The sequence below is a fragment of the Kribbella sp. NPDC004536 genome, assembly GCF_042873835.1.
Classification (GTDB): domain Bacteria; phylum Actinomycetota; class Actinomycetes; order Propionibacteriales; family Kribbellaceae; genus Kribbella.
On sequence record NZ_JBIALY010000005.1, the window covers coordinates 1 to 113,805 of the forward strand.

The window sequence follows — 113,805 nt, forward strand, 5'->3', positions numbered from 1 at the left end:
CGCGCCACGACCAGCTTCGACTACACCCGCGACGGGAACACCCCCGACCAGCCCCAATCCAAATGGGTCCTGTCCAAGGTCACCACGAATGATGGTCATGCCGGTGACGGCGCGGACACCACCATGACCACCTACACGTATTCGGGTGGGGTGTATGACCGTAAGGAACGCGAGTTCCGCGGCTACAGCCACGTGACCGCCACCCAACACGACACCACCAAGACCGGTGACCCGGTCTACCGGTCCACCACCACCACGTATCGGACGGATTCGTTCTACACCAAGAGCCTCCCGACCTCGACGGTGACCACGGACGCCGCGGGCAAGAAGTTCACCCAGACCGACACGTCTTACACCATCCGCGACGTCAACCAGCCCGGCCACACAGTGGACGACACCGACCTGGCCTCCACGACCGCGACCCTGTTCCCGTTCGCCTCCCGCACCGACCAAGCCTTCTACGAAGGCCAAGCCACCGCAGGCAAAACCACCTACTCCACCGCCGACTACGACGACCAGGGCGACCAGATCACCGCTCTCTCGGCCGGGGAGACCGGCACCGCCGATGACGTGACCACCACGACTGGTTACACGGCCTGCCCCACCTCAGGGGTGACGGTCGCGAACGACAGCAAGGTCACCACCGGCGGGATCGTGAAGCGGCACACGCATTCGGATGTGGACTGCGCCACCGGTGAGGTGACCGAGACCCGTGCCTACCTGGTCGACCCGGCCACCGGCGCCGACAGCCCGGCCGCGACCACCTCAACCACGAACGCCACCTACTACCCCGATTCGGACCCGCTCCGCGGCGGCCAGCTCAAGACCGTCACCGGGCCGGCCAACAAGACCGGGCAACGCGCCACCTTGACCTACGACTACGACACCACCGTCGGTGAGTTCGTGGAGTCCGTCACCGACACCTTCGGTTACACCTCCACCAGCACGCACGACTACCGGTTCGGCACCGTCCTCACCAGCACCGACGTGAACCACCAGGTCGTCACGAACACCTACGACAACCTCGGCCGGCTCACCACCACCACCGCACCGCAAGAGGCCGCGGCGGGGAAGACCACCATCTCCTTCGAGTACCACCCCGACGCCACCACCCCGTATGCGGTCGCCAAGCACGCGGACCGGCTGGCCGACGGCAGCTACAAGACCGACACGATGGACACCATCACCTTCACCGACGGGCTCGGCCGCGTCATCCAGACCAAGGCCGACGCCACCGTCGCCACCACCCCCGGAACCAGTCCCACGGACGTGATGACCGTCTCCGGGCACACCGTGTTCGACGCGTTCGGCCGCGCCGTCAGCACCGCGTTCCCGACCACCGAGGCCAAGGGGACCGCCAACACCACGTTCAGCACCGCCGTGGACACGGTGCAGCCCTCAGTGGTGACGTATGACGTGATGGACCGCGCCACCAAAACGACACTGCCGGACGACACGTTCTCGACCGTGGACTACGGGTTCGGTCAGGACCGGGCCGGCGATTCCCAGTTCGAGACCATCACCACCGACCCGAACGGCAAGACCGCCCGCTCCTACACCAACGTGAAGGGCCAGACGACCGCGGTGAAGCAGTTCAACCCCGCCGGCGGTGCCTCGCAAGCCGTGATCTGGACCAGCTACGGCTACGACCCCCTCGGTGAGAAAACCACGATCACCGACAACACCGGCCACGTCACCACCACCGGCTACGACACGTTCGGCCGTGTCACCACGGTCGTCTCCCCCGACAGCGGGGAGACCGACACCGGCTACGACCCGGCCGGGAACATGACCACCCAGCACACCGCGAAACTCGCCGCGAACCAGGTCGTCAACTACGACTACGACTACACCCGCCTCAAAGCCGTCCGCTACCCCGTCTTCGACCAGAACAACGTCACCTACACCTACGGTCCCCCCGGCGCCGCCCACAACACCGCCGGACGCATCGCCCACGTCGCCGACGCCGCCGGCACCCAAGACTACGAATACGGCACGTTGGGTGAAGTCACCAAGGACACCCGTGACATCACCAACCACGGCTCCTTCCCCGGTCACTTCACCACCAGCTACAGCTACGACTCCTTCAACCGCGTCCTCACCCTCACCTACCCCGACAGTGAGGTGCTGACCTACCACTACAACGCCGGCGGCCAAGTCGACACCGCCACCGGCGTCAAGACCGGCCACACCTACCCGTACCTGACCGGGCTGGCCTACGACAAGTTCGGCGCCCCCATCCAACAACAGACGGGCAACGGCACCACCACCACCAGGGCGTTCGACCCCATCACCCGCCGCCTCAACACCCTGAAATCGACACTGTCGGCAGACCACGGCAGCTACGTGTTCCAGAACCTCAACTACACCTACGACAACACCGGCAACATCACCAAACAAACCAACACCATCACCCTGCCCCCCGGCCCGCAGGTCGGCACCCAGGTCGGCGGACCCAGCACCGAGAACTACCGCTACGACGACCTCTACCGCCTGATCCACGCCGACGGCAGCTACACCCCCGCCGCGAACAAAACCGACACCTACACCCTCGACACTTCGTACAACGCCCTCTCCGACATCACCAACAAAACCCAGACCCGCAGCATCACCACCGGAACCAACACCGCCACCCCCGACGCAGGCCTGACCTACAACAACACCTACACCTACCCCACCCCAGGCCCCACCACCAGCCAGCCGCACGCCGCCCAAACCATCGGCAACACCACCCAAGGCAACACCACCTACCTTTACGACCCGAACGGGAACCAGACCTCGGTCAACAACCCCACCGGCGGCCGCCGCCAACTCATCTGGGACGAAAACAGCCGGCTCGAATGCACCCACGAAAACACCCAAACCACCACCCTGCCCCAAACCCCGGCCTCGTGTGACAACACCGGCGGCACCACCACCAGCCGCTACCTCTACAACCCCGGAGGCGAACGCGTCGAAAAAATCGACTCAAACACCCACATCTACCCCAACCAGAACTACTCCACCACCGACGGCAAAGCCTACAAACACATCTACATCAACGGCGCCAAACTCCTCACCCAACAGGTCGAGGCCGACCAGCAAACCGAGAACCTCCAATACTGGGACCACCCCGACCACCAAAACTCCACCAGCTACATCACCGACGCGAACGGCGGGATCGCCGAACACATCAACTACATCCCCGGCGGCGAAACCTGGAACGACGAACACCCCACACAACCCATCCCCACCCAATACACCGGCCAAGAACACGACACCCAAACCAACCTCTACTACAACCACGCCCGCTACTACGACCCCCACACCAACACCTTCACAGCAACCGACCCAGCCCTCCCCAGCAACGCCACCAACACCACCAGCCTCGCCACCTACACCTACGCAGCAGCCAACCCCATCACCTACACCGACCCTGACGGTCAGGCACCCAGCGACAGCACTCTGGTCGCCCGCGGTGGCGGCAGACCCGCCAGCAACGGCCGCACGCCCATCGCTACCGGAGGTGGTGATCTCCATCCGGGCGTAGTAACCATCAGAATGTATTCATTGCCAGAATTTGGACCGGGCACCCACTTCAAGCCAGGTATTTATACGGTGACCACGGTAAACACCGAAGGAAAAGCAGTTACCACGTACAATAAGGACGGCGTGATAGTCGAAGGAACTCCATCGACACAGCCGATCGGCCAACCGATAGAAAAAGTGGCACAGAACGTCAATCTTGCCCAGATCACTCAACTCAATTCAATTGGAACCACGACAGAGAACCTCCCGTCGGGGCACGTGAGAAAGATCCTGAAGGCTGGCCGTGTACGCGGCGAAGACCCGGGCGGCCTAGCTATAGAGTGGGACTTTCTCAGGGCGTATCTCGGCACCCCAGAGCCACCAGCGATCCCCATGCCACGCGCACCTGGTCTTGAGGAACCAGACGTGTCGACAACAGCGGTAGGGGGCACAGCCAGAGACAACGCAGTAGAGCTGCCCGGCCCCTATACTCGAGCCCCTGGTGTTCGTTCACCCAGTCCGGCGCCTCGCGGGTATCGAGGAGTCATGATGGGGGGACGAGCCGTCGCACTGGGCGGCTTCGCGGCCTGGGTCGGGATCGGCCTCTACTCGGACTATGGGATTCACCAGGACGCTGAGGACCAGGGCGTCTCGACGAGCGATATCTACGATCAACAGGCTGGCGCCAACGGCGGGGTATACAAGTCTGGATGGCTGCCAGGCCTTGTATTCGACAGATGCAGCTACAGCCCAGCAGCCTGTCCGGGGGGCGAGGTCCAGTAAGCAAGCCAGCGGTTGGGCAGTTTCGCTGCCCAACCGCTGACAATCTCACCAAGTCCGTGCGCGATCGCCGACATCTTCAGTCAAGTGCTGAGAATCACGTCAGTGTGCACGTGGTCGAGGTACATGTTTTCTGCACGAGCTCCAGACAATCTGGTCCGGCCGAGCTCATCAGGCGACGAAGACCGCGGTCGGTTTTGCCAGCGGGCCATGCGGTTCGTAGAGCGCCAGGAACGTGCCCGCCGGGTCGAACATGGCTGTCTGCCCGGGCGACAGGTTCAGCCCGGGCAGGGGGCGGCCGGTGCGGATCGCGGCTGCCTGGGTGGCGTCCGCGTCGTAGCGTGGAAAGGTGCCGGCGGCGACGTCCGCGATCGGCAGCCAGTCGAACGACTTCGCCAGCGCCTCGAGCGAATGCGCCACCGACAGGTCGAACGAGCCGACCCGGGTCCGGCGCAGTGCGGTCAGGTGACCGCCGACGCCGAGCTCGGCGCCGAGGTCGCGGGCCAGCGCCCGGATGTACGTACCGCTCGAGCAGTCCACCGAGACGTCGACGGAGATCCCATCGGCGTCCGGCCGGACGTCGAGGATGTCGTACCGGGACACCGTCACCGCGCGGGCCTTGAGCGCGACCTCCTCGCCGGCCCGGACGCGCTCGTACGCGCGCCGGCCGTCGACCTTGATCGCCGACACCTTCGACGGCACCTGCGAGACCTCGCCCCGGAACCCCTCGACCGCGGCCGAGATCGCCTCCGCGGTGACGCCGTCGACCGGCGCGGTCTCCAGTACCTCGCCCTCGGCGTCGTCGGTGGTCGTGGTGGCGCCGAGCCGGATCGTCGCGTCGTACGACTTGTCGGCCAGCTGCAGGTGTCCCAGCAGCCGGGTGGCGCGGTTGATCCCGACGACCAGTACGCCGGTCGCCATCGGGTCCAGCGTGCCGGCATGCCCTACCTTGCGGGTACCGGCCAGCTTGCGGATCCGGGCGACGACGGTGTGCGAGGTCAGGCCGGCCGGCTTGTCGACGACCACGATCCCGTCGGACGCCGAAGTGAAGTCCGGGGTCAAGTCAGTCCTGCTCGTCCTCGTCGGCCGGGTCCGAGTCGTCGTGCGGCCGCTTGTACGGGTCGGCGTCACCGGCAGGCTTGGCGCCCGCGGCGGCCTTGGCCACCTCGGCATCAGCCGTCCGGGCCTTCTCCAGCAGCTCCTCGATGTGCCCGGCGGACTCCGGGACGGCGTCCAGGAAGAACGCGACGCTCGGCGTGTGCCGCAGGCCCAGCGCCTTGCCGACCTCGCTGCGGATCAGGCCGCGCGCCGACTCCAGCGCGGCGGCCGTGTTCGCCCGCGCCTGCTCGTCGCCGTACACCGTGTAGAAGACGCTGGCCTCGCGCAGGTCGCCGGTCAGCCGCGCGTCGGTGACCGTGACGAACCCGAGCCGCGGGTCCTTGACCCGGCGCTCCAGCAGCTCCGCGACGAGCACCTGGATCCGGTCGGCCAGCTGCTTCGCCCTTGCTTCACCCATCAGGGCTCACTCCCTCATTCATGAACAACGTCCGGAGAGACCGCAGTCTCTCCGGACGCTACTCCTCGGTGACCCGCGCCGGGTCACCGCCTACGTCAGCTGCGCGGCTTCTCGCGCAGTTCGAACGCCTCGACGACGTCGCCGATCTTGATGTCGTTGAAGTTGTTGATGGTCAGACCGCACTCGAAGCCCTCGCGGACCTCGGACGCGTCGTCCTTGAACCTCTTCAGCGACGACAGTTCGGTGTTGTCGAGGACGACCGAGCCGTCCCGGATCAACCGGACCTTGGCGTTCCGCTTGATCAGGCCGCTGGTCACCCAGCAACCGGCGATGTTGCCCACCTTCGAGGAGCGGAAGATCTCCCGGATCTCGGCCTGGCCGAGGGTGACCTCCTCGTAGATCGGCTTCAGCATGCCCTTCAGGGCCGCCTCGATGTCGTCGATCGCCGAGTAGATGACCGAGTAGTACCGGACATCCACGCCCTCGCGCTCGGCCAGGTCACCGGCCTTGCCCGCCGGCCGCACGTTGAAGCCGATGATGACGGCGTTCGACGCGATGGCCAGGTTGACGTCGTTCTCGTTGATCGCACCGACGCCGCGGTCGATGATCCGCAACGACACCTCGTCGCCGACCTCGATCCGGACCAGGGCGTCTTCCAGCGCCTCGACCGAACCGGACACGTCGCCCTTGAGGATCAGCAGCAGCTCCTGGGTCTCGCCCTTCTCCATCGAGGCCATGAAGTCCTCGAGGGTACGACGGACGCGACGCTTCGCGTTCGCCGCCGCCCGGGCACGGGCCTCCCGCTTCTCGGCGATCTGCCGGGCCCGGCGGTCGTCGTCGACGACCAGGAACTTGTCGCCCGCACCCGGTACCGCGGTCAGACCGAGCACCAGGACCGGACGCGACGGGGTCGCCTCCTCGACGTTGTTGCCGTGCTCGTCGAGCATGGCCCGGACCCGGCCGTACGCCGGACCGACCACCATCGAGTCGCCGACCCGGAGCGTGCCGCGCTGCACCAGCACGGTCGCCACCGGACCACGGCCCTTGTCGAGGTTGGCCTCGATCGCGATGCCCTCGGCGTGCATGTGCGGGTTGGCCCGCAGGTCCAGCGCCGCGTCCGCGGTCAGCACGACGCCCTCGAGCAGGCCGTCGATGTTGATCCGGGACTTGGCCGACACGTCGATGAACATCGTGTCGCCGCCGTACTCCTCGGGCACCAGGCCGTACTCGGTCAGCTGACCGCGCACCTTGGTCGGGTCCGCCGCCGGGACGTCGATCTTGTTGACCGCGACCACGATCGGGACACCCGCCGCACGGGCGTGGTTCAGCGCCTCGATCGTCTGCGGCATCACGCCGTCGTCGGCCGCGACCACCAGGATGACGATGTCGGTGGCCTGCGCACCACGGGCACGCATGGCGGTGAACGCCTCGTGACCCGGGGTGTCGACGAAGGTGATCGCACGCTGCTGGCCGTCGACCTCGGTCGTCACCTGGTACGCACCGATGTGCTGGGTGATACCGCCGGCCTCGTCGGCCACGACGTTCGCCATCCGGATCGCGTCCAGCAGCTTCGTCTTACCGTGGTCGACGTGACCCATCACGGTCACCACCGGCGGCCGCGGAGCCAGGTCGCCCTCGTCGCCCTCGTCGGCACCGAACTCGATGTCGAACGACTGCAGCAGCTCGCGGTCCTCGTCCTCCGGCGACACGATCTGGACGTCGTAGTTCAGCTCGGTACCGAGCAGCTCGAGCGTCTCCTCGTTCACCGACTGGGTCGCGGTGACCATCTCACCGAGGTGGAACAGCACCTGGACCAGCGACGCCGGGTCGACTCCGACCTTCTCGGCGAAGTCCGTCAGCGAGGCACCACGCGGCAGCTTCACGACCTCGCCGTCGCCGTGCTTGACGCGGACACCGCCGACCGCCGGGGCCTGCATGTTGTCGAATTCCTGGCGCTTGGCGCGCTTCGACTTGCGGCCACGACGGGCCGGACCGCCCGGACGCCCGAAGGCACCCTGCGTCCCACCCCGGCCCCGGTTGCCCGGACCCGGACGGCCACCGCCGCCACCGGGAGGACCGCTCGGGCCGCCGCCACCGGGACGGAAGCCGCCGCCGCCACCGCCGCCACCGCGCGGACCGGCACCCGGGCCACCGCCCGGACGGCCACCGCCGCCACCACGGCCACCACCCGGACCACCGGAGCCGCCACCGGGGCGGCCGGTGAACGTACCGGCCGAGGACTTCGGCATCATCGCCGGGTTCGGGCGCGGAGCACCCGGAACGCCGCCGCCGGCCGGACGCGGCCGGTCACCGCCGCCACCCTGGCCACCAGGTCCGCCGGAGCGGCCCTGCGGCGGGCGCGGCGTCGCACCGGCCGGGCTCGGGCCCCGCCGGTCGGAACCGCCACCACCCGGGCCCGGACGCGGTCCGCGTCCCATGCCCTGGGTCGAGCTGAACGGGTTGTTACCCGGCCGCGGCGCACCACCCGGAGCGCCACCCGGGCGCGGAGCGCCGGGACGCGGAGCACCCGGACGGGGCGCACCCGGACGCGGGCTGTCGGAGCGTGCCGAGCCACCGGGGCGCGCATCGCCGCCCGGACGCGGTCCGGCACCCGGACCACCCGGACGCGGGCCGCCACCCTGGCCACCCGGACGCGGGGTCGCACCCGGTACGGCCGGACGCGCGCCGGAACCCTGGCCGCCGGAAGCACCCGGACGGGCGCCCGGCGTACCCGGACGCGGTGCCGGGGTGTCGCCCGTACGACGGGCCGCCGGAGCGGACTGGGTCGCGCTGTCGGCCGCCCGGGCAGCGGGCGCCTCGAAGGCAGGGGTCGCCGGAGCGGCCGGTGCCTCCGCCGGAGCGGTGGCCGCCGGAGCCGCCGGAGCCGTCGCAGCGGTCTCCTGCCGCGGGCCGGGCTTCGGGCCCGGACGCGGACCCGGGCGGGCACCCGGGGCCGGAGCGGACGTCGCCGGCGTCTCAGCGGCCGGGGCCGCGGCGCGTGCCTCAGCCGGGGCCGAGGTCTCGGCCCGCGCCGCCGGAGCCGCGGGGCCCTCCGCGGCAGGCGTGACCGGCTCGGCAGCCGGAGCGGGACGCTCGGCCGGAGCCTTCGGGGTGGCCGGCTGGGCCGGCTTCGGTGCCGCGGGGGCGACCGGTGCGGTCGCCTGCGGCGCTGCGGACGTGCTCGCGGCAGCCTTCTTGGCCGCACGCTTCTTCGGCGGGTTCTTCTCGAACTCCTCCGCCAACCTCCGGACCACCGGCGCCTCGATCGTCGAGGATGCCGACCGGACGAACTCGCCCATGTCGTTCAGTCTGGTCAGAACGACCTTGCTGGTAACTCCGAGCTCCTTCGCGAGCTCGTAGACCCGGACCTTTGCCACTACTCTCCCTCTGGTCCGAGCCTGGGGCGCGGACCGTTAGTTGACGTACGTGCTCATCGCTTTGCACTCATCGGTAGACACTCATCGAGTGGTCATGAGTCGATGACCCGCCTTCATGTCGGTCACGACGGTCCGGTCAGACCGCCGCGGACGGCCGGTTGGCCGCCGTGTGTACTGCTTCTTGCTTATCACGCTGCTCGACGTACTCGCGCAGGCCGGTCACGTCCAGCGGACCCGGGACCTTGAAGGCCCGTGGGAACGCCTTGCGCCGGACGGCGAGCTCGAAACACTCGGTCGTGGGGTGCAGGTGCGCCCCTCGCCCGGGTGCCCGACGAGCGGGATCCGGAAGCACATGTCCTCCGGAAGCCGTCATCCGCAGCAGGTCAGCCGGACTGCTCCGCTTCCGGCACCCGATGCAGGTACGCTCCGCAGGCTTGCCTGGGCGCGCGGCTGCAGTCACTGTCAGGTGATCCTCGGGGTGTGGTTGCGACTCAGTCGACCGACCGAGCAACTAGTCTACCTTCTCTGCCTCAGGCGTCACATCGGTATCCGGCCGGATGTCGATCCGCCAGCCCGTGAGCCGGGCCGCGAGCCGCGCGTTCTGGCCTTCCTTGCCGATCGCGAGCGACAGCTGGTAGTCGGGGACGACGACGCGCGCCGCACGGGCCGCGGCGTCCACCACCTCGACAGACGTAACCTGCGCCGGGGACAGCGCATTCCCGACGAAGGTCGCCGGGTCGTCGCTGTGGTCGATGATGTCGATCTTCTCGCCGTGCAGCTCGTGCATGATGTTCCGCACCCGCTGGCCCATCGGGCCGATGCAGGCGCCCTTGCCGTTCACCGACGGGTTCAGGGTCCGGACGGCGATCTTGGTCCGGTGACCGGCCTCACGGGCGATCGCGGTGATCTCGACCGTACCGTCGGCGATCTCCGGGACCTCCAGCGCGAACAGCTTCTTCACCAGGTTCGGGTGGGTCCGGCTGACCGTGATCTGCGGACCCTTGAAGCCCTTCCGGACGCCGACCACGTACACCCGCAGCCGGGAGCCGTGCTCGTACTGCTCCCCCGGCACCTGCTCGGGCGCCGGCAGCACGGCCTCGATCTTGCCGAGGTCGACCATCACCGAGCGCGGGTCGCGGCCCTGCTGGACGACGCCGGACACGATGTCGCCCTCCTTGCCGGAGAACTCGCCGTACCGGACCTCGTCCTCGGCGTCGCGCAGCCGCTGCAGGATGATCTGCTTCGCCGTGGTCGCGGCGATCCGGCCGAAGTCGTGCGGGGTGTCGTCGTACTCGCGGGCCAGCGTGCCGTCCTCGGCGAGCTCGCGCGCGTACACGGTCACGTGCCCGGTCTTGCGGTCGAGCTCGGCGCGGGCGTGCTGCTGCGCGCCCTCGGTGCGGTGGTACGCGACCAGCAGCGCCTGCTCGATCGCCTCCACCACCACGTCCAGGGAGATGTCCTTCTCCCGTTCCAGTGACCGCAGCACGGCCATGTCGATGTCCATGTCAGTTCTCCTCCACCGTGCCGTCGGCAGGTGTATCAGGTTCGTCGTTGCCGGCAGCCCGGTTGAACTCGATCTGGACCTTGGCCTTGGCCACGTCGGCGTACGGCACGGTCTGCCGCTTGCCGTCGACATCCAGTTCGGCCGCCTCGTCGGAGGCGGACTTGATCCGGCCGGCGAGCGTACCGCCGGCCGTGAGGTTGATCTTCACGAGGCGGTCGAGGTTGCGCCGCCAGTGCCGGGGCAGGGTGAGCGGCCGGTCCACGCCGGGGCTGGAGACCTCCAGCGTGTACGCGCCCTCGCCCATGATGTCGTCGGCGTCGAGCGCCTTGGAGATCGCCCGGGTGACCTCGGCGACGTCGTCGAGGCTGATCCCGCCGTCGCGGTCGACCAGCACGCGCAGCAACCGGCGGCGGCCGGCCGGCGCGATGTCCGCGGCCTCCAGGTCGCAGCCGAACTGCTCGACGATCGGCCGCAGGAAGTTCTCGAGGCTCGTGGTGTCCGTGTGATCGGTCTTTCTGCTCACAGGTTGACCTGCCTCTCTCTCCAGTTGTGCACCCGTTGTGCGTCCCGGCCGTCCCACCGAGAGCAGTAGCCCACCATATCCGGCCCGTACCCGGATCCCGTTCACCGGCTCGGGCCGGGCCAGTCGCCGGCCTGTCGTGCGTCGGTCACCAGGTATCGTTCCCGCGTGCCTGAACGCCGCCTCACCCGTCGTGCCGTCGTCGCGACCGCCGCCCTCGTACCCGGTGCGGCCGTACTGGCCGGCTGCAAGGACGACCCGTCGGCCGGTTCGGGCCCGTCGGGCACCAAGGGCGCCGTGAACGGTACGACGACGTCACCGGACCCGGCCACGGAGACGCCGACGGCCGACCCGGCTGTCGTCGCCGCGCTCAGTGCCGCGGCGACCCAGGTGACTCAATTGTCCCAGCTCTACGCAACCGCGAGCCGGAAGTTCCCGGCGCTGCGGGCACAGCTCGCGGCCGGCGCGAAGTACCACGCGACGCACCTGGCGAAGCTCAAGGAGACGCAGGGCGTGACGGCCCAGGCAACCAAGGCCGCGGTCCTCGCGAGTTCGCAGGCCGCGATCGCCACCATCGCCAAGCAGGAACGCGCCGCCGCGACCGCTCACGTCGCGGCCGCGGCCAAGCTGTCCGGCGCGCCCGCCCGGCTGCTCGCCGAGATCGCCGCCTCCGAGACCCAGCTCGGCGCGACCCTGACCCCGGCGAAGAACAAGAAAGAGGCGGCCTCGTGAGCGAGCTGGATGCCCTGCAGGCCGCGCTTGCCGGGGAGCATGCCGCGTTGTACGGCGTCGGCGTGGCCGGCGGGAAGCTCAGCGGCGCCCGGTTCAACGTGGCGACCGAGCTGTTCGGGGCACACCGCGACAACCGCGACCACCTGAGCGCGCTGATCGTCGCCGCCGGGCAGACGCCGGTGGCGGCCCAACCGGCGTACGACCTCCCCCAGGCGGTCACGAACGCCGCCACGGCCGCCGCGCTGATCCTCTACGTCGAACGCCGGCTCGCCCCCGTGTACGGCGACCTCGTCGAGGCCGCCGAACAACCCGCCGTCCGCACCTTCGCGATCGACGCGCTCCTCACCGCCGCCACCAACCAACTCACCTGGGGCGGCACCCCGGCGGCCCTACCGGGTGCGGTCTCCTAGAGCGAGCGGACCCAGTTCTCCAGGAGGGTGGCGCCGGCGTCGCCGGACTTCTCGGGGTGGAACTGGGTCGCGGACAGCGGGCCGTTCTCGACCGCGGCGACGAACTTGTCGCCGCCGTACGTCGTCCACGTGACCAGCGGCGCGACCGAGGCGCGGGCGTCCTCGAGCTGCCAGGTGCGGACACCGTACGAGTGCACGAAGTAGAAGCGTTCCTTCTCGATGCCGTCGAACAGCCTCGTGCCGGACGGTACGTCGACCGTGTTCCAGCCCATGTGCGGTACCGGTTGGGCGTCCTCGGGCTGCAGGCGCTCGACCGTGCCCGGCCACTGCTCGCAGCCCTCGGTCTCGACGCCGTGCTCGATCCCGCGGCCGAACAGGATCTGCATGCCCACGCAGATCCCGAGTACCGGGCGGCCGCCGGTCAGCCGCCGGTCGACCGCGACGTCGCCGCGGACCGCCTTCAGACCGGTCATGCACGCCTCGAACGCGCCGACGCCCGGCACCAGCAGCCCGTCGGCGTTGCAGGCCGCGTCGAAGTCCGCGGTCACGGTGACGTCGGCGCCGACACGCTGCAGCGCCCGCTCCCCCGACCTGATGTTGCCGCTGCCGTAGTCGAGCAGCACAACGCTCTTCGTCACAGTGCGGACCTCACAGGGCGCCCTTGGTGGACGGGATGCCCGGCTGCCGCGGGTCCAGCTCGGCGGCCGCCCGCAGCGCCCGCGCGAACGCCTTGAACTGTGCCTCGACGATGTGGTGCGGGTCGCGTCCCGACAGCACCCGGATGTGGATGCAGATCGCGGCGTTGAACGCCAGCGTCTCGAACACGTGCTGGGTCAGCGAACCGGCGTAGTCGCCGCCGATGATCGCGTACACCTGCCCCTCCGGTTCACCGGTGTGCACACAGTACGGCCGGCCGGACAGGTCGACCGTGCAGTGCACGAGCGCCTCGTCCAACGGCACCGTGGCGTCGCCGAACCGCCGGATGCCGCGCTTGTCGCCCAAGGCCTCGCGGAGCGCCTGGCCGATGCCGATCGCGGTGTCCTCGACGGTGTGGTGCGCATCGATCTCCAGGTCGCCGACCGTGTTCACGTGCAGGTCGAGCAGCGCGTGCTTGGCCAGTGCGTTCAGCATGTGGTCGTAGAAGCCGACTCCGGTGGAGATGTCGGCCCGGCCCTCGCCGTCCAGGTTCAGCTCGACCAGGACCTTCGACTCACTCGTCTCGCGGTCGATCCGCGCGGTGCGGGTCATCAGTGCCTTCCCGTGTCTGTCTTGAGGATGCGTTCCAGCGAGGCGCGGAACGCCGCCATCTCCTCGCTGGTGCCGATCGAGACCCGGAGCCAGCCGTCCGGCCCGGTCTCGCGGATCAGTACGCCGTCGTCCAGCAACGCCTGCCAGACCGCGTGCCGGTCCGCGAACGTCCCGAACAGCACGAAGTTCGCGTCCGAGTCGACCGCGCGCAGGCCCAGCGAACGCAGCCAGTCGACGGTCTCGTCCCGCGCGGCGCGGAGCCGCTCGACCCGGCCGAGCAGCTCGTCGGCGTGCCGCAGCGCCGCGCGGGCGGTCGCCTGCGTGACCGCCGACAGGTGGTACGGCAGCCGGACGATCCGCAGCGCGTCCACGAACTGCTTGCTCGCGGCAAGGTATCCGACCCGCCCGCCGGCCATCGCGAACGCCTTCGACATCGTCCGGGAGACGGCCAGGTTCGGGTACGACGGCAGCAACGACACCGCGCTGGGCGTCCCGGCCCGGCGGAACTCGGCGTACGCCTCGTCGACCACCACGACCGACCCGAGCGCCGCGGCCTGCGCGACGATCGCCTCGGTCACGTCGATCGGCAGCGCCGTACCGGTCGGGTTGTTCGGCGAGGCGAGCAGCACGACCGACGGGCGGTGCCGGGAGATCGCGGCGATCGCCTTGCTCCGGTCGAGGGTGAAGTCCTCGGCGCGACGGCCGGTGACCCACGCGGTGTTCGTGTCGCGCGCGTACTCCGGGTACATCGAGTAGGTCGGGGCGAACGACAGCGCCGTACGACCCGGGCCGCCGAAGGCCTGCAGGATGTGCAACATGACCTCGTTGGACCCGTTGGCCGCCCACAGTTGCTCCGGCTCCAGGTGCGCGCCGGACTCACGGGCAAGGTATGCCGCGAGGTCCGCGCGCAGGCCCAGGAACTCGCGGTCCGGGTAGCGGTTCATGCCACGGGCTGCCTCCGCCACCGAGGCGGCGACGTCCTGCACCGTGTCCTCGCTCGGCGGGTACGGGTTCTCGTTGACGTTCAGCAGGACCGGAACGTCCAGCTGCGGGGCACCGTACGGCTCGAAGCTCTTCAGCTCCTCGCGGATCGGCAACCCGTCGAAGCGCCCCATCAGCTCTCCCCTGGGAAGCGTGCCGACACCGCGGCGCCGTGGGCGGGCAGGTCCTCGGCGTTCGCGAGCGCGAGCACGTGGCCGGCGACCTCGTGCAGCGCGTCACGGGAGTAGTTGACGACGTGCACGGCCTTCAGGAAGCTGCGCACGGACAGGCCGGACGAGTGGCAGGCGCAACCGGCCGTGGGGAGGACGTGGTTGGATCCGGCGCAGTAGTCGCCGAGCGAGACCGGCGACCAGCTGCCGACGAAGATCGCGCCGGCGTTGGTGATCTGGCCGGCGCGCTCCTCGGCGTCCGCGGTCTGGATCTCCAGGTGTTCGGCGGCGTAGGCGTTCACGACGGCCGTGCCCTGGTCCAGATCGTCGACCAGTACGACAGCGGACTGCTGTCCCGACAGCGCTTCGGTGACACGCTCGGCATGCTTGGTCCGCGCCACCTGGACCGGGAGCTCGGCCTCCACCGCGGCAGCGAGGGTCTCCGACGGCGTGACCAGCACGCTGGCGGCCATCGGGTCGTGCTCGGCCTGGCTGATCAGGTCAGCGGCGACGTGCTTCGGGTCCGCGGTGTCGTCGGCGAGGATCGCGATCTCGGTCGGGCCCGCCTCGGAGTCGATCCCCACCTCTCCGAGCAGGGCGCGCTTGGCGGCGACCACGTAGATGTTGCCCGGACCGGTGATCAGGTTGACCTTCGGGCACCCGTCGAAGCCGTACGCGAACCCGGCGATCGCCTGCGCGCCACCCATCGCGTACACCTCCTCGATGCCGAGCAGCGCACACACCGCGAGCACCGTCGGGTGCGGCAATCCGCCGAACTCCTTCTGGGGCGGGGACGCCACGGCGAGGGACGGCACGCCGGCGACCTGGGCCGGTACGACGTTCATGACCACGCTGGACGCCAGCGGCGCGCGGCCGCCCGGGACGTACAGCCCGACGCGCTGCACCGGGACGAACCGCTGCGTCACCCGGCCGCCCGGTGCGGGCTCGGAGGCGATGTCGGCGGTGAGCTCGTCCTGGCTGACCTCACGGACCCGGCGGATCGACTCCTCGAAGGCGCTCCGCACCTGCGGGTCGAGCTCCTCCAGCGCGGTCTTCAGCGCCGCCGCGGGCACCCGGACGTCCTCGACGCGGACATGGTCGAACTTCTCGCCGTACTCCCTGATCGCCTCGAGGCCGCGATGGCGGACGTCCAGGCAGATCGGTCGGACGACGTCGAGGGCAGCCTCGACGTCGAACACGGCTCGGGGGACGAGGGCTTGGAGGGCTTGGAGGTTCAGCACCTCTCCAGCTGCCACTCGGCCCCGCAGGTCGACGCGGCGAATCATGGCGTCAGTCTAGTTGGGCGCCGCCTCCCGGTCCGACCGGTATCCACAACCCGGCCGGACACGAGAGGCAGCCCGTACGGTCAGCCGAAGCGGATCGCGTCCGTCACGGTCTGCACGGTCCGGTTGCCGTCACCGTCGACGACCTCGGCCCGCAGCGACACCGACGGCCCGGGCGGTGCCGGGAACTGGGCGACGTACCGGCCCGGGGCCTTTTGGACGAGCTTCGCCTGCTGCCAACCGGCTCCACTGGCGTACTCGACCGTGAATCGGTCGATCCGGGGCAGTTCGGCGCCCGGCTGGTGGTCGAGCACGACAGGCACCGACAGGACCGATGTACGCGGCGTCAGGTTGTGATCGTCGACAACCGGCTGATACCGAACCCCGAGCACCGGCAGCATCACAGCAGTGGTACTAGCGGCTGACCGGAATATCCACGAGTACTCGACCTTGGTGCTGAAGCGGGACACCGAGTGCCGGTCGAGCGTGCTCACCAGCTTGTAGGTGGCCGGCTCCGCCGGCAGGTTCAGCGGGTTCGCGAACCCGAAGCGGTCGTCGTACGACGACAACAGCACGTCGTCGCGGTAGAGCTTCGTACTCAGGCTGTCGGCCACCGACCCGTCGCCACCGCTCGACCCGCCGCCGGCATCGGCAAGCGGGAAGACGCTGATCCCGAGCACGTCCTGGTCCCGCCACGCGGACCCGGGCGCCGGTGTGAACGCGGCGCGGTTGAACGTCTCCCGGTAGCGCTGCCCGGCCCGGTACGGGGCCGCGGCCCGGTTCATGCTCGTCACGACGACGTCCGGAGCCGCCGGGTCGTACTCGTCGACGCCGGTGCTGACCTCGCTCGCCAGGCTCTGGTCGGGCGCCGGGTCGTGGAAGAGCACCCGGGCAGCCGGCAGGGCGTAGCCGAGGTTGTCGCCGTAGCCCCATCCCCACCCGGTGCCGACGACGGCCTTGCGGTCCGAGGTCGCGTTGAACGTCTGGTCGACGCGCGCCAGCTTCGCCGGGTCCAACGTCCGCCGGACGCCGGTCGGGAACTTCCCGTCGAGCTTGTCGAGCTGCACAAAGCTGTACGGCGAGTTGTCGAACGTGCCGTCCTTCGCGCGACGCGCCCACCGCGTGCTCAGGTAGCCGACCGCGCCCGGAGCGGGCGGTCCGACCTGGGCCGTGAACATCGCCGTGGGATCGTCGAAGCCGTACATCAGACCGAAGTACCAGTCGTCGGGCATCTTGAGGCCTGCCGTCCCGACGGTCAGCGCAGCATCCGTCCGCGGTAAGGAGACCTGGACAGGCCGGGCGTTACGCGCGTCCATGACGACCGTGGTCTCGCCGGTGAGATGCAGCAACGGCTGGACCATCCGGTAGACGACCGGCTCACGTCCGGTCCGCGGGACCTCCAGGGACGTACTGAGCATGTAGTCGTCCTTGGGCAGCCTGATCTTCGCCGTACCACTGGGGTCCTGGAGCTCGGTCGGCCAGTCCTCGCGGGTGAACGCCAGCGTGTCCGCGTCCGGCGCAGGCTTCCCATCGGGACCGATCGTCTTGACGGTCAGCGTGTAGTGCTCGGTCTCCTTGTAGATCGCGATCGTCGTACTCACGGACCGGTCCCCGGCAGTGGCGATGACACGGCCGCCGTAGTAGCCGTTCGGGCCTTGGTTGTTGGTGTTCACCGTGACCGGGACGGATGCGGTACTACCCGCGGCGACCGTCAGCGTGGTAGCTCCGAGCTGTACGGGCGCTGGGTTGCCGTCGGGGTCCTGCAGCATCGCTGTGAGGTTCAGCTCGATCGGGGTCTTGCTGTCGTTGCGGTAGGTCAGGGTCTTGGTGATCGGCTGGTCGTCGTCGTGTGGGTACGTCGCCGTACCGAACGAGAGCGTGTTGGTCTCCGGCGCGAACGTCGTGGAGATCGCCTTCGCGACGTCGACCCGGCCGTTGCCCTGCTGAAAGGTCGACTGGCCGTCGAGCTGCTTGGCGGTCGCAGCGAGTTGGGCCTTGAGCTTGGGCGCGGTCCAGTCCGGGTGCTCCTGCGCGAGGATCGCGGCCGCACCGGCGACGTGCGGTGTCGCCATCGACGTACCGCTGAGCTGGGTGTAGTACTCGTCGACCGGCGTGCCGATCTGGCCGTCCTTGGCGCGGGCGGCGACGATGCCGACGCCAGGTGCGGTCACGTCCGGCTTCACCGCACCGTCGAGCCGCGGTCCGCGGCTGGAGAAGTCCGCCAGCTGGTCCTGCTTGTCGACGGCACCGACCGTGAGCGCGGCGTCGGCGCTGCCCGGCGACTCGATCGTCTGTCGGCCGCCCTCCCCGGAGTTGCCCGCCGCGACGACGAACAGCGCGCCCGTCTGCGCGGTGAGCCGGTTGATCGCCTCCTCCACCGGGTCGACCTCCGGGGTGTCCGGGCCGCCGATGCTGACGTTGACGACCTTTGCCTTCACGTCGTTCGCGGCCCATTCCAGGCCGGCGATCATGCTCGACTCGGAGCAGCCGGTCTGGTCGCAGACCTTGGCGTCGTACAGGCGGGCGCCGGGCGCGACACCCTTGTACTTGCCGTTCGAGGCGGCGGCACTGCCCGCGATGATGCTCGCCACGTGGGTGCCGTGGCCGAGCTGGTCGCCGTCGGGGTCGGTGGTGAAGTTGCGTTCACCCGCGAGGACGGCCTTGAGGTCAGGGTGGTTCGGGTCGATGCCGCTGTCGACCACCGCGACCGGTACGCCCGCCCCGGTGTAGCCGGCCGCCCAGGCGATCGGGGCACCGATCTGCGGTACGGACCGGTCGAGCGTCGGCTGCAGTTTGCCGTCGAGCCACACCTTCTTGATCCCTGCTTGGCTGAGGAACGCCGCCGTACTGCGCTTGCCGACCTTGACGGCCGATGCGCCGATGGCCGGTAGCGGGCGGGCGCCGGCCGGAGCCTTCGCCTGGGCGTCGTAGCTGACGATGAGCGGGATCTGCGACGTCTTGCGGTCGTCCAGGCCTTGTCGGATCAGGCCGGCGACGTCGAAGAGCCGGCGGTCGAGCTTGCCGCTCGCCACGTCGTGCGCGACGTCCGACGGGATCACGTACAGCTGGTCCTTTCCGACCCGCTGCTCGAACTGCACCTTCCGCCCGGTCCCGGGCGTGACCCGGACCGCACCACCCTTGCCGACCACAACACGGTCGCCGGTGACCAGGGTCACCTGTCCCATGGGCAGCGTCGAGCCTTTCAGCGGTGGTTTCGTTGCCGTCGGCGACGGGTCGGCCGCCTGCCCGGCCACTGCCGGTGAGCTGCCGGTGAGCGGCCAGCTCAGCAGGCCTCCCACCAGCAGCACACCGGCGATCACCTTCGGCGTACGTCTGTTCTGCATGCATCCTCCAGGTCGCGACGTTTCGTCACGGTGAAGGACGCTCCAGCCCCTGAATAGCTGCGTCGCCCCGGTTGGGGGCGCCGTCCACTAGGCTCGACTGCATGGACTCCCGCCTGCCGTTGCTCACTGTCGACACGGTGATCTTTCCCGGGCTGGTGCTGGCGATTCCGGTGACCGACGTGCAGGGCCGTGCGGTGGTCCGCGACCTGGTCGAGAACGGCGGCGAACTGGTCTGCGGCGCGCTCGCCGTCCGGGACGGGTACGAGCTGGGTGAGCGGGTGTTCCGGTCGCTGTACGGCACCGGCTGTGCCGCGACGATCTCCGAGATCGCGGTGGACGCCGACGACGAGGGCCCGATCGAGGTGACGCTGACCGGGAACCGCCGGTTCAAGGTCAGCGAGCTCGACGGCAGCGGCGACTACCTGGTCGCCGACGTCGAATGGCTGGCCGACGACCTCGGCGACGACCCGTTGGGCACGGCAACGATCGCGCTGGAGCGCTTCCGCAAGTACGCCGAGGCCGTCAGCGAGATCAGCCGCCCCGGCCTGCATCTCGGCGACCTCCCCGACAACCCCAGCACGCTGTCGTACCTGATGTCGGCCGCGATGAAGCTGATGACGCCGGACCGCCAGAAGCTGCTCGAGGCCCCCGACGCCACCAACCGCCTGACCCAACTGGTCGGCCTCCTCGACAACGAACTGGCCGCCATCAAGGCCCTCCCCTCGCTGCCCGCCACCGACCTGATCAGCTGGTCCACCCTCTCCCCCAACTGACTCCTACCGAAACGAATCCCACGGCGGTATGGTTTTGGTATGAGCAAACAGATCACCGTGCGGTTGCCGGACGACCTGGTCGACTTCATGGACGAGCTCGTCGCGACCGACAAAGCGACGAGCCGGGCGTCCGTGGTCGCCCGGGCGATGGAACGCGAACGCCGCCGCGAACTGGCCGCGCGGGACCTCGCCGTCCTCAGCGAGCACGGCGGGTACGACGACCTCGAGGGCCTCGCCCCGGCCGCCGCCGGCACCGTTCTCGACCTCGACTGAGTACGACACCGTGCGTCCACTGCACATCGCCCGGCTCGACAAACCCCGCCCCGTGGTGGTGCTGACCCGCGAACTCATCCGCCCGCGCCTGACCAACGTCACGGTCGCGCCGATCACGAGCACGATCCGCGGCCTGTCCACCGAGGTACTCGTCGGCCCGGACAACGGCCTGGACCATCCGAGCGCAATCTCGTGCGACAACATCCAGACCATCCCGAAGAGCCAGCTCGGCCGGCTCATCGGCTACCTCCACCCCGACCAGGAACCCGCCCTGGCCGAGGCGATCAACCTCGCGTTCGACCTGGAGCTCTAGCCCAGTTTGGAGATGTCGCGGACGGCGCCCTTGTCGGCGCTGGTGGCCATCGCCGCGTAGGTCTTCAGCGCGCTGGACACCTTGCGGTCACGATCCTTCGGCGCGTACACGCCGTTCAGCGCGGCGTCGCGGGCGGCCAGCTCCTCGTCGGAGACCAGCAGCTCGATCGAGCGGTTCGGGATGTCGATCTTGATCCGGTCCCCGTCCTGGACCAGCGCGATCGTCCCGCCGGAGGCCGCCTCGGGCGACGCGTGCCCGATCGACAGTCCCGACGTACCACCGGAGAACCGGCCGTCGGTGATCAGCGCGCAGACCTTGCCGAGGCCGCGGCCCTTCAGGTACGAGGTCGGGTACAGCATCTCCTGCATGCCCGGCCCGCCCTTCGGGCCTTCGTAGCGGATCACGACCACGTCGCCGGGCTGGATCTGCTTGGTCAGGATCTTCTCGACGGCCTGCTCCTGCGACTCGCACACCACCGCGGGACCCTCGAACGTCCAGATCGACTCGTCCACGCCCGCGGTCTTCACGACACAGCCGTCGACGGCCAGGTTGCCCTTCAGTACGGCGAGACCGCCGTCCTTGGAGTACGCGTGCTCGCGGTCGCGGATGCACCCGTTCGCCGCGTCGGTGTCCAGGGTCTCCCAGCGCTCCGACTGCGAGAACGCGGTCGCCGACCGCTTGCAGCCCGGCGCGGCGTGCCACAGCTCGACGGCCTCCGGCGACGGCGAACCGCCGCGCAGGTCCCAGGTCTTCAGCCACTCGTCGATCGAGTCGCTGTGCACGGTGTGGATGTTCTGGTTCAGCAGGCCGGCCCGGTGCAGTTCACCGAGGATCGCGGGGATGCCGCCGGCGCGGTGCACGTCCTCCATGTAGTACGTGCCCTGCGGGGCGACGTTCGGCGCGACCTTCGCCAGGCACGGGACCCGGCGGGACACCGCGTTGATGTCGTCCAGGTCGAAGCCGACCTCGGCCTCCTGCGCGGCAGCCAGCAGGTGCAGGATCGTGTTGGTCGATCCGCCCATCGCGATGTCCAGGGCCATCGCGTTGCCGAAGGCCTCCTTGGTCGCGATGTTCCGCGGCAGCACGGTGGCGTCGTCGTTGTCGTAGTACCGCTTGGTGATCTCGACGACGGTCTGGCCGGCCTTCTCGTACAGCGCGCGGCGGGCGGTGTGGGTGGCCAGTACGGACCCGTTGCCGGGCAGCGACAGGCCGATCGCCTCGGTCAGGCAGTTCATCGAGTTCGCGGTGAACATGCCCGAACAGGAACCGCAGGTCGGGCAGGCGTTCTCCTCGATCCGCAGGATGTCGGCGTCGGACACGTTCTCGTTGACGGCCTCGGACATCGCGTCGATCAGGTCGAGCTTGCGGACCGTACCGTCGACCAGCGTCGCGCGGCCGGCCTCCATCGGGCCGCCGGAGACGAACACGGTCGGGATGTTCAGCCGGAGCGCGGCGTTCAGCATGCCCGGCGTGATCTTGTCGCAGTTCGAGATGCAGACCAGGGCGTCCGCGCAGTGCGCCTCGACCATGTACTCGACCGAGTCCGCGATCAGGTCCCGCGACGGCAGGCTGTAGAGCATGCCGCCGTGGCCCATCGCGATCCCGTCGTCGACTGCGATCGTGTTGAACTCGCGGGCGATTCCGCCGGCCGCGTGGATCGCCTCGGACACGATCCGGCCGACCGGGGCCAGGTGGGTGTGACCGGGGACGAACTCGGTGAAGCTGTTCGCCACCGCGATGATCGGCTTCCCGAAGTCCTCCCGGGCTACCCCCGAGGCCTGCATGAGCGCGCGGGCGCCCGCCATGTTGCGGCCGTGGGTGACAGTACGGGACCTCAGAGCAGGCACGACGATCTCTCCTTGCGGCTAGTACGTATCTCTCGATAGTGCCACGCCGGTCCGGATGGCGGTACGCCGGTCCCGGATGACGGATCCTCCAGCGCCACCCCGGCACCGTATCTTGGCCGCGTGAGCACAACTGGGGACACCGATCCAATGGTCCGCTTCGCGTCGGCGGGCACGGCACGTAGCACTCTCCAGGCATGGGCGGACGGCGCGTACGTCCTGCACCTGCTGACCGCCGTACGCGACAAGGGGTGGACGGCCTTCCTGACCGAATCGCGCTCCGTCGAGGACCTGGCGGCGTACTCCGGCCTCACGCCGGAACGGGTCGCGGACATCGTCGACGTGCTCGAGGCGTACGGCGTGGTCGGCCGGCGCGAGGAGACGGTCCGGCTGACGGCGGAGTTCGCGGCGCTGTCCGCCGACGACGCGTGGGTCGGCCTCGACGAGTTGCTCGACCGGATCGAGCTGACGGCGCGGCTGGTACCGGCGACCGCCGAGGCCGGTCCCCTGCCGCTGGCCGAATCCGACGCGCTGGTGGTCGCGCGCTCCTCCGGCGGCAACTCGACCCGCATCACCCGGGCCTTGTTCGACCAGCTGTTCCTGCCCAAGCTCCCCGAGCTGATCGACGTCGTCCGCACCGAACGGTGGCTCGACGTGGGGTGTGGTGTCGCCGGATCGACCTTGACGCTGGCCGGATTGTTCCCCGAGCTCAAGGCCGTCGCGCTCGAACTCGTTCCCACCGTGGCCGCCGAGACGCGGCTCCGCGCCGCGGCCCAGCGAGTGGCCGACCGGGTGGACATCCGGACGACGGACGTCCGCGACTTCGACGAGCGGGACGCGTTCGGCGGGGCGTTCTGGGCGCAGCCGTTCTTCCCCGAGGCGACCCGGGCCGCGACGCTCGCGACGATCCTGCGCGCGCTGCGCCCCGGCGGTCTGCTGTTCCTGCAAGAGATGGAGCCGGTCCCGGACCAGGCTGCCCGGCCCGCGTACACCATGCGACGGCTGGTCGCCCAGGCTCAAGGGATCCCGTTCGGCCGGACCGCTGAGGAGCTGACGGACGAGACCATGGCTGCCGGGTTCGAGCCGGTACGGGTGGCGCAGACCGATTTCGGGCGGATCGTGATCGTGCGACGCCCGGGCTGATCGCAACTGTCGGTGGCCTGTCCTAGCCTGCTTTCATGGGCGGAACCGAGCACGGCACGATGGGGTACGCGACCCGGCCGGTGCACCCTGCGCTGCGGCCGTACGTCGGCGACGTCATCGGGTACGCGTCCGACGCACCGCCTCCGGAGGTGCACCGCGGACTGCCGTCCCGGCACCTCACGATCGTCGTCACGCTCGACGAGCCGCTGGGCATCCGGTGGCCGGGCGGTCCGCTCGAGAAGCACGACGCACTGGTCGGCGGGCTGCACTCGACCGCCGTCGTGATCGCCGGCACGGCGAGCCGCACGGGCGTCCAGGTCTCCCTCACTCCCGCCGCCACGCGGGCGCTCTTCGGGCTGCCACCTGGTGAGCTCGGCTCCGTGGTCCTCGATCTCGATGCGGTGCTCGGGCCCCGAGCCGCTCGGCTGACGGATCAACTCCGCGAGGCCTCGACGTGGGAACGGCGCTTCGACCTGCTCGAAGGCGTACTGCTGCGGCGGCTGCGGGACCGCCGCCCGACGACGGTCCGTCCCGAGCTCGGGTGGGCGTGGCTCAGGTTGTGCGAGTCGAACGGCGCGATCGGCGTCCAGGAGCTGGCGTCCGAGGTCGGGTGGAGCCGGCGGCATCTGACCGACCGTTTCGTCACCGAGTTCGGCCTGGCGCCGAAGGTCGCCTCCCGCGTCCTGCGGTTCGAACGCGTCACCGCGCACCTGCGTCGGCACCCCCGGCCGCGGCTCGCCGACGTCGCGGCCGCCGCCGGGTTCGCCGACCAGTCGCACCTGACCCGCGAGTTCCAGGCCATCGCGGGCTGCTCTCCCCGGCAGTGGATGGCCGAGGAACTGCCCAACCTCCCGAGTAATCCACAGGCTGCGGCGATCGTGCCAGCATCGGCCGCGGGATCTCACTAAACTCGCCGAGGTGAGCGAGACGACCGAGTTGCCCGATTCCGAAGCCCTTCAGGTCCTCCGGCGGGTGTTCGGGTACGAATCCTTCCGCGGCGAGCAGGCCGACATCATCGAGACCGTCGTCGCGGGCGGCGACGCGCTGGTGCTGATGCCGACCGGTGGCGGGAAGTCGTTGTGCTACCAGATTCCTTCGCTGGTACGGTCCGGTGTCGGCGTGGTGATCTCACCGCTGATCGCGTTGATGCAGGACCAGGTCGACGCGTTGACGGCGCTCGGCGTCCGAGCGGGCTTCCTGAACTCGACGCAGGACTTCGAGCAGCGGCGTGAGGTGGAGCAGGCGTTCCTGGCCGGTGAGCTCGACCTGTTGTACCTCGCGCCGGAACGGTTGCGGGTCGAGGCGACCGTACGGTTGCTCGACCAGGGCAAGATCGCGCTGTTCGCGATCGACGAGGCGCACTGTGTGTCGCAGTGGGGCCACGACTTCCGGCCCGACTACCTGATGCTGTCGGAGCTGCACGAGCGCTGGCCGGACGTACCGCGGATCGCGTTGACCGCGACGGCGACCGAGGCGACGCACCGCGAGATCGCCACCCGGTTGAACCTGGGCGACGCCAAGCACTTCGTCGCGAGCTTCGACCGGCCGAACATCCAGTACCGGATCGTGCCGAAGGACAACCCGCAGCGGCAGTTGCTCGAACTGCTCCGCACCGAGCACGCGGGCGACGCCGGCATCGTGTACTGCCTGTCCCGGAACAGCGTCGAGAAGACCGCGGCCTTCCTCACCCAGAACGGCATCGAAGCCCTGCCGTACCACGCCGGCCTGGACAGCCGGACCCGTGCGGCGAACCAGGCGCGGTTCCTCCGTGAGGACGGGCTGGTCGTGGTCGCGACGATCGCGTTCGGGATGGGCATCGACAAACCGGACGTCCGGTTCGTCGCGCATCTCGATCTGCCGAAGTCGGTCGAGGGCTACTACCAGGAGACCGGCCGCGCCGGGCGGGACGGGCAGCCGTCGACGGCCTGGCTGGCGTACGGGCTGCAGGACGTCGTGCAGCAACGCAAGATGATCGACACCTCCGAGGGCGATCTTGCGCATCGGCGGCGGCTGAGTTCGCACCTCGACGCGATGCTCGCGTTGTGCGAGACAGTGCAGTGCCGCCGCTCGCAACTCCTGGCGTACTTCGGCCAGCAGGGCGACGCCTGTGGGAACTGCGACACCTGCCTGACGCCGCCCGAGTCGTGGGACGGGACGATCGCGGCGCAGAAGCTGCTCTCCACGGTGTACCGACTGCAGCACGAGCGCAGTCAGAAGTTCGGCGCCGGGCAATTGATCGACATCCTGCTCGGCAAGGAGACCGACAAGGTCAAGCAGTTCCGGCACGACCAGCTGACCGTGTTCGGGATCGGCACCGAACTGAAGGATCCGGAGTGGCGTGGCGTCGTCCGGCAACTGCTCGCGCTGCGGCTGCTCGCGGTCGAGGGCGACTACGGCACGCTCGTACTGACCGAGGAGAGCGCGGAGGTGCTCGGCCGGCGGCGCGAGGTGATGATGCGCCGCGAGCCCGAGCGGGTCCGTACCGCTTCGTCGAGGTCGTCGGGCGGGAAGAAGGCAGCGGTCGACCTGCCGCCGGAGGCCGCGCCGGTGTTCGAGCGGTTGCGCGCCTGGCGCGGTGCGGTCGCGAAGGAGCAGGGCGTCCCGGCGTACGTCATCTTCCACGACGCGACGTTGCGGCAGATCGCGACCGATCTCCCGTCGTCGCTGACGGAGCTGGGCCGGATCAGCGGTGTCGGCGAGAACAAGCTCGCCAAGTACGGCGACGGCGTACTGGAGGCACTTGCCGCGGAGTAGATGTCGATTCGGGGCGGAGGTCTTCGACGCGTAGCCAAAGGAGTCCACTGAAGACCAGGAGAAGCTCATGTCCGCATCAGTGCTGTTGATGTCGATGTCCGCCGACGGCTACATCGCCGGACCGGACGACCGGCCGGGCAACCCCGGCGGCGACGACTTCATGCGGTTGCACGAGTGGTACCAGAACGCCGACGGTGAAGTCGGCCGCCCCGAGGGTGAGCCGGGCGTGATCTGGGACGAGTTGAACGCCACGGGCGCGGTCGTCGTCGGCCGTCGGACGGCCGAGCAGGTCGACTACTACGGCGGTGACCACCACGGCGTACCGCTGTTCGTCGTGAGCCGCAACCCACCGTCGATCCCGTACGAGCAGGTTCGCTTCGTCAGCGACATCGAGACCGCCATGGCCCAGGCCAAGGCCGTCGCCGGCGACAAGGACGTCCTGGTCCACGGCGCAGCCACGGCCCGGGCAGCCCTCCAAGCCGGCGTCCTCGACGAACTCCAACTCAGCCAGATCCCAGTCCTCTTCGGCAGCGGCCTGCGCCTGTTCGACGTCCTCCCCCACCGCATCGAACTGGAAATCGTCCGCGTCATAGACACCCCCCGAGCCACCCACCTCCGCTACCGCGTGCGCCGCTGACGTCAGCCCAGCAAGGGGGCGAGTGCGTTTGTCAGGTCGGCCATGCGGGGGTCGATGCTTCGGCCGCCGTTGGTGAGGAGGAGGGCGATGGCGACTCGTTTGGCGGGGACGACGATCAGCAGGCTGGTGTGGTCGGGCATGTCGCCGCGGTGGCCGAAGGCCTCGCCGAGGCCGAACTGCTGGGTGAACAGCATCGTGCCGAGACCGTACTCGCCCTCGCTGGTGGTCATCTGGTCGACGAGGTCGGCCGGGATCACCCGCCCGCCGTACAGTTGGTAGCCCCAACGAGCGATCGTCGGCGCGTCGGCCGCCAGTCCACCCGGGGCGGCCGACAGGCTGGCGAACGCACGGCACGGCAGGTATCCGTCGGGCGGCCCGCAGGCCTTGTCGCTGTCGACGGCCACCGGTGGTTGCGGTTTCTCCCCGTCCTGGAAGGCCGCGTGCCGCAGTCCCGCCGGTGTCGCCAGGTCGCGGCGAAGCGCCGCGGCGAGCGGCAGTCCGGTCAGCTTCTCGATCAGCATGCCGAGCAGTACATAGCCCGGATTGCTGTACACGTACGCCTGTCCCGGCTCGCCGAGGTGTCCGCCGACGAAGTCCAGCGACTGCGCGAGCGTCCAGTGCTTCTCCGGCGCCGCGGCCGACGCCTCGTCCAGCCGGGCGAAGCCGGACGGCTGGTAGTCCGGTACGGCGGCGGTCATCGACAGGAACTGCCGTACGGTCGCGTCGTTCGCGGTCAACCGGTGCGGGACGTAGCGCGAGAGCGGGAGTTCAAGGTTCAGTTTGCCCTTGCCGGCAAGGAGCATCACCTCGGCCGCGATGAACGTCTTCGTGATGCTCGCGACGGCCATACTCGTGTCGGCACGCAACGGCCTGCCTTGGCTGTCCGTGCCGACAGCACCCGACCAGGTCCAGTGATCGGTGACGACGGCCGCCGTCGCACCGCGCGCACCGGACGGGCTGTCCGGGAACTCGACGATCTGGTTGATCGCGTTCTGCAGCGCCTGCGCCTTGTCGGACGAGAGGACCTGCGTACCGGGAGCCGGGAGCGCGGCAGGAGTGTCCGGCGCGGGTACCGGTACCTCTCCCCCACCAGAGCACCCGACCAGCGCAATCATCAGGACGGCAGCTGCGCACCACCTCATCCTCCGATGATGGCACCGACTACGGCGTCCAAGTGACCGTCGACGCCAGATCCGCGAACTCGTGCAGCAGCCGCGACCGACGGCTCGCGACCCAGGCCAGGCAGACGGTGTTGGGAGCGAGGTTGTCGACCGGCACCGTGACGACGTCGTGGCGCTGGTAGAACGTCGCCACCGTCAGCGGGACGATCGCGATGCCGCGGCCGGCGGCGACGTGTTCGAGCTTCTCCTCGACGCTGCGCATCGTGGGTACGGGCTTCGCCGTCCGGGTGCGGAGTTCGACGGCGATGTCGCGCCATTCCGGAACAGCGTCCGGGTCCTGCAGCAGGTGCTCGTCCGCGAGGTCGGTGATGTCGATGACCGGTTTGCCGGCCAGCCGATGGCCGGCCGGGAGCATCGCGACGCGCGACTCGTCGAACAAGTGCCGGACGGTGAGCCCGGACTGGTCGATCGGCAGCCGTACGAGGCTCACGTCGGCGCGCCCGTCGTGCAGTACGTCGACCTGGTCGTCCCAGGTCGTGCGGATCAGCTCGATCTCCAGGCCGGAATGGGTGGCGCCGAACGCGCGGACCGCCTCGGTCACGGTCAGCCCCGGCATGAACCCGATCGTGAACGTCCGCGGCCCGCGGGCCGCCCGCACCACCCGGCGCCGGGTCGCGTCCGCGGCTGCGAGCAACGGCCCCGCGTCGTCGAGCAGTTGCCGGCCGGCAGCGGTCAGCTCGGTCGTCCGTTTGGTCCGGACGAACAACTGCACCCGGAGCTCGTCCTCGAGCGCGCGGATCTGCCGGGACAGCACCGGCTGCGCGATGTGCAGGCGCTCCGCCGCGCGGCCGAAGTGCAGTTCCTCGGCGACGGCCACGAAGTACCGGAGTTTGCGGAGATCCAGATCCATAATACCTTCAGGGTATTACAGCGGTGGGAACAGGTCTTGGACGCACCGAGCCGGGCGGCCGCATCGTGGAAGGCGAAATCCCTACCACGAAAGGCAGTACTGTGACCCTGCAGGACCAGCGCGTCGTCGTCCTCGGTGGTACCTCGGGCATCGGCCTGGCCACCGCCCAGCTCGCCGCCGAGCAGGGCGCGAGCGTGATCGTTGCCTCCAGCAACCCTTCGTCGGTGCGGCGGGCACTGGCGGAGCTCCCGTCGTCGGCGGCCGGCCAGGCCGTCGACCTCACCGATTCGGCCGCCGTGGCGGCGTTCTTCGCCGGGCTCGATCCGTTCGACCACCTGGTCTTCACGGCCGGCGAAGCACTCACGTTGCTGGAGGTCGGTGCGATGGACCTCGCCCAGGCACGGCAGGCGTTCGAGCTGCGGTACTTCGGTGCACTCGGTGCGGTGAGCGCCGCCGTACCGCGACTGCGGCCGGGCGGTTCCGTCGTACTGACGACCGGCGCCGCCGGCGACCGCCCCGGACCGGGCTGGTCGGTCGCCGCCAGCATCTGCGGCGCCATGGACTCGCTCGTCCGCGCCCTCGCCGTCGAACTCGCCCCGCTCCGCGTCAACGCGGTCAAACCCGGCGTCGTCCGTACGCCGCTGTGGCGGGACGGGCTCGACTACGACGCGACCGCCGACCACCTTCCGGTCCAGCGGGTCGGCGAACCCGAGGACATCGCCGCCGCCTACGTCTACCTGATGAACCAGCCGTACGCGACCGGCTCGATCGTCAGCGTCGACGGCGGACACGTCCTCGTCTAGATCTGGGAGATGTAGAGGCGGTTGCCGTCCTGGTCGCGGAGGCTGAACATCGGCGGGACGCCAGGCCACTCGAGCAGTTCGTCGGTGTCGACGCCGGCGTCCAGGAAGTGCTGGTGCGCGGCCTTCGCGTCCGGGCTGCCCAGCCGGATGCCGGTGTCGACGCCGGCCGGGTTGCCGTCACTCGCGGGTACCAGAGCGATGGTCGCGCCGCCACCGGTGGGTCCGACCACCAGCCAGCGGCCGCCGAACTGCGGCAGCGGGACGTCCAGCTGTACTTCGAAGCCCAGCGTCCCGGTGTAGAACGCCAGCGCCTGGTCCTGGTCGCTCACCGGTACGCCGACGGTCCGGATCTCGCTGATGTAGTTCATCGTGCTGCTCCTCTCAGGGGGTGCTTACACCCAGAGGTAGAAGCCGCTTCGGCGTTTTCGACATCGGTCGGCAAAGAAAACCCCGGACCGTCTGGTCCGGGGTTCCCTCGGGACGGTGGTTACTTGGCGACGACCCGTACGGTGTACTCGGCCTCGCCGGCGCCGGTGGAGCGGGCCACGATGCCGGCCGACTTCAGCGCGTCCAGGTCCTTGTTCTCGCCGAACCGCTCGCTGAAGGTGCCGAGCGCGCCGAAGTCGACGTACCCGATCATCACCGCGCCCTTGGTGTCCGGCAGCGCCTGCTTGAAGCCGTCCGTCGAACCGAGGTTGCCGCCCTTGAGCACCTGCTCGGCGTAGTCCTTGCTGGTCGCGACGACCAGCGAGTCGCCGTCCTTGGCGGTCTCGATCGGGATGTTCGCCGACGACCGCTCGTGCAGCAGCGTGGTCAGCTTCTGCACCACCGGCTCCGCCTTCGACGGATCGGTCTCCATCCGGAGCGCGACCTTCGGGCCGCTGTCGGTCTCCTTGTCGATCACGGCCGCGACGTTCTTGCCGGCCAGTGCCTTCAGGTCGTCCGGCAGCTGCAGGCCGGTCTCCTCGGCGATCTGGTCGATCATCGGCTGCAGTTTGTCACCACCGGTCTTCTGCATCTGCTGCCAGGCCGCGTCGATCAGGCTGTCGCCACCGGAGATCGCGATCGCACCGGCGGTGCTGTCCGGCAGCTTGGTGACCAGGTCACCGGCGTCGGCGGAACCGACCTTGACGCTCTTGTCGCCGTGCGCGATGCCCTTGAGCTCGACGTACGACGAGTCGAAGCGCAGCGCCACCGCGGCGGTGGCGTCACCGAGACCGGCCAGCTGGCTCGAGTCGACCTTGCCGCTCAGCGACGCGATCGCCTTCATGTCCGCCCAGCCCGAGACGAAGCCCTGCTCGCCGAGCTTGTCCATGTCGGCCTTGTACTTGGCGTTCTTGCTCAGCGGGCTGTCCTTCGCGGCGGCCACGGCCGAGTCGACGGTCGCCTGGTTCTCGCCGAGGATCATGTAGCCGTCGGTGAACGCGCGGCCCGGCTTGTCGTCCTCCTTGGCGAGCAGCTTGTCCATGCCCTTGTTCGCGGCGTCCTGGTCCTTCACCTGGACGGCGACGATCGGGACCGGCGAGCTCTTGCCCTCGGCCGGCGGCAGCGCGGCGAACCCGGCGCGGTCACCCAGCCACGGCTTGATGTCCTTGGCGTAGTCGACGTCCGCGAGGTCGTCGCCGGCCGACTTCTTGATCTGCTCGAACAGCTTCTGCTTCAGGTCGTCCTGGTCGCCGGTGAGGCCGAGGTTGTCCTTCACCGACGGGAACTTCATCAGGAACCGGATCGCGTTCACCTTCTGGCCCGCGGACGGGTTCAGGTCGACGCGGGCGTAGCCGACCGCGGTGCCGGGCAGTACGTCGGCCGGCTGCTTACCGCCGCCGCCGAGCTTGCCGTAGGCAAAGATCCCGCCGCCGGCGACCACCAGCACCATCGCGAGCGCCGCGACGATCGGGATCAGCTTGCCGCGCTTCTTCTTCGGCTCCGGCTGCCACTGCTGCGGACCACCGAAACCGGGGCCTTGCGGGGGCTGTCCACCGACGTGCAGCTGCTCGTACGACCCCTGCCCCGGCTGCCCGTACTGCGGGCCGCCCTGCTGAGGCGCACCGTACTGCGGACCCGGGCCGCTCGGCTGCCCGTACTGCGGACCGTTGTGCTGCGGGCCTCCGTACTGCGGGCCACCCGGGTGCGGCTGCCCTTGCTGCGGACCGCCGTACTGCCGGCCCGGCTGCGGCTGGCCCGGCTGCGGCTGGCCCGGCTGCGGCTGGCCCGGCTGCGGCTGACCCGGCTGCGGCTGACCCGGCTGCGGTGGGCGCTGTTGCTGGGGGCCGCCGTACTGCTGGCCCTGGGGACCCTGCTGGGGGCGGAAGTTCTGCGGCTGCTGACCACCGGGACCTGGGTACCTCGGCGGCTGGTTCTGGTCGGACATATGCTCCCTCGCTGGCTCCGGTGGCCTCACCGCCGGACCAACAAAGGTTAGTGGACCGGCGGTCCAGGTTCCGACGCAGCAGGTTGCGGAGTGGTTGCAACCGGATCGGCCCGCCAGGACGCGGCCGCGATGACCGCGCACACCAGCGCCGCACCGACCAGCCACGACACCGCCGGCGTCCACGTATGCAGCTCCAACGGCGCCGCGACCAGGTCACCCGGGTGCGCCGCCCGCAGCCGCGCATCCAGCGGGTCGTGCCCGAGCAGCATCCCGACACCCCACGAAACGCCCGACCCGAGGCAGGCCCCGAGCGTCACGATCGCGACCGACCACGGACCGTAGTTCCGCAGCCACCAGAACAGTGCGCCCCCGAGCACGACCGCACCGACGAACCCGATCGCGGTGAACGTCCCGTCCGGCCCGAAGATCCGCGTCATCTGCTCCTCACCGAGCGAGCCGCCGCGATCGTCCACGGTGTACTGCGCCAACGGCGAGAACTGCTGCCAGGCCCACCCGGCAACCACCCCCGCCACCAAGAACACCACCACCGTCACCACCACAGCCTTGGCCCAAGGCATCCGCGGCTCCTCGACCCCCGGCCCCCCGACCGGCCGACCCGACAGCGGCACCCCATAAGGCAAAGATTGCGACGACTCCGGTTGACTCACGACGCCAGTGTGACGCATGGCTGTCAGCTGGCCAGGCAGGAGGGGCCGAGGAGGGCTTTTAGGTCGGCCATCAGGGAGGAGGTGGGGGTTACGCGGAAGCGGTCGCCGATGCGCATGACGGTGGTTTTCTGGCGGGCCTGGAGGCGGAGGTGGACCTCGGTCATGCCGGGGTGGGACTGGAGGATGTCGCGGAGCGAGTCGACGACCGGTGGGGTGCACCGGTTGACCGGCATGGTGAGGACGACCGGGCCGCTCGGGCCTTCGGTGAGGTCGGGGACGACGACCTCGTCGCCGCTCAGCTCCAGGCGGTCCTCGCGGCGGCGGACGCGGCCCTTCATCAGGATGATCGCGTCGTTGGTCAGCAGGTGCGCGTGCAACTGGTACGCCGAGGAGAACATCATCACCTCGATGGAACCTTCGAGGTCCTCGATGGTGACGATCGCGTAGATGTCGCCGCGCTTGTTCACCTTCCGCTGGACCGCGGTGACCAGCCCGCCGATCGTCACCCGGCTGCCGTCCGGCCGGTCCTCGTCGGCGAGCAGTTGACCGATCGTGCAGTCCGAGCCGTTGGTGAGCACGTGCTCGACACCGAACAGCGGGTGGTCGGACACGTACAGCCCGAGCATGTCGCGCTCGTGCGCCAGCTTGGTCGCCTTGTCCCATTCCTCGATCTCGGGGACGGTGACGGTGAGCCGGCTGTTGCCCTCGCCCTCGTCGGTGTCGTCGTCACCCATCGAGAACAGGTCGAACTGGCCGTGCGCCTCGTTCCGCTTCAGGTCGATGGCCTCGTCGACGGCCTGCTCGTGCACGGCGACGACCGCGCGCCGTGCGTGCCCCATCGAGTCGAACGAGCCGGCCTTGGTCAGCGACTCGATCACGCGCTTGTTGCAGACCGGCAGCGAGACCTTGTCGATGAAGTCGACGAAGTCGGTGAACCGGCCCTTGTCCTCGCGGGCCGCGACGATCTCGGCGACCACGTTCACGCCGACGTTGCGGATCGCGGACAGGCCGAAGCGGATGTCGGTACCGACCGGGGTGAAGTTCGAATCGGACTCGTTGACGTCCGGCGGCAGCACCTTGATGCCCATCCGGCGGCACTCGTTCAGGTAGATCGCCATCTTGTCCTTGTCGTCCTTCACCGACGTCAGGACAGCAGCCATGTACTCGGCCGGGTAGTTCGCCTTCATGTACGCGGTCCAGTACGAGACCAGGCCGTACGCGGCGGAGTGCGCCTTGTTGAACGCGTAGTCGGAGAACGGCAGCAGGATGTCCCAGAGCGCCTTGATCGACGCCTCCGAGTACCCGTTCGCCTTCATGCCCTCGGAGAAGCCGACGTACTCGGCGTCCAGGACCTCGCGCTTCTTCTTGCCCATCGCGCGGCGGAGCAGGTCCGCCTTGCCGAGCGAGTACCCGGCCAGGCGCTGGGCGATCTCCATCACCTGCTCCTGATACACGATCAGGCCGTAGGTGATACCGAGGACGGGCTCGAGTGCCTCGGCCAGCTCCGGGTGCGGGTAGCTGATCTCCTGCTGGCCGTTCTTGCGGAGCGCGTAGTTGGTGTGGCTGTTCGCGCCCATCGGGCCTGGCCGGTACAGCGCCGTACTCGCGGAGATGTCCTCGAAGTTGTCCGGCTTCATCAGCCGCAGCAGCGCCCGCATCGGGCCGCCGTCGAACTGGAACACGCCGAGCGTGTCACCGCGCGCGAGCAGGTCGTAGGTCGGCTTGTCGTCGAGGTCCTTGCTCAGCTTGTCGAGGTCGACCGTGATGCCGTGCGCGGCCTCGATGTTCTTGACCGCGTCGTCCATGATCGTCAGGTTGCGCAGGCCGAGGAAGTCCATCTTGACCAGGCCGAGCGTCTCGCAGCTCGGGTAGTCGAACTGGGTGATGATCTGGCCGTCCTGCTCGCGGCGCATGATCGGGATCAGCTCGATCAGCGGCTCGCTGGACATGATCACGCCGGCCGCGTGCACACCCCACTGGCGCTTCAGGTTCTCGAGGCCGCGGGCGGTGTCGACGATCTTGCGGACGTCCTGGTCGCCCTCGTACAGCGTGCGGAACTCGCCGGCCTCGGAGTACCGCTTGTGAGAGGGGTCGAAGATGCCGGACAGCGGCACGTCCTTGCCCATCACCGCCGGCGGCATCGCCTTGGTGATCCGGTCGCCCATCGCGAACGGGTAGTCCAGCACCCGGCCGGCGTCCTTGATCGCCTGCTTGGCCTTGATGGTGCCGTACGTGACGATCATCGCGACCCGGTCGTCGCCGTACTTCTCGGTGACGTACCGGATCACCTCGGGGCGGCGGCGGTCGTCGAAGTCGATGTCGAAGTCGGGCATCGACATGCGTTCCGGGTTCAGGAAGCGCTCGAAGAACAGACCGTGCAGCAGCGGGTCGAGGTCGGTGATCTTCATCGCGTACGCGCACATCGAACCCGCACCGGAACCACGGCCCGGGCCGACCCGGATGCCGTTCGCCTTGGCCCAGTTGATGAAGTCGGCGACGACCAGGAAGTAGCCCGCGTACCCCTTCGAGACGATGACCTCGATCTCGTAGTCGGTGCGCTTGCGGACGTCGTCCGGGATGCCGGCCGGGTACCGGTGGTGCAGGCCGGTCTCGACCTCGGCGACGAACCAGGACTCCTCGTTGTGTCCCTCCGGGCAGGGGAAGCGCGGCATGAACCGGCCCTCGCCCTCGGTGAAGCCGACCTCGCACTGCTCCGCGATCAGCAGCGTGTTGTCACACGCCTCCGGGAGCTCCTTCCAGACCTCGCGCATCTCGGCCGGGGTCTTCAGGTAGAACTCGGTGCCGTCGAACTTGAACCGGTTCGGGTCCGACAGCGTCGAGGCCGACTGGACGCAGAGCAGCGCGGCGTGCGCGGTCGCGTCCGCCTGGTGGGTGTAGTGCAGGTCGTTGGTGGCGACCAGCGGCAGGTTCAGGTCCTTGGCCAGCCGGAGCAGGTCCTGCTGGGTCCGCCGCTCGATCTCGATCCCGTGGTCCATCACCTCGCAGTAGAAGTTCTCCGCGCCGAAGATGTCCCGGAACTCCGCGGCCGCCTCGACGGCCTCCTTGTACTGCCCGAGCCGCAGCTTCGTCTGCACCTCGCCACCCACGCAGCCGGTGGTCGCGATCAGGCCCTGGCCGTAGGTCTGCAGCAGCTCGCGGTCCAGCCGGGGCTTGAAGTAGTAGCCCTCGAGGCTGGCCAGCGACGCCATCTTGAACAGGTTGTGCATACCGCCGGTGTTCTTGGCCAGCAGCGTCATGTGCGTGTACGAACCGCCGCCGGAGACGTCGTCGGAGCTGTTGTTGCTCGCGTCGCCCCAGCGGATCCGCTTCCGCTCGGTGCGGTGCGTCTGCGGGGTCAGGTACGCCTCGACGCCGATGATCGGCTTGACGTCGTACTTCTTCGCGGTCTTCCAGAACTCGTAGGCCCCGAACACGTAGCCGTGGTCGGTGGTCGCCAGGGCCGGCATACCGGCCTCCTGGGCGGTCTTGAACAACTCGTCGATCCGCGCGGCGCCGTCCAGCATCGAGTACTCGGTGTGCACGTGGAGATGCACGAAACTGTCGCTGGACGCCATATCGACGCAGACCTCCCAGGGCGCGATTCAGATGAACCGCTACAGCCTATGCGGGCCCTCGGACAGTTCAGAATCGGCGCACCGGCCGGCCGGTGACCGCACGCTATCCGGAGAGGGGCGGGCCTGGCGCAGCCCGGGGTCTCGGGGCGCCAGGTCGACCAACAGGCCGCCCTGTGTGGAGGGACCCGGGCGACCTCGCCGCGGAGGGGGGAACCGCGGCAACGTTGTGGCACACCAACGTTGCCACCAGCGTCGCGCGGCCGGGTGACCATGCGCATCGGTAGTGCTACGGATGTGACTACGTACGTGGGTGGTCCGCGACCCAGCGGGCGATCTGGCTGCGCGAGCTGAAGCCGAGCTTGCCGAGGATGTGTTCGACATGGGTCTCCGCGGTCCGGCGGGACACCGTCAGCCGGGCCGCGATCTCGCGGTTGCTCAGGCCGTCGCCGATCAGTACGGCGACCTCGTGCTCCCGGGGCGTCAGCCGACCCACCGGACGGGCCCGTGCACGCCGGTCGCGGACCTCCTCGCCCAGCGCGAGCGCGACGGTCTGTTCGAACGTGTAGCCCGCGCCGAGCTGGTATGCGGCCGTGAACGCAGCATCGCCGATCGCGGCCCGGATCTGCTCGCGGGTCAGGTCGTCGAGTCTGCTGTACGGCGTCGTCTCCTTGACGATCACCCCACTCCGCCAGACCGCCCGCGCGGCGCCCATCAGCCGCGCGGCCCGTTCGTCCGGCTCCTCAGCGCCGGCACACCAGGACAGCGCCTGGACGCAGAAGCCGATCCCGGTCCGGTCGTTGAACGGCCGCAACGACCTGATCGCGTCCCGGAAGTGCCGCGTCGCCACCTCGTACCGGCCGTGGTCGCGCCACTCGACCACGCCCGTACCCCAGAGCGCGTACGCCGCTGACTGGACCGCACCGCTCGACTCGGCCAGCCGGTACGCCTCCCGGCTGAAGTCCTCGACCCGGGGATCTGCCAGGAAGAACGTGGCCAGGGTGAGCAGATGCAGGCAGTTGAACTCGCCGTGCCGGTCGCCGGCCGCACGAAACCCGGCCAACGCGCTCTCCAGCTCACCGAGCGCGTCGTCGAGGCGGCCCGCGTAGATCAGCTCGTGCCCGGACACCTCGGCGACCCCCGCCCGGAGACGGTCGTCGTCGTAGGCCCCGGCGAGCTCGGCGCACTCGGCGATCCAGCGCCCGAACAGCTCCGCCTCGCCGAGGAACATCGCGAGCTGGCAGCCGGCCAGCAGACCGAAGGCACGCCGCGGCGTCGCTTCCGGCGCCGCCTCGATCGCACGGGTGAGGTACAGCAGACCCTCGCGGAGCAGACCGGCGAACCAGAAGGTCCAGATCGGCGCTGCGAGCTCCAGCGCGACGGGCTCCTCACCCGGTTCGGCCAGACTGAAGCCGATCGCCGTCCGGAGGTTGTGATGTTCGCGCCTGGTCCGCAGGAACAGGTCGGCCTGTCGCGGACCGAACGAGTCCGTCGCCCACTGCGCGGTCAGCGTCCGGTAGTAGTCGCGGTGCCGGTACTGGTACGCGCGGGTCCGGTCGCCCAGCCGGGTCGCGCCGTACTGCGAGATCGTCAGCAACATGTCGTACCCGGCGACCGCCGGCGAGCTCGCCGGCGTGCGGGTGATGATCGACTTGTTCATCAGGCCGGCGACCAGCCCGAGGACGTCGTCGGGTTCGATGCCGTCGCCCGAACAGACTGCTTCCGCGCCGTCCAGGTCGAAGCCGCCGGAGAAGACCGACAGGCGTTCCCAGAGCAGCCGTTCCCCCGGAGAGCACAGGTCGTAGCTCCAGCCGATCGCGGCCTCGAGCGCCTTCGGGTGCGGCCCGTCCGTCGACTGGTCGCCGAGCAGCAGCCGGACGCGGTCCGCGAGCCGGTCGTGGATCTGCGGCAGCGACAGCGTCCGCATCCAGACCGCCGCGAGTTCGAGCGCCAGCGGTACGCCGTCCAGCTGCCGGCACACCTCGATCACCAGCGCCCGGTTGGCGTCGTCGACGACGAACTCCGGCACGACCGCCCGGACCCGCTCGGTGAACAGCTGCACGGCCTCGTACTGATCGGCGTCCGTCGGCGGTACCTCGGCCGGCGGCGTCGGCAACGGCGGCACCGCGACGATCTGCTCGCCCTCGACGCCGAGTACGTGCCGGCTGGTCGCGAGGATCCGGAGCCGGGGCGCGGCGGCCAGCAGCTTGCCGACCAGTACCGCGCAGGCCTCGGCCACGTGCTCGCAGTTGTCGAGCACGAGCAGCAGGTGCTTGTTCTCCAGGAACTCCGCGACGTCCGCGTCCGGACTGGCCGACACCTGGATCAGGTCGAGTGCCTCGGCCAGCGTGTGGCCGAGCAGAGCCGGGTCCCGCAACGCGTCCAGCTCGACGAACCAGACCCCGTCGGCGAAAGTCCGCTTCACCTCCGTGGCCATCCGGACCGCGAGCCGGGTCTTCCCGACCCCGGCGGGCCCGGTCAGCGTCAGCAGGCGACTGCTCGCCAGCAGCCGCCTGGTGTCCGCCAGCTCACGCTGCCGCCCCACAAAGCTCGTGACCTCAGCGGGCAGCCGCCCACGCCCCCCGGCGCGCCGAGATCCCTCCATGGCCTCAGCCTACGGCCGGGACGCCGCCTGGTCGCGCGGCTCGGCGGCAACTGTTCCGGACTCGGGACCTGGCGGCGCACACTCGGGACATGGCGGGCGCCGAGGGAAGCGTCAGGATCGCCGAACTGGTGGCGACCCTGTCGTACGCTGCCGACCTGGGACTGGGCCAGCCGATGGAGCACTGCCTGCGGCAGACCGTGATCGCGTTGCGACTGGCCGACCTGGCAGGTGCCGCCGACACCGAGCGGGAGGCGACGTATTACCTCGGTCTGCTGATGAACGCCTACTGCCATGCCGACGCCGCGGAGCAGGCTCAGTGGTTCGGCGACGACATCTCCTTCAAGGGCGACAGCTACGAGATGCTCGCGATGAACACCGTACAGACGGCCGCCTTCATCCTGAGCCGGCTCGGAACGCACGGCAGCGCGCTGGACCGGGTCAAGCGTCTCGCCGCCTTCCCGGTCACCGGGAAGCGAACGGTCGAGTCGTGGCTCACCACCCACGCCACGCTCGGCTCGGAGTTCGCGGCGCGGATCGGGCTCAGTCCGGCAGCCGTGGCCGCATTGCGGCAGGCCTACGAGCAGTGGGACGGGAAGGGCGTCCCGATGCATCTGTCGCGTACGGACATCAGTCTGCCGTCACGGTGTGTCCAGTTGGCGGGCCCGATCGAGGTGATGGCCCGGCGGCACGGCGTACCTGCGGCGGCCGAGACCGCGCGCAAGCACTCCGGGTCGCTGTTCGATCCCCGCCTGGCCGACCTGTTCGTCCGGCAGGCGGACGAGGTGCTCTCCGGCGTCGACACGACGGATTGGACCACGGTGCTCGATGCGGAGCCCCGGCTGTCGCGCCGCGTCTCAGGGACCGAGCTCGACGAGGTCCTCGAGGCCATGGCCGATCTGGTCGACCTCAAGTCGCCGTACCACGCGGGTCACTCGCGAGGCGTTGCCAACCTCGCCGCCGAAGCGGCCAGGCTCGCGGGTCTTCCGGACGCGGACCGGACCCGGCTGTACCGCGCCGGCCTGCTGCACGACCTCGGGCGGCTCGGCGTCTCGAACACGATCTGGGACAAGCGGGGACCGCTCACCGCCGTCGAACGTGACCGCGTCGACCTGCATCCGTACCTGACCGGCAAGATGCTGCTCGGCATCGCGGCGATCGCACCGAGCCGGACGATCGCCGAACGCCATCACGAGCGGCTCGACGGTTCGGGCTACCCGCGTGGCCTCACGGCGGCTTCGCTGACAGCCGCCGACCGGATCCTGGCCGCCGCGGATGCGTACCACGCGATGACCGAGCCGCGTCCGCACCGGGAGCCCCGAACCGGCGACGACGCCGCCGCCGAACTCCGCTCCGAAGTACGCGCGGGACGCCTCGACGCGGACGCGTGCGAGGCGGTCCTGCGGGCCGCCGGGCACCGGGCCACCGCGCGCCGGGAAGGCCCGGCGGGACTCACCGGCCGCGAGGTCGAGGTGCTGACGCTGCTCGCCCGCGGCCGGCCGAACAAGCAGATCGCCCGGGAACTCGGCGTCACGCCCAAGACCGTGTCGAACCATGTCGAGCACGTCTACACGAAGCTCGGCGTGAGCAGCCGCGCCGCGGCGACCCTCTTCGCGACCAGACACGGCCTCGTCGGCAGCTTCGAACCGGATCCGGTCCGGCGGCGCTAACGCCCGGCCATCAGCGTGGCCGTCCGGGACGACCGGTTGGTCAGGTGGAGCACCTGCCAACCGAGGAAGGCGACGGCCGCCGTGATCACGATCGCTGCCAGCCGTTGCGTCAGGCCCTGTACTGCCGTACCTGAGGTCGCGCCCGTCGCCGCCAGCAGGACGACCGTCAAGATCCCGAACGTCCGGGTCGGTGTGGCCAGTTCACGCCAGCCGTCGACGCGGCGCATTGCTCGGGACAGTACGAACGGTGCTGCGACGGTGGCCAGCGCCGAGATCACGAACGAGATCAGATGCGCCTTGCCGTGCCACGACCCGAACGCGTCCGACGGCGTACATCCGGCGTCGGCGGCGCGGCAGTCGAGCTGGAAGAACGCGTCGCTCATCGTGTCGAGACCTGGCAGCGACAGCGCGACCAGCCAGGCACCGGCGACACCTGCCCGGCCCCCGGATCGCAGACTCGGGCGCAGTGCGAGGAGCGCGAAGGCGATCGTCACGAAGCCCGCGATCCCGCAGACAAGCCGGTACGCCGTCGCATGCTGTGCGGTCAGTGCGCCGAGGTCGCTGATGTCGTGACGCGCGGCCGAATAGCCGTGGCCTTCGGTTGCGCCAAGGACCAGCCAGCCCCCGGCGAACAGCAACTGTGCGGCGATCACGGCCGCCGCGAGACCTCTCCGTACGTCGTTCATGCCGCCAGAGTCGTCCGCCGTACCGCTGCCGTCATGAGGCGTTCACCTCATGTGCGTTCCCGCTGGAATTCCTACGTTGACGGAACAGGAACCAACCGGAAAGAGGACGACCATGACGACACAAGAGACGACACGCGAGCTGCCCGGGCTGGCGGAGCTCAAGCAGCACGCTCGAGCGAGCTGGGCTGCCGGTGACTTTCCCGCGGTGGCAAAGATGCAGCTGTGGGATGTCGGTGAGCGCCTCGTGCGCCGCGTCGGGATCGGCCGTGGCGAAGACGTACTGGACGTCGCCTGTGGCACGGGCAACGCCGCACTGCGGGCAGCCGCCGCCGGCGGCAAGGTCGTCGGTGTCGACCTGACGCCCGAGTTGTTCCCGGCCGGCCGGGCGCTCGCCGCCGAGGCCGGCGTCGAGGTGGAGTGGGTCGAAGGAGACGCCGAGGAGCTGCCGTGGGCGGACGAGAGCTTCGACGTGGTGCTGTCGACGTTCGGCGTGATGTTCACTCCCCGGCACGCGGTGGCCGCCCGCGAACTGGTCCGGGTACTCCGGCCCGGCGGCCGCTTCGGTTGCACGAGCTGGACACCGGAGGGACTCCAGGGGACCTTCTTCCGGATGCTCGGGAGTTACGCGCCGCCGGCTCCCCCGTTCGTCCAGCCGCCGCTGTTGTGGGGAGACGAATCGCATGTCCGCGAGCTGTTCGCCGGGGCCGGGGTGACCCTTGAGTTCGCCCGCGAAACCGTGCCACTCGCACCGTTCGACTCACCGGAGGAAGCCGTCGACTGGACTGCGACGTATTTCGGACCGTTGATGATGCTGCGCGGCATGCTCGAGCAGCGCGGCGAGTGGGACGCCCTGCGTTCGAAGCTCGTCTCGATCTACGTCAGCGGCGCACCGGCCGAGTACCTCGTCGTCCAGGGAACGAGGGACGAGAGGTAGCGCGTCACTGGCTGTCGACGAGGAGGTCCAGGGCGTGGTCGAGGTCGTCGGGGTACTCCGAGGTGAACTCGACGTACTCCCCCGTGCCCGGGTGGGTGAAGCCGAGGCGCATCGCGTGCAGCCACTGGCGGGACAGGCCGAGGCGTTCGGCGAGGACGGGGTCGGCGCCGTACGTCAGGTCGCCGCAGCACGGGTGGCCGATGGCCGACATGTGCACGCGGATCTGGTGCGTCCGCCCGGTCTCGAGGGTGATCTCGAGGAGCGTCGCGTACCGGAAGGCCTCGAGGGTCTCGTAGTGCGTGACGCTCGGTTTGCCGCCGGCCACCACGCCGAACTTGTAGTCGTGGTGCGGGTGCCGGTCGATCGGCGCGTCGACGGTCCCGGTGAACGGGTCCGGGTGACCCTGGACGAGCGCGTGGTAGATCTTGCGTACGGTGCGCTCCTTGAAGGCGCGCTTCAGGACGGTGTACGCGTACTCCGTCTTCGCGACCACCATCAGCCCGGACGTACCGACGTCGAGGCGGTGCACGATGCCCTTGCGTTCGGCCGCGCCGCTGGTGGAGATGTTGAACCCCGCGCCGGCCAGGTGCCCGATCACGGTCGGACCGGTCCAGCCCGGCGACGGATGCGCGGCGACGCCGACCGGTTTGTCGACGACCACGATCTCGTCGTCGTCGTACACGATCCGCAGGTTGTCGACCGTCTCCGGTACGACGCTCACCTCGGACGGCGGCGGGGGGAGCTCGACGTCGAGCAGTACACCGGCCGCGACCCGGGACGACTTCGGCGCCGGTGCGCCGTCCACCTGGACCAGGCCGGACTCGATCAGCTCGGCCGCCTTGGTCCGGGAGACGCCGAACAGCCGGGACAGCGCCGCGTCCAGCCGTTCGCCCGCGAGACCGTCCGGGACCATCACGGTCCGTGAGCTCACTTGTGGTGCTCCCGGGTGCCGTCGAGCTTGATGCCGCGCAGGGTCTGGATCACGAGCAGTACGGCGGCCGAGGTCACGGCCATGTCCGCGACGTTGAAGATCGCCCAGTGCGGCGTCTGCAGGAAGTCGACCACGTGCCCGTGGAACGGCGACGGCTCGCGGAAGATCCGGTCCAGGATGTTCCCGACCGCGCCGCCGAACAGCAGCCCGAACGCGACCGCCCAGCCCGCCGAACCGAGCTTGCGGGACAGGTAGATCACGCCGACCGCGACGAGGATCTGGACCGCGCTGATGTACGGCGTGTACCCGGCCCCGAGACTGAACGCCGCCCCCGAGTTCCGGATCAGGTTGAACTTCAGCAAACTCCCGACCACGTTCACCGGCTCCCCAGGCGTCAGATGCGCCAACGCCAGAGCCTTCGTCAGCTGGTCGAGAAACAGCACAACCAACCCAACCCCACCAAACACCACGGTCCACTTCCACGACCGCCCACCCCCGGCCTCGCCGCCGTCGGCGGCGACATCGGCCCCAGAAGACGAGGTGGCACCCAAGCCCGCATGCCCAGCCGCAGGTTTGTCCAGCGCGGCGTCACCCCGCCCGCCTCCGGCTGCACCGGTACCCTCCGCCGCAGAGTCGCCGCTGGAGGCGGCTGCGGCTGTGGTCGGGGCGCCTACTACTACCGGTTCGGTGGGTGGGGACGACAGCGAACCGGCCGACGGGAGGTCGGCCGGCTCAGGGGTGGCTGCGGTGCCCGTCGGGGCGGGGTCGTTCAGCGGCGTTCCTGGCGTTCTTTGCATGAGACACACAGTGTCGCACGCGGGAATGCCTGCAACCGACCCTTGCCGATCGCGTTGCCGCAGTTCTCGCAGACGCCGTACGTGCCGTCGTCGATGCGGGTCAGCGCGAACTCGATCTGGTTCAGCATGTCGCGGGCGTTGTTCGCCAGCGTCAGCTCGTGGTACCGCTCCAGGGTGGTGGAACCGACGTCCGCCTGGTCGTTGCCGGCGCCGTCGCTGCCGTCGCGGAACAACCCGACGATCTCCTGCTCGGCCTCGCGGATCTCCTCCTTGAGGTGCTCGACCTCACCCTCCAGCTCCGCGCGGAGCTCGGCGAGCTCGGCCGCGGTCCACGGATCCTCGCCGTCCTTCACCTTGAAGCTCTCGGCCGTATGTGCCGCGGACTTGGCCGGCGCCGTCGCCGGGGTCCTGTTCTCGTTCGTCTTCATGGCCACCCTCTTCGTCTGAGCTTTCTTGGCAGGGGTCTTAGCCGCTGTGCTTTTCGCCGCGGTGGCCGGTGAAGTCGCTGCCGGCTTCTTCACCGCGGAGGTCTTCTTGGCCGGCGAGGTCTTCGCCGGGCTTTTCCGAGCCGCTGTCTTCTGAACCGGCTCTGCCTTCTTGGCGGCACTCTTCTTGGCCGCGGCTGTGCGTTGGGGGGCGGACTTCTTGGGTGCCGATGTAGCCATGGTCAGCTACCCCCTGCCTTCGTCGGAGACTGGAGCGGACTGGTCGCAAGACAGTAGGACACGTGCCCACCACGTGCCAGCCTGACGCGCAGACCGTGGACATAAGGTAGTCGGTTCTTCAAGTCCGCTCGATGTTCCGAACATCACAAGCGTGTTGCAGACATCACTGTCCGTAACACTTCCCAGGTCAGGCCAGCAATCGCTCGAGCCGTTCCCGGATGTCGTTCTCCTCCCCCTCCACCTCGACCAGCTTGTCCCTGCTGGTCGCACCACGCACCAACCGCACTGCGGACCGCCGCACTCCGAACTCCGCCGCGACCGCGTCCAGGACAGCCTTCGTCGCCTGTCCTTCCACCGCACGGGCTGCCACCGCGACCACCAACGCCGGTCCGGACGGTCCGTCGTACCGGCCGCCGACCGCTGTCCTGGAGGTGCCCGGCTTCACCCGCAGCAGAATTCTCATACCGGAATTCTTACTGCACCACTCTTTAACGATTCGTAGTCACCTGGTACGACGCCGTACACTGACGACCGAGAACCGCAAGGCAGTGATGGGGCCATCACCCCGGAGCCGCCGGAAGAACAGTCCGCAGGGACCTATTAGAACCGGCCGCGTCTCGTTAAGGAAGTGGGTGACCGCACTCCGGGTCACCAAGGAGGGTGGTACCGCGCGGTAACCGGCTCAGCCGGCTACTTCGTCCCTCGTCCAGCAGGCAGGACGCGACGAAGGACGCACAAAGATGGCGGCAAACACTCCCTGGCGGCAGGTCCCCGCCCAGGTCGACTTCCCGGCGATGGAGCGGGAGGTGCTCACGCTCTGGGACGAGCACGACACCTTCGCGAAGAGCCTCGAGCAGTCCGCCGGCGGTACGCCGTGGACGTTCTACGAAGGCCCGCCGACCGCGAACGGCATGCCCGGTACGCACCACATCGAGGCGCGCGTCTTCAAGGACGTGTTCCCGCGGTACCGGACCATGAAGGGCTTCTGGGTCGAGCGCAAGGCCGGCTGGGACTGCCACGGTCTGCCGGTCGAGGTCGCCGTCGAGAAGGAGCTCGGCTTCAACGGCAAGCCGGACATCGAGGCGTACGGGATCGCCGAGTTCAACGCGAAGTGCCGCGAGTCGGTGCTGCGGCACGTGGACGCGTTCAACGAGCTGACGGTCCGGATGGGCTACTGGGTCGACCTCGAGCACCCGTACAAGACGATGGACCCGGAGTACGTCCAGTCGGTCTGGTGGTCGCTCAAGCAGGTGCACGAGAAGGGCCTGCTGGTCGAGGACTACCGGATCACGCCGTACTGCCCGCGCTGTGGCACCGGCCTGTCCGACCACGAGCTCGCGCAGGGGTACGAGACTGTCGTCGACCCGTCGGTCTACGTCCGCTTCCCGCTGACCTCCGGACCGCTGGCGGGCAAGGCCTCGCTGCTGGTCTGGACGACCACCCCGTGGACCCTGGTGTCGAACACGGCCGTCGCCGTGCACCCCGACGTCGAGTACGTGGTTGCCACCGACGGCAACGAGTCCCTCGTGGTGGCCAAGCCGCTGCTGGACCGCCTCGGTGAGGGCTGGACGGTCACGGGCGAGTACGGCGGCCGTGACATGGAGCGGTGGACGTACCAGCGTCCGTTCGAGCTGGTTCCGTTCGACGAGCCGGCGCACTACGTCGTGCTCGCGGAGTACGTCACCACCGAGGACGGCACGGGTCTGGTCCACCAGTCCCCCGCGTTCGGTGCGGACGACCTCGCAGTCGGCCGCGCGTACAACCTGCCGGTGGTGAACCCGGTGGACACCACCGGTCACTTCAACACCGACGTACCGCTGGTCGGCGGGCAGTTCTTCAAGAAGTCCGACGAGACGCTGGTCAAGGACCTCAAGGACCGCGGCCTGCTGTTCAAGCACGTGCCGTACGAGCACCCGTACCCGCACTGCTGGCGCTGCCACACCCCCGTCATGTACTACGCGCTCCCCTCCTGGTACATCCGCACCACCCAGGTGAAGGACGCGCTGCTCCGCGAGAACGAGAAGACCAACTGGTACCCGGACTCCGTCAAGTGGGGCCGGTACGGCGACTGGCTGCGCAACAACATCGACTGGGCCGTGTCCCGCTCCCGCTACTGGGGTACGCCGCTGCCGATCTGGCGTTGCGCCGAGGACCACCAGGTCTGCGTCGGCTCGCTGGCCGAGCTCGGGGAGCTGGCCGGCCGCGACCTGAGCGGCTCCGACCCGCACCGGCCGTACGTCGACGACATCACCTTCGACTGCCCGACCTGTGGCGCCGAGGCGCGCCGGGTGCCGGAGGTGATCGACGCCTGGTACGACTCGGGCTCGATGCCGTTCGCGCAGTGGGGCTACCCGTGGGTCGAGGGCTCGGAGGAGAAGTTCGCGCAGACCTACCCGGCGGACTTCATCTCCGAGGCGATCGACCAGACCCGCGGCTGGTTCTACACGCTGATGGCGATCGGCACGCTGGTGTTCGACGAGTCGTCGTACCGCAACGTCGTCTGCCTCGGGCACATCCTGGCCGAGGACGGCCGGAAGATGTCCAAGCACCTCGGCAACATCCTGGAGCCGATCCCGCTGATGGACGACCACAGCGCGGACGCGGTGCGCTGGTTCATGGCCGCCTCCGGGTCGCCGTGGAAGGCGCGCGGCATCGGGCCGAACGTACTGAACGAGATCGTCCGGAAGGTGCTGCTCACCTACTGGAACACGGTCGCGTTCCATGCCTTGTACGCGCGGCTCGCGGACTGGTCGCCTGCCGACGCACCGGCTGTCGAGGACCGATCCGTACTGGACCGCTGGCTGGTCAGCGAGACGCACCGGCTGGTCCGCGACACCGACGAGGCGTACGCCGCGTTCGACACGCAGCGGCTCGGCCTGCTGATCAACTCGTTCGTCGACGTGCTCTCGAACTGGTACGTCCGCCGTTCCCGCCGCCGGTTCTGGTCCGGTGACGCGAGCGCGCTGGCGACCCTGCACGAGACGCTCGAGGTGCTCACCCGGGTGATGGCGCCGCTGACGCCGTTCGTCACCGAGCGGGTGTGGCAGGACGTGTTCCGCCCGGTCACGCCCGGCCTCGCGGAGTCCGTACACCTGACGAGCTTCCCGACGTACGACGAGACGCTGATCGACGACGTACTCGCGCAGCACGTGTCGATGGCCCGCCGGGTCGTGGAGCTCGGCCGGTCGGCCCGCGCCGAGGCGAAGGTGAAGACCCGGCAGCCGCTGGCGCGCGCGCTGGTCGGGTCCGCCGCGATCGCGGACCTGTCCCCCGAACTGCTGCAGGAGATCGCCGACGAGCTGAACGTGGGCTCGGTCGCGCCGTTGTCCTCGGCGGGTGCGGACCTGGTCGAGTTCTCGGCCAAGGGCAACTTCCGCGAGCTCGGCAAGCGGTTCGCCAAGCAGACCCCGGTGGTCGCGGCCGCGATCGCGGCGGCGGACGCCGGCGCACTGGCCGCCGCGCTGAAGGAGTCGGGTACGGCGACCGTCCTCGTCGACGGCACGGACGTCGAGGTCGGCGAGGCCGAGGTACTGGTGTCCGAGCGGCCGAAGGAAGGCTGGTCGGTGGTCAACGAGCAGGGCGAGACCGTTGCCCTCGACCTCGAGGTCACGCCGGAGCTGAAGCAGGCCGGTCTCGCGCGCGAGGTGGTCCGCACGCTGCAGGAGGCCCGGAAGAACGCCGGCCTCGAAGTGTCGGACCGGATCAAGGTCTGGCTGACCTCGACCGACGCCGAACTGTCCGATGCCCTCGGCAAGCACGCCGACGAGATCGCCCGCGAGGTCCTCGCCGTCGAACTGAACCAGTCGGCCCCGTCGGAGCCGGACGTTGCCACCGGCACCGAAGAGGACCTGCAACTGACCTACTGGCTGAGCAAAGCCTAACGAGGCGGCCGGACGGCGCGAGCCCGCAATGCCGGGCTCGCGCCGAGCCGGTCGATGACATCCAGCAGCAACTGCCGGGTCCTCTCGACCTGCGCATCCCCGAGCTCAGCACGCATTTCCAAGTCCAGCGCCGCGCGATGGTTGCGGGCGGCAGCGATCACCGCGTCGCCGCGGTCGGTGAGCGCGACCTGCCGGGCCCGGGCGTCCTCGGGATCGGGGCGACGGCGCACATAGCCACGCTTCTCCAGGTCCGCGACCGTCTTCGACGCGGCCTGCTGTGTCACGCCGAGCTGCTCGGCGAGTGTGCCGATCGTCACCGGCCCACCGACCAGATGCTGGAACACCACACCGTCCGCGAACCGGGAGTCCGCGAATCCCTCGGCGGCGATCCGCCGTTGCAGCTCGTCGGCCAGTGCCCAGCCGGCGAACAACGAGGCCAGCGACAGATCCAGTTCCATGCCGCTAGAATACACAACCATGGTTGTACAAAACGAGTTCGTGGAGCGCGCGCACCGGATCGTCTGGTGCACGGTGGCGACGGTCGGGCCGGACAAGCGGCCGCGGAGCCGGATCCTGCACCCGATCTGGGAGAACGGCGACCAGCTCACCGGGTGGATCGTCACCCGGGCGACGCCGTTGAAGGTGCGGCATGTTGCTTACAGCCCGTATCTGAGCTGCAGCTACTGGGAGCCCGGTCACGAGGTGGCCGTCGCGGACTGCGCGGCCGAGTGGGTCGATGATGTGGCGACCCGGCAGCGGGTGTGGGAGCTGTACCGGGACGCTCCCCCGCCGCTTGGCTACGACTTCTGGAGTGTGTTCCCCGAGGGACCGGCCGGGGAATCACCCGCACTGCTGAGACTGACGCCGTACCGGTTGCGGCTGAGTGACGTGGAGACACTCAGCGGCCGGAAGGCTGCTCCCGCCTGGCCCTGATTGGCTGACACTGACTGGTTGTCACCGATGCGGGACCGTCAGTCAAATGGGTCCAGACATGACGAAGAGGCGGTGCCGCCGGAAAGCACCGCCCCTTGTCAGAGGGTTTGTCAGACGCCGTGACCGCCGTGCGCCTGGGCGCGCGCCTCGGGACGGAAACCGTTCCGCGGGCTGAGCGTGTCGTCGCCGTTGCCGAGCGCCTTCAGCTGCTCGGTGAAGTACGTCTTCAGGCGGCTGCGGTACTCGCGCTCGTAGGCGTGCAGGTCGTCGATCGTGCGCTCGAGCTGGCCCTTCTGCTTCTCCAGGGTGCCGAGCATCTGCGCACGCCGCTCGGCGATCTCGCCGTCGAGCTTCTCGGCGCGGGCGCGGGCCTCACCGGTCATCCGGTCGGCCTTGCCGCGCGCCTCGTTCTCCAGGCGCTCCGCCTTGGCGCGGGCCTCGCCGATGATCTTGTCGGCGGTGTCCTTCGCCTCCTGGACCAGGTCGTCGGAGTGCTTGGTGGCCATCTCCAGCAGCCGCACCGCGGAGCTGGAGGCGTCGCCGACCGTGCCGGCCGCCGCGGCCGCACCAGGAACCGGCACCGGTGGCTTCGGCTCCTCGGGCTTCTCGACCACGACCGGGGGCTTCGGCTGCTGCACGACCGGCGGCAGCGCGGCGGTCTGGTCGACCGGCCGCTGCTGGTCCGCGCCCGCGCGCTGGGCCGCCGCGAGCTTGGCCCGCAGCTCCTCGTTCTCGGCGAGAAGTCGCTCGAGCTCGGCTTCCACCTCGTCGAGGAAGGAGTCGACCTCTGTGACGTCGTAGCCCTCCCGTAGTCGGACGGGCGTGAACTGCTTCGAGCGGACGTCATCCGGCGTCAGCGGCATCTTTCACCTCGTTTGTCTGTGTCTTGGCGGAGTCCCCGTGGTCTCGCCTTGGCGACTCAGTAGATCACGTTATCGCTTCGTTGTCTTAGAACGGAATCCGGGCTCTACCTACCCACTCCTGAAGACCCTCACCCTCACAACGATCGAAGGGCCGTCGAGTTGATGGCCATCGCCACCGAGACGATGACGAACAGCATCAAGGTGGACAGGTCGATCCGCACGCCACCGGCCCCGATCGGGGGCAGGATCCGCCGCAACGGCTTCAGGAACGGGTCGGTGATCGAGTAGATCAGCTCGAACAACAGCAGCAGCGGCCCCTTCGGGTGCCACTGCGGCGCGAACATCACGATCAGGCCGAGCACGAACCGCGCCACCAGCACCAGGAAGAAGGTGAGCAGCACCCAGTAGAGAACGATGAGGACGAGCGCTAGAGCATCCATGTCGAGAACGAGTGTAGAAGACGCCGAAAGCCAGGTCGCGAACCAGAGCGTCAGCTCTGGTTGTAGAACCCGTCCGCGGCGATCTTCTCCTTCTCCTCGGCGGCGACCGTGACGTTCGGCGGGCAGACCAGGAACACCTTGGTGGTGATCCGCTCGATCGAGCCCCGGCAGCAGAAGATCAGGCCGGCGGCGAAGTCGACCAGCCGCTTCGCGTCGGCGTGGTCCATCTCGGTCAGGTTCATGATGACGGGCGTGCCGTCACGGAAGTGCTCACCGATGACGCGCGCCTCGTTGTAGCTACGCGGGTGCACGGTGGTGATGCGGGCCAACTCGGTAACCTCCGGGGACGGCGCGACCCCGCGCCGGTCTGGGAACTTGCTGACCGTCGCGCCGCCGCCGTGCTCCGTCCGGTCCAAACGGTCCTGGCGCTCGTCGCGGTGCTCGCGAGCTTCGCGGCTCTCCCGGCCGGCGGGTACCGGCTCGGTCTCATGGGAGTCCCCGTCGACGGCTTCGTCGTAGTCGTCGTCGTACTCGTCGTCGTAGGTGTCGTCGTAGCGGGCGTTGTAGCGCTCCCCGTCCTCGACCAAGCCGAGGTACACACCCATCTTGCGCAGTGCGCCGCTCATGGCCCCTCAGCACCTCGATCCGGTTCGACGACAACAGTGAGCAGGAAGCAATCCGCTCGGTGTCGACACTAACCCAGTGGAGACCGCGTACCGAGTAATGCGCGCCCGAGCCGAACGTGTGTCGCACCCTGCTTGATCGCCGCCTCCAGATCGCCGGTCATCCCGGCCGAGATCCAGTCCGCGCCAGGGTGTTCGGAACGTAGCCGTGAGGCTACGTCGCGCAGTCCCGCGAAAGCTTCCTCCGGATCCGAACCGAGTGGCGCGACCGCCATCACGCCCCCGACCTCCAACCCGTCCGCGGCCGCGATCGCCGCGGCGAGCTCGAGTACGCCGGACGGCTCGGCACCACCACGGCCCGCGCCGGTGGCCGCGTCCGCGGACCCGTACGTCGCGAGGCTGACCTGGATGAGGCAGCGCAACGACTTCTCCTCCGCGACGGCCGCCTTCGACAACGCCTCGACGAGTGACGGCCTGTCGACGGAGTGCACGACCGACGCGTACTTCACGACCGAGCGTGACTTCTTCGACTGCAGTTGTCCCACGAAGTGCCAGCTGAGGTCCGGGCAGTCCGGCGCCTTCACCTTGAGCTCCTGCTCGCGGTTCTCGCCGACGTCGGTGACCCCGAGGTCCGCCAGCGCCCGTACGTCGCTGACTGGGAAGGTTTTGGTGATCGCCACGAGGGTCACCTCGTCGCGGTCCCTCCCGGCCGCCTGACAGGCCTTCTGGATCCGCTCCTGCACCTGCTCCAGGTTCGCCCGCAGCTCCTCGGCGCGATCGGTCATGCCGAGACCAGCTTGATCAGCCCGGCCATCCGGCCGCTCTCGGGACCTTCGCGGCGGTACGAGTACAGGTTCCCGGACTCGATCGTGCACGCGGTGGCGTCGACGACCTCGACGCCGCGCTCGGCCAGTTGCGCCCGCACGCCGGCGGCGACGTCGATCGCCGGCGTACCCCAGCTCGTCTCGGAATACGACGCCGGTACCTGTGCCGCGACCTCGGCCCGCATCTCGTCCGGTACCTCGTAGCACTTGCCGCACGCGTACGGGCCGAGCACCGCGGTGATGTTCGTGGCACCGAGTTCCCGCATGGCGTCGACGGTCGCCGGGACGATGCCGACGTACATGCCCTTGCGGCCGGAGTGCGCGGCGCCGATAACCCCGTCGCCGTACAGCAGGACCGGCAGGCAGTCGGCCGCGCGAACGGCGAGTACGACGTCGGACCGGGTCGTGACCAGACCGTCGGCCTTCGGCATCGGCTGGGCCGGCAGTACGTCGCCAGGCCGGACCACGTGCACGTCGCGGCCGTGGACCTGGCTGACCCGCACCACGTGGTCCGCCGGTACACCGAACTCGTCGGCGATCAACCGGAAGTTGGCGATCACACCGTCGGCGTCCGGGCCGGACGCGCTGCCCAGGTTGAGTTCGCCGTACGGCGCTTTGCTGGCGCCGCCGAAGCGATCGGTGAACGCGAGCCGGGCAGCGGAGTGGACCTCGTCGTAGCCGAACACGACTGAAGGTTATCCAGCCGCACCCACAGCCACAGCTAGCGGACCCAGTACCGTCCGCGCCTCGTCGGTCACACTGTTCCGCTCGGAGTCCGCGGGCAGCCCGACCACGTGCTCCGCCGCCCGGCGGTACGCAGCCGCGAACGCCTGCTCGGCCGGAAGCTCGAGATCGGGAACGACGCCGACCCCCTCCCAGTTCGTCCCGGAGACCTGGTTGACCGAACGCGCCACCGGGACCGAGGCCTCGAGCTGCTCGTGCAGCTTGAAGCCGCGACGCGGGTGCGCACCACCGCCGGTCCGCTCGCCCACGATCGTTGCCCGCCCGAACTGCTGCAGGTTGTACGCGAGTTCCTCGCCGCCGGAGAACGTCGCCGTACTGGTCAGCACCCAGATCGGCTTGGCCTTGGCGAACCGCGGACCGGGAACGTACGGCGCCGTCCAGAACTGCCGCGTCGTCCCGTCGGCCGGGGTGACCAGGTCCTGCAGATGAATCGGCTCGTCGGAGTCGAGCAGGTAGCTGCAGAGGAACGCGACCTGGTCGGGCGATCCGCCGAGGCAACGACGCAGGTCGAGGATCATGGCGTCGGTCGACGTCAGCAGTGCGAGTGCGGCGGTGACCGCGGCGGCGGCGTGTTCGGGCGAATACAGCAGCGGACGGATCTCCAGCAGGCCGATGTTGCCGTCGAGCCTTTCGACACGGGCCATCCCGCCGGCGTCCAGCGCGGCCCGGCGGCGCCAGTGTGCTTCCTCCGCCACCGGGTCGGTCTCGTCCGGCAGTCCGTCGCGGCGGAAGATCAGCCGCAGGTGCTTGTCGTCGTTGCCGAGCTGCAGGTCTGCCGTGACGCGCTCGGCCAGTTCCGCCGGGGTCCGGAGCTCGTCGTACCGGCCGGCGGCGACCGCTGCCGCCAAGCGGTCCGCGACCTCGGCGCCGACGTCGGGGAAGACGTAGTGCTCGCCGACCAATGCCCCCAGCCGGCCGAGGACGGACCTGATCTCTTCGGTTTCCATGCCGGGAGTAGACCATCTCGATTGACAAAGCGTCAAGAATTCTCGACGCTTTAGTCATGGCCGAGATCGTGGATCACCTGGAAGTGTCGAGCGCCGCCCAGTTCAAGGCGCTCGGGCACCCGCTGCGGCACCGGCTGCTGTTCGCGCTCGGGCAGGAGGCCGCGACGATCAGCCAGCTGGCCGCTGCGCTGGGGACGGCCAAGGGCAACGTCGCGCATCACCTGGGCGTGCTACGCGATGCCGGAATGGTGCATGTCGCCGAGACACGACAGGTGCGCGGTGGGACCGAGCAGTACTACAAACGGTCCGTACGGCGGTTCGGCTTCTCCGGTGAGGGCGCGCGGGCGAACAACACCGTTGCGCTGCAGGCGGTCGCGGCCGACCTGGAAACGGCCGACAACGACCCGCTGTTCACCGTGCGGAACCTGCGGCTGACCGCGGCTCAGGCGGCCGAACTCGGCGAGACCCTGAGCCGGCTGGTCGACGGACTCACCGACGCCGGGCCGGACGAGGCCCGGTACGGCGTGGTGGTCTCGGTCTACCGGCCGCGCAGTACTACTTGAGGAAGTCGGGGATGTCGAGGTCTTCCTCGGGCTCCGGCTTCTTCGGCTTCGGCTGGCTCGCGGGTGCCGTACCGGTTGCGTTGCTCGGGCCGTGGGTCGGCCAGGAGTGCTGGGTCGACGGGGAGGCCGGGGTGTGCGGGGCAGGCTGAGCCGACTGCTGGCCGTTCTGCACCGTACGCACGCCTTCTTGGGGGCGGGCGGAGTTGGTGGTGCCGGTGCGGGGCTCGGTCGGGGCCGGGACCGGGACGGTGTCGTCGGTCGGCTGGGGGGACGAAGGTGCCGCCTGAGGCTGGGCGTTCTGTTGGCCCGGGACTGCTTGAGATGAGCCCGCGTAGCCCTGGGAGGCTTGGGTTGGGTTGGTGCCTGGCTGGCCCCCGGCCGGCGTGCCGGTGCCGGCCGGCTGGGTGGAGCCGGGTGAGCCCGGGGCCGGCTGGGCGAAGCCGGACTGGGCCGGTTGTTGCGGCTGGCCGGCCTGCTGGTTCGCGGGGGGCGGTGGGGTTTGGGTCGGGTTGGAGACCGTCATCGGCTGGGAGTACGACTGCGGCGCCGGGCGGGAGGACTGCGGGCGGGCCTGGTTCATGGCCTGTTCGCGGCGCTTGGGCATGCCGCCGTCGAAGCCGGCCGCGATCACCGTGACCCGGACCTCGTCGCCGAGGGCGTCGTCGATCACCGCACCGAAGATGATGTTCGCGTCCGAGTGTGCGGACTCCGACACCAGTTGCGCGGCCTCGTTGATCTCGAACAGGCCCAGGTCGGACCCGCCCGCGATCGACAGCAGCACGCCGTGCGCACCCTCGATACTTGCCTCCAGCAACGGAGACGAGATGGCCGCCTCGGCGGCCGCAACCGCGCGGTCCTCGCCGCGGGACGAGCCGATTCCCATCAGCGCGGAGCCGGCGTTCGACATGACCGCCTTGACGTCCGCGAAGTCCACGTTGATCAGACCCGGGGTGGTGATCAGGTCGGTGATACCGGAAACACCCTGCAGCAGCACCTGGTCGGCCTGCTTGAACGCGTCCAGCACGGACACGGCGCGGTCGGAGATGGTCAGCAGCCGGTCGTTCGGGATGACGATCAGCGTGTCCACCTCCTCGCGGAGGGTGCTGATGCCGTCCTCGGCCTGGGTGGCGCGGCGCTTGCCCTCGAACGAGAACGGCCGGGTCACCACACCGATGGTCAGCGCGCCCAGCGACCGGGCGATCCGCGCCACCACGGGCGCGCCGCCGGTGCCGGTGCCGCCGCCCTCGCCGGCGGTGACGAAGACCATGTCGGCGCCCTTGAGCGCCTCCTCGATCTCCTCGGCGTGGTCCTCCGCGGCCTTCTGCCCGATCGCCGGGTTCGCCCCGGCGCCCAGGCCGCGGGTCTCCTCGCGGCCGATGTCGAGCTTGACGTCCGCGTCGCTCATCAGCAACGCCTGGGCGTCGGTGTTGATGGCGATGAACTCAACGCCCTTCAGACCGTGCTCGATCATCCGGTTGACGGCGTTCACGCCGCCTCCGCCGATGCCGACGACCTTGATGAGTGCCAGGTAGTTCTGCGGTGCCGCCACGTCCGCGCCTCTCGCCTCGTTCGTTTCCCGTTGTCCAGCGAAAAGACTGAACCTCAAGTGGATGCTTAGACTTATGTCAACTTTAGATTACGCGGAACGCTACGTGAGGCTTCCGGGCAAAGTCCACGCGCCTCGCCGCACGTCCCGTCATGTGACCTGTCACCGCTTTTCCCCTTTGGTCACAGGGAGATCGGGCGCCGACACGTCGTAGACCTTGGCGTCGCGCTTCATCAGCACGCTCAGTACCCCGGCCTTGCGCTCGCTGTCATCGGAACTGCCCCAAACCACCTTCACACCCGAACTCAGGTTGAGCGTGATCGAGTCCGGCGAGGTCGCCGAGATCGTCCCGACCTGGGTCCGCAGGGTGTCCGGCAGCGCGGCCGAAACCGTCACCACCGAATGGATCGTGACGTCGCGCCGTACCCCGGTCACCTTCGCCTCCGGCAGTCCGGCCGGCCGGTCCGGGACCGTGCGGTACGACGTACCGGTCGCGTCGACCAGCTCGAACCGCGTGCCGTCGGTGACCACCACGACCGGGACCCGTTCGGTGACCACGATCACGATCTTGCGCGGCCAGGCCCGGGTCACCTGCGCGTCCGCGACCGCCGGGATGGTCCGCACCCGGTCCGCGATCGCGCGCAGATCCACCTTCGCCAGCGGGGTCCCGAGCGGTGCGGCCGCGGTCTGCTCGATCGTTGCCACCGGCACCGTGTCGGCACCGCTGATCCGGACCCCGGAGACCGCGAACGCGGACGAGAAGTAGAACAGCCAGACGACCAGGCCGGCCAGCACGACCAGCCCGCCGCCGACGGCCCAGGGCAGCCAGCTACGCCAGCGCACCAGCCGTTGCCGGCGCGCGAACCGCTGCTGTGCCCGAGCCAGATCGACGCTCTGGCTCATTCAACAAACCCCACCCAATTACTCCACCACAGCAACAGCCGTTGCCTCGGCAGGCTCGCGGGCCGATTCGCGAGCACTGGCGCGTTCGGCCAGCAATCCAACGACTTCCGGACCGATCAGCGTCACGTCGCCGGCCCCGAGCGTGACGACCAGGTCGCCCGGCTCGGCGAGGTCCGCGACCAGCTGCGGTACCGCGGACCAGGACGGCTCGAACCGGACCTGGTCGGGCTTCAGCGGAACGTGGTTCGCGATCAGGGCTCCGGTCACGCCCGGCTCCGGGTCCTCGCGGGCCGCGAAGACGTCCATCACCACGACCTCGTCGGCCAGTGCCAGCGCGTCGGAGAACTCGGTCGCGAAGATCCGCGTGCGGCTGAACAGGTGCGGCTGGAAGCACGCGATCACGCGGCCCTCCCCCGCCACCTGGCGAGCCGCGGTCAGGTCGACGGCCAGCTCCGTCGGGTGGTGTGCGTACGAGTCGAAGACCCGGACGCCGTCCTCGAGACCCTTGAACTCGAACCGCCGCCCGGTACCGGTGAAGGACGCCAACCCCTCGGCCAGATCGGCCGCCGAGAACCCGAGCCCCAGCCCGACCGTCAACGCGGCGGACGCGTTCAGCGCGTTGTGCTTGCCCGCCTGCTGCAACTGGACCAGCGGGAGCCGCCGGCCGTGGTACACGGGTACGAACGACTGGGTCGCCCCGGTCGCGGTGATCTCGGTGACCCGCAGGTCGGCGTCTTCGGACTCGCCGTAGGTCCGTACGTCGATGTCGCGTTCCTTCGCGTACGCCGCCAGCTTGCGGGCGCCGGCGTCGTCGTGGCAGATCACCATGAACCCGCCCGGCAGCACCCGCGCGCAGAACTCCTCGAACGCCTTGCGGTAGCTGGCCTCGTCGCCGTAGTTGTCCAGATGGTCCGGCTCGACCGACGTGACGATCGACACCTCGGGCGAGTAGGTCAGGAACGACTTGTCCGACTCGTCCGCCTCGGCGACGAACAGGTCGCCGGTGCCGTCGTGGGCGTTCGACCCGGACTCGTTGAGGTTCCCACCGATCGCGTACGACGGGTCGGCGCCGCAGTGCTGCAGCGCGACCGTCAGCATCGACGTGGTCGTGGTCTTGCCGTGCGTACCGGCGACGGCGAGCGTCCGGCGGCCGACCATCACCGACGCGAGCGCGGCGGCCCGGGGCAGGATCGGGATCCCGGCCGCGCGGGCGGCGACCACCTCGGGGTTGGTCTCCCGGATCGCGGTCGACACCACGACGGTGTCGGCGTCCTTGACGTGCTCGGCCGCGTGGCCGACCCAGCAGGTGGCGCCGAGCGCACGGAGCGCGGCCAGCACCTTGCCGTCCTTGGCGTCGGAGCCGGACACCTCGATGCCGCGGGACGCCATGATCCGGGCGATGCCGGACATGCCGGCGCCGCCGATACCTACGAAGTGCACCCTGCCCAGCTTCTCGGCCGGTAACAGCGTGTCAGGAGCGGTGACGATCACGAAGCAGACCTCACCACATCCAGGATGATCCGCGCCAATCGCTCGTCGGCGTCGGTCCGGATCACACCGGTCGCTGCTGTGGACATGGCTGTGAGACGCGCGCGGTCGAGCAGAAGTTGCGGCACGTTGGCGCGGACCCAGTCGACGGTCAGGTCGGCGTTGTCGATCAGGATGCCGCCGCCGACGTCGACGACCGGCTTCGCGTTCAGCCGCTGCTCACCGTTACCGATCGGCAGCGGGACGTAGATGGCCGGCAGGCCGACACCGGACACCTCGGTGACCGTGTTCGCGCCGGAGCGGCAGACGACCAGGTCGGCGGCGGCGTACGCCAGGTCCATCCGGTCCACGTAGTTCAGCACGACGTACGGCAGCGGGCCGGTCTGCGGGACCTCGAGGGTGTTCTTCGGGCCGATCGCGTGCAGCACCTGGATACCGGCCGCCTGCAGGTCCGCGGCCGCGCCCGAGACGGACTCGTTGATCCGCTGCGCGCCCTGTGAACCACCGGTCACGAACAGCGTCGGCGCGTCCGGGTCGAGACCGAAGAACCGCCGCGCCTCGGCGCGCAGCGCGGCCCGGTCCAGCGTCGAGATCGCCCGCCGGATCGGCAGCCCGACGTACTCGGCGTGCGGCAGGTCGGATCCGGGGAACGAGGTCTTCACGTTCTCGGTGCAGTACCTGGCGGCGAACTTGTTCGCGATCCCCGGCACCGCGTTGCCCTCGTGCACCACGATCGGCGTCTTGCGCCGCCAGGCAGCGACGTACGCCGGGGTCGACACGTAGCCGCCGAAGCCGACCAGCACGTCCGCCTTGGCCTCGTCGAGCACCTTGCGGGCGGCGCTCACCGAGGCGAGCATCTTGCCAGGTACGGCGAACAGCGCGGGCGTGGGCTTGCGCGGCAGCGGCACCGGCGGGATCAGCTCCAGCCGGTACCCGGCCTCCGGGATCACCCGCGTCTCCAGGCCGCGCTCGGTGCCGAGCGCGACGATCTCGATGGTGGGGTCGATCCGGCGCAGCGCGTCCGCCGTGGCGATCAGGGGTGAGGTGTGACCGGCGCTACCGCCACCGGCCAGAACGATGCTGGGCACAGCTTTCAACGCTCCCGCGGTTTCATTTGTACGACATACGTCGCGAGGACAACCAGCCGAAACGAGGACGCCGGGTTTCTTTCAGGGCGGCCTGCGCGCCGGGCTCGGCCTTCGCGAAGGACAGCAGCATGCCGATCGCGATCAGCGTCGGCAGCAGTGCGGAACCACCGTACGACAAAAGCGGGAGCGGGATACCCACGATGGGTAGCAGTCCGATCACCGCACCGAGGTTGACCACGGTCTGCGCCATGATCCAGACGGTGATCCCCGCGGCCGCATAACGGACGAACGGCTGGGTGTTCCGGGTCGCGATCCGCACCCCGGCGTAGGCGAGCAGCAGGAACAGCGCGATCACGGTCAGCGACCCGACCAGGCCGAGTTCCTCGCCGATCACCGAGAAGATGAAGTCGGTGTGCGCCTCGGGCAGGTTGCCCCACTTCTGCCGGCTGTTGCCGATCCCGACGCCCCACCAGCCGCCGGTCGAGAGCGCGTAGAACGAGTGGTACGCCTGCCAGCCGACGCCGGACGGGTCACCGAACGGGTCGAGGAACGACGTCACCCGCTGCATCCGGTAGCGCTCCGCGTTGACGAAGTACGCCGCGACGAGTCCGACCACGCCGATCGTGCCGACGAACAACCGGGTCGGCGCGCCGACGACCCAGATCATGCCGATCATCACGGCCATCAGGACCAGCGCCGTACCAAGGTCGTGCTGGCCGACGACGAGCGCGATCACCAGACCGCAGACCGGGACCATCGGCACCAGCAGGTGCTTCCACTGGGTGAGCAGCTTCTCCTTGCGGGCGTACAGATCCGCGCACCACATCACCATCGCGAGCTTCGCGAACTCGCTCGGCTGGATCTGCAGCGGCCCGCCGAGGCGCAGCCAGTTGGTGTTGCCGTTCACGCCGACGCCGAGGCCCGGGATGAACGTCAGCACCAGCAGGAACGTGGAGCCGAGCAGCGCGACGTACGCGAGCATCCGGAAGTGCCGCGGCGTCATCCGGGAGGCGACGTACGCCATCGGGAGACCGACGACGACCCAGATCAGCTGCCGGGTGAAGATCGTGTAGCTGCTGCCGTACGCGCGGAATGACAGCACGCTGGACGCCGACAGCACCATCATCAGGCCGAGCACCAGCAGCAGGCCGGTCGCGCCGAGCACGATGTGGTACGACGTCAGCGGCCGGTCCAGCACGTCCCGGATCGCGGCGATCCACGGGCGCTCGGTGGTCTGCTTCTTCTGGTCCGGCTGATCTGCGACCGACGTCACGCGATCACCCCAGTCGGCGTACGGCTGCGGCGAAGGCGTCGCCGCGCGCTCCGTAGTTGGCGAACATGTCCCAGGACGCGCAGCCAGGTGCGAGCAGCACGGTGTCCCCCACCTGTGCCAGCTTCGCCGCCTCCCCCACCACGATCTCCATAGCACCAGTGTCCGTTGACTCGACGACGATCCTCGGGACATCCGGTGCGTGTCGCTGCAGAGCTTCGGCGATCACGGCCTTGTCCTGGCCGAGCAGTACGACGGCCCGCAGCCGTTCGCGAGCTGCGATCACGAGGTCGTCGAACGTCGCGCCCTTGGCCTGACCGCCGGCGATCCAGACCACGTGCTCGTACGCGAGCAACGAGGCCTGCGCGGCGTGCGGGTTGGTGGCCTTCGAGTCGTCGACATAGTTGACTCCGGCAACGTCCGCGACGTGTGCGATCCGGTGCTTGTCCGGGTGGAACCCGCGCAGCGCATCGCGCACCGCGTTCGCCGGTACGCCGAACGAACGGGCCAGTGCGGCCGCGGCCAGCGCGTTCGCGACGTTGTGCGGCGCGGGCGGGTTGACGTCGTTGATCGTGGCCAGTTCGAGTGCCGACGTCGACCGCTGCTCGATGAACGCGCGGTCGACGAGCAGGTCGTCGACGATGCCGAGCATCGACAGTCCGGGCGTACCGAGGGTGAAGCCGATCGCGCGGCAGCCCTCGATCACGTCGGCCTCCTCGACCAGGTGCTCGGTGGCCGGGTCGGCGACGTTGTACACGCACGCGACCTGGCAGTTCTCGAAGATCTTGCCCTTCGCCGCGGCGTACGCGTCGAGCGAACCGTGCCAGTCGACGTGGTCCGGCGCGATGTTCAGCACGGCGGCCGAATGCGCCGACAGCGAATGCGTGAAGTGCAGTTGGTAGCTGGACAGCTCGACCGCGATCACGTCGTACGGCTCGGGGTCCATGACGGCTTCCAGCAGCGGCAGCCCGACGTTGCCCGCGGCAACGGCCCGGTTTCCGGCCGCCTGCAGCATCGCGGTCAGCATCTGCACGGTCGTGGTCTTGCCGTTGGTGCCGGTGATGCAGAGCCACGGTGCCGCGTGCGCCGGGTCGCGCAGTCGCCAGGCGAGCTCGATCTCGCTCCAGATCGGTACGTCCCGCTCGGCCGCCTGAGCAAGCAGCGGTGCGTGCGGCGGTACGCCGGGCGACGTCACGACGACGTCGACGTCCTTCGGGAGTTCCTGCGTACTGCCCGGACCGAGCGTGATCGTCGCGCCTAGCGTCTCGAGGATCTGTGCCTTCTCGCGCAACGCCTCGTTGTCGCGGTCGTCGAGTACGACGAGGTGCTCCGCGCCGGCCTGCAACAGCGAGTCAGCACAGGCGTAGCCCGCCGTACCGAAGCCGAGAACGACGAACCGCGTCGTGTCCCAGCCGTCGTCGGTCCGTGTCGTCAGCGTCATCCCGTGACCCATTCCGCGTAGAAGACCCCGAGTCCGATCACGACGCACAGGCCCTGGATGATCCAGAACCGGATCACCACGTTCACCTGTTCCCAGCCGAGCATCTCGAAGTGGTGATGCAGTGGCGCCATCCGGAACAACCGTTTGCCGTGCGTCAGTTTGAAGTAGCCCACCTGCAGGATGACCGACGCGGTGATCAGCACGAACAGGCCGCCGAGCAGCAGTACGAGCAACTCCGTGCGCGTCATCACCGCCATGCCGGCCAGTGCGCCACCGAGCGACAGCGAACCGGTGTCGCCCATGAAGATCTTCGCCGGCGACGCGTTCCACCACAGGAACCCGAACAGCGCCCCGGTCAGACAGGCCGCGACCACGGCCAGGTCGCGTGGATCGCGTACTTCGTAACACTTGGCGCCGACGCCGCGCTCGGTCGCGCAGCTCTGGTTGAACTGCCAGATGCAGATCAGCGTGTACGCGCCGAACACCATCATCGACGCGCCGGTCGCCAGACCGTCCAGACCGTCGGCGAGGTTCACGCCGTTGGACATGCCGGCGATCAGCAGCAGGATCCAGATGATCACCAGGATCGCCGGCAGCTGGAGCCAGCCGATGTCCCGGATGAACGAGATGAACGGTGACGCCGGCCGCTGCCCGCGGTCGTCCGGGAACTGCAGCGCGAGCACCGCGAAGATCACCGCGACCAGCGTCTGGCCGGCCAGTTTCGCCTTGCTGCGCAGGCCGAGGCTGCGCTGCCGGAAGATCTTGATGAAGTCGTCCAGGAAGCCGACCGTGCCCATCCCGGCGAACAGGAACAGCACCAGGATCGCCGATGCGGTCGGCGGCTGCATCGTGAACAGCTTCGCCGCGAAGTACCCGACGATCGTCGCGACGATGAAGACCGTGCCGCCCATGGTCGGCGTACCGCGCTTGATCATGTGCGACTGCAGACCGTCGTCACGGATCTCCTGGCCGTAGCCGCGGCGGGCCAGCCACTTGATCGCGTACCGGGTCCCGAGCAGGGTCAGCACCATCGAGACGGCACCGCCGAACAGGATCGAGATCACTGCTGTTCCTCCAGCAGGGCGTCGGCGAGGCTGCGCAGCTTCGCCGCCTTCGAGGACTTCACCAGTACGACGTCACCCGCGCGCAGCTCGCCGCGGAGCAGCTCCAGCGCCTCGGGAATGGTCTCCACGAACACGGACTCGTTGCCCCACGAGCCCTCCAGCGAGGCGCCGAGGTGGATCGGTTTCGCGCCCGCGCCGACCACGACCAGCCGGTTCACGTCCAGCCGGACGGCCAGCCGGCCGATCGCGTCGTGCGCCTCCTGCGAGGTGTCGCCGAGTTCGAGCATCTCGCCGAGCACCGCCCAGGTCCGCGCGCCGCGGGACCGGCCGATCGCGACCAGCGACTTCAGCGCCGCGCGGGTCGAGTCCGGGTTCGCGTTGAACGCGTCGTTGATGATCGTCACGCCGTCCGCGCGCTCGGTCAGCTCCATCCGCGCGGCCGACACCCGTTGCGCGGCGTTCAGCCCGTCGGCGATCTGCTCGGGCGTCAGTCCGACCGCCAGTGCGACGGCTGCGGCGGCGAGTGCGTTCGAGACGTGGTGCTCGCCGATCAGCTGCAGCTGGACGTTGCCGCTGAAACCGCCGACGTGCAACGTGAACGCGGGCCGGCCTTCGCCGTCGAGCTTCACGTCGGTCGCCCGGACATCGGCCTCGGGCGCCTCGCCGAAGGTCAGAACCTTCTCGTGCGTACGGCTCCGCATCGCCGCCACCCGGTGGTCGTCGGCGTTCAGTACCGCCGTACCGCCCGGCCGCACAGCCTCGATCAGCTCGCCCTTGGCGATCGCGATGTTGTCCTGGGACCCGAACTCGCCGATGTGCGACGTGCCGACGTTCAGCACCAGGCCGACCTTCGGCGGGGTGATCCCGCTCAGGAACCGGATGTCGCCGGTGTGCCGCGCGCCCATCTCGGCGACCAGGTACTTCGTCGCCGTGGTCGCCTGCAGCGCGGTCAACGGATGCCCGAGCTCGTTGTTGAACGACCCTTCCGGCGCCACGGTCTCGCCGTACGGACGGACCAGCTGGCCGATCAGGTCCTTCGCACTGGTCTTCCCGGTCGAACCGGTCAGGCCGATCACGGTCAGGTCCGGCAGCTTGGCGATCACGTGCCTGGCCAGGTCGCCGAGCGCGCGCTGCGTGTCGTCGACCACGATGCACGGGCGGCCCTCGACCGGCCGCGTGGTCAGCGAGACGGTGACGCCCGCCGCGGTCGCCGTACCGACGAAGTCGTGACCGTCGACGCGCTCACCGAGCACGGCGACGAACAGCCCACCCGGTCCGGCGGCTCGGGAGTCGATCACCACCGGGCCGTCGACGACAGCCGTGGGCTCGGCGCCCACGAGGTCGCCGCGGACGGCCTCGGCGATCTCGCCGCAACTGACAGGGATCACCGGTCTGCCTCCAACAGCTCACGCACGGTTTCGCGGTCGTCGAACGAGTGGATCACGCCGCCGACGTCCTGGCCTGTCTCATGTCCCTTGCCGAGCACGACGACGGTGTCGCCCGGTCCGGCCAGCTCGATCGCGGCCGCGATCGCCCGCCGCCGGTCACCGATCTCGTGCAGATCCACGTCCGGTACGGCGTCCCGCGCGCCGGCGATCGCGGCCGCGCGGATGGCGGCCGGGTCCTCGCTGCGCGGGTTGTCGTCGGTGACGATCACGACGTCCGCGGCCTTCGCCGCCTCGGCGCCCATCGCGGGCCGCTTCCACGGGTCGCGGTCGCCGCCGCAGCCCACGACTGCGAACAACCGGCCCTTCGTCGCGGTCCGCGCGGCCTTCAGCGCAAGGGCCACCGCGTCGGGCGTGTGCGCGTAGTCCACAACGACCGCCAGCCCGTCCTCGCGGGTGAACGTCTCCATCCGCCCCGGCACGCTCGCGGTCCGCAGCCCGGCCGCGATCGCCTCGGCGGGTACGTCGAGCTGCCGCAGCATCGCGGTCGCGAGCAGCGCGTTGGCGATGTTGAAGTCACCTGGCAGCCCGATCTCGACCGTCAGCGTCTCCCCGGGCCCTTGGATATCGAGCACCGTAGTGCCGTGCTCGGAGCGGTGCCGGTGCGCGACCGTCCAGTCGGCGTCACCCTTCGTCGACACGGTGACCAGCGGTACGACGGTCTGCGCGGCCAGGCGCCGGCCGTACTCGTCGTCGATCGTCACCACGGCGACATCGCAGCGCTCCGGGGTGAACAACGAGGCCTTCGCCTGGAAGTACTCCTCGAACGTCTTGTGGAAGTCCAGGTGGTCCTGCGTCAGGTTCAGGAAGCCCGCGACCGCGAACCGGGCGCCGTCGACGCGGCCCAGCGCCAGCGCGTGGCTCGACACCTCCATCGCGCACCACGCGACGGCCCGCTCGCGCATCACCGCGAACAGGGCCTGCAGGTCAGTGGCCTCCGGTGTGGTCCGGACGCTCTTCACGACCTCGTCCCCAACGCGCGTTTGAATCGTGCCGATCAGCGCCGTCGGACCGAGCTCCCGCAGCACCGAGTCCAGCAGGAAGCTGGTCGTGGTCTTGCCGTTCGTCCCGGTCACCCCGAGCAGCCGCAGCTCGCTCGTCGGCTCACCGTAGATCCGGGAGGCGACCGCGCCGAGCACACTGCGCGGCTTGTCGACGACCAGCACCGGGAGCCCGGTGGCCTCGGCCCGTTCGGCACCGGCCGGGTCGGTCAGTACGGCGACCGCGCCCGCCTGCTGGGCTTTCGCGACGAACTCCGCGCCGTGCGTGACCGCACCGGGCAGCGCGGCGTACAGGTCACCGGGAAGGATGGAACGCGAGTCGAGGGACACGCCGGTCACGCTCACCGGCGACGGTGCCGGGAGCTCGACATGGGCGACGTTCGCGAGGTCCGCGAGGCTCACAGGCACGACGTGCCGTGGCCTGATCGCTGCGACCGCGCCGCCGGCGGCGGTAGGGGTGGACACGGGCCCTGAGGCTACCGCTCCGGACCCCATGACTCCTACCTGGCCCGTCACCACGTCAGCGGAATGTTCGGCTGCGCCGCCCCCGTCGGCGGTACGACGTACTTCTGCAGCGCGTAGCTCATCACGTCTCGGAACACCGGTCCTCCTTGCAGGCCTCCACCCCGGGCACCCTGGGGATCGTGGAGTACGACGTACGTCACGAACCGCGGGTTGTCGGCCGGGGCGAATCCGGCGAAAGAAGTCGCCCAGTTGCCGTACTTGCCGGTGCCGGGGACGACCTGCTGCGCGGTACCGGTCTTGCCGGCCACCAGGTAGCCGTCGATCGCGGCCTGCGGCGCGGTGCCCTTCTTCGCGGTCACCGACTCCATCATCGTGGTGACCTCCTTGGCAGCCTGCTCGCTCACCACCCGGCGGGCCGGTGCGGACTGGTTCGGCGTCAGCGTGCCGTCGGCCTGGATGTAGTTCCGGATCAGCTTCGGCGGCTCGTACACGCCGCCGTTCGCGACCGCGTTCACCGCGGCGGCCTCCTGGACCGCGTTCACCGACAGGCCCTGGCCGAACGCGACGTTCGAGCGGGTGATCTCCGGCCACTCGTCGCCGGGCGCCAGCCGGCCGTTCGTCTCGCCCGGGAAGTTCAGCCCGGTCGGCTCGCCGAAGCCGAAGTCGTGCAGGTACTTCACGAACTGCGCGATCGGCATCCGCTGCGCGGCCATGATCGTGCCGACGTTCGACGACTTCGCGATCACGCCGGAGATGGTCAGGTTCATCTTGTCGTGCGCCCAGTGGTCCTTGATGATCCGGCGCTGCACGTCGATGCTGCCGGGAACCTGCAGCTTGGTGTTCAGGTTGATCTTCCCGGCGTCGGCGAGTGCGGCCATCGTGACGACCTTCTGCACGCTGCCGGGCTCGAAGCTGCGCTCGAGGGCCGGGTTGTTCAGGTCCTTCGACGTGTACGGCTTGTTCGGGTCGAACGACGGGTAGTTCGCCAGTGCGAGCAGTTCGCCGGTCTTCACGTCCATCACCACGACCGTGCCGGCGCTCGCCTTGTACTGCTGAACCGCCTGCTGGATCCGCTTCTCGGCGAAGAACTGCAGGTCGGTGTCCAGGGTCAGCTGGACGCCGACGCCGGGCTTCGGCTCCTGCACGGTGTGGTTCGCGTTCGGGATCTGGTTGCCGCGGGCATCTACCTCGTAGACCGCCTTGCCGTTGACTCCGGACAGCTTGTCGTTCAGGCCGTACTCGAGCCCGGACAGACCCTTGCCGTCGGCACCGGTGACGCCGACCAGGGTCGCGGCGATACTGCCGTTCGGGTGGCTGCGGATCGGGTCTTCCTCGGTGTACAGCCCGGTCAGCAGCGGGAGCAGCTGCTCCTTCGGCTTGCCCTTGTTCTGCGCGGCGATCGGGATGTTCGCGGCCTTGATGTCGGCCTGGATCGCGCTCCACGTCGTCGGGCTCACCTGGTGCGCGACGTACGCGAACCGGCCGGTGCCGGACAGCGCCGCGATCAGCTTCGCCGTCGTCGTACCCGGGAGCTTCGGTGCGAGGATCGCGGCCAGCTGCTGCGCGACCGGCTTCGTCTGCTGCGGGTCCGCGGTGATCGCGACGGCGTCCTCGGTGACCGCGAGCTCTACGCCGTTGCGGTCCTCGATGGTGCCGCGGTCCGCGTGCAGGGTGTACGAGCGGGCGTTCTCCTTGGTCGCCGCGGCGGCGTAGCTGTCCGGGTCCACGCCCTGCAGCAGTACGAGCCGCCCGGCGAACAGCGACAGTACGAACGCCATCACCCCGAACGTCAACCGCAACCGCAACGCCGGCCGCCCCAACCGCAGCATCCGCGGCGCCTTCCTGACCCGCCGCTTCTTGGGCCGAGGCCTAGGCCTGTTCTGCGGCGGCCGCTTCTTCCCAGCCGCCTTCTTCACCGGCCGCTTCGCAGCGCTCTTCTTCGCAGGTGCCTGCTTACGAGCGGTCGGCGTACTGCTCGACGGTCGCTTGGCAGCAGCCTTCTTCACCGGGCGCGGCGCCGCGGCCCCGCTTGCGCGCTCCTGTTCCTCACGCGCTTTGCGGAGGAGGCGGTCTCGGGTGGATTCGGGGCGTGGGGGGGTTGCGCGGGTACTGTCCGTAGCGGGTGGACGACGGGGCTGGGCCTTGCGGGGTGGGTTTCCCCGGCCCGGTGCGGCGCCACGCTTGCGTGGCGGCTCGTTTCCCCGTCGGTCCGTCATCCGATCATCCCCGTGTGGTCGTGGCGGGCTTCTTCGTCGTGGCCGGCTTCGTGGTGCCGGCCGGCGGCTTGGTCGTGTTCGCCGGCGGCTTGGTCGCTCCGGTCGTCGTTCGAGTGGTCGGCTTCACCGGCGTCACGGGCTTCACAGGTGTCGTCGGCTTCACCGCCGGCTTGGTGGTCGTCTTGGTGGTGGGCGTCTGCGGCCCGAACATCGCCGTACCGGCGCCGGCCTTGCCCTCCGCCGGTACGCCGAGCACCCGCCCGTCGGACAGCCGCAGGAAGACCGGGTTCGGGTTCGGCACCATGCCCATCCGCAGCGCCCGGTCGGACAGGTTCTGCGGCGACTCCAGCGCCCGGACCTGCTTCTCCAGCTGCTGCTGCTGATCACGCAGGTCGTTCGCCTGGCTGTTCAGCTTGGTGATGTCGAACGTCCCGCTCTGCAGCTGCGTGTTCAGCAGCAGCAGCCCGACCAGCCCGGCTGCCAGCAGCGACACCACGAAGATCACGAACGGCATCCGCGGCGGCCGGAACGGCGCGCCGTACACCACCCGCAGCCGTGGCTGCTCCTTCTTCGCGCCTGTGTTGCCAGGGGCCGGCGTCACCCGCGCCTTCTGCGGGCTGAAGACGGTACTCATCAGGCCACCAGTCCCTTCTCCCGGATCCGCATCGCCGCCCGGACCCGCGCGGAGGCGGCACGCGGGTTCACCGCGACCTCCTCCTCGGTCGGCCGTTCGGCGCCCCGGGTCAGTAGCTTCAGATACGGTTCGTGCCCGGCCGGGATCACCGGGAGGTCGTCGGGTACGTCGGACCTGGTGCCCGGCGCGAACGTCTGCTTGGTGATCCGGTCCTCGAGCGAGTGGTAGCTCATCACCACGATCCGGCCGTTCAGCGCGAGCGCGTCGAGCGCGGCGGGCAGCGCACGGCGCAGTACGTCGAGTTCGCCGTTCACCTCGATCCGCAACGCCTGGAAGGTCCGCTTCGCCGGGTGCCCACCGGTCCGCTTGCCGGCCTGCGGGATCGCGTCCCGGACCAGCTCGGACAGCCGCGCGCTGTTCGTGAACGGCTCGGCGGCCCGTTCCCGCACGATCCGGTCCGCGATCCGGCGGGCGAACTTCTCCTCGCCGTACTGGAACAGGATCCGCGCCAGTTCGGCCGCGCTGTAGGTGTTCACGATGTCGGCCGCGGTGGTCCCGCGGGTCGGGTCCATCCGCATGTCCAGCGGCGCGTCCTGTGCGTACGCGAATCCGCGGCCGGCCTCGTCCAGCTGCATCGACGAGACGCCCAGGTCGAACAGGATTCCGTCGATCGCCGGTACGCCGAGGTCCGCGAGCGCCCGTGGCAACTCGTCGTACACGGCGTGTACGAGGGTGAGCCGCTCCTCGTACGGTGCGAGCCGTTCGCCGGCGAGCCGCAGCGCGTTCGGGTCCCGGTCGAAGCCGATCAGCCGGACCTCGGGGAACCGCTGCAGGAACGCTTCCGAGTGACCGCCGAGACCGAGGGTCGCGTCGACGAGGACCGCGCCGGGATGCGCGAGCGCCGGTGCCAGCAGCGCGACCACGCGCTCCAGCATCACCGGCACATGCCGCTCCGCAGCGTCCATCTCGACCCTTCCCGTCATTCCCTGCATCGGCACTGCCCTGCAGCCGCGGGAACGACCCTGCCCCCGCAGGTCATGGTGTAGGTACGTGGGTAGACAGCACCGTCCGGTCAGATCGCGGGTACGCCTTCCGGGGAAGTACCTGCTCGGTCTTGGCGCCGGGGAAGTGACGCCAACACTCCAGGTCGGAAGTCGGACCCGTGATCTCACCGGACGGTCGGTGTTTCTCGGTCCACGCACACTGTTCAGCTTTAGAAGATGCCTGGCAGCACTTCCTCGGAGAGGTCGGCGAACGCCTGCTCCTGCTCCGCGGAGTACCGGTTCCAGTTCTCCGTGTTCCAGATCTCCACCCGGTTCATCGCCCCGATGACGACGCAGTCGCGGTCCAGTGCTGAGTAGTCGCGCAGCATCGGTGGGATGGTGACCCGGCCCTGCTTGTCCGGCATCTCGTTGGAGGCGCCGGCGAACAACATCCGTAGGTAGTCCCGGGCACCCTTGTTGGTGATCGGAGCCTGCTTCAACTGCTCGGTCAGCTGGACGAACTCACGCTCCGGCCACACGGACAGCGATCGCTCCTGTCCACGCGTGATCACCAGACCGTCGGCCAGCTCGTCCCGGAACTTCGCCGGCAGGAACAGCCGTCCCTTGTCGTCGAGCTTGGGGAAGTGAGTTCCGAGGAACACGCTCCACCTCCCCGTTGCGGACTCTCCGACTCAGGCGGGTGCTTTCCACCACTTCAGTTCCACTGCGCTCCACCTTACTCCACTTTCCACCACCGTCAACCAACTTCCGCCCCATTGCGCCCCCGTGGCGCCCTCGTGCCGCCTGAATCCAGGCCCGATTCACGCTCGGCGCCCGCGTGTCGCTGAGGTCTCAACCGCCGCCGCGCACCGGCGTGTGGAGCGAAGTGGAGTGCTCGGTGGAGCGATGTGGAGGACGCGGTGGAGGAAAGTGGAGGACGGCTGCCGGGCAGGCATGAACCATTTGTTCGGCCCGGTCGTGAACCAGGTACCGATTCGCAGCGTCGTACGCCCCACACGCCGCTGGTGCCGCCCGTACGCTTGGAGGGACGACCACCGACCCTTGAAGGCGTGCGCCGATGACGATCCAACCGCCGAGTGACGAAACTCTTGGCCCGACCCCTACAGAGGGTGAGAATGTGTCGGCAGTCAACGAATGGGGAGGAATCGGAGTGAGCACCACCGCGACCAGCTCGCCGCTGGCAGGAGCCGGGGACTTCGACGAGCTGTCCGAGGTGGCGGGACGCGTCCGCCGCGCCATGGAGCAGGTGATCGAGGGCAAACCCGACGTCGTCGAGGTCGCCGTCACGGTCCTGCTGGCCGAGGGCCACCTGCTGATCGAGGACGTACCGGGCGTCGGCAAGACGATGCTGGCCAAGGCGCTGGCCAAGTCGATCGACTGCAGCGTGCGGCGGATCCAGTTCACGCCGGACCTGCTGCCCTCGGACATCACCGGTGTCTCGGTCTTCAACCAGGAGATCCGCGACTTCGAGTTCAAGCCCGGCGCGGTGTTCGCGAACATCGTGGTCGGCGACGAGATCAACCGGGCCTCGCCGAAGACCCAGGCCGCGCTGCTGGAGTCGATGGAGGAGCGCCAGGTCACCGTCGACACCACCACGTACACGCTGGACGCGCCGTTCATGGTGATCGCGACCCAGAACCCGATCGAGATGGAAGGTACGTACCCGCTGCCGGAAGCCCAGCGCGACCGCTTCATGGCGCGGGTGTCGATGGGCTACCCGGAGCCGGCCGCCGAGTTGCGGATGCTGGACGGCCACGCGGCCGACGACCCGCTGGCGAACCTGCAGCCCGTCACCGACGGCCAGCAGATCCTCCGCCTGGTCAAGACGGTGCAGTCGGTGCACGTGTCGGAGTCGGTGAAGGAGTACGCGGTCGCACTCGTCGGTGCGACCCGGCGCTCGCAGGAGCTCCGGCTGGGCGCCAGCCCGCGGTCGACGCTGCACCTGATCCGGGCGGCCCGTGCGGCCGCTGCGCTGGACGCCCGCGAGTTCGTACTCCCGGACGACATCCAGGAGCTCGCGGTGCCCGTTCTCGCGCACCGGGTGCTGCCTGCGGCCGAAGCGCATCTCGGTGGGCGCGGTGCGGCCGACATCATCTCCGGGCTGGTGGCCACCGTGCCGCTCCCCCGTACTCGTCGGGACTGAGACATGCGGCAGGCACTGCGCGGACTGACCACCAGAGGGCGGGCGTTCGTCGCGGCCGGGATCACGGCATCGCTGTGTGCACTGCTGCTCGGCCAGAAGGATCTGCTGCGCGTCGGCATCCTGCTGGCCACGCTGCCGGTCGTCGCGGCGCTGGTGGTCGGCCGCACCCGGCTGCGCCTGCAGGTACGCCGGAGCCTCGCGCCGGACCAGGTCCCGGTCGGGACGCAGGCGACCGTCGAGCTGACCCTCAGCAACCAGGGCCGGATGCCCGCCGGGCTGCTGCTGCTCGAGGACCGTATTCCTTATGTACTGGGCCACCGCCCGCGCTTCGTCGTCGACCGCGTCAGCCCGAACTGGCGCCGTACCGTCACCTACCCGGTGAAGTCCGACGTCCGGGGCCTGTTCCAGGTCGGGCCGCTGATGCTGACCGTCGCCGACCCGTTCGGTTTGGTGGAGACCAGCCGTACGTTCACCCGCAGCCAGCACCTGCTGGTCACGCCGCGGGTGTTCCGGCTGCCCGAGATACGGCTCGGCGCGGACCGGGCCGGCGCCGGCGAGAACCGGCCGCGGGCGATCGCGTCCGCGGGTGAGGAGGACGCGACGGTCCGCGAGTACCGCGACGGCGACGACCTGCGCCGGGTGCACTGGCGGTCCACGGCGCGCCGCGGCGAGCTGATGGTGCGCCGCGAGGAGCAGCCCTGGCAGAGCCGGTGCGCGCTGTTCCTGGACGCGCGGACGATCTCGCACCACGGGCACGGTCCGTCGTCGAGCCTGGAGTGGGCGGTCAGCGCGGCCGCGTCGATCGGCATCGACCGGGTCCGCCGCGGGTACGTCACCACGATGCTCGGCGGTCCGACCACGCTGTCCGCGATCACGCACCGCACGTCGGCCGCCGTACACCAGCCGCTCTCGCAGCAGGAGCTGCTGACCGAGTGCGCGACCGTCGAGGAACACAAGTACGCCGAGATCGGTCCGCTGCTCACCGTCGACCGGCACCCGCAGGAGCCGAGCCTGGTGATCGCGATCCTCGGCGCGTGCAGCAGCGACGACGTGACCGCCCTGAACCGCTGGCGGACCAGCCAGGCGACCGGTGTCGCCCTGGTCCTGGACGCGGCGAGCTGGGCGGTCGGCGCCGAGGCGACCGAGAAGGTGGCCCGGCTGACCGCCGCCACGGACGCCACCGAGAACGAGTTGCGCCGCAACGGCTGGCGAGTCGCCAGAGTCCGCCGCGGCGACCACCTTCCCACGGTGTGGTCCGGTCTGGGACTGAGGAGTGGACGTATCGCATGACAGGCCATGCCAGGATCTCGATAGCTGCTTGGGGGGCGACCGCGCTCGGGTCGCTCGTGCTGACGCCGGTGTTCTCCGGGCCGTTCCTGTTCATCAGCGCGTTCCTGTGTGCGTTGATCACCGGGGTCGGCGTCGGCCTGCAGAACCTGCGGATCCCGCGGGTCGTCGTACCGATCGTCCAACTGCTCGTGCTGGTCGAGCTGCTGTCGCTGTTCTTCCTGCACGGCACGATGAAGTTCGGGCTGATCCCGTGGCGGGCCACCGCGATCGAGTTCAACTCGCGGATGGTCGACGCGATGGACTCGATCAACCGGTTCAGCGCGCCGCTGCCGCAGGACCCGCACCTGACGCTGTTCGCGGTGTCGGTGATCTCGGTGACCGGGTTCCTCGTCCACGTGATCGCCGTACAGTTCCGCCAGGCCGCGTGGTCCGGCCTGCTGTTGCTGATCATGTACACGGTGCCTGCCGCGACCGTGCACGGCGGACTGCCGTGGCTGCTGTTCATCCCGCCTGCGATCGGCTACATCGTGCTGCTGTCGGCGGAGGGGCGCAGCCGGCTCAGTCGCTGGGGCCGCCGGATCTCCGGGGTGTCACACCTGGACGCGGCCGAACCGGTCGAGGCGTCGGCGCTCGGCCAGGCCGGCCGCCGGATCGGCCTGACCGTGGTCGCGATCGCCGCCCTGCTACCGGCCCTGCTGCCGGCCCTGCCGGAAGGTGTCATCGGCAACGGTCTGGCCGGCGGCAGCAACGGCACCGGGATCGGCACGTCGATCTCGTCCACCGACCCGATGCTCGACATGGGCCGCAACCTCAAGCGGGGCGACAACCTGGTCGCGCTGACGTACAAGGGCGGCGCGTCCGGCGGTACGTACCTGCGGCTGACCGCGCTCGACCTGTTCGACGGCAACACCTGGCGGATCGCCCCCCGCGGCGAGGAACGCAAGCTGAACGGCAACCTGACCCCGCCGCCCGGTTTCAACGGCGACCTGACGAAGGTCCCGGTCACCTCGATGGAGATCAACGTCACCCGGGATCTGCGCTCGCAGCTCGTCCCGGTCCCCTATCCGCTGCAGTCGATCTCGCTGAAGAAGGACTGGAAGTACGACTCCGGCGCGCTGGACGTGATGTCGAGCGACGGCGGGATCATCGCGGGCAAGAAGTACAAGCTGACCGCGTACGACCTGGAGCCGACGCCGGACGAGCTGCACGACTCGATCACCACCGGCGCCCCGGACAAGTACACGATGACCGTGCCGGAGAAGACGCCGGACAGCATCAAGCACCTCGCGTACACGCTGACGGCCTCGGCCAGGGACAACAAGTTCGACGCCGCCGTCCTGCTGCAGAACTGGTTCCGCACCGGTGGCCAGTTCACGTACAGCACGGAGAACGTCAAGGGCAGCGGGATGGCCGCGATCGAGGACTTCCTGCTGACCAGCAAGAAGGGGTACTGCGAGCAGTTCGCGACCGGGATGGCGCTGCTGGCCCGGATCCTCGGCATCCCGGCGCGGGTCGGCATCGGCTTCCTGCCGGGGACGTCCGACAAGGACGGCGTGTACACGGTCCGGATGCACGACATGCACGCCTGGCCGGAGCTGTACTTCCAGGGTGTCGGCTGGGTCCGGTTCGAGCCGACGCCGTCCGCGCGGGTCGCGACCACGCCCGGCTGGACGGTGGCCGCGAACGAGCCCGCGATCACGCCGTCGACGGCGCCGACCAGCGGCCCGACGACCCCGGGCGGCAACGCCAGCGTGCCGATCGACAAGCCGCGGCACGACCCGAACCTGCCGGACCAGAGCGGGGTCCCGGCCGGTGGCGGTGGCAACTGGTTCACCCGCGGCGGCGGCCAGGCGATCGCCGGCGGGCTCGGTGTCCTGCTGCTGTTGTGCGTACCGTGGCTGATCCGGACGCTGACCCGCAGACGACGGTTCCTGCGGCCTCCGGGCCGCGCCGGGGCCGAAGGGTTGTGGGCGGAGCTCCGGGACACGTCGCGTGACCTCGGCCTGGACTGGTCGGACATCTCGACCCCGCGGCAGGCCGGTCAGTGGCTGGTGTCGAAGCTGCCCGACGAGACCCATCCGGCCGCGCGCCGGCTGGCCCGCGGCATCGAGGCGCTGCGGTACGCCGGTGCCGAGCACTCCGAGGTGGACCTGCGCGCCGACGCGGCTGACGTACGGAAGGCGTTGTGGGCACAGGCGCCGGCCCGTCGGCGCTGGCGGGCGCGGCTGTTGCCGCCGTCCTGGCGGTGGTACCTGAGCCGCGGCACGACCGAGGCCTCGGACCTGCTCGACGAGTTCGACCTGCTACTGGCACGGCTGCGGTCGCTGGTCATCCCGAAACGGCCGACAACGGGATCGCACCGGGGCTGATGACCCCGCGGTCCCCACCGCACAAAAACGGCCACACCCGTCCCACCAGGGCACGGGTGTGGCCGAAGGCTCAGGCTGTGGCCGTCAGAGATCTTCCTCGCGACGACGGCGCCAGCGGTCCTCCATCCGCTCCATGAAGCTGCCGGACGAGTCGTGCTTGGTCCGGTGCCGCTTGGTCGGCGGAGGCGGCGGGATGTCGTCGGACTCCCCCGCGTTGCTGATCCGCTTCATGCTCAGCGCCGCGATGTAGAGGCACGCCACCATCATCACGAAGCCGATCACTCCGATGATGGTGTTGGGAATGATCGCACCGGTCATCAGCACCGCGATGCCCAGCACGAAACCAACGCCGGCAAGTACTGCGCGGCGCCGGTAGTACAAGCGCACATTGGTCCCACGCATGGCGGAAACGAACTTCGGGTCTTCCGCAGCAAGGGCACGTTCGAGCTGCTCGAACTGGCGCTGCTCTTCTTCCGAGAGGGGCACCGTCGATCCCTCCATGATGAGCGCGATCTCGATAGGCCGCCTTCAGTCTAGGCCGCGCTCGCGTCACACGAAACCCTGACCGCCTGTCCAGCGCGTCACGGTCCCGCAACTGCCCTCGCAACGAAGGTCCCAAACCTGCATCGACCGGCGTGTCGGGTAAGTCTGTCGTCACTCTCCGTCGCAGCGCCTCAGCGGGTGGCGAGGATGTGCAGCTGGGTCGCGAGCGCCCGGAACGCCGGGTGCTGGCTGGCCGCGCGCTCGAGGTCCGCGAGCGAGTCGGCGGCACCGGGTTCGGAGTCGACGAACGCGGACGGCACCAGGTCGGCGAACGTCCGGACGCCGTGCACGGTGTGCACCATGAACCCGGTGTCGGCCAGCTGCGCGGTGATCCCGGCCTCGTCGAAGCGCCGCGGCATCGGGTCGGTCGCGCCCCAGCGCCCGTCCGGGTCCTGCAGCGCGATCCGCGCCTCGGCAAGGTGCCCGGCCAGCGCCCTCGCCAGGACGACGGCGTTGCGCTGGGCAACGAGCAGGCTGAGTACGCCGCCCTCGCGCAGTACTGACGCCATCGCCTGCAGCGCCTGCGCCGGGTCGTCGACGACCTCGAGGACACCGTGGCAGAGCACGGCGTCCGCGCTCGACTCCCCCGCCAGGCCGAGGAGCTCGGCCGCGTCGCCCTGGACGCCACGGACCAGTTCGCTGACGCCCTCGTCGCGGGCGCGCCGTTCAAGTGAAGCGAGTGCGTCCGGGCTCGGGTCGACCACGGTCACCCGGTGGCCTTCGACCGCGAGCGGTACGGCGAACCCGCCGGTCCCGCCGCCGAGGTCGACGATGTCCAGCCCGGCCCCGGGGTCGGTCCGCTCACGCGCCGCCAACGCAACGCGTAGCGCCTCACCCACCAACGCCGTCCGCACGCCGCGCCGCCGCCGCTCCACCATCAAGCCCTCCGCCTCCATGCGAACCCGCCGCGCCACACCCTACTTCCACTCCCGCCGGCAGCAGCCGTCCGCCTCACCCCCGAGTCGTGAGAAACGGCTCCGCCGGCCGGCGCTGCCCCACGACTCGGTGCTCCGAGGGGTCACGCGGGAGCTCGGGCTATCAGGTAGAGGCGACTGGTGGTTTCGGCGCGGCCCGGGAGCGGACCGCGGAGATACCACTCGAGGTCGGTCAGGCCGGCGGATTCGAGGAGGTGGACCAGCTGGGCGGGGTTGTGCAGGACGTAGTCGAGGCTGACCTCGTGGCCGAGGAACTCGTCGACGTGGCGGATCTCGTCGCCGGCGTGCAGGGCGAGGACGAGCCAGCCGCCGGGTTCGAGCGGGCGGGTCAGCGCGGCGATGGTGTCCGGCAGCTCGGACGCGGCGAGGTGGATCAGCGAGTACCAGGCGAGGACCGCCGACCAGCCGGAGCTCGCCGGCGGACGGCCGAGCCGGCGCAGGTCACCGACCTGGAAGTTCAGCTGCGGGAACCGCCGGCGCGCCTCGGCCACCATCTCCGGCGACAGGTCGATCCCGGTCGCGTCCGCGTCCCGGTCGGCGAGGTACGCCGTGACGTGGCCAGGCCCCGATCCGACCTCGACCACCGGGCGACCGTTGGCGTGGGCAATCACCCGGTCGAGCAGCCAGCGCTCGAACGGCAGCCCGTCGAGCTCGTCGAGCAACTCGTCCGCGTACGCCGTCGCGACCGCGTCGTACGCCGAACGCACCCGCTCGTCACGTGCGTCGGCGCCGTCGGCGATCACCGTGTCGCGGTCGACCGTCTCCACCGCCGCGGCGGTCTCGGCCTCCGGCACCGGCCCGAGCAGGTGGATCCAGCGGCGGTCGTGCTGGCCGACGCGACGTTCGAGTTCGCGGACGAGCGGCTCGGAACGGGCGGCCATCCGTTGCAGGCAGGCCTCCACGTCCGACCGGTCGTCGAACCGGTGCAGCCGCTCGGTCCGCGTCCGCAACTCACCCGGCGCCTGCGCACCGCGCAGCAACAGGACGGTGATCAGCGCCCGTTCGTCCGCTTCGAGCTCGAGCTTCTCGTCGAGAATCTGGTGGTACTTCAACGTCCGCCGGCCCGTGTCCGCCCAGACGATCCGCAACAGCTCGCGGTCCCGCAGGCCACGGGCGACCCGCTCGACGGCGCCCTGGTCGTAGTCCACGACCGGCTCGCGGTTGCTGGTCTGGTTGCAGGCGGTCCGCAGCGCATTCGCCGTCAACGGGTACGACGCCGGCACCGTCAACTGCTTCTCCAGCAAGCTCCCCAGAACCCGCTGCTCCTCGACATCCAACACCGGAAGTCCACTCACCCGGTTGACCCTAATTCACGATGGGGAGATCCAGGGGCTCGAAGGCGGTGCCGTTGCAGGACGGGCAGAGGATGTCGGACGCCAGGCCCGAGCCCGCGCACTCGGTGCACAGGCCGTCGTGCCAGGAGTCGCCGGACAGGGCCTGGTGCGGACGCGGGTAGTGGGTGTCCGGCAGGTAGCACTCGACGCCGGTGACCGCATGGACGCGACCGCACAGGTCCTTGCCCTGGCCTCGGGTGGGTTCGCTCACGGTCGGGATCTCCTCAGGTGCGGGGTGGTTCAGCTGGCTTGCATCCAGGACTGGGTGAGGACGGACTGCGGGTCGGTGGTCGCGGTGAGCACCGGGCTGGTGGACAGCCGCAGGCTCGCCTCGACCTGGGTGTAGAACGTGTCGACCGCGCGGACCAGGTCGTCGGCCTCACGGGTGCTGACGGCACGCTCCAGGCCGGCCTCGGCGGCCGCGCGCTGCGACGCACCGGCGGCGAAGAAGGTCGCCCACTCGCCGAACTCCGGCGCGACCTCGGCGAGCAGCACCCAGGCGTTGCGCTGGACCCGGCGCCGGCTGCCCGAGCGGACCGGGCGGGCGCGGACGGCGAGCACCGCCGCCGCGACCCGGAGTGCGGCGACGTGCGCGCTCGAGTAGCGGATCAGGTGGTCGCTGGTCTCGGTTGCCTCGGCCAGTGCGGCCCGGGCACGGAACAGCTCGCGGCTGGCCGCGCCGGCCGCGGCCAGCGATACCGGTGAAACTGTCATCGGTCGGTCACCCTCTCCAGTTGCCAACGGCCCGAGTCCGGGTCGTGGGCGAGATCGAACATCTCCTGCCGTCCGAACCGGCCGCAGCCGGCTTCCACCCGGAACACCGAACGCTCCGGTCCCCATTCCGCGTCCAGCACCCCGATGGCGGCCGAGCAGACCTCGGCGACGGTGGCCGCGTCGATCCGGGCGAGCGAGTCGCCGCGCGCCAGCGGGTCGTGCGTGCGGCCGGTGCCGATCACGCCGCGCTCCCACCAGGCGGCGGTCTCGGTCCACTGCGACCTGATCGCGCGCACCCGCCACAACCGGCCACGCCAGAGGAACTGGTCGGGGGTCAGCACACCGTCAACGTTCACCGAGTGCACCTCGACGGCGTCGTCGAACTCCCACATGGTCCATCTCCTCCTGCGCTCCGAACGCTTCCCCTGGTCGGCGGCCCGGCGGGTGGGCCCGGGGTGGGGGTCGAGGACCACCCCGGTGCCCGGCCCGCCGGGGCCACCGGATTCCGATGCGGCCGCAACTCCGCACCGGAGCCGTCCAGCTGCCCGATTCGCCCCGGGCCGGCCTCCCGACGAAACCGGGACCGAAGCAATCGAACATCTGTTCGAACAATGGAAGCGTATCGCCGCCCGCCGACAGTCGTCAACGGGAGCGTGGACCGGCGCGCCGGGGACCGGGACGCGGGCAGCACCGGCCGCCGGCCGGCTGCGCACGGTCCCGATCTCCATGACCTCATCGTCGACGACGCCACCGACAATTTCCGGACGGCGGCCGAACCGGGGTGCCAGGGCGCCTAAGCTCGGCCGGGTGAGCAGTCATCCCAATGTGCAGAAAGTGGCCGCCGCGTTGCGGGCGGCCGGTGCGACCGGCGAGATCGTGATCCTGGACGAGGCGGTGCCGACGGCGGCCGCCGCGGCGGCGGAGCTCGGTTGTGCGGTCGGTGCGATCGCGAACAGCCTGATCTTCGACGGCGACGGCGCCCCGGTGCTGATCCTGACCTCGGGCGCGCACCGGGTGGACACCGCGAAGGTGGCCGCCGGGCTCGGGATCGGGAAGCTGAAGCGGGCCACCCCGGAGTTCGTCAAGCAGCACACCGGCCAGTCGATCGGCGGCGTCGCCCCGGTCGGGCACCCGGGCCGGGTCCCGACGTACGTCGACACCGCCCTCGAGCAGTACCCGGTGATCTGGGCCGCGGCGGGCATCCCGCACTCGGTGTTCCCGACGACCTACGCCGAACTGTTGAAGCTCACCGAAGGTACGGAGCTCACCGTCAACTGAGGACCGCGGGAATGGCGGTCTGCACGAAGCGCCGGGTGAGCCCGGCGCGGGTGTGCCGCCACCACGGCCCGGTCCGCACCTCGTCGGTGTAGCGGCGCCGGCGGATGTCCTCGACGACGTCCGCGGGCGCCCCGAGCCGGGGCAGGACGTCGAACGCGGCCCGCTTGGTGATCAGGTCGCCGGTCGCCAGCGTCACGTGTGCCCGGGCGATCGTGAGCAGGCTCAGGTCGACCCAGATGTCGGCGTACCACGGTGTCCGCTTGCGGGTGACCGGCAGCCAGAACTCGCGCAGGTCCCGGCGGACGAACCCGAACAGCTCCTCGTCGGTCGTTGCCGGCAGCAACTCCGCGGGCGCCGGGCCGAACAGCGTACGGTTGCCGATGGCAAGCTCCCGGCGGGTCACCGGCGTCACCGGCCGGTCGAAGTAGCGGCCCTGGGCGAAGGTCGGGTGCCGCACCGACGGGTCCGACAGATCGGTCATGTACGAGCAGTGCAGCTTCGCCGCGAGCGGGTCGGAGCGGATCAGCTCTCGATGCAGCTCCGCGACGGCCGGAGGGGGCGGCTCCGAGACCACGACGATCACGTCCAGGTCGCTCCGCCCGAGCTGGTAGTCCCCCAATGCCAGCGATCCGTGCAGCCAGACCGCCTCGACTGCAGCCACCGCACGGACAGAACTGACGAAGCCGCCCAGCAACGGCTGGACGGCTTCGTCGATCACGCCGACAAGACTAGATGGCCGGGCGGACGTCCACGTCGGCGGCCCGTACGTAGGCCATCCGGTGCCCGAACCAGATCTGGTAGTACTTGTCCTTCCCGAGCACCTGGACGTGGTCGGCCGGCGGCTGCCCGTCGAACGTCACGGCCCGGTAGTAGTCGGTCTCGATGTTCAGGTCACCGACCGGGTAGGCCTGGCCGGTACCGATCGTGTACTGCAACGACGTCACCGTCTGGTACGGGATCCCGGCCGGGTACGCCGACTGCTCCGGGTAGGCCCGTCCGTACACCGGTACCGACGCGAGGCCCGCCTTCGGCTTCACGACCAGACCGGGCTTGGCGAACGCGTCCGGTGCGGACTGCGGGCTCTTGAACCAGCCGAGAGCGCCCAGGTACCAGACGGCCACCCAGTCGCCCTGGCGTTGCGCGACGACGTACTCCGAACCCGCGGCCGCCCGCGAGCCCATGTCGGACACCTCGGTCGTACCGTTGGAGCCATCCGGGTGCAGGCCGAGGTCCTTGACCAGCGGGGCGTTGTCGTCCGGCGCCTGGCGCAGGTAGACGAAGTTGGTGCCCTGCGGGGTGCACGGCGTACCCGCGGTGTCACAGCTGTTGACGACCTGGACGTTCCCCTGGAAGCCAGGCTTGATCGTGACGATCGAACCGGCCTTCACCGGCAGCACGGACTTGCCCCAGATCGGCGCACCGACCAGGTCCATGTAGTGCTCCCAGTCCCAGTACGGTCCCGGGTCCCAGTGCATGCCGCGGACCGTCGACGGGACCGTGCCCGGTACCTGGTCGTGGCCGATGATGTGCGCGCGGTCGAGCGGGATGTTGTTCTTCACCGCGAGGTAGCGCACCAGCTTGGCCGAGTTGCGGTACAGCGACTCGGTGAACCAGGTGGCACCCTGCGGTGCGAAGCCCTCGTGCTCGATGCCGATGCTGTGCATGTTCACGTACCAGTTGCCGGCGTGCCAGGCGACGTCCTTGGCCTTCACGTGCTGCCAGACGTGGCCGTCGTTCGAGCGCATCGTGTACTGCCAGCTGACGTAGGTCGGGTCCTGCACGAGGTTCAGGACGCCCTGCCAGGTGCCCTCGGTGTCGTGGATGACGATGTAGTCGATCTTCCCGGTCTTCGGCCGGTCCGCGAGGTCGTGGTTGCCGTAGTCGCCGTCGGTGCCGAAGGTCGAGTACGGCGCCGGCAGCCACTCGCAGCCGAGCGACGGCGGGCACTCCACGTTCGACGTGGACGGCTGGACTCCGGCCGGCAGCGAGAGCTTGCTCAGCTGCGCCTTGTCGGGCTTCACCGCGAGTGCAGGCATCACGATCTGCTGACCGGTGTTCGTGGTCCGGGCGGCACCCTTGGCCATGATCGCGTAGACGTCGTCGGCGAAGCCCCCGGCGCCGACCTTGTCCCAGGCCTCGGCGTAGGACGCGATCGCGCCGTACCACTGGGCCGGGGAGGTGCTCGTGCCGACCGGCAGGCCGAGCGACTTCTGGTACGACGCCAGCACCGCGGCGCCGCCGTCGATGTTGGCCCCGGTGTCGGTCCGCAGCGTGGACTGGTCGATGCCGGTCAGGTCGGACGCCTTCTTCAGCGTCTGCAGCGACTCGGCGGTGGCGACCTTCTGCTTGCCGGACAGGTCGGCCACCTCGGACGCACCCAGACCGGTGAGGTGCATCGGGCCGTAACCACCGGTGGTGCTCGGCGCGCCGGCGTGGTCGTCCCAGCGGGACTCGGCGTACGACACGGCCAGCAGCACCGGCTCGGGTACGCCGTACTTCGCGGCCGCGGCGCCGTACGCCGACTGACCGCTGACCGTCACGGCACCAGGCTGTGAGGCCTCGGCCGGTGGACTTCCCAACGACACGCCGACCACGGCGGTCGGCAGCGCTACCGCAGCGAGTGCGGCAAGAATCTTCGGACGACGCATGTTGATCTCCTGAACCCCTCGGGCGGGTGCCGGTCACACAGACCGGCAGCCTAGTCACTGTGGGTCGGGACGACGCGGATGTCAACGGTTAACGAAAACTGACGTCGTCGGGTTCGATACTGACGAAAACCTGACGGCCACCTCGGGTTACGGAGTACCGCGATGGAAGCGTTGCCGCTGGCGGTGACGACGGGCTGGGCGAGTGGTGTGAACGCCTACGCCTGCGTGCTGATCCTCGGTCTGCTGGGCCGCTTCGCCGGCGCCGGCGACGTACCGCACGCCCTCACCACGACGCCGGTGCTGATCGCCGCGGGCGTGCTGTTCGCGTTCGAGTTCGTGGCCGACAAGATCCCGTACGTCGATTCGGCGTGGGACGCGATCTCGACGGTGATCCGGCCGACGATCGGCGCGATCATCGCCGCGATGCTGTCCGGGCAGGCGAGCACGCTGCACCAGGCCGTGGTCGCGACCGTCGGTGGTCTGGTTGCGCTGCTCTCGCACACGGTGAAGTCGAGTCTGCGGCTCGCGATCAACACTTCCCCCGAGCCGGTCACCAACATCGCCGCCTCGTCGGGAGAAGATGTCGCGGTCGCCGGGGTGGTGTCGCTGGCCGCGTTCCATCCGGAGGCGGCGCTGATCATCGCAGGCATCCTGCTGGTCATCGGCCTGATCGCGGTCTACTTCGCGTTCAGGTTCATCCGGCGCGGGTATCTCAGGTTCAAGGCGTGGCGAGAGAAACGTGGGAACAGCAGTGGCTGAGGTGATTGTGGTCGGGGCCGGTCTGGCCGGTCTTGCGTGTGCTGTGCGCTTGGCGAAGCTCGGCCACCAGGTGACCATCTGCGAACGCGACGAGCACCTTGGTGGTGTCCTGGGTCGCGTGGAAGCCGACGGCTTCACCTGGGACGCAGGGGCAGCCAGTACGACGCTCCCGGCCGCACTGCGCGACCTGTTCCGCAAGAGCGGCCGGCCGATCGAGAGCCTGGTCCAATTGGAGCCTGTGACCGAGCCGCGCCGCCACATGTTCTCCGACGGCTCCGTCCTCGACCTGCCGATCAGTGACCGTGGCTCGCAAGAGGAGGCCTGGACGGACCTCGCAGGTGCACCGGTGGCCGCGCAGTGGACGAAGCTGGTCGACGCGTACGGCGACACGTGGCAACTGCTCCGCAAGACCTCGCTGGAGCCACCGCTCGAGGACAAGCTGCCGATCAAGGCCATCCGCGCCCTCAAGCCGTGGCAGTCACTGGAGAAGGTCGCGCAGCGCGAGCTCACCGACGAACGCGCCCGTGCGGTGCTCAGGCACTTCGCAGCACAGGGCGGGTCGGACGCAGGGCTCACACCGGGGTACGTCGGCGTGTGGTCGTACCTGGAGCGCACCTTCGGTCGCTGGACGATCCCAGGTGGTTTCGGTGCACTCGCGGACGCTCTGGTGCAGCGTGCGAGCGAGCGGAAGATCACAGTCCGTACCAGCGCCGAGGTGGTCGCGGTGACGACGGCCAACGGCGCAGTGAACGGCGTGCGGCTGTCGGACGGCGAGGCGATCCGCGCTGACATCGTGGTGAGCGACATCGACCCGCGAGTGCTCTACGAGTCCATGGTCGACGACCGTGCCGCCAAGAAGGTGCGGAAGCGGACCCTGTCGACACACCAGGCACAGGCGGCGTACGTCGTACACCTGGGGCTCAAGGACCCGGTGCCGGACCTGCCGTTCGAGACCGTGCTGCACGGCACGCCGACCGTGGTCGTACGGACAGGTGGTACAGCACCAGCTGGTCACCAGGCGTGGTCCGTGCTGGTCCACGGCTACCCGACGGACGACGTACTGGACCTCTTGGTCGCCCGTGGCCTCCATGTAAGGGACAACGTCGTGTCGCGGCAGACCTCGCCGTCGTGGTGGGCCGGCGTCGCGTGGGAGGGGTACAGGACCGCCCGCCGCCGGGCCTCGAACGTGTCCCCGGTGAAGGGCCTGTACTGCGTCGGCGCGGGCGCGCACCCGGGCTCCGGTGTGCCCGCCACCACACTGGGAGCGGCGATCGTCGCGGACGCCGTCGGGAAGGCCTGAGACCGCCGTGTGGTTGGACAGGTGGGCCAACTAAGATTGGTTGTTCTTGTGTTCTGAGTCCCGGCGGTAGAGAGGACCTCGGTGGATCAAACCCCCACATCGGCCGATCACGACAACCACGAGTACCGTGACGACGTCGAGCGGGCTGAGCTGGCGGCTGAGCAACAACATGTCGACCGGGTGTACGGCCGGGTCGAGGAGGCCGCCCGGTCCGCGTCCCGGATCGCGGTCGAAGGACACCAGCGCGGCCAGGCGCAGAACGTCGGCCGCGTGCGTGAGGAAGAGCAGACCGGCCTGTACGAGCGGGACGTGCTGGTGTTCGCGGCCGCCCGCCGGATCGCCGAGCTGGACGCCGAGCACGAGGGCCTGGTGTTCGGCCGGCTGGACTCCGACCGGGGCGACGACCAGCCGCCCGCCGCGACCGCGGCCGCGCTCGACAAGCTGTACGTCGGGCGGATCGGTGTCCGCGACGCGGAGTACGAACCACTCGTGATCGACTGGCGGGCACCCGCGGCCGAGCCGTTCTACCGCGCTACCCCGACCGACCGGCAGAAGGTCGTCAGGCGGCGCGTGCTGCGGAACAAGGGCGCCAAGATCGCCGGACTCGAGGACGACCTGCTGGCGCCGGAACGGGCGCCGGAAGACCTGCCGGTGATGGGCGAGGGCGCGCTGATGGCGTCGCTGTCGAGGGCCCGTGGGCACACGATGCGCGACATCGTGGCCACCATCCAGGCCGAGCAGGACGAGGCGATCCGGGCACCTGCCCGCGGTGTGACCGTGATCGGCGGTGGACCGGGCACGGGCAAGACCGTGGTCGCCCTGCACCGCGCGGCCTACCTGCTCTACAGCGACCGCCGTCGCTTCGAGCGTGGTGGCGTACTGGTCGTCGGGCCGTCGGCAGCGTTCATGGCGTACATCGAGCGGGTTCTCCCGAGCCTCGGTGAGAACACGGTCTCGCTGCGGGCCGTCGGTGAGCTGGTCGACGGTGTGAAGGCGACCGCGGTCGACAACGCCGAGGTGGCCGCGATCAAGGGCTCGCTGCGGATGCGCAACGTACTGTCTCGTGCAGCCCGTGACCGGGTGCCGAACGCGCCGACGACACTGCGCGTGTTCGTCGGTGGCGCGACCGTCGAGCTGGACGCGAACCAGCTCGACAACGTCCGCCGCAACGCATTGCGGCGGACCGCTCGCAACCGGGCGGCCGCGGAGGCGCGGAAGGGTCTGATCGCAGCGCTGTGGCAGCGGTTCCCGGAGGATCTCCGTAACGGCCCGCTCGGCGACCGTGAGGCCTTCGGTGACCGGGTGACGGATACCCCGGCGTTCCGGTCGTTCTTCAGCGCGTGGTGGCCGGTCCTGACGGCCGAGTCGGTACTGCGCTGGCTCGGTGACGCGCGCCGCCTGCAGCGCTGGGGCCGCAACGAGCTGACCCCTGCTGAGGTCGACGCGCTCGCCACCGCGATCCGCACGACCGACGAGTTCACGATCGCGGACGTGGCGTTGCTGGACGAGCTCGGTACGTTCCTGGGCCGCGCGCCGGTGGTCGAGAACACCGACGAGGAGTTCGACTGGCTCGAAGGGCTCACGGACGGCGTCAACGAAGTACTGACCAGCTCCGAGCGCCGGGCGCGGGCCGCGGCGGCCCGGGAGGCCGAGGAGCCGGAGGAGTACGCACACGTCCTGGTGGACGAGGCGCAGGACCTCTCCCCGATGCAGTGGCGGATGGTCACCAGGCGCGGCCCGCAGGCAAGCTGGACGATCGTCGGCGACCTCGCGCAGAGCTCCTGGCGGGACCCCGCCGAGGCACAGGCAGCGATGGACTCGATGCTGTCGCACCTGCAGCGGCACACGTTCCGGCTGTCCACCAACTACCGGAACTCGGCCGAGATCTACGCGTTCGCGGGTCAGGTGATCCGGCAGTCGATCCCGGACGCCGACCTGCCGAACGCGGTCCGCAGTACCGGGGTCGAGCCGGAGCACCGGATCTTCGACGCGGGCAAGGTGGCCGAGGCCGCCGGCGACGCGGCGGTGGAACTGCTCCAGCTGGTCGAGGGCACCGTCGGTGTCATCGTCCCGCCGGCGCTGCGGCCGGCCGTCGACCCGGTGCTCGCCGAGCTCGGCGATCCGCGGGTCGTTGCGGTCAGCCCCTTGGACTCGAAGGGCCTGGAGTACGACGGTGTCGTGGTCGTGGAGCCGGACCGGATCGTCAGCGACACGCTCGGCGGCGTCCGCGCGCTGTACGTCGTACTGACCCGGGCGACCCAACGGCTGGTCACCGTCAACAGCACCACCCGCTGGTTGCCCTAGCCGCGGGGTACGACGTACTGCACGAGGTCGGCGTCGTTCGCGGCGAGGTCGGCCCAGTGCGTGGTGAGGTGCAGGATCGCCAGACCGGTGGTCGGGTACTTCTGGGTGAGCTCGACCCGCTCCGGGCTCGTACCGTCCAGCGCGAGCTCGTCGGCCAGCCACGGGATGCCCGGGGCGTGGCCGACGACGACCACCGTGCGGGCCTTCGCCGGGGCGTCGTGGATGACGTCCAGCAAGGTGTCGGTGTCTGCGTTGTAGATGCGCTTGTCGTACCAGACGTCCTTGGCGGTGACGCCCGCGTCGGCGACGTACTTCCAGGTCTCCCGGGTGCGCTTCGACGGCGAGCACAGGACCAGGTCCGGTTCGATGCCTTCGGCAACGAGATGCCGGCCGGCCGCGCTCGCGTCCGCGCGGCCGCGGTCGGCCAGCGGGCGCTCGAGGTCCGGCAGCTCCGGCCTGCTCTCCGGCGGCACCGCCTTCGCGTGCCGGAGCAGGACAAGGGTGCGGTCGATCAACAGGTCCGACGGGTCAGCCATTGGCTCAGGATACGTTGGCGCCCTGGAGGTTACGGAAGACCTGTCGGGTTGCCGTGGATCTGTTCAGCGTAATGAAATGAATGCCGGGTGCGCCGCCGGCCAGCAGCCGCTCGCAGAGCTCGGTGGCGATCTCGATCCCGACCTCGCGGACGGCGGCCGGCTCGTCCTCGACGGCCAGCAGGCGATCCGTCACATCGGCCGGCAGCGCCATTCCGGTGAGTTCCGCCATCCGCTGGATCTGCTTGATGTTGGTCACCGGCATGATGCCCGGCAGCACCGGGATGTGGCAGCCGAGCGCGGCCGACCGCTCGACCAGCCGGAAGTAGTCGTCGGCGCCGAAGAACATCTGGGTGATCGCGTAGTCGGCGCCTGCCTGCGCCTTCGCCGCCAGTACCTGCGCGTCCGCCTCCAGCGAGGCCGCCTCCGGGTGCTTGTCCGGGAAGGCGGCGACGCCGACGCAGAAGTCGCCGAGCGAACGGATCAGCTCGACCAGCTCGATCGCGTGGTTCAGGCCGTCGGGGTGTGCGACCCAGGCCTGGTTCGGGCCGCCCGGCGGGTCGCCGCGCAGCGCGAGCATGTTCCGGACGCCGGATCCGGCGTACGCGCCGATCACCGAGCGCAGCTCGTCGCGGGAGTGCGCGACGCAGGTCAGGTGCCCGAGCGGCGTCAGCGAGGTGTCCTGCGCGACCCGCTCGGTGACCCGGATGGTGCCGTCCCGGGTGGTGCCGCCGGCGCCGTAGGTGATCGAGACGAACGTCGGGTGCAGCTGCTCGATCTCGCGGATCGAACGCCACAGCACGTCCTCGGCCTCGGGGGTCTTCGGCGGGAAGAACTCGAACGAGAAGGACCGCTCCCCGGCCGCCAGCAGCTCGCGGATGGTCGGCGCACCGCCGGGAAGCGTCGAGGGAAGTCCGTTCGCCATGCGGTTCAGGTTACCCGGGGTGAGCGCCGCCGTCTGCCCACCGGCTACGCTCCGAGACGTGGACGATGTCGACATCCCGGGCGGGATCCAGCGGGCGCTGAGTGGGTTCCTCGACCGGCAGGAGCAGCGGCTGGCGGCGATCGGCCCGGAGCTGACCGAGCAGGTACAGGCCGCGCGGGACGCGACCAGCGGCGGCAAGCGGCTGCGTCCGTCCTTCTGCTACTGGGGTTTCCGGGCCGCGGGTGGTGATCCAGGTTTGCCGATCCTGACCGCCGCGGCGAGTCTGGAGATGCTGCACGTCAGCGCGCTGGTGCACGACGACGTGATGGATTCCTCCGACGTACGGCGCGGTCAGCCGGCCGCCCACCGCCGGTTCGAGGCGCTGCAGCGCGAGCGCGCCGAGAAGAGCGGGCACGGTGGCGACCCGGTCGGGTTCGGCGTCGGCGCCGCGATCCTGCTCGGCGACCTGTGCCTGATCTGGGCCGACGAGCTGCTGCACACGTCCGGCTTCGACGCGGCCGCGCTGGCCCGCGCCGAGCAGTACTTCGACGCCGTCCGCGTCGAGGTGACCGCCGGGCAGTACCTCGACCTGGTCGCGCAGGCGAGCGGCGAGTCCGACATGGACCTGGCGTTGCGGGTGCTGCGCTACAAGTCGGCGACGTACACGATCGAGCGGCCGCTGCACATCGGCGCCGCGCTCGCCGGTGGGGACGAGCGGCTGATCGCATCGCTGTCCGGGTACGGCGCACCGCTCGGCGAGGCGTTCCAGCTGCGTGACGACCTGCTCGGGGTGTTCGGCGACCCTGCACTGACCGGGAAGCCGGCCGGCGACGACCTGCGCGAGGGCAAGCGGACGGTGCTGATCGCGTACGCCGTGGACCACGCGTCGGAGATCCAGCTGACCGAGTTCAACCGGCTGTTCGGGCGGCCCGACCTGGACGACGACGAGATCCAGCTGCTCCGCGAGATCCTCCAGGACTCCCGCGCCGTACAGGCTTGCGAGGAGTTGATCACCGACCGCACCGAGGACGCCCTCGACGCACTCGACCGCGCGGAACTCGCCGGCGACACGGCCCGCAAGGCGCTGACCGACCTGGCGATCGCGGCCACGGCGCGGGTGGTGTAGTCGTGGTTCAAGTGCACGTCAGCGACGTACCGATCGCCGACGAGGCGGCGGCGGTGCAGCTCATCGTCGATGCGTACTACGGCCACCAGGCGGAGTGGATCGCGTTCACGCCGGAGCAACTCGGCGACGAGTTCTTCGAGCTGCGGACCGGCCGGGCCGGGGCGATCACGCAGAAGTTCGTGTCGTACCGGATGGGGCTGGCCGTGGTGGGCGACATCGCAGACCGGGTCGCGGCCAGCAAGCCGCTGGCGGACTGGGTCCGGGAGAGCAACCGCGGGCGCAACCTGTTGTTCGCCCGGGACCTGGACGAGTTGGAGGAGCTGCTACAGCACCGGCAGTGAGCTCAGCAGATCGGGCGTGGTCGCCTCGGCGATCAGTACGCGGAGCTGTCCCGAGTTCGTGGTGTCCTCGGTGAAGATCTGCAGCGCCACGTCGACGGTGTCGTGGTCGTGCTCGAGCAGGTTGCGCAGACCGGTCCACAGCACGACCTCGGGCGATCCGGTCGACCGGTCGCTGAGCGAGTCGGCCAGCGCGTCCCAGTTCCGCCCGAACCAGCGCGGCAGGTCGAACGCGGTCGCGCACAGGTCCAGAAACCCTGCCTTGTCGTGGATCTCGCCGGTGTCGAGCAGCACGAACCCGAAGCCGGCCGCGGCCGCAGCCCGCCGTACGTGGTCCGCACCGGGAGCGTCCGGCCACCGGTAGACCCCCGGCGCGAGCCCGCGCAATGACTTCATGAAGTTCCCCCGTCTTCCGCTATGCGGCGGAAGGACTTGTAGTGGTCGTCGGTGTAGTAACGCTCGCCGGCGTTCCCGGTCACGATCCGCCGCGCACCACGGTCCTTCTCCCCGGGGGTCTTCACGGTGTACTCGTGGTAGTAGCCGCTGTCGTGCTTCGGCAGGATCTTCTCGAAGTTCCCGAACACCACACCGTCGCGGCTGTACGGGTACGGGCCGCCCTGGTCGATCAGCTTCAGCGTGTTCTGCGCCTCCTGCGGGAGGTCCGCCACGGCGACGTACTTGAGCCCACTGGTCGGGTCCGTCCCGCTGGAGCTCTTGGTGTCCGCCGAGCATCCGAACAGCGACGCAGCCAGCGTGATCACCATCATCGCGATCACCACGACCGCGACGATCCGCGCGGTCTTCTGGTTGTTGATCACCGGCTGAGCCTCCGGCTGAACTCCGCCGCCGCCGCTCCCGGGTCGTCCGCCTCGGTGATCGCCCGGACGACCACCACCCGGGTCGCGCCGGCCTCGATCACCTCGTCCAGGCGCTCCAGGTCGATCCCACCGATCGCGAACCACGGCTTCGGCTGCCGGCGGCCCGCGGCGTACGACACGAGTTCCAGCCCGGCCGCCTGCCGGCCCGGCTTGGTCGGCGTGGCCCAGGTCGGACCGACGCAGAAGTAGTCCGAACCGACCTCGTCGATCGCGGCGTTCACCTGGCTGAACGAGTGCGTCGAACGCCCGACGACCGGCCCCGGACCGACGATCGCCCGGGCCGCGTGCACCGGCAGGTCCCGCTGTCCAAGGTGCAGTACGTCGGCCCCGGCCGCGAACGCGATGTCGGCGCGGTCGTTGACCGCCAGCAGCTTGCCGTGCCGCTTGCAGGCATCCGCGAACACCTCCAGCGCGGACAGCTCGTCCGCGGCCTCCATCTCCTTCTGCCGAAGCTGCACGATGTCCACCCCACCAGCCAGCGCGGCGTCCAGGAACTCTGGGAGATCGCCCTGCTTCTCCCGAGCATCCGTGCACAGGTACAGGCGGGCATCCGCGAGGCGGTCGGTGTGGTCAGTCATGTTCGAGGGCACACCCCAAAGCCTGCCATGACCTCACAGACGTAGGGTTACGGCATGCCTGATGTGGTGGTGGTTGGCGGCGGACTGATCGGGCTGGCGACAGCGTGGCGGCTGGCCGTGGAGGGGGTCCGCGTCACGATCTGCGATCCCACACCGGGCGCGCAGACGTCGAACGTCGCCGCGGGCATGCTGGCGCCGGTCACTGAGGTCGAGTTCGGCGAGGACGACCTCCTGGCGCTCAACCTGGCCTCAGTGAACGCGTGGCCTGCGTTCGCAGCCGAGCTGGAGGAGCTGACCGGTCAGCCCGCCGGCCTGCATCAGACCGGCACGCTGTCGGTCGCGTACGACGTCGACGACATGGCCGTGCTCCGCCGGGTCGCCGACTATCAGCGCAGGCTCGGCCTTGAGGTGGAGGTCCTGTCAGGACGTGACGCTCGTAAGCGGGAGCCCATGCTCGCGACAGGCGTCTCCGGTGGCGTCTGGGTTCCGGGTGACCACTCCGTGGACAACAGGCAGGCCGTGGCCACGCTCCTGCGTGCGGTGGAGCTGTCTGGCGTCGAGATCGTCCGCCAACGCGTCACCCGGATCATCACGTCCGGTACGGCGGCAACCGGAGTACTGCTCGACAACGGTGACACGCTTCAGGCTGGGCAGATCGTCGCGGCAGCGGGGCCTTGGTCGGCGCAGTTGGACGGTGTACCGGAAGAGCTGCGGCCTCCGGTGCGGCCCGTGAAGGGTGAAGTACTGCGCTTGCGTGTGCCAGAGGCGTACCGCCCCGCGCTGCAGCACACCGTACGCGCGACGGCCCGCGGGTTCTCCGTCTACCTGGTCCCGCGCCCCGGCGGCGAGCTGGTCGTCGGTGCGACGACCAGCGAGCTCGGCTACGACACCCGAGTCCTCGCGGGCGGGGTGTTCAACCTGCTCCGGGACGCACGGACCGTACTGCCGATCACCGACGAACTCGAACTGGTCGAGACGATCGCCGGGCTCCGGCCCGCGACTCCGGACAACGCTCCGGTGCTCGGCCCGTCCGGACTGGATCGGTTGCTCTGGGCAACCGGTCACTACCGGAACGGGGTACTGCTGACGCCGGTCACCGCGCAGGTGCTGGCTGACACCGTCCGCACCGGGAATCTCCCGGAGCTCGCGAAACCCTTCCTGGTCAGCCGCTTCGGCCACTGACCTACAGTTGCCGTCGGCAACCGGAAAGATTGTGAACGACAACAATGTAGTTCAGCCTTGAATTGTAACCTTTACGTTACAGGCGTAACACCGACCCCATCCGCCCCTGTTGTCACATCAGTCCCAGCACATACGGTCAAGGGACGTACACAACGGGGAGTTGGTTGCGATGCGCAACTTTGTTCGGATCTTGACCGGGCTGGCCGTGCCCGTACTGACCGCGGCCGTGATCACCGCCGGTTCGCCGGGCTTCGGCACGTACAAGATCAAGGACGGTGACACCCTCGGCCGGATCGCCGGGCGGTACGGCACCACGGTGAGTCAGCTGGTGGCGCTGAACAAGCTCCCCGGGAACGGCAACGCGATCTACGCGGGCGAAGTACTGAAGGTGCCGGTCAAGGGCACGACCACCACTGCGCCGGCGAAGCGTTCGCAGCTCGGCCGGGTGACGTACGTGGTGAAGTCCGGCGACACGATCTCCAGGATCGCGAAGCGGTTCAAGTGCTCGCAGGCGAACCTGCTCGCCGCGAACCGGCTCAAGCCCGGCGACCGCATCTACGCCGGCAAGCCGCTGCAGATCCCGGTGAAGATCCGGGCGAAGAAGCGTACGGACAACACCTTCGCCGGGCGTACGTACGCGGACCACATCGTCGCGCAGGCGAACCGCAACCGGGCGATCCTGAAGAAGCGCAAGCAGCCGACCCGCACGCAGCTGCGGTCACTGATCGTGAGCACCTCGAAGCGGTACGGCGTCGACCCGCAGCTCGCGCTCGCGGTCGCCTGGCAGGAGTCCGGGTGGAAGCAGCGAGTGGTCTCCCCCGCGAACGCGATCGGCGCGATGCAGGTGATCCCGTCGACCGGCCGGTTCGCGTCCCGGATCGTCGGCCGCGACCTCGACCTGCTCGTCGCCCGCGACAACGTCACCGCGGGTGTCGTACTGCTCAGCCGCCTGACCGGTGCGGCCGAGCTGAACATCGCCGTGGCCGGCTACTACCAGGGTCTCGGCGGCGTGAAGAAGAACGGCATGTACGCGGACACCAAGGCGTACGTCGCGAACGTCCTCCGGATCAAGGCGCAACTGGAGCGCGGCTGGGACCCCCTGCGGTGAGCCTGGCTCAGTAACGCTGAGCCGTTATCTACACTCTCTGCAGAACGGTTTGGGGAGAGGCGGCTCACCGCAAGTGACGGACGACGTGGACACGCAGGTCAGCGACCGCCTCGTCGGGCGCGTGCTCGACGGTCGGTACCGCGTCGGCGCGCGTGTCGCGAAGGGCGGCATGGCCACCGTCTACCAGGCGCTGGACATGCGCCTGGACCGGACCGTCGCGCTCAAGGTCATGCACGACGGGCTCGGCGACGACGCGCAGTTCACCCGCCGGTTCGTGGCCGAGGCCCGGGCCGCGGCCCGGCTGTCGAACCCGAACGTGGTCGCCGTGTTCGACCAGGGCGACGACGACGGCACCCTGTTCCTCGCGATGGAGTACGTCCCCGGCCGCACGCTGCGTGACGTCATCCGCGAAGAGGCCCCGCTCTCCCCCGCTCGCGCACTCGATCTGCTGACACCGGTTCTGTCCGCGCTGTCGGCCGCTCACGACGCGGGCATCGTGCACCGCGACATCAAGCCCGAGAACGTACTGCTCTCGGACAAGGGCGCCGTGAAGGTCGCCGACTTCGGTCTGGCCCGTGCGGTGAGTGCCAGCGGAAACACCGCCACCCAGGGCCTCCTGATGGGCACGGTGTCGTACCTGGCGCCCGAGCTCGTCACCGACGGCAGCGCCGACGCCCGCTCGGACGTGTACTCGGCCGGCATCCTGCTGTACGAGATGCTCACCGGCAACAAGCCGCACTCCGGCGACACCCCGATCCAGGTCGCGTACGCGCACGTGCACAACGACGTACCGCCGCCGTCGCTCGAGCAGCCGGACATCCCGCCATACGTCGACGCGCTCGTCCAGCGCGCGACCGCACGGGACCGGGACCTGCGGCCGACCGACGCGCGGGTGTTCAGCCGCCAGGTGCATCGGGTACGCAGTGCACTCGACGAAGGGCTGCCGGACGACCCGGAGCTGACCGGCGACCTGACCGTGCCGATCCAGCAGATCCGGCAGGACAGCGGGTACGACGACGGCTACACGCGCGGCGAGCCCGAACTACCCCCTCAGCCGGCGGTGCGGCACGACACGATCATCGTGCCTGTCGACCGAGGCCGCCCAACGGGCGCCCCAGTCACCCCGCCCCGACGCCGCTCGCGCGGACCGATCGCGCTGATCGCGATCCTGGCGCTGGCGATCGGCATCGGTACCGCCGCCTGGTACTACGGCATCCACCGCTACACGTCGACGCCCTCGCTCGTCGGGATGGCGCCCGCGGCGGCCGAGGCCGCGGCGGCGAAGTCCGAGCTGAAGACGAGCCTGGACAACCAGGACTACTCGGAGGACGTGCCCAAGGGTTTCGTCATGCGGACCGACCCGGCGGCCGGCGACCGGATCCGGAAGAACGGTGACATCGGTCTCACCGTCTCCAAGGGACCCGAGCGGTACCGGGTGCCGCAGCTCGTCGGGCTGCAGCTCGACGCGGCGCAGCAGGCGCTGTCCCCGATCAAGCTGATCACCGGGCAGATCAACGAGCAGTACAGCGAGACTGTCCCGCAGGGGCGGGTGATCGCGATCAGCCCGAAGTTCAACACCGTGGTGAAGCCGGGGACCGCGGTGAACTTCGCCGTCAGCAAGGGCAAACGGCCGATCGACGTGCCGGACCTGACCGGCAAGAAGTACCGGGACGCGCGGGAGACGCTGCGGAACCTCGGGTTCACCGTCGCGCGCAGCACGCAGTACGACGAGAAGGTGCCCGAGGGCAACGTCATCAGCCAGACGCCGAACAGTGGCACGTTGTTCGCCAAGGACAAGGTCACGCTGGTCGTCTCGCTCGGACCGCCGCTGGTCGACGTGCCGAACGTGAAGAAGAAGACCACCGCCGAGGCGCAGCAGATCCTCACCGCCGCGGGCTTCCAGGTCTCGGTGCAGAAGGCGCCGTTCAACCTCGGCCTGAACATCGTCGCCGCGCAGAACCCGGGCGCCGGCCAGAAGGTGAAACCGGGCACAACGATCGTGATCACCGTGCTCTGATTTTGCCTTGCTGGTAAGGCTTCTGATCTGATGTAAGGCGTGAATCACCCTCGTGTTGCTGTCCTGGCGCTGCTGGCTGTCGCGGCGGCCTGGGGGTCGACGTTCTTCCTGACCAAGGACCTGCTGACCAGGATGGACGTCGCCGACTACCTGGCGTTGCGGTTCCTGATCGCGTCGATCGCGCTGCTGCTGATCCATCCGCCCGCGATCGCCCGGCTGAGCCGGCTGGACCGCGGCCGGGCCGTTGCCCTCGGCATCACGTACGGCATCGCGCAGCTCGTCCAGACCGAGGGGCTGCGGCACACCTCGGCCAGCGTGTCCGGGTTCGTCACCGGCATGTACGTCGTGTTCACGCCGCTGCTCGGCGCGGTCATCCTGCGGCACAAGATCGGCCGCTGGGCGTGGTTCGCTGTGATCCTCGCCACGGTCGGCCTCGGCGTACTGTCGCTGCGCGGCCTCAGCCTCGGCACCGGGGAGCTCCTGACCCTGGCCTCCGCCGGCCTGTACGCGCTGCACATCATCGGCCTCGGCGCCTGGTCGACGCCGCGGAACGCGTTCGGCCTGTCGGCGTTGCAGATGATCGTGATCACCTGCGTCTGCGCGATCGGCGCCGTCCCCGGCGGGTTCTCGCTGCCGCCGTCCGGCCGCGACTGGGTCAGCGTGGTCTACATGGCGCTGATCGCCGGCGCGCTCGCGCTGATCGTGCAGACCTGGGCGCAGGCCCACCTGACTCCCACCCGCGCGGCGATCGCGATGACAATGGAGCCGGTGTTCGCGTCGGCGTTCGCGGTGCTGTTCGGTACGGACAGCCTGACCCTGCGGATGATCGTCGGCGGCGCGCTGGTGGTGTCGGCGATGTACCTGGTCGAGCTGGCACCACGGCGTAAGTTCGAGGCGGAAGTTCAGCACCTGGCCCAGTAAGGAGGACGAATGCGGTTTCCGTACGTCGTCATTGCTCTCCTGCTGACTGTGCTCGCGGGTGGGACGATCAACAACGTGGTCCGCAACCCGCAACCGCGGCTGGTCTCGGACGGCATCCCACACGCGTCGGCACGCTCGACGCTGGGCAGCGAGCCGTACGACGACATGGTCCGGCACGCGCTCGCCGATCTCGACTCGCTCACGCTCCCCAATGGCGGCACGCTCGCCGGTGAGAACGGCCCGTGGCGGTACGTCTGGCCGCGGGACGCCTCGTTCGTCGCGGTCGCCCGTTGCGCGATCGGCCAGTACGACGACGCTCTCGAGGTGCTGTCGTTCCTCGATCGCGTCCGGCCGGCGACCGGCCGCTGGGAAGCCAGGTACACCGCCGACGGCAAGCACGTCGGCGACGGCCGGGAGCCGCAGCTGGACGCGTCGGGATGGGTGCTGTGGGCAACGTGGTTCTGCCGCGCGGGCCGGCAGTACTGGGACATGGTCGAGGAGTCGGCCGACCAGATCCTGCGCGAGCTGGGACCGGACGGCCTGCCCGCGCGTTCGCCGGACTACTGGGAGCGGCCCGAGAAAGAGCTGACCATCGGTACGGTCGCCCCGCTGCTGACGGGACTCCGTTCGGCCGTCCGGATCGCTCACGACCAGCGTCAGCAGGCGCAGGCGACCCGGTGGCAGGCCGGGCTGGACAAGTTGTCGGCGGCAACCGATCGGACCTTCGGGCCGGACTACCCGCGGACGCCGGCCCGGGCGACCAGCCTGGTCGAACCAGGGGTCGAGCCGATCGGCGTCGGCGGTGGCGCGGACTCGTTCGTCACGGTCCTCGGCCCGCCGTTCGCGCCGGCCCGTCCGGTTGTCAGTACGGCGATCGACAACGCGTACGCCGCACTGACGCAGCCGAACGGCGGTGTGACACCGGGAGAGGACTGGCGGGCGGACGGGGTGTCGTGGACGCCCCAGACCGCCCTGTTCGCACTGAGCGCGGCCGCGCGCGGTGATCAGGACACCGCCAACACCCTGCTCACCTGGTTGAACCACCACCGCACCAAGCTCGGTGCGTTGCCGGAGAAGGTCAACCGCGACCTGGAGCCCGCAGGTGAAGCCCCGCTCGCGTGGACTGCGGCCCTGGTCGTTCTTACCGACACGGCCTTGCACAACCCGCTGCCGGTCCCTTAGCAGATCTCCATGTCGTCGTGGCTCGGTGTCGCGGGCCGGTGCGTGCTGGTCCTGGTGGAGTAGAAGAACGCGGTCGACGCGATGTCGTCCTGCAGCGGCAGGTAGCGCCCACCGGAGCGCCAGCCCAGGGCCTGTACGTCGACGGTGAGCCGCTCCTTGAAGCGGATCGGGTCCGGCAGGTGGAACCGGTACATGCCGAAGCGCTGCTGGCTCTGGTACTGCCCGTCCGGGCGGATCACCTGCGGCATACCGAGGTACGGCGTACTGAACTCGGTGTAGCCGCCCAGGTGAGGTACGTCGAAGTTCCACGCACCGCCGAAGTAGTCCTCGGTACCCGTACCGCAGATGGTCGGGAACTCCTCGTCGCCGTCGAGGTAGAACTTCACCTCGCCCTCACCCCACCAGCCGGTGCTGTTGACGCCCCACGCGATGTACGTGCCCACGTAATGCCCTGGGCCTTCTACGCCGTCCAGCAACGTGTGTACGGTCTTGGCGGCCAGCGGGTTGCTCCGGCGCCACTGCGCGTGCAGGTGCGCCGAGTTGTCCGGTACTGCGCCCAGCCAGTAGTCCACCTGGAAGTAGACGACCACGGGCTCGTCATGGGTGTTCTCGATCGTCAGCTCTGCCTGCTGCTTGAACGGCATCTCCCAGTAGCAGTTGAACCCGCCGTTGGGGTTCACCGCGACCGGCAGGGAGTTCACCTGGGCGAACTTGCCCCAGCCCGAGCAGAAGAAGTCCCCGACCGGCGTCTCGATCGCGGGGTTGTCGTCGCCGTCCCAGAAGGCCCGCAGAATCAGCCGGCGCCAGTTGTCGACGTGGGTGGTCAGCCAGACGTGCGTGATGCACCCCGACCCGGTGATGTCCGCGAGCGTCGCGGTCTCTCCCGGCCCGATCTCGATCGACGGCGAGACCTTCCACCCCTGACCGAGGTCCCGGGCCGCGTGCGCCCCGGTCCCCTCCGTCCGCCGCCCGCCCTGACCGGGCTCGCCGGTCGGGTTCTCCGCACTGATGGAGCGCGTCTCGACGTCGGCGAGCGCACTGATGCCGGTGAGGTTCCCAAGTGTCATACCGCCGACCTTAGGCCGCACCGAGCCCACCGAGAAATCGATTGCCCGCCTTCTGGACTCAGCAGATCGGCCCTGAGCGTCGTCTGTACTGGTATAGGCGGCTATCACGGGAGGGCCCAGTGACGTACGACGAATGGCTCCGCTCCGGCCTGCCACCACTGCTGCGATTCGCGACCGTACTGTGCGGATCACCGCATCTGGCCGAGGACGTCGTACAGGACGTGGCGATCAAGGCCCAGCAGAAGTGGGACCGGATCGGGCAGGCGGAACACCCGGACGCGTACGTGCGCCGGATGGTGGTCAACGAGTACCTGTCGTGGCGGCGGAAGTGGTCGCGGTACGTGCCGCTGGCCGAGATCGAGCAGGGCAGCAGCCCGGACCACGCCGACCGTACGGCCGACCGCGACGAACTGCTCGGTGAACTCGCGAAACTCCCGCGCCGGCAACGCGCCGTACTCGTCCTGCGCTACTACGGCGGTCAGACCGACGCCGAGATCGCCGAAACGCTCGGCTGCTCCGCGGGCACCGTCCGCGCCCACGCCTCCCGCGCCCTTGCCACTTTGCGCGTCGAACTCCGGATCGAGGAAGTCCACAATGCGTACTGAACAGGATCTGCAGGAAGCCTTCGAGCAGTTGGCCTCGACTGCACCCCACCCGGCCGGGATCCGCGCGCGGATCGAGGATCCGCCGCGGCCTCATCGCCGTACCGCCGTGCTCGTCGGGACGGCTCTGGTCACCGCCACCGCCGCTGTCGCCGCGGTCGTCGTGCCGCGCCTTCTCGCCCCGGACACCCCTGCAGCCGGGCCGGCCTCGTCGTGGTCACGCTGGCTCGACCTGAACCTGCCGAGATCGGTCGAAACTGTCGGCGAACGGTTCACCGCGAACCGCCAGGACTACGAGCTCATCGACGCCGCACGGACGACCGCGCCGACGTACTGCCAGCTACAACTGCACCGCAACGGCGACTTCGACCCGTCGACGATTCCGGCCGGCAGTCCGACCGTCGACCTCGGCGGACGGAGAGCGCGCGTAGTCACCTCGACTCCGTCGAAGCCGTTCCTGCCGGCGCCGCGAACGTACTTCTTCTCGCTGGTCGCTCGCGTCGACAAGGTCGTCGTCTGGGAGCCTTCGGCCGGTATCTGGGCGCTGCTGACCTGTGAGTCGACGAACCCGCGCGGAACCACGCCGCCGGTCGCCGACCCGCCGATCCAGGCCGACCTCAGCCTGGCCACCAGCCTCGGCAGGTCGATCGCACAGCCTGCCGGCGTACTGCGTTCGCCGGTCAAACTCGGGGACGGCTTCACACCGCGGCAGGTCAGCTACCAGCCGGCCCGCTCGGGCGTCGCACTCTCAGGCGATTTCACCGTACTGATGAGCGACGGCAACCCGGCAACCGGCTACCGGCCGCACCCGACTGCCGTCGTGTCGGGCAATCCCTGGGACCCGGAGGCCGGCGACGACCTGTCGATCCGGTACGACACCAGCCCGCTGTGGAACCAGGCGACCAAGCTCCGCAACGGCAAGGACGACGCCGTCATCCACGGCATGAAGGCGTACCTCGTCAACCAGACCCTCACCTACTCGAAGCTGGACCCGACCAAGGCGACCCCCTCCGGCCCCCTGAACACCCTCCGTCTGGAGAAGGACGGCGTCGCGCTGGTCATCACCAGCTTCAGCGCGCACCCAACCCTCGAAAGCCTTCGCCGGATCGCCGAGAACGTGCAACTGACGGCCAGCCCGAAGGATCCAACCCGTTGGTTCGACGCCGCGACTGCTCTTTAACAGGGCCGGACTTCTGCTTCGAGGTTCTTGAAGGACAGGCAGGCCCACGGGCGGCCTTGGTCGCGCTTGGCGCGGACTATGAGTGGGTATGCGTCCGCGCCGTGCACCTGGGGGGTCTTGTCTGTCGGGAGCGACCCCACCGCTCCCCCACGCGCCTCGGCGGCTGCCTTCACGTCGGCAACGTTGACCGTACTCCGGGCGCCCTTCTGCGCCGCGGCCTTCGCATCGGTCGCGACCTGCAGGGCGAACTTGACCTCGGGCGGCTGCGACCAGGCCGTCTGCGATACCGGAATGATCAGCCCGAACATCCCCAGCCCGATCGCAGTCACGATCTGCCGCAACCGCCTGGTCTGATCGGTCAGCAGCAGCGCGGCACAGCAGATCGCGAGGAACACCGTGACCGCACGCAGCACCCAGTGCCGATCCAGCCGCCCATCCACCGCCAGCCCAGCCGCCACCGCGATCACCAGACAGATCCCAGCAGCACCCAACGCACGAACCCGCGGCGACAGAGATTGCATGCCGCAGACAATAGACGCTGACCACCGGTCGTCCACGGGTGGCCGTTGCGCGGGCCTGGCGCCGTCAACCGAGCGCACGCAACGCGGTCGCGAGGACGAGCTTCCGGTGTTCCGGCGAGAGGGTACCGCTGCCGAAGTCGAGCGCCGCGGCCGTGCCGTCCTTCGCTGCCGCGTAGGCGGCGCGCGCCACGATCAAACGCTTCGGTTCGGTGGACGACGCGGCCAACGCGGAGATGATCGCATCGGCCATCTCGGCCGGAGAGTGCGGCAGGCGCTCGTCCAGCCGGGCCCGGACGGCCGGATCCGAGCTGACCACCGGCATCAGCTGCCGGGTCTCCACGGTGAAGTCGATGAACGCGCCGAGCAGTTCCGCCGCCGTGAGCCTGCCGCTCCGGGCCCGCTCGGCGAGGTCGGCGTATGCCGCCAGCGGCTCGGCCAGGATCGCGTCGAGGACGTCCGCCTTCGAGATGTAGTGGTAGTACAACGCGGCCGGGGTGACGCCGAGTTCGCGGGCGATGTCGGCGATCGACGTACCGCGATAGCCCTGGCGAGCGAACAGCTCGCGCGCGATCGCCAGGATCTGCGCCTTGGTATCCATACGGGCAACCTACTTGCTAAACGTTCATTAAGCATCTTAGGCTCGCACTTAATGAACGTTTAGTTAGGGGGTCACATGGACACGGCAGTGCTGATCACCGGCTGCTCTTCCGGGATCGGGCGCGCGACCGCGCTCGCGTTCGCCCGCACCGGACGGCCGACCTGGGCCACCGCGCGCAACCCCGCGGCCCTCGACGAACTGGCCGCGGCCGGATGCCGGACGATGGCGCTCGACGTCACTGACGAGGAGTCCCGTACGGCCGCAGTCAGGCGCGTCGAGTCCGAGCACGGAGCGGTCGGCGTACTGGTGAACAACGCCGGCTACGCACAGACTGGGCCGGTGGAGGAGGTCACGCTCGAGCTGCTGCGACGGCAGTTCGAGACGAATCTGTTCGGGCTGATCCGGATGACCCAGCTGGTGCTGCCGGGCATGCGCGCCGCCGGCGGCGGCCGGATCGTCAACGTGGGTTCGGCGGGTGGGCTGATGCCGTTCCCCGGCGTGAGCGCCTACGCGATGACCAAATGGTCGCTCGAGGCGCTGTCCGACGCCTTGCGCTACGAGACGAGGTCCTTCGGTGTCGACGTCGTACTGCTGGAACCCGGCGGCGTGGTCAGCAACTTCGCCGCCACCGAGGAGGCGACGTGGCCGAAATCCGCAAGCAGTCCGTACGCCGGGTTCCACCGGAACCACAGCGACCGGATGACGCGGTTCAACCGGGCCGGAGCGCCAGGTATGTCCGTTCCGGAAGATGTTGCCCGGGTCATCGTTCGCGCGTCGACAACAAGGCGCCCGCGCACTCGATACAAGGTAGGAGTAGCTCCGCGGGTCCTTCCCCTGCTCTACCGCATCCTCCCGAACCGCAGCTGGGACGCATTCGTCGGTCGCCTGTTTCCCGTGTAGAACAGGTCGCAGTGAATCGAAGGGAACAGGAATGGCGCTGCTTCGGATGGACAACGTCGGTATCGTCGTCGACGACCTCGACGCTGCGATCGCGTTCTTCGAGGAGCTCGGCCTGGTCCTGGAAGGCCGCGGCGAGGTCGCGGGCGACTGGGTCGATCGGACCGTCGGCCTCACCGGAATCCACTGCGCCATCGCGATGCTGCGCATGCCGGACGGGCCCGGCCGTCTCGAGCTGTCGCAGTACCACACCCCGATCGCGAGCGAACCGACGCCGCCGAACCCGCCGCACAACGTGCTGGGCACGCATCGGGTGATGTTCGCGGTCGACGACATCGACGACACCATCGAGCGACTACGCCGGCGCGGCGCCGAACTCCTCGACGGCATCGGAGAGTTCGACGGTGGGTTCCGGCTCTGCTACCTCCGCGGCCCGGCGGGCATCATCCTGGCGCTGGCTCAGCAGGTTTAGAACGTCGTCGTGAGCTCCTGCGTCTGACCGGTCGTGGCGGCGCGGTAGGCGGATTCGATGATGTCGATGACGTGGCGGGCGTGTTCGGCGGTGACGATGGACGGCTTGCCGTCGACGACCCAGTCGACGAGTTGCATCACGTCCTCGTACACGTGCTGCTCCTCGATCTCCCGGTGTACGCCGGTCACGTGCGGGAGCAGGGCCTGGTTCCCCGGGCCGCGCGGGGACAGTTCCGATGGGTCGCGGTTCGGGAAGTCGAACGGCTCGTCGTTCAGCAGCAGGCCGTCGATCGTTCCCGCCGTGCCGTAGTACGTACCGCCGAACCCACCGCGCATCCCGCCCGCGGCCGTCCCGGTCGCGACGCAGAACAGGTTGCCGCCGAAGTCGATCAGCATCACGGTGTTGTCGTCGGCATCGGTCCGTACGTCTCCCCGCAGCGGGATCCGTACGCCGGACATCGCCGTCACGCGCTCCGCCGGCCCGAGGATCCCGGTCACCGTATGCAGCGCGTACACCGTCATGTCGTACACCGGCCCGCCGCCTGGTTTGCGGAAGTACCACGAGGGGTCGATGTTGCTGAGTACGTCGTTCCCGCCGCGTACGGACTCGTCCTGGTGGTACGTACCGAACGCCGCGCCGCAACTGACCCACGACAACGTCCCGATCGCGCCCTCCGCGATCAGCTCCCGCGTCCGGACGTGATGCGGCCGCAGCATCTCCCCCGGCGACGCCACGATCCGCAGGTCGTTGCTCTTCGCCAACTCGATCAACTCGGTCGCCTCGGCGACGGTCAGTGTCATCGTCTTGTTGAAATGCACATGCTTGCCCGCCTGCAGCGCGAGCTTCCCCTGCTCGTAATGCAGGCCGATCGGCGAAGCGATCGTCACCGCGTCGACATCGCCGCGCGCCAGCAGTTCTTCGTACTCGACAAACGCCCGCCCCACGCCGAACCGCTCAGCCGCGGCCGCCGCCCGCCCCACCACCGGATCACAAACCGCCGCCAACTCCACCCGCTCCTCCCGAGCCAGGTGCGGCAACAACCCACGAACCGAAATACTCCCCGCCCCGACAACCCCGATCCGCAGGCCCATACCCAAATCCTATCGGCGCCCTTCCGCCGTGACCGTCAACCGCGTGGCGCCGAACCCCAGGACCATCGCGTACGCCGCCAGCCTGAACGCCCGCTCCCCGTCGTACTCGAAATCCTCAACCTGCCCCAGCCCTCCGTCATCGTGGCTCCACTCGCGAATCGTCACCCCTTCGAACCGCATCACAACCACCGGCGTCGCAACCGCCGCCGCAGGTGTCCACTGCGGCTCGGTGTACTCGAACTCGAGCACCACGACCCGATCGACCGGCCGCACCTCGACGCTCGCGAGATCCATGTCGTCCAGATACACAGGCACGTCACGGTCCGTCCAGAACTCGTACAGCCCGGTGCCCCCGCTCGCCAGGTCATGCCGCGGGTCGATGGTCACCCCAACAATCTCGGTCCGCCTGGCCGGTGTGCTGATCGGCGTCGGCAAGACGTCGCGAGCCTTGCGCCGTCGCCATTTAGCCATCGCCGGTGCGCCGCGCAATCACTCGCGTGAGTCCCAACGTACGACCTCCATCGGCATGAAGCATCCGCGCCTCTTCTCGCCCCGGCCTACCACCATCCAGGTCGCAGGCCTCGTTCCACTGCAGCCAGTCCGCCCACCCATGGGGCAACTGGTCAGCAACCTCGACCGTCACCAGCCCAGTCTTCCCCCCGGCTGCGAAATCCCGATCCGCCCGCCAGGCTTCACGAATCGCGCCAAATACCCCAGATAGAGGTCGTCCGTCCCGAAGTAGTGATACGCCCCAATGCTGACGATCGCATCGAAGAACCCCTCGGCGTACGGCAACGACCGTGCCTCGGCGTACACAGGATGAACCCGCCCCTCGACGCCCGCCGCGACCACCCGCCGCAGATTCTCCTCCGGCTTGATCCACAGATCCGTAGCCCAAACCTCGACCCCGAACTCCTTGGCCAGAAACACCGAACTACAAGCATTCCCGCACCCCAGATCGAGCACCCGCATCCCCGCGTCGAGCGGCATCGACCCGACCAACGCCTCCGCCTGCCACACCGGATTGGGCCCCATCGAGGCATCAACCATCCACCGAGCCGAATACCCCGCAGACCGCGGATACCGCTCGTTCCTCAGCAACCCTTCAAGCTCCGCATCATCCATGCGCCCGCAGTCTCCGCCCACCACCAACCCCACGCAAACGTTTATTCACTGCGTGATCGTGAGCCCCAAGCGCGCGAGCTGCAGCCCCTCGCCCTCCGTGCCGAGCGCGACAACCAAGGTCCATTCACCCGGCGGAACGGCGTACCCCAACTCGGGAACCAGCGACGCCGTACCAATCAGGACCGGCACAGGACGAGTCTCCCGAGCCCCAACCGCAAAGCCGACCCGCGGCAACGGATGCGGCCCGGCGAACCGGCCGACAACGTTCCCCGACCCGTCAGTCACGACCGACGACAGTTCGCCCATCGTGATCAGCACCTCGTCCTTCGCGCTCCGATTCGTCACGAGCAAATCCACGCGCGCATCGTGCCCACTCCGAATCTTCAACGGAGACACAGCTTCCACGTGGAATTGCAGATCCCCCGTCGGCGCCCGATGCAACTGAACCATCCGCGGACTGATCAACAACTCCCCCGTCGGAAACCGCATAGCCCCCACATGCAACTCCACCAGCCCGCCGTACGCCGCATGCAACTCGGCCGCAATCCCCGTAGCCCAAGCCGCCAGCATGATCCGAACCGGCGTCCGTGTCGGCTCGCTCTCCGGATCCTGAAACGCCATCAATGCCCCAGGCTCCTCAGCAACCAACCGCCGCAACTCAACCCGCAAGCTCTCCCAACCACCCATATGTCGACGGTAGCGCGCCGCGCGGGATGCCACCCACGCATTGGACCCTCGGGCCGAGCGACCAGCGTTCCCCTTACCCACAAGGGATTCCCACCATCCCCGATTTGGCCGTCACCATTCTGTGACCTACAATCGAACACGTGTTTGACACTGATCTGGACGACCTCGACCCCACGGCCCTGCTGGCCGTGGCCGGCGAGCACGCCCGCGTCCAGGAGCAGGCCGCAGTCGACATCCTCCGTACGACACTCGCCTTCGCCGACCGCAACGCCGTCGTCGAATGGATCGACGGCGAACCACTCCCCGGCTACGAAAGGCTCCGCGTCTACGGCGGCGAAGGCTGCCCCGGCGTCGCCGAGTTCGCCCCCATCGAACTCGGCGCGGTACTGCGGATGTCCGCCGGCGCCGCAGCCTCCCTCGTCGGCGAGGCCCTCGCCCTCCGCCACCGCCTCCCCAGGACCTGGGCGGCCGTCCTCGCCGGAAACGCCGTCGCCTGGCGCGCCCGCAAGATCGCCCACGCCTGCCTACCGCTACCCCTCGAGGCCGCGGCCTTGGTCGACCAGCGAGTCTGCGGCATCGTGGACAGCGTGACTCCCGGCCAACTGGCGAAGATCGTCACCGCCGCCTTCTGGCAAGCCGACCCCGAACGCGCCCAGGCCCACGCCGAATCCACCGCCCGCACCCGCGGCGTCTTCGTCTCCCAGTCCGACCCGTCGGACGACCACGGCACCAAACGCATCTGGGTCCGCGCCGCCACCGGCGCCGTCATCCGCTTCGACGCCACCATCGACGACCTGGCCCAAGCCCTCAAAACCCTAGGCGACCCAGACTCCCTCGACGAACGCCGAGCCAAAGCCATCGACTGGATCGCCGACCCAACAGCCGCCCAACACCTCCTCGAAGTAGCCCGCCACCTAGCCCAAACCCAACCCACCACGCCAACCCAACCCGCCGGCCCACCAGCTCCACCCACCGCCCCGGTCCAACGCACCACCCCAACCCGCACCGACACCCCACCATCTCCACTCACCCCGACCGCCACCGCCACCAACCCCGAACCAGAGACCGTCGAGGCAGAGTCCGCCGCACAGCCCACCGCAGGAACCGCGGCGGCCGCAGCAGAGCCGCGCCCTGACGCCCCCACCCCAACGCGCCCGCCTTCCGACGACCGCCCACCAGAGCCGCACCTCGTCTCGGGCGACCACCCGCCCGGCGATCTCATGCCGGGCGAACTCTTGCCAACGTCCCCGCCCGACGTCGGCGAGGTATCGATTCCTGCTCCCGACAGCGACGTAACCACCGGGGACGAGTTCACCCGACTAGCTCTGGCCGGCACCCTCGAGGCCCGCCTCGCCGCAATCAAACAAGCCGCCTACGGCAACAACTCCGGCGCAAACACCAAACGCAGACAACACACCCTGTACGTACACCTCACCGACCAGACCCTTGCCACTGGCAACGGTGTACTCCGAGTCGAAGAGCTGGGCCCACTCCTCGCCACCCAGCTGACCGAACTGCTAGGCCACGACCAGGTCATCCTCAAACCAGTCATCGACCTGCACGACCAGATCAGCGTCCACAGCTACGAGATCCCCACCCGGATCCGCGAACGCGTGCGCCTCCGGCACCCCGTCGACATGTTCCCGTACGGCACCGCCGAGGCAACGCCCCGCATGGACCAAGACCACATCAGACCGTACGACCGAACCGGCCCGCCCGGCCAAACCAACACCGACAACCTCATACCGCAAGGCCGACTCCACCACCGCGCCAAAACCCACGGCGGCTGGAGCAACCGCCGCCTGCCCACCGGAGCCATCGAATGGACCAGCCCCCACGGATTCCGCTTCCACGTAGACCACACCGGAACCCACCCCCAACCAAGCACTCCACAGGGCACCCGCAAACCGCACCCACACCCCCGCCCGTAACTCTGACCGTGAGCCCGCCTCAACAACCAGCAGCCCCACCGACCAACGCCAACCCATCCAACACCTCAACAGGAGCCCGCAGATCCCGCCGACTCGCCCTGCAAGTCGCGCACCCAAAGTCACCAGTTGCCGACAAGGAAACCGCATCGCCCCGTCTGCAGGCCCCCAGCCGCTCGTACGCTCGTACGCCGCGTGGAGCTCCGCCGCGAGTCCCGCAGGATGCCCTTCATCGAGCGAAGAACTCATGCAGAACGTTCGAGAGCATGACGGAATCGGAGACGTGGGACCGACCGGTGACGACGCGGCGGCCGCAACCGAGCCGAACGTCTTCCCGATCCCGCTCGTTCGCCGCTCACGAGGGCTGCATGCTGCCGTCTGCTACCGCTTCGAAGGAGCCCGGCTGCAGGTCAGCCACCTGCTCGTTGGCCACCCCGCCTATCGCGACCAGGACCGGCTCAGTGATCCAGGCGAGTAGTCCGGCCTCGAGGCCCATCCCTGAGACAGGCCACGTCGTACGCCAGCGTCGGTGCGACCTCCGAGAGTCCTTTCAGAACGGCAATTCGCAGGATCACGCCGACCGCATCGTCCGGAGACCCAACCAGCCGCATGAACAACTCGACGCCACCATCGCGCCGTCCTTGCACCACGACGGCGGTCAGTTCCTCAACACCCGCCAACCACCAGCCACCATCGCGACGCCCTCCCACCACGACAGCAGCCACCTCTTCAACACACGCCTACCACTACGCCCCAGACACAAGCGCACCCATGCGCTCCGGTTATCGCGACGCTCTTCCGCCGCGACGGCGGTCGGTTCCTCGACAGACGACGACCGCTGCGCCAGGATCGCGTTGTCGCTCAGGTACGGGATCTCGTACACCGCCATCCGCTCGACCAGAAAGGAACCTGCTGCCTCGAGCGCCAGCGCGCCACCCGACGCGCGCCGAACAGGATGCGCGAACCCTCCCGCCTCGGCGATCACTGCATCAAGGTCCTCGACCTCGCGTGCAGCAGCGTCGAGCATGGTGCGCGGATGGTGTGGTGGGGGTGGTGTGGGCGAGTCTCCTGCCGAGGCACACGAGGCCCCAGGCGAGGACGGCGAGGCTCCGGGCGAGGGAGCGCGCGGTTCCCCGGACGCACCTCGGCCGCGGCGGGCGTGGTTGAACATGTGAAGTGCGGTTCCAGCTCAGACAGCGCGGCATTCTCGGACCGTTGTCGAGGCCGCCGCCCACCAGATCCACGGCCGGTCCGACCTGGCCCGGTCGTAGCTGACGGCTGTGCGCGGTTCAGTGACCTGCGCCGCAGCCTGGGCGGGATCAGCGGGAACGTACTGGCGCAACGCCTGCGCGAACTTGAGCCCGCGCATCTGGTGCGCAAACGCCGCCTCGCGCCGAGCATCACGTACGAGTACGAGTTGAAGCAGCTGTGCCTGTTCGGTGTCCGAGGTCGGACCCCGGCCGCGAACTCGAGCCGGTACTGGCAGCCTTGGAAAGCTGGGGGCTGGCCTGCCGCCAGACACGCCGAGGGACATCTCAGGAGCCAATGCGCAGATCCTCTGGTTGACCGCCACAGCCATGCCGCCGCGCGGGCCGGGCGTGATCATCTTCGCGTGGACGACGACTTCCGCCTCGCCGCCCGCGCCGCCCGCCTGACAGCGCGCCGAGCCGATCCGGACGATCCGTACGCCGTGCTGGTCCCGACCTCGGCAACCCGCACTCCCTGATCCAGGGCGCAGTCACGCCGACCGACGCCAAGATCTCCGCCACCGCCACCGCCACCGTCGCAGGCACCATCGCCGTCGCAGGCACCGTCACCGTCGCCGTCGCAGGCACCGTCACCGTCGCCGTGGCAGGCACCGTCACCGTGGCAGGCACCGTCACCGTCGCGGGCAGCGTCACTGTGGCGGGTGCGATCGACGTCGCTGGCAGCGTGGTCGGTGGCCGGAGTGGGGCCGGCGATCGGGTGGGGGTCGAAGAGGTGTTGTGTTGGGGGGCGGGATATCGGGTGGTCAGAGTGTGGCTAGTACGGTGGCTAGTGCTTGTGGGTTGCGGCGGGCGATGTTGTGGCCTACTGGGATCTCATGGAGCTGCCAATCTGGGTCGTTTCGCAGGCGCTCCGTCAGTTGTACGAACGGGCTGCCTGGCCACGGGCCGCCGCTGATGTAGGTATGGCGAAGGCCGGGCCAGGAGTTGTTCTGGAGCTTGATGGCCTGGATGAAGCTTGGGTACGGGTGTGGGCGCGCCCGGGGATCCATGCCCTTCGGGACCTCGACCCAACGGCCGTCGTTGCCGGCGCCTGCTACGAACAGTTCGCGGAACGCCTCACTGGTCAATGACCAGCAGGAGTCGCCGTTCACCGGGACGTAGGCGTCGATGAACACCAACTGTTCAAGGCGGTCCCCGAGCTGATCGGCCACCCCGGCGATCACCAAGCCCGCATAGCTGTGGCCACACAGCGCAAGCGGACCTGTCTGTTCGACAATCCGGACCACTTGGTCGATGTGTGCGTCGAGGTTCGCCGGTCGCTCCAGATCCTTCGGTCCATCCGGCTCCAACCCTGCCAGGGTGACGGCCTCAACCCCGTGCCCGCGTCGCCGCAATTCCGCCGCGACGTCGTCGAACACCCATCCGCCCTGCCACCCGCCAGGCACCATCAAGAACTTCATCGCGCCATCCTAGGCAGGCGTTTCGGTCAGGACCCCTGGCGCTCGCTCCCGGTATCGAAGAACCGGTCAAGGTACGCCCGTGGCGCGAGCTCGCTGTCCCGGATCAGAGAGAAGATCTCAGCACCATCCCCAGGCGCATCCGCTAGCCGATAAGCCTGGGCAAGTCCCAGATACTCATCGGGAGCCCCAAGCGATGCGTACTCGATCGCCTCAGCCTCGGCCCGCTCGATGGCTCCCTCGAACGAATCGGCCCGCCACAACGTGATTCGCTCTTCGTACGCCGCGAAGTCCGCTCCGGCCGTACGCCCACTCCGAAAGACGCAGCGCACCGCATACCAGGCAACATCCTGATCAGCCACAACCCGGAGTCTGCCAGCCACGGGTCCCGTCACCCAAGGAGTCTCAGAACGGGAGTTTGGGTTGGGGTGGGGCGTGGGTGGGGTCTACGCCGTCGAAGAGGCTGCTGACGGATTCGCCGGCGTGGATTCGTTTGATGGCTTGGGCGAAGAGGGGGGAGATCGAGGTGGTCTGCAGTTCGGGGAAGCCGGCGGGGCGGGGGACGGTGTCGGTGCTGATGACCTCGGTGATCGAGGGGTGCGAGCGCAGCCGGTCGACCGCGGGGCCGGCGAAGAGGCCGTGGGTGCAGGCGACGGCGGCGGAGGTGCAGCCGTGGTCCTTGAGGCGGTCGAGGAGTTCGATGATGGAACCGCCGGTGGCGATTTCGTCGTCGAGGATGATGGCGCGGCGGCCGGCGACCTCGCCGACGATCGCGTCGATGACCACGCGGTCGTCGGCCAGGCGTTGCTTGCTGCCGGCGGCGACCGGTACGCCGAGGAGCCGGGCGAACTGGGTCGCGGTCTTGGCGTTGCCGAGGTCGGGGCTGACGACGACGGTGTCGGACAGGTCGCGGCCGCGGAAGTGGTCGGCGAGTACGCCGATCGCGGTCAGGTGGTCGACCGGTACGGAGAAGAACCCGTGGACCTGCGGCGCGTGCAGCGCCATCGTGAGAACCCGGTGGGCGCCGGCCGTCGTGAGCATGTCGGCGACCAGGCGGCCGCCGATCGAGATCCGGGAGGCGTCCTTCTTGTCGGAGCGCGCGTACGCGTAGTGCGGGATGACCGCCGTGATCTGCGCGGCCGACGCGCCGCGGGCCGCGTCGATCATCAGCAGCAGCTCCATCAGGTGCTCCTGCGTCGGCGGTACGAGCGGTTGCACGATGTACACGTCGCGTTGCCGGCAGTTCGTCTGCAGTTGAACCTGCAGACAGTCGTTGCTGAAACGGTGGATCTCGACCGGTGAAAGCGGTACGCCGAGATCACTACAGATCTGCTCCGCCAACTCGGTGTGGGCACTTCCGCTGAACACGACGATCTCTCGCACGGCTCTCCCCGAACGCTGCGACCCCGACAGCTGAACCCTAACCGATCAGTCGCGCCAGAGTTTCCGCGGCCGTCCGGCAGTCGGCCGCCGATGCGTCGAGGTGCGTGACGATTCGCAGCTGCGTCGCTCCGACTCCTCCGACGAGTACGCCGGCGTCGCGGGCGCCGGCGACCACCTCCGGAACGGTGTGACCGGTGCCGGCCAGGTCGACGACGACGATGTTCGTGTCGACCTGGTCCGGCTTCACGGAGCCCGGCGCCGCGTCGGCCACAACCGAGGCGATCAACCGCGCGTTCGCGTGGTCCTCGGCGAGGCGTTCGACGTTGTGCTCGACGGCGTACAGCCCAGCGGCAGCGAGTACGCCGGCCTGCCGCCAACCGGCGCCGAGGCGCTTCCGCCAGACGCGAGCCTCACGGATCAGCTCGGTCGAGCCGACCAGTACCGACCCGACCGGAGCGCCGAGGCCCTTCGAGAGGCAGACGCTCGCGGCGGCGGCCCGCGACCCGAAGGAAGCAACCGTACGGCCGGTCGCAACCGCGGCGTTCCACAACCGCGCGCCGTCGAGGTGCAGCGGGAGACCGGCGGCATCGAGTTCGTCGGCGAGCGCGTCGAAGGAGCGCTGGATCGAGCCGCCGCCGAAGTTGTGCGTGTTCTCGACCGAGACGGCCGACGTGACGACGAAGTACGGTCCGAGGTCGGGTGCGATCAACGTACGGATCTGCTCGAGGTCGATCTGCCCCGACGGCGCGCTCCACGTCCGCGTGGTGACGCCGCTGACGGCCGCGTGCGACCCGAGTTCGGCCCGGACGATGTGTGCGCTCGCCTCGCACAGCACCTCACCGCCGGGCGGCACCAGTGCCCGTACGCCGAGCATGTTCGCGAGCGACCCGGTGACCGTGAACAGCCCGGCCTCGTGCCCGAGCAGACCGGCGACGTGCTCCTCGAGCGCGTTGACGGTCGGG

At 69.3% G+C, this 113,805-nt stretch carries 106 protein-coding genes and 1 pseudogene (1 of these 107 only partly in view); 38 read left to right on the top strand and 69 right to left on the bottom strand.

All coding sequences use genetic code 11. The annotated features are described in order from the left end of the window. Window positions 1-123: 123 nt before the first annotated feature. Complete coding sequence (locus ACFYRU_RS35965) at window positions 124-4,290, top strand: RHS repeat domain-containing protein (protein ID WP_387667467.1); 4,167 nt, start codon at window positions 124-126, stop codon at window positions 4,288-4,290. A 168-nt stretch (window positions 4,291-4,458) separates the two neighbouring features. On the opposite strand, the gene truB is transcribed toward ACFYRU_RS35965, so the two are convergent. The 6 genes from truB to rimP form a co-directional block, all read right to left on the bottom strand. Continuing rightward, window positions 4,459-5,349, bottom strand: coding sequence for a tRNA pseudouridine(55) synthase TruB (truB, locus tag ACFYRU_RS35970; protein ID WP_387667470.1), 891 nt, complete (start codon window positions 5,347-5,349; stop codon window positions 4,459-4,461). Between the two features lies 1 nt (window position 5,350). Beyond that, window positions 5,351-5,803: a 30S ribosome-binding factor RbfA gene (rbfA, locus tag ACFYRU_RS35975; RefSeq protein ID WP_387667472.1), complete on the bottom strand. Its 453-nt coding sequence runs from the start codon at window positions 5,801-5,803 to the stop codon at window positions 5,351-5,353. Window positions 5,804-5,898: 95 nt separating this feature from the next. Further along, window positions 5,899-9,180, bottom strand: a complete 3,282-nt coding sequence (gene infB / locus ACFYRU_RS35980) for a translation initiation factor IF-2 (protein WP_387667474.1) — start codon at window positions 9,178-9,180, stop codon at window positions 5,899-5,901. A gap of 136 nt (window positions 9,181-9,316) precedes the next feature. Next, on the bottom strand, window positions 9,317-9,640 hold the full coding sequence (locus ACFYRU_RS35985) for a YlxR family protein (protein WP_387667476.1): 324 nt from the start codon (window positions 9,638-9,640) through the stop codon (window positions 9,317-9,319). Window positions 9,641-9,691: 51 nt separating this feature from the next. Next, window positions 9,692-10,684 carry a transcription termination factor NusA gene (gene nusA / locus ACFYRU_RS35990; protein ID WP_387667478.1) on the bottom strand — a complete coding sequence of 331 codons (993 nt, stop codon included), beginning with the start codon at window positions 10,682-10,684 and terminating at the stop codon, window positions 9,692-9,694. 1 nt (window position 10,685) lies between these two features. Next, window positions 10,686-11,207, bottom strand: coding sequence for a ribosome maturation factor RimP (gene rimP / locus ACFYRU_RS35995; RefSeq protein WP_387667480.1), 522 nt, complete (start codon window positions 11,205-11,207; stop codon window positions 10,686-10,688). Window positions 11,208-11,372: 165 nt separating this feature from the next. Between rimP and ACFYRU_RS36000 the strand changes: the two genes are divergently transcribed. Together ACFYRU_RS36000 and ACFYRU_RS36005 are read left to right on the top strand one after the other, a co-directional pair. Then, window positions 11,373-11,936 carry a cell division protein FtsK gene (locus ACFYRU_RS36000; RefSeq protein ID WP_387667482.1) on the top strand — a complete coding sequence of 188 codons (564 nt, stop codon included), beginning with the start codon at window positions 11,373-11,375 and terminating at the stop codon, window positions 11,934-11,936. Then, window positions 11,933-12,346: a ferritin-like domain-containing protein gene (locus ACFYRU_RS36005; RefSeq protein ID WP_387667484.1), complete on the top strand. Its 414-nt coding sequence runs from the start codon at window positions 11,933-11,935 to the stop codon at window positions 12,344-12,346. The genes ACFYRU_RS36000 and ACFYRU_RS36005 overlap by 4 nt, the downstream gene beginning before the upstream one ends. On the opposite strand, the gene hisH is transcribed toward ACFYRU_RS36005, so the two are convergent. The 5 genes from hisH to ACFYRU_RS36030 all read right to left on the bottom strand — a co-directional run bounded on the left by hisH (window position 12,343) and on the right by ACFYRU_RS36030 (window position 19,372). Next, window positions 12,343-12,984 carry an imidazole glycerol phosphate synthase subunit HisH gene (gene hisH, locus ACFYRU_RS36010; RefSeq protein WP_387667487.1) on the bottom strand — a complete coding sequence of 214 codons (642 nt, stop codon included), beginning with the start codon at window positions 12,982-12,984 and terminating at the stop codon, window positions 12,343-12,345. The two genes, ACFYRU_RS36005 and hisH, sit on opposite strands and share 4 nt — an antisense overlap. A gap of 10 nt (window positions 12,985-12,994) precedes the next feature. Continuing rightward, on the bottom strand, window positions 12,995-13,594 hold the full coding sequence (hisB, locus tag ACFYRU_RS36015; RefSeq protein WP_387667490.1) for an imidazoleglycerol-phosphate dehydratase HisB: 600 nt from the start codon (window positions 13,592-13,594) through the stop codon (window positions 12,995-12,997). Continuing rightward, window positions 13,594-14,709 carry a histidinol-phosphate transaminase gene (locus ACFYRU_RS36020; protein WP_387667492.1) on the bottom strand — a complete coding sequence of 372 codons (1,116 nt, stop codon included), beginning with the start codon at window positions 14,707-14,709 and terminating at the stop codon, window positions 13,594-13,596. The genes hisB and ACFYRU_RS36020 overlap by 1 nt, the downstream gene beginning before the upstream one ends. Next, window positions 14,709-16,031, bottom strand: a complete 1,323-nt coding sequence (gene hisD / locus ACFYRU_RS36025; protein WP_387667494.1) for a histidinol dehydrogenase — start codon at window positions 16,029-16,031, stop codon at window positions 14,709-14,711. Before hisD ends, ACFYRU_RS36020 begins: the two co-directional genes overlap by 1 nt. Before the next feature lie 80 nt (window positions 16,032-16,111). Further along, window positions 16,112-19,372: a S8 family serine peptidase gene (locus ACFYRU_RS36030; protein WP_387667496.1), complete on the bottom strand. Its 3,261-nt coding sequence runs from the start codon at window positions 19,370-19,372 to the stop codon at window positions 16,112-16,114. 101 nt (window positions 19,373-19,473) lie between these two features. Here ACFYRU_RS36030 and ACFYRU_RS36035 point away from each other — a divergent pair, with 101 nt between their 5' ends. From ACFYRU_RS36035 to ACFYRU_RS36045, 3 genes are read left to right on the top strand one after another with little or no spacing between them, the layout of a single operon-like run. After that, a complete protein-coding gene (locus tag ACFYRU_RS36035) occupies window positions 19,474-20,145 on the top strand; it encodes an LON peptidase substrate-binding domain-containing protein (protein ID WP_387667497.1) in 672 nt (223 codons plus the stop codon). 39 nt (window positions 20,146-20,184) lie between these two features. Beyond that, entirely contained in the window at window positions 20,185-20,418 is a 234-nt protein-coding gene (locus tag ACFYRU_RS36040; RefSeq protein ID WP_387667498.1) for a ribbon-helix-helix domain-containing protein, read from the top strand. 10 nt (window positions 20,419-20,428) lie between these two features. Then, complete coding sequence (locus ACFYRU_RS36045) at window positions 20,429-20,731, top strand: type II toxin-antitoxin system PemK/MazF family toxin (RefSeq protein WP_387667500.1); 303 nt, start codon at window positions 20,429-20,431, stop codon at window positions 20,729-20,731. Here the strand turns inward: ACFYRU_RS36045 and ilvD are convergent. Then, on the bottom strand, window positions 20,728-22,578 hold the full coding sequence (ilvD, locus tag ACFYRU_RS36050) for a dihydroxy-acid dehydratase (RefSeq protein ID WP_387667501.1): 1,851 nt from the start codon (window positions 22,576-22,578) through the stop codon (window positions 20,728-20,730). The genes ACFYRU_RS36045 and ilvD overlap by 4 nt on opposite strands. A gap of 120 nt (window positions 22,579-22,698) precedes the next feature. On the opposite strand from ilvD, the gene ACFYRU_RS36055 reads away from it, so the two are divergent. The 4 genes from ACFYRU_RS36055 (at window position 22,699) to ACFYRU_RS36070 (ending at window position 27,109) form a co-directional block, all read left to right on the top strand. Further along, window positions 22,699-23,718, top strand: a complete 1,020-nt coding sequence (locus ACFYRU_RS36055; RefSeq protein WP_387667503.1) for an SAM-dependent methyltransferase — start codon at window positions 22,699-22,701, stop codon at window positions 23,716-23,718. Window positions 23,719-23,753: 35 nt separating this feature from the next. Next, window positions 23,754-24,626, top strand: coding sequence for a helix-turn-helix domain-containing protein (locus tag ACFYRU_RS36060; RefSeq protein WP_387667505.1), 873 nt, complete (start codon window positions 23,754-23,756; stop codon window positions 24,624-24,626). A gap of 10 nt (window positions 24,627-24,636) precedes the next feature. Next, on the top strand, window positions 24,637-26,472 hold the full coding sequence (gene recQ / locus ACFYRU_RS36065; protein WP_387667507.1) for a DNA helicase RecQ: 1,836 nt from the start codon (window positions 24,637-24,639) through the stop codon (window positions 26,470-26,472). A 67-nt stretch (window positions 26,473-26,539) separates the two neighbouring features. Next, complete coding sequence (locus tag ACFYRU_RS36070; protein ID WP_387667509.1) at window positions 26,540-27,109, top strand: dihydrofolate reductase family protein; 570 nt, start codon at window positions 26,540-26,542, stop codon at window positions 27,107-27,109. Between the two features lie 2 nt (window positions 27,110-27,111). On the opposite strand, the gene ACFYRU_RS36075 is transcribed toward ACFYRU_RS36070, so the two are convergent. Together ACFYRU_RS36075 and ACFYRU_RS36080 are read right to left on the bottom strand one after the other, a co-directional pair. Then, a complete protein-coding gene (locus ACFYRU_RS36075) occupies window positions 27,112-28,251 on the bottom strand; it encodes a serine hydrolase domain-containing protein (protein ID WP_387667512.1) in 1,140 nt (379 codons plus the stop codon). A 19-nt stretch (window positions 28,252-28,270) separates the two neighbouring features. Continuing rightward, a complete protein-coding gene (locus ACFYRU_RS36080) occupies window positions 28,271-29,140 on the bottom strand; it encodes a LysR family transcriptional regulator (protein WP_387667515.1) in 870 nt (289 codons plus the stop codon). A gap of 101 nt (window positions 29,141-29,241) precedes the next feature. Between ACFYRU_RS36080 and ACFYRU_RS36085 the strand changes: the two genes are divergently transcribed. Beyond that, window positions 29,242-29,943: an SDR family oxidoreductase gene (locus ACFYRU_RS36085; RefSeq protein WP_387667517.1), complete on the top strand. Its 702-nt coding sequence runs from the start codon at window positions 29,242-29,244 to the stop codon at window positions 29,941-29,943. Here ACFYRU_RS36085 and ACFYRU_RS36090 read toward each other — a convergent pair. From ACFYRU_RS36090 to ACFYRU_RS36110, 5 genes are all read right to left on the bottom strand, one after another. Then, window positions 29,940-30,311, bottom strand: a complete 372-nt coding sequence (locus ACFYRU_RS36090; protein WP_387667519.1) for a VOC family protein — start codon at window positions 30,309-30,311, stop codon at window positions 29,940-29,942. The two genes, ACFYRU_RS36085 and ACFYRU_RS36090, sit on opposite strands and share 4 nt — an antisense overlap. Window positions 30,312-30,430: 119 nt before the next feature. Beyond that, on the bottom strand, window positions 30,431-32,314 hold the full coding sequence (locus ACFYRU_RS36095) for a DUF3352 domain-containing protein (RefSeq protein WP_387667522.1): 1,884 nt from the start codon (window positions 32,312-32,314) through the stop codon (window positions 30,431-30,433). A gap of 47 nt (window positions 32,315-32,361) precedes the next feature. Further along, on the bottom strand, window positions 32,362-32,892 hold the full coding sequence (locus tag ACFYRU_RS36100) for a hypothetical protein (protein WP_387667524.1): 531 nt from the start codon (window positions 32,890-32,892) through the stop codon (window positions 32,362-32,364). Between the two features lie 113 nt (window positions 32,893-33,005). Further along, window positions 33,006-36,557 (bottom strand): DNA polymerase III subunit alpha, encoded by a 3,552-nt coding sequence (gene dnaE / locus ACFYRU_RS36105; RefSeq protein ID WP_387667527.1) that lies wholly within the window; start codon window positions 36,555-36,557, stop codon window positions 33,006-33,008. Between the two features lie 298 nt (window positions 36,558-36,855). Further along, window positions 36,856-39,159 carry an ATP-binding protein gene (locus tag ACFYRU_RS36110; RefSeq protein WP_387667529.1) on the bottom strand — a complete coding sequence of 768 codons (2,304 nt, stop codon included), beginning with the start codon at window positions 39,157-39,159 and terminating at the stop codon, window positions 36,856-36,858. Window positions 39,160-39,248: 89 nt separating this feature from the next. Here ACFYRU_RS36110 and ACFYRU_RS36115 point away from each other — a divergent pair, with 89 nt between their 5' ends. Further along, entirely contained in the window at window positions 39,249-40,826 is a 1,578-nt protein-coding gene (locus ACFYRU_RS36115; protein ID WP_387667532.1) for an HD domain-containing phosphohydrolase, read from the top strand. Here ACFYRU_RS36115 and ACFYRU_RS36120 read toward each other — a convergent pair. Further along, window positions 40,823-41,512 (bottom strand): DUF998 domain-containing protein, encoded by a 690-nt coding sequence (locus ACFYRU_RS36120; RefSeq protein ID WP_387667535.1) that lies wholly within the window; start codon window positions 41,510-41,512, stop codon window positions 40,823-40,825. The two genes, ACFYRU_RS36115 and ACFYRU_RS36120, sit on opposite strands and share 4 nt — an antisense overlap. A gap of 112 nt (window positions 41,513-41,624) precedes the next feature. Here ACFYRU_RS36120 and ACFYRU_RS36125 point away from each other — a divergent pair, with 112 nt between their 5' ends. Next, window positions 41,625-42,446, top strand: a complete 822-nt coding sequence (locus ACFYRU_RS36125) for a class I SAM-dependent methyltransferase (protein WP_387667538.1) — start codon at window positions 41,625-41,627, stop codon at window positions 42,444-42,446. Between the two features lie 4 nt (window positions 42,447-42,450). On the opposite strand, the gene ACFYRU_RS36130 is transcribed toward ACFYRU_RS36125, so the two are convergent. From ACFYRU_RS36130 to ACFYRU_RS36145, 4 genes are all read right to left on the bottom strand, one after another. Further along, the gene (locus ACFYRU_RS36130) at window positions 42,451-43,359 is read right to left on the bottom strand and encodes an RluA family pseudouridine synthase (protein WP_387668503.1); all 909 of its coding nucleotides are present in this window, start codon (window positions 43,357-43,359) and stop codon (window positions 42,451-42,453) included. A gap of 14 nt (window positions 43,360-43,373) precedes the next feature. Beyond that, the gene (gene lspA, locus ACFYRU_RS36135; protein WP_387667540.1) at window positions 43,374-44,174 is read right to left on the bottom strand and encodes a signal peptidase II; all 801 of its coding nucleotides are present in this window, start codon (window positions 44,172-44,174) and stop codon (window positions 43,374-43,376) included. Then, window positions 44,147-44,602: a TraR/DksA family transcriptional regulator gene (locus ACFYRU_RS36140; protein ID WP_387667543.1), complete on the bottom strand. Its 456-nt coding sequence runs from the start codon at window positions 44,600-44,602 to the stop codon at window positions 44,147-44,149. The genes lspA and ACFYRU_RS36140 overlap by 28 nt, the downstream gene beginning before the upstream one ends. A 424-nt stretch (window positions 44,603-45,026) precedes the next feature. Beyond that, window positions 45,027-45,302, bottom strand: coding sequence for a DUF167 domain-containing protein (locus tag ACFYRU_RS36145; RefSeq protein ID WP_387667546.1), 276 nt, complete (start codon window positions 45,300-45,302; stop codon window positions 45,027-45,029). A 277-nt stretch (window positions 45,303-45,579) separates the two neighbouring features. Here ACFYRU_RS36145 and ileS point away from each other — a divergent pair, with 277 nt between their 5' ends. Beyond that, window positions 45,580-48,720, top strand: a complete 3,141-nt coding sequence (ileS, locus tag ACFYRU_RS36150; protein ID WP_387667548.1) for an isoleucine--tRNA ligase — start codon at window positions 45,580-45,582, stop codon at window positions 48,718-48,720. Here the strand turns inward: ileS and ACFYRU_RS36155 are convergent. Then, window positions 48,717-49,178 carry a MarR family winged helix-turn-helix transcriptional regulator gene (locus ACFYRU_RS36155; RefSeq protein ID WP_387667550.1) on the bottom strand — a complete coding sequence of 154 codons (462 nt, stop codon included), beginning with the start codon at window positions 49,176-49,178 and terminating at the stop codon, window positions 48,717-48,719. The two genes, ileS and ACFYRU_RS36155, sit on opposite strands and share 4 nt — an antisense overlap. A 19-nt stretch (window positions 49,179-49,197) precedes the next feature. Here ACFYRU_RS36155 and ACFYRU_RS36160 point away from each other — a divergent pair, with 19 nt between their 5' ends. Continuing rightward, window positions 49,198-49,653 carry a pyridoxamine 5'-phosphate oxidase family protein gene (locus ACFYRU_RS36160; RefSeq protein ID WP_387667554.1) on the top strand — a complete coding sequence of 152 codons (456 nt, stop codon included), beginning with the start codon at window positions 49,198-49,200 and terminating at the stop codon, window positions 49,651-49,653. 110 nt (window positions 49,654-49,763) lie between these two features. On the opposite strand, the gene ACFYRU_RS36165 is transcribed toward ACFYRU_RS36160, so the two are convergent. The 6 genes from ACFYRU_RS36165 to ACFYRU_RS36190 all read right to left on the bottom strand — a co-directional run bounded on the left by ACFYRU_RS36165 (window position 49,764) and on the right by ACFYRU_RS36190 (window position 54,094). Continuing rightward, the gene (locus tag ACFYRU_RS36165) at window positions 49,764-50,516 is read right to left on the bottom strand and encodes a DivIVA domain-containing protein (RefSeq protein WP_387667556.1); all 753 of its coding nucleotides are present in this window, start codon (window positions 50,514-50,516) and stop codon (window positions 49,764-49,766) included. Between the two features lie 134 nt (window positions 50,517-50,650). After that, entirely contained in the window at window positions 50,651-50,956 is a 306-nt protein-coding gene (locus ACFYRU_RS36170; protein WP_387667558.1) for a YggT family protein, read from the bottom strand. Window positions 50,957-51,006: 50 nt separating this feature from the next. Then, complete coding sequence (locus ACFYRU_RS36175) at window positions 51,007-51,582, bottom strand: cell division protein SepF (protein ID WP_387667560.1); 576 nt, start codon at window positions 51,580-51,582, stop codon at window positions 51,007-51,009. 68 nt (window positions 51,583-51,650) lie between these two features. Next, window positions 51,651-52,364: a YggS family pyridoxal phosphate-dependent enzyme gene (locus ACFYRU_RS36180; RefSeq protein WP_387667563.1), complete on the bottom strand. Its 714-nt coding sequence runs from the start codon at window positions 52,362-52,364 to the stop codon at window positions 51,651-51,653. Beyond that, the gene (pgeF, locus tag ACFYRU_RS36185) at window positions 52,361-53,089 is read right to left on the bottom strand and encodes a peptidoglycan editing factor PgeF (protein ID WP_387667566.1); all 729 of its coding nucleotides are present in this window, start codon (window positions 53,087-53,089) and stop codon (window positions 52,361-52,363) included. The genes ACFYRU_RS36180 and pgeF overlap by 4 nt, the downstream gene beginning before the upstream one ends. Window positions 53,090-53,098: 9 nt before the next feature. Further along, the gene (locus ACFYRU_RS36190; RefSeq protein ID WP_387667567.1) at window positions 53,099-54,094 is read right to left on the bottom strand and encodes a S41 family peptidase; all 996 of its coding nucleotides are present in this window, start codon (window positions 54,092-54,094) and stop codon (window positions 53,099-53,101) included. A 56-nt stretch (window positions 54,095-54,150) separates the two neighbouring features. Here ACFYRU_RS36190 and ACFYRU_RS36195 point away from each other — a divergent pair, with 56 nt between their 5' ends. Beyond that, window positions 54,151-54,657: an ArsR/SmtB family transcription factor gene (locus tag ACFYRU_RS36195; RefSeq protein WP_387667570.1), complete on the top strand. Its 507-nt coding sequence runs from the start codon at window positions 54,151-54,153 to the stop codon at window positions 54,655-54,657. On the opposite strand, the gene ftsZ is transcribed toward ACFYRU_RS36195, so the two are convergent. From ftsZ to mraZ, 13 genes are all read right to left on the bottom strand, one after another. Next, the gene (gene ftsZ, locus ACFYRU_RS36200) at window positions 54,650-56,206 is read right to left on the bottom strand and encodes a cell division protein FtsZ (RefSeq protein ID WP_387667572.1); all 1,557 of its coding nucleotides are present in this window, start codon (window positions 56,204-56,206) and stop codon (window positions 54,650-54,652) included. The genes ACFYRU_RS36195 and ftsZ overlap by 8 nt on opposite strands. A 159-nt stretch (window positions 56,207-56,365) precedes the next feature. After that, window positions 56,366-57,106 (bottom strand): cell division protein FtsQ/DivIB, encoded by a 741-nt coding sequence (locus tag ACFYRU_RS36205; RefSeq protein WP_387667574.1) that lies wholly within the window; start codon window positions 57,104-57,106, stop codon window positions 56,366-56,368. Window positions 57,107-57,124: 18 nt separating this feature from the next. Further along, the gene (gene murC, locus ACFYRU_RS36210) at window positions 57,125-58,597 is read right to left on the bottom strand and encodes a UDP-N-acetylmuramate--L-alanine ligase (protein ID WP_387667576.1); all 1,473 of its coding nucleotides are present in this window, start codon (window positions 58,595-58,597) and stop codon (window positions 57,125-57,127) included. After that, window positions 58,594-59,682 (bottom strand): undecaprenyldiphospho-muramoylpentapeptide beta-N-acetylglucosaminyltransferase, encoded by a 1,089-nt coding sequence (gene murG, locus ACFYRU_RS36215; protein WP_387667579.1) that lies wholly within the window; start codon window positions 59,680-59,682, stop codon window positions 58,594-58,596. Before murG ends, murC begins: the two co-directional genes overlap by 4 nt. A gap of 22 nt (window positions 59,683-59,704) precedes the next feature. After that, window positions 59,705-60,955: a putative lipid II flippase FtsW gene (ftsW, locus tag ACFYRU_RS36220; RefSeq protein WP_387667582.1), complete on the bottom strand. Its 1,251-nt coding sequence runs from the start codon at window positions 60,953-60,955 to the stop codon at window positions 59,705-59,707. Window positions 60,956-60,959: 4 nt separating this feature from the next. Then, a complete protein-coding gene (gene murD, locus ACFYRU_RS36225; RefSeq protein ID WP_387667585.1) occupies window positions 60,960-62,393 on the bottom strand; it encodes a UDP-N-acetylmuramoyl-L-alanine--D-glutamate ligase in 1,434 nt (477 codons plus the stop codon). Next, a complete protein-coding gene (gene mraY / locus ACFYRU_RS36230; protein WP_387667587.1) occupies window positions 62,390-63,457 on the bottom strand; it encodes a phospho-N-acetylmuramoyl-pentapeptide-transferase in 1,068 nt (355 codons plus the stop codon). Before mraY ends, murD begins: the two co-directional genes overlap by 4 nt. Then, window positions 63,454-64,845 (bottom strand): UDP-N-acetylmuramoyl-tripeptide--D-alanyl-D-alanine ligase, encoded by a 1,392-nt coding sequence (gene murF, locus ACFYRU_RS36235; RefSeq protein ID WP_387667589.1) that lies wholly within the window; start codon window positions 64,843-64,845, stop codon window positions 63,454-63,456. The genes mraY and murF overlap by 4 nt, the downstream gene beginning before the upstream one ends. Next, window positions 64,842-66,368 (bottom strand): UDP-N-acetylmuramoyl-L-alanyl-D-glutamate--2,6-diaminopimelate ligase, encoded by a 1,527-nt coding sequence (locus ACFYRU_RS36240; RefSeq protein ID WP_387667591.1) that lies wholly within the window; start codon window positions 66,366-66,368, stop codon window positions 64,842-64,844. The genes murF and ACFYRU_RS36240 overlap by 4 nt, the downstream gene beginning before the upstream one ends. A gap of 47 nt (window positions 66,369-66,415) precedes the next feature. Next, the gene (locus ACFYRU_RS36245) at window positions 66,416-68,374 is read right to left on the bottom strand and encodes a penicillin-binding transpeptidase domain-containing protein (protein WP_387667593.1); all 1,959 of its coding nucleotides are present in this window, start codon (window positions 68,372-68,374) and stop codon (window positions 66,416-66,418) included. Window positions 68,375-68,588: 214 nt separating this feature from the next. Further along, window positions 68,589-69,218 carry a hypothetical protein gene (locus ACFYRU_RS36250; RefSeq protein WP_387667596.1) on the bottom strand — a complete coding sequence of 210 codons (630 nt, stop codon included), beginning with the start codon at window positions 69,216-69,218 and terminating at the stop codon, window positions 68,589-68,591. Further along, window positions 69,218-70,183 (bottom strand): 16S rRNA (cytosine(1402)-N(4))-methyltransferase RsmH, encoded by a 966-nt coding sequence (gene rsmH / locus ACFYRU_RS36255; protein WP_387667598.1) that lies wholly within the window; start codon window positions 70,181-70,183, stop codon window positions 69,218-69,220. The genes ACFYRU_RS36250 and rsmH overlap by 1 nt, the downstream gene beginning before the upstream one ends. A 248-nt stretch (window positions 70,184-70,431) precedes the next feature. Further along, window positions 70,432-70,863, bottom strand: coding sequence for a division/cell wall cluster transcriptional repressor MraZ (mraZ, locus tag ACFYRU_RS36260; RefSeq protein WP_344201077.1), 432 nt, complete (start codon window positions 70,861-70,863; stop codon window positions 70,432-70,434). A gap of 563 nt (window positions 70,864-71,426) precedes the next feature. On the opposite strand from mraZ, the gene ACFYRU_RS36265 reads away from it, so the two are divergent. From ACFYRU_RS36265 to ACFYRU_RS36275, 3 genes are read left to right on the top strand one after another with little or no spacing between them, the layout of a single operon-like run. Then, window positions 71,427-72,365 carry an AAA family ATPase gene (locus tag ACFYRU_RS36265; RefSeq protein WP_387668505.1) on the top strand — a complete coding sequence of 313 codons (939 nt, stop codon included), beginning with the start codon at window positions 71,427-71,429 and terminating at the stop codon, window positions 72,363-72,365. A gap of 3 nt (window positions 72,366-72,368) precedes the next feature. Further along, window positions 72,369-73,655, top strand: coding sequence for a DUF58 domain-containing protein (locus tag ACFYRU_RS36270; RefSeq protein ID WP_387667600.1), 1,287 nt, complete (start codon window positions 72,369-72,371; stop codon window positions 73,653-73,655). After that, a complete protein-coding gene (locus ACFYRU_RS36275; protein WP_387667602.1) occupies window positions 73,652-76,024 on the top strand; it encodes a transglutaminaseTgpA domain-containing protein in 2,373 nt (790 codons plus the stop codon). The genes ACFYRU_RS36270 and ACFYRU_RS36275 overlap by 4 nt, the downstream gene beginning before the upstream one ends. A gap of 84 nt (window positions 76,025-76,108) precedes the next feature. On the opposite strand, the gene ACFYRU_RS36280 is transcribed toward ACFYRU_RS36275, so the two are convergent. From ACFYRU_RS36280 to ACFYRU_RS36305, 6 genes are all read right to left on the bottom strand, one after another. After that, window positions 76,109-76,525 carry a DUF3040 domain-containing protein gene (locus tag ACFYRU_RS36280; RefSeq protein ID WP_387667604.1) on the bottom strand — a complete coding sequence of 139 codons (417 nt, stop codon included), beginning with the start codon at window positions 76,523-76,525 and terminating at the stop codon, window positions 76,109-76,111. Window positions 76,526-76,698: 173 nt separating this feature from the next. Then, window positions 76,699-77,445: a class I SAM-dependent methyltransferase gene (locus ACFYRU_RS36285; RefSeq protein ID WP_387667606.1), complete on the bottom strand. Its 747-nt coding sequence runs from the start codon at window positions 77,443-77,445 to the stop codon at window positions 76,699-76,701. A gap of 140 nt (window positions 77,446-77,585) precedes the next feature. Then, window positions 77,586-78,797: a DUF480 domain-containing protein gene (locus ACFYRU_RS36290; protein WP_387667608.1), complete on the bottom strand. Its 1,212-nt coding sequence runs from the start codon at window positions 78,795-78,797 to the stop codon at window positions 77,586-77,588. Between the two features lie 10 nt (window positions 78,798-78,807). After that, window positions 78,808-79,047 (bottom strand): hypothetical protein, encoded by a 240-nt coding sequence (locus ACFYRU_RS36295; RefSeq protein WP_387667610.1) that lies wholly within the window; start codon window positions 79,045-79,047, stop codon window positions 78,808-78,810. Window positions 79,048-79,076: 29 nt separating this feature from the next. Continuing rightward, complete coding sequence (locus ACFYRU_RS36300; protein ID WP_387667612.1) at window positions 79,077-79,550, bottom strand: SAV_6107 family HEPN domain-containing protein; 474 nt, start codon at window positions 79,548-79,550, stop codon at window positions 79,077-79,079. Next, window positions 79,547-79,942, bottom strand: a complete 396-nt coding sequence (locus tag ACFYRU_RS36305) for a DUF6504 family protein (RefSeq protein ID WP_387667614.1) — start codon at window positions 79,940-79,942, stop codon at window positions 79,547-79,549. Before ACFYRU_RS36305 ends, ACFYRU_RS36300 begins: the two co-directional genes overlap by 4 nt. A gap of 219 nt (window positions 79,943-80,161) precedes the next feature. Between ACFYRU_RS36305 and ACFYRU_RS36310 the strand changes: the two genes are divergently transcribed. Continuing rightward, window positions 80,162-80,347 carry a hypothetical protein gene (locus tag ACFYRU_RS36310; protein ID WP_387667617.1) on the top strand — a complete coding sequence of 62 codons (186 nt, stop codon included), beginning with the start codon at window positions 80,162-80,164 and terminating at the stop codon, window positions 80,345-80,347. Between the two features lie 10 nt (window positions 80,348-80,357). After that, window positions 80,358-80,828: a YbaK/EbsC family protein gene (locus ACFYRU_RS36315; RefSeq protein ID WP_387667620.1), complete on the top strand. Its 471-nt coding sequence runs from the start codon at window positions 80,358-80,360 to the stop codon at window positions 80,826-80,828. Here ACFYRU_RS36315 and ACFYRU_RS36320 read toward each other — a convergent pair. Then, window positions 80,821-81,546, bottom strand: coding sequence for a nucleotidyltransferase domain-containing protein (locus ACFYRU_RS36320; protein WP_387667623.1), 726 nt, complete (start codon window positions 81,544-81,546; stop codon window positions 80,821-80,823). The genes ACFYRU_RS36315 and ACFYRU_RS36320 overlap by 8 nt on opposite strands. Before the next feature lie 10 nt (window positions 81,547-81,556). Continuing rightward, on the bottom strand, window positions 81,557-83,476 hold the full coding sequence (locus tag ACFYRU_RS36325) for an N-acetylmuramoyl-L-alanine amidase (protein ID WP_387667626.1): 1,920 nt from the start codon (window positions 83,474-83,476) through the stop codon (window positions 81,557-81,559). 162 nt (window positions 83,477-83,638) lie between these two features. Between ACFYRU_RS36325 and ACFYRU_RS36330 the strand changes: the two genes are divergently transcribed. The 3 genes from ACFYRU_RS36330 (at window position 83,639) to ACFYRU_RS36340 (ending at window position 87,839) form a co-directional block, all read left to right on the top strand. Next, window positions 83,639-84,235, top strand: coding sequence for a DUF4126 domain-containing protein (locus tag ACFYRU_RS36330; RefSeq protein ID WP_387667629.1), 597 nt, complete (start codon window positions 83,639-83,641; stop codon window positions 84,233-84,235). Further along, window positions 84,228-85,535: a phytoene desaturase family protein gene (locus ACFYRU_RS36335; protein WP_387667632.1), complete on the top strand. Its 1,308-nt coding sequence runs from the start codon at window positions 84,228-84,230 to the stop codon at window positions 85,533-85,535. The genes ACFYRU_RS36330 and ACFYRU_RS36335 overlap by 8 nt, the downstream gene beginning before the upstream one ends. Window positions 85,536-85,616: 81 nt before the next feature. Then, window positions 85,617-87,839 (top strand): HelD family protein, encoded by a 2,223-nt coding sequence (locus ACFYRU_RS36340; protein WP_387667635.1) that lies wholly within the window; start codon window positions 85,617-85,619, stop codon window positions 87,837-87,839. On the opposite strand, the gene ACFYRU_RS36345 is transcribed toward ACFYRU_RS36340, so the two are convergent. After that, a complete protein-coding gene (locus ACFYRU_RS36345; RefSeq protein ID WP_387667638.1) occupies window positions 87,836-88,375 on the bottom strand; it encodes a SixA phosphatase family protein in 540 nt (179 codons plus the stop codon). The genes ACFYRU_RS36340 and ACFYRU_RS36345 overlap by 4 nt on opposite strands. A gap of 4 nt (window positions 88,376-88,379) precedes the next feature. Beyond that, a complete protein-coding gene (metF, locus tag ACFYRU_RS36350) occupies window positions 88,380-89,297 on the bottom strand; it encodes a methylenetetrahydrofolate reductase [NAD(P)H] (protein WP_387667641.1) in 918 nt (305 codons plus the stop codon). 58 nt (window positions 89,298-89,355) lie between these two features. Between metF and ACFYRU_RS36355 the strand changes: the two genes are divergently transcribed. Together ACFYRU_RS36355 and ACFYRU_RS36360 are read left to right on the top strand one after the other, a co-directional pair. Continuing rightward, the gene (locus tag ACFYRU_RS36355) at window positions 89,356-90,423 is read left to right on the top strand and encodes a polyprenyl synthetase family protein (protein WP_387667644.1); all 1,068 of its coding nucleotides are present in this window, start codon (window positions 89,356-89,358) and stop codon (window positions 90,421-90,423) included. A 2-nt stretch (window positions 90,424-90,425) separates the two neighbouring features. After that, window positions 90,426-90,764: a DUF4180 domain-containing protein gene (locus tag ACFYRU_RS36360; protein ID WP_387667646.1), complete on the top strand. Its 339-nt coding sequence runs from the start codon at window positions 90,426-90,428 to the stop codon at window positions 90,762-90,764. Here the strand turns inward: ACFYRU_RS36360 and ACFYRU_RS36365 are convergent. From ACFYRU_RS36365 to thiE, 3 genes are read right to left on the bottom strand one after another with little or no spacing between them, the layout of a single operon-like run. Next, a complete protein-coding gene (locus tag ACFYRU_RS36365) occupies window positions 90,747-91,157 on the bottom strand; it encodes a barstar family protein (protein WP_387667649.1) in 411 nt (136 codons plus the stop codon). The two genes, ACFYRU_RS36360 and ACFYRU_RS36365, sit on opposite strands and share 18 nt — an antisense overlap. Then, the gene (locus ACFYRU_RS36370) at window positions 91,154-91,579 is read right to left on the bottom strand and encodes a ribonuclease domain-containing protein (protein WP_387667652.1); all 426 of its coding nucleotides are present in this window, start codon (window positions 91,577-91,579) and stop codon (window positions 91,154-91,156) included. Before ACFYRU_RS36370 ends, ACFYRU_RS36365 begins: the two co-directional genes overlap by 4 nt. Further along, on the bottom strand, window positions 91,576-92,217 hold the full coding sequence (thiE, locus tag ACFYRU_RS36375; protein ID WP_387667655.1) for a thiamine phosphate synthase: 642 nt from the start codon (window positions 92,215-92,217) through the stop codon (window positions 91,576-91,578). Before thiE ends, ACFYRU_RS36370 begins: the two co-directional genes overlap by 4 nt. 54 nt (window positions 92,218-92,271) lie before the next feature. Between thiE and thiO the strand changes: the two genes are divergently transcribed. From thiO to ACFYRU_RS36400, 5 genes are all read left to right on the top strand, one after another. Beyond that, window positions 92,272-93,399 carry a glycine oxidase ThiO gene (gene thiO, locus ACFYRU_RS36380; RefSeq protein WP_387667657.1) on the top strand — a complete coding sequence of 376 codons (1,128 nt, stop codon included), beginning with the start codon at window positions 92,272-92,274 and terminating at the stop codon, window positions 93,397-93,399. A 169-nt stretch (window positions 93,400-93,568) separates the two neighbouring features. Next, window positions 93,569-94,507, top strand: a complete 939-nt coding sequence (locus tag ACFYRU_RS36385; RefSeq protein WP_387667660.1) for a LysM peptidoglycan-binding domain-containing protein — start codon at window positions 93,569-93,571, stop codon at window positions 94,505-94,507. Between the two features lie 73 nt (window positions 94,508-94,580). Beyond that, a complete protein-coding gene (pknB, locus tag ACFYRU_RS36390) occupies window positions 94,581-96,524 on the top strand; it encodes a Stk1 family PASTA domain-containing Ser/Thr kinase (protein WP_387667663.1) in 1,944 nt (647 codons plus the stop codon). 39 nt (window positions 96,525-96,563) lie between these two features. Then, window positions 96,564-97,445: a DMT family transporter gene (locus ACFYRU_RS36395; RefSeq protein ID WP_387667666.1), complete on the top strand. Its 882-nt coding sequence runs from the start codon at window positions 96,564-96,566 to the stop codon at window positions 97,443-97,445. 9 nt (window positions 97,446-97,454) lie between these two features. After that, entirely contained in the window at window positions 97,455-98,627 is a 1,173-nt protein-coding gene (locus ACFYRU_RS36400; RefSeq protein ID WP_387667669.1) for a glucoamylase, read from the top strand. Here ACFYRU_RS36400 and ACFYRU_RS36405 read toward each other — a convergent pair. Beyond that, a complete protein-coding gene (locus ACFYRU_RS36405) occupies window positions 98,624-99,694 on the bottom strand; it encodes a glycoside hydrolase family 172 protein (RefSeq protein ID WP_387667672.1) in 1,071 nt (356 codons plus the stop codon). The two genes, ACFYRU_RS36400 and ACFYRU_RS36405, sit on opposite strands and share 4 nt — an antisense overlap. Before the next feature lie 119 nt (window positions 99,695-99,813). Here ACFYRU_RS36405 and ACFYRU_RS36410 point away from each other — a divergent pair, with 119 nt between their 5' ends. Together ACFYRU_RS36410 and ACFYRU_RS36415 are read left to right on the top strand one after the other, a co-directional pair. After that, window positions 99,814-100,299: a SigE family RNA polymerase sigma factor gene (locus tag ACFYRU_RS36410; protein ID WP_387667675.1), complete on the top strand. Its 486-nt coding sequence runs from the start codon at window positions 99,814-99,816 to the stop codon at window positions 100,297-100,299. Then, window positions 100,289-101,476, top strand: coding sequence for a hypothetical protein (locus ACFYRU_RS36415; protein WP_387667678.1), 1,188 nt, complete (start codon window positions 100,289-100,291; stop codon window positions 101,474-101,476). The genes ACFYRU_RS36410 and ACFYRU_RS36415 overlap by 11 nt, the downstream gene beginning before the upstream one ends. On the opposite strand, the gene ACFYRU_RS36420 is transcribed toward ACFYRU_RS36415, so the two are convergent. Next, window positions 101,473-101,997, bottom strand: a complete 525-nt coding sequence (locus ACFYRU_RS36420; RefSeq protein WP_387667681.1) for a hypothetical protein — start codon at window positions 101,995-101,997, stop codon at window positions 101,473-101,475. The two genes, ACFYRU_RS36415 and ACFYRU_RS36420, sit on opposite strands and share 4 nt — an antisense overlap. A 64-nt stretch (window positions 101,998-102,061) precedes the next feature. Next, the gene (locus tag ACFYRU_RS36425) at window positions 102,062-102,595 is read right to left on the bottom strand and encodes a TetR/AcrR family transcriptional regulator (RefSeq protein ID WP_387667683.1); all 534 of its coding nucleotides are present in this window, start codon (window positions 102,593-102,595) and stop codon (window positions 102,062-102,064) included. Between the two features lie 75 nt (window positions 102,596-102,670). Between ACFYRU_RS36425 and ACFYRU_RS36430 the strand changes: the two genes are divergently transcribed. After that, window positions 102,671-103,495, top strand: a complete 825-nt coding sequence (locus tag ACFYRU_RS36430) for an SDR family oxidoreductase (RefSeq protein WP_387667686.1) — start codon at window positions 102,671-102,673, stop codon at window positions 103,493-103,495. Window positions 103,496-103,526: 31 nt separating this feature from the next. After that, the gene (locus ACFYRU_RS36435; protein WP_387667688.1) at window positions 103,527-103,964 is read left to right on the top strand and encodes a VOC family protein; all 438 of its coding nucleotides are present in this window, start codon (window positions 103,527-103,529) and stop codon (window positions 103,962-103,964) included. Here ACFYRU_RS36435 and ACFYRU_RS36440 read toward each other — a convergent pair. The 4 genes from ACFYRU_RS36440 to ACFYRU_RS36455 form a co-directional block, all read right to left on the bottom strand. After that, window positions 103,961-105,055: a Gfo/Idh/MocA family protein gene (locus tag ACFYRU_RS36440; RefSeq protein WP_387667690.1), complete on the bottom strand. Its 1,095-nt coding sequence runs from the start codon at window positions 105,053-105,055 to the stop codon at window positions 103,961-103,963. The genes ACFYRU_RS36435 and ACFYRU_RS36440 overlap by 4 nt on opposite strands. 9 nt (window positions 105,056-105,064) lie before the next feature. Next, a complete protein-coding gene (locus ACFYRU_RS36445; protein WP_387667692.1) occupies window positions 105,065-105,442 on the bottom strand; it encodes a hypothetical protein in 378 nt (125 codons plus the stop codon). Window positions 105,443-105,694: 252 nt separating this feature from the next. Then, window positions 105,695-106,090, bottom strand: coding sequence for an SAM-dependent methyltransferase (locus ACFYRU_RS36450; protein ID WP_387667694.1), 396 nt, complete (start codon window positions 106,088-106,090; stop codon window positions 105,695-105,697). A gap of 135 nt (window positions 106,091-106,225) precedes the next feature. Continuing rightward, window positions 106,226-106,537, bottom strand: a complete 312-nt coding sequence (locus tag ACFYRU_RS36455; protein ID WP_387667696.1) for a hypothetical protein — start codon at window positions 106,535-106,537, stop codon at window positions 106,226-106,228. Between the two features lie 470 nt (window positions 106,538-107,007). Here ACFYRU_RS36455 and ACFYRU_RS36460 point away from each other — a divergent pair, with 470 nt between their 5' ends. After that, on the top strand, window positions 107,008-108,798 hold the full coding sequence (locus ACFYRU_RS36460) for a DUF222 domain-containing protein (protein WP_387667699.1): 1,791 nt from the start codon (window positions 107,008-107,010) through the stop codon (window positions 108,796-108,798). Between the two features lie 244 nt (window positions 108,799-109,042). Beyond that, window positions 109,043-109,273, top strand: a complete 231-nt coding sequence (locus ACFYRU_RS36465) for a hypothetical protein (protein WP_387667702.1) — start codon at window positions 109,043-109,045, stop codon at window positions 109,271-109,273. A gap of 180 nt (window positions 109,274-109,453) precedes the next feature. Here the strand turns inward: ACFYRU_RS36465 and ACFYRU_RS36470 are convergent, their stop codons facing one another. Next, window positions 109,454-109,822: a hypothetical protein gene (locus tag ACFYRU_RS36470; RefSeq protein WP_387667705.1), complete on the bottom strand. Its 369-nt coding sequence runs from the start codon at window positions 109,820-109,822 to the stop codon at window positions 109,454-109,456. A gap of 9 nt (window positions 109,823-109,831) precedes the next feature. Between ACFYRU_RS36470 and ACFYRU_RS36475 the strand changes: the two are divergent. Then, window positions 109,832-110,203 (top strand): annotated as a pseudogene (locus ACFYRU_RS36475) (winged helix-turn-helix transcriptional regulator); the annotation flags it as partial. A gap of 603 nt (window positions 110,204-110,806) precedes the next feature. Here the strand turns inward: ACFYRU_RS36475 and ACFYRU_RS36480 are convergent. The 4 genes in view from ACFYRU_RS36480 to ACFYRU_RS36495 are tightly spaced (at most 43 nt apart) and all read right to left on the bottom strand, a layout consistent with a single transcriptional unit that may run on beyond the window. Continuing rightward, window positions 110,807-111,463, bottom strand: a complete 657-nt coding sequence (locus ACFYRU_RS36480) for an alpha/beta fold hydrolase (RefSeq protein WP_387667707.1) — start codon at window positions 111,461-111,463, stop codon at window positions 110,807-110,809. Between the two features lie 26 nt (window positions 111,464-111,489). After that, window positions 111,490-111,822: a DUF4288 domain-containing protein gene (locus ACFYRU_RS36485; protein WP_387667709.1), complete on the bottom strand. Its 333-nt coding sequence runs from the start codon at window positions 111,820-111,822 to the stop codon at window positions 111,490-111,492. A gap of 43 nt (window positions 111,823-111,865) precedes the next feature. Further along, on the bottom strand, window positions 111,866-112,843 hold the full coding sequence (locus ACFYRU_RS36490; RefSeq protein WP_387667712.1) for a ribose-phosphate diphosphokinase: 978 nt from the start codon (window positions 112,841-112,843) through the stop codon (window positions 111,866-111,868). A gap of 37 nt (window positions 112,844-112,880) precedes the next feature. Next, window positions 112,881-113,805 carry the 3' portion of a threonine aldolase family protein gene (locus ACFYRU_RS36495; RefSeq protein WP_387667714.1) on the bottom strand. Its footprint extends 98 nt past the window's final position, so 925 of the gene's 1,023 nt are visible here — the last part of the coding sequence; its start codon lies off the right edge, out of view; its stop codon occupies window positions 112,881-112,883.

What these genes read in the sequence shown, in the direction of transcription:
- ACFYRU_RS36405 (WP_387667672.1), bottom strand. Translation starts at nt 99,694, where the DNA reads ATGACACTTGGGAACCTCACCGGCATCAGTGCGCTCGCCGACGTCGAG.
- nusA (WP_387667478.1), bottom strand. Translation starts at nt 10,684, where the DNA reads ATGGACATCGACATGGCCGTGCTGCGGTCACTGGAACGGGAGAAGGAC.
- ACFYRU_RS36030 (WP_387667496.1), bottom strand. Translation starts at nt 19,372, where the DNA reads ATGCAGAACAGACGTACGCCGAAGGTGATCGCCGGTGTGCTGCTGGTG.
- ACFYRU_RS36330 (WP_387667629.1), top strand. Translation starts at nt 83,639, where the DNA reads ATGGAAGCGTTGCCGCTGGCGGTGACGACGGGCTGGGCGAGTGGTGTG.
- ileS (WP_387667548.1), top strand. Translation starts at nt 45,580, where the DNA reads ATGGCGGCAAACACTCCCTGGCGGCAGGTCCCCGCCCAGGTCGACTTC.
- ACFYRU_RS36280 (WP_387667604.1), bottom strand. Translation starts at nt 76,525, where the DNA reads ATGGAGGGATCGACGGTGCCCCTCTCGGAAGAAGAGCAGCGCCAGTTC.
- hisD (WP_387667494.1), bottom strand. Translation starts at nt 16,031, where the DNA reads ATGATTCGCCGCGTCGACCTGCGGGGCCGAGTGGCAGCTGGAGAGGTG.
- ACFYRU_RS36415 (WP_387667678.1), top strand. Translation starts at nt 100,289, where the DNA reads ATGCGTACTGAACAGGATCTGCAGGAAGCCTTCGAGCAGTTGGCCTCG.
- ACFYRU_RS36465 (WP_387667702.1), top strand. Translation starts at nt 109,043, where the DNA reads ATGCAGAACGTTCGAGAGCATGACGGAATCGGAGACGTGGGACCGACC.
- ACFYRU_RS36125 (WP_387667538.1), top strand. Translation starts at nt 41,625, where the DNA reads ATGACGACACAAGAGACGACACGCGAGCTGCCCGGGCTGGCGGAGCTC.
- ACFYRU_RS36310 (WP_387667617.1), top strand. Translation starts at nt 80,162, where the DNA reads ATGGAAGCGTATCGCCGCCCGCCGACAGTCGTCAACGGGAGCGTGGAC.
- ACFYRU_RS36270 (WP_387667600.1), top strand. Translation starts at nt 72,369, where the DNA reads ATGCGGCAGGCACTGCGCGGACTGACCACCAGAGGGCGGGCGTTCGTC.
- metF (WP_387667641.1), bottom strand. Translation starts at nt 89,297, where the DNA reads ATGGCGAACGGACTTCCCTCGACGCTTCCCGGCGGTGCGCCGACCATC.
- dnaE (WP_387667527.1), bottom strand. Translation starts at nt 36,557, where the DNA reads ATGGCGTCCAGCGACAGTTTCGTGCATCTCCACGTGCACACCGAGTAC.
- ACFYRU_RS36080 (WP_387667515.1), bottom strand. Translation starts at nt 29,140, where the DNA reads ATGGATCTGGATCTCCGCAAACTCCGGTACTTCGTGGCCGTCGCCGAG.
- ACFYRU_RS36100 (WP_387667524.1), bottom strand. Translation starts at nt 32,892, where the DNA reads ATGCCTTGGGCCAAGGCTGTGGTGGTGACGGTGGTGGTGTTCTTGGTG.
- ACFYRU_RS36035 (WP_387667497.1), top strand. Translation starts at nt 19,474, where the DNA reads ATGGACTCCCGCCTGCCGTTGCTCACTGTCGACACGGTGATCTTTCCC.
- ACFYRU_RS36115 (WP_387667532.1), top strand. Translation starts at nt 39,249, where the DNA reads ATGGCGGGCGCCGAGGGAAGCGTCAGGATCGCCGAACTGGTGGCGACC.
- ACFYRU_RS36480 (WP_387667707.1), bottom strand. Translation starts at nt 111,463, where the DNA reads ATGAAGTTCTTGATGGTGCCTGGCGGGTGGCAGGGCGGATGGGTGTTC.
- ACFYRU_RS36430 (WP_387667686.1), top strand. Translation starts at nt 102,671, where the DNA reads ATGGACACGGCAGTGCTGATCACCGGCTGCTCTTCCGGGATCGGGCGC.
- ACFYRU_RS36440 (WP_387667690.1), bottom strand. Translation starts at nt 105,055, where the DNA reads ATGGGCCTGCGGATCGGGGTTGTCGGGGCGGGGAGTATTTCGGTTCGT.
- ACFYRU_RS35965 (WP_387667467.1), top strand. Translation starts at nt 124, where the DNA reads ATGACCACCTACACGTATTCGGGTGGGGTGTATGACCGTAAGGAACGC.
- ACFYRU_RS36145 (WP_387667546.1), bottom strand. Translation starts at nt 45,302, where the DNA reads ATGAGAATTCTGCTGCGGGTGAAGCCGGGCACCTCCAGGACAGCGGTC.
- ACFYRU_RS36470 (WP_387667705.1), bottom strand. Translation starts at nt 109,822, where the DNA reads ATGCTCGACGCTGCTGCACGCGAGGTCGAGGACCTTGATGCAGTGATC.
- ACFYRU_RS36110 (WP_387667529.1), bottom strand. Translation starts at nt 39,159, where the DNA reads ATGGAGGGATCTCGGCGCGCCGGGGGGCGTGGGCGGCTGCCCGCTGAG.
- ACFYRU_RS36285 (WP_387667606.1), bottom strand. Translation starts at nt 77,445, where the DNA reads ATGGTGGAGCGGCGGCGGCGCGGCGTGCGGACGGCGTTGGTGGGTGAG.
- ACFYRU_RS36385 (WP_387667660.1), top strand. Translation starts at nt 93,569, where the DNA reads ATGCGCAACTTTGTTCGGATCTTGACCGGGCTGGCCGTGCCCGTACTG.
- ACFYRU_RS36190 (WP_387667567.1), bottom strand. Translation starts at nt 54,094, where the DNA reads ATGGAAACCGAAGAGATCAGGTCCGTCCTCGGCCGGCTGGGGGCATTG.
- rsmH (WP_387667598.1), bottom strand. Translation starts at nt 70,183, where the DNA reads ATGGACGCTGCGGAGCGGCATGTGCCGGTGATGCTGGAGCGCGTGGTC.
- thiO (WP_387667657.1), top strand. Translation starts at nt 92,272, where the DNA reads ATGCCTGATGTGGTGGTGGTTGGCGGCGGACTGATCGGGCTGGCGACA.
- ACFYRU_RS36175 (WP_387667560.1), bottom strand. Translation starts at nt 51,582, where the DNA reads ATGAGCGGCGCACTGCGCAAGATGGGTGTGTACCTCGGCTTGGTCGAG.
- ACFYRU_RS36425 (WP_387667683.1), bottom strand. Translation starts at nt 102,595, where the DNA reads ATGGATACCAAGGCGCAGATCCTGGCGATCGCGCGCGAGCTGTTCGCT.
- lspA (WP_387667540.1), bottom strand. Translation starts at nt 44,174, where the DNA reads ATGCAAAGAACGCCAGGAACGCCGCTGAACGACCCCGCCCCGACGGGC.
- ACFYRU_RS36180 (WP_387667563.1), bottom strand. Translation starts at nt 52,364, where the DNA reads ATGACCGATCGCGCCGAGGAGCTGCGGGCGAACCTGGAGCAGGTGCAG.
- rbfA (WP_387667472.1), bottom strand. Translation starts at nt 5,803, where the DNA reads ATGGGTGAAGCAAGGGCGAAGCAGCTGGCCGACCGGATCCAGGTGCTC.
- ACFYRU_RS36170 (WP_387667558.1), bottom strand. Translation starts at nt 50,956, where the DNA reads ATGGATGCTCTAGCGCTCGTCCTCATCGTTCTCTACTGGGTGCTGCTC.
- ACFYRU_RS36165 (WP_387667556.1), bottom strand. Translation starts at nt 50,516, where the DNA reads ATGCCGCTGACGCCGGATGACGTCCGCTCGAAGCAGTTCACGCCCGTC.
- ACFYRU_RS36450 (WP_387667694.1), bottom strand. Translation starts at nt 106,090, where the DNA reads ATGGGGCCCAATCCGGTGTGGCAGGCGGAGGCGTTGGTCGGGTCGATG.
- ACFYRU_RS36435 (WP_387667688.1), top strand. Translation starts at nt 103,527, where the DNA reads ATGGCGCTGCTTCGGATGGACAACGTCGGTATCGTCGTCGACGACCTC.
- ACFYRU_RS36075 (WP_387667512.1), bottom strand. Translation starts at nt 28,251, where the DNA reads ATGAGGTGGTGCGCAGCTGCCGTCCTGATGATTGCGCTGGTCGGGTGC.
- hisB (WP_387667490.1), bottom strand. Translation starts at nt 13,594, where the DNA reads ATGACCCGCACCGCGCGGATCGACCGCGAGACGAGTGAGTCGAAGGTC.
- ACFYRU_RS36275 (WP_387667602.1), top strand. Translation starts at nt 73,652, where the DNA reads ATGACAGGCCATGCCAGGATCTCGATAGCTGCTTGGGGGGCGACCGCG.
- ACFYRU_RS36420 (WP_387667681.1), bottom strand. Translation starts at nt 101,997, where the DNA reads ATGCAATCTCTGTCGCCGCGGGTTCGTGCGTTGGGTGCTGCTGGGATC.
- ACFYRU_RS36300 (WP_387667612.1), bottom strand. Translation starts at nt 79,550, where the DNA reads ATGACAGTTTCACCGGTATCGCTGGCCGCGGCCGGCGCGGCCAGCCGC.
- murD (WP_387667585.1), bottom strand. Translation starts at nt 62,393, where the DNA reads ATGACGCTGACGACACGGACCGACGACGGCTGGGACACGACGCGGTTC.
- ACFYRU_RS36400 (WP_387667669.1), top strand. Translation starts at nt 97,455, where the DNA reads ATGCGGTTTCCGTACGTCGTCATTGCTCTCCTGCTGACTGTGCTCGCG.
- ACFYRU_RS36155 (WP_387667550.1), bottom strand. Translation starts at nt 49,178, where the DNA reads ATGGAACTGGATCTGTCGCTGGCCTCGTTGTTCGCCGGCTGGGCACTG.
- ACFYRU_RS36250 (WP_387667596.1), bottom strand. Translation starts at nt 69,218, where the DNA reads ATGAGTACCGTCTTCAGCCCGCAGAAGGCGCGGGTGACGCCGGCCCCT.
- ACFYRU_RS36095 (WP_387667522.1), bottom strand. Translation starts at nt 32,314, where the DNA reads ATGTCCGACCAGAACCAGCCGCCGAGGTACCCAGGTCCCGGTGGTCAG.
- ACFYRU_RS36130 (WP_387668503.1), bottom strand. Translation starts at nt 43,359, where the DNA reads ATGGTCCCGGACGGTCTCGCGGGCGAACGGCTGGACGCGGCGCTGTCC.
- thiE (WP_387667655.1), bottom strand. Translation starts at nt 92,217, where the DNA reads ATGACTGACCACACCGACCGCCTCGCGGATGCCCGCCTGTACCTGTGC.
- ACFYRU_RS36365 (WP_387667649.1), bottom strand. Translation starts at nt 91,157, where the DNA reads ATGAAGTCATTGCGCGGGCTCGCGCCGGGGGTCTACCGGTGGCCGGAC.
- ACFYRU_RS36195 (WP_387667570.1), top strand. Translation starts at nt 54,151, where the DNA reads ATGGCCGAGATCGTGGATCACCTGGAAGTGTCGAGCGCCGCCCAGTTC.
- ACFYRU_RS36070 (WP_387667509.1), top strand. Translation starts at nt 26,540, where the DNA reads ATGTCCGCATCAGTGCTGTTGATGTCGATGTCCGCCGACGGCTACATC.
- ACFYRU_RS36040 (WP_387667498.1), top strand. Translation starts at nt 20,185, where the DNA reads ATGAGCAAACAGATCACCGTGCGGTTGCCGGACGACCTGGTCGACTTC.
- ACFYRU_RS36305 (WP_387667614.1), bottom strand. Translation starts at nt 79,942, where the DNA reads ATGTGGGAGTTCGACGACGCCGTCGAGGTGCACTCGGTGAACGTTGAC.
- ACFYRU_RS36205 (WP_387667574.1), bottom strand. Translation starts at nt 57,106, where the DNA reads ATGAGCCAGAGCGTCGATCTGGCTCGGGCACAGCAGCGGTTCGCGCGC.
- ACFYRU_RS36020 (WP_387667492.1), bottom strand. Translation starts at nt 14,709, where the DNA reads ATGGGGCGCTTCGACGGGTTGCCGATCCGCGAGGAGCTGAAGAGCTTC.
- ACFYRU_RS36120 (WP_387667535.1), bottom strand. Translation starts at nt 41,512, where the DNA reads ATGAACGACGTACGGAGAGGTCTCGCGGCGGCCGTGATCGCCGCACAG.
- ACFYRU_RS36060 (WP_387667505.1), top strand. Translation starts at nt 23,754, where the DNA reads ATGGGCGGAACCGAGCACGGCACGATGGGGTACGCGACCCGGCCGGTG.
- ACFYRU_RS36090 (WP_387667519.1), bottom strand. Translation starts at nt 30,311, where the DNA reads ATGAACTACATCAGCGAGATCCGGACCGTCGGCGTACCGGTGAGCGAC.
- ACFYRU_RS36140 (WP_387667543.1), bottom strand. Translation starts at nt 44,602, where the DNA reads ATGAAGACGAACGAGAACAGGACCCCGGCGACGGCGCCGGCCAAGTCC.
- ACFYRU_RS36325 (WP_387667626.1), bottom strand. Translation starts at nt 83,476, where the DNA reads ATGCGTCGTCCGAAGATTCTTGCCGCACTCGCTGCGGTAGCGCTGCCG.
- ACFYRU_RS36345 (WP_387667638.1), bottom strand. Translation starts at nt 88,375, where the DNA reads ATGGCTGACCCGTCGGACCTGTTGATCGACCGCACCCTTGTCCTGCTC.
- ACFYRU_RS36160 (WP_387667554.1), top strand. Translation starts at nt 49,198, where the DNA reads ATGGTTGTACAAAACGAGTTCGTGGAGCGCGCGCACCGGATCGTCTGG.